We start from the raw sequence: 112,876 nt of genomic DNA, 5'->3' as shown, positions 1-112,876 counted from the left end.
GCGCTGGAGGAGCAGCGGGCGCTGGAGACCGAGAACGGCCGCGTCGCCATCGGCTGGCTGGTGGTGGAAGATCTCGCCATGGTGCTTGTGCTGGTGCTCGTGCCGGTATTGGCGGGGCTGGCACGCGGGCAGCAGGCCGACATGGCGGACCTTGCCGCCTCGATCGGCACCACGCTCGGCGCCGTCGCCCTGTTCGTCGGGCTGATGCTGGTGGTGGGGCGCCGGGTGATACCGGCGATGCTGGCGCAGGTGGCCCGCACCGGCTCGCGCGAACTGTTCACCCTCTCCGTGCTCGGCGTCGCCCTCGGCATCGCCTATGGTTCGGCGCAGCTCTTCGGGGTGTCCTTTGCACTCGGCGCCTTCTTTGCCGGGCTCGTGCTGGGCGAATCCGACCTCAGCCACCGCGCGGCGGAGGGCTCGCTGCCGCTGCGTGACGCTTTCGCGGTGCTGTTCTTCGTCTCGGTCGGCATGCTGTTCGATCCGAGCATCCTGCTGCGCCGGCCGCTGGACGTGGCCGCCGTCATCACCGTCATCCTGCTGGTCAAGTCGGCAGCGGCGGTCGGGCTGGTGCGTCTGCTCGGGCGCTCGCACGGCATGGCGGCGACGGTGGCGGCGAGCTTGGCGCAGATCGGCGAGTTCTCCTTCATCCTCATCGGCCTCGGCATCAATGAAGGCCTGGCGCCGACCGAGGCGCGCGACCTCATCGTCGCCGGGGCGATGCTCTCCATCGCCCTCAATCCTTTCGCCTTCAGGGTGGCCGCGCGCTGGGCGGCACGTTTCGCCCGCGAGGAAACGGCGGTGGTGCCGGTTTCCGACGAGATCTACGGGCCGCACCAGCCCTATGGCGACGGGCCGGTCATCCTGATCGGTCTCGGCCGCGTCGGCTCGGCGGTGGCGGCGCAACTCACCGAGGCAAAGGTCCCGCTGGTGGTGGTCGACCAGGACCGGCTGAAGGTCGAGAGCTGGCGACGCGGAGGCGGGCGCGGCATTGTCGGCGGCGGCAACCCCACCGAAGTGCTGCGGGATGCCGGCATCGCCGGGGCGCGGACGCTGATGGTGACGGTGCCGGATGAATTGCAGGGCGGGGCGCTGATCGAGGCTGCCCGCCACATGCGTCGCGACCTGTTCATCACTGCCCGCGCCCATAGCGAGGAGGGGGTGGAGCACCTGCGCCGCCGTGGCGCCGATCTGGTTGTTTATGCCGAGCGCGAAGTGGCCGGCCGCATGATCGAGAACATACTCGGAGTATGAACATCGGTTCCCGGAAAGAAAAAAGCCGGGCTCAAAAGAGCCCGGCGAGTTTCGCCGCAGAGCGGCGACCTTCCAGAGGGGAACAGCTGAAGCACTCGGTGCATCAGCGTCGAAGCAACATATGACTGTTCATAAGGCATTTGGCAATGAATTATGCCCGCATGGCAGGCATGCGTTTTGCGGGCATCAGCAATGATCTGTCGTCAACTCGCATTTCTGCGACAATTTTATAACGATTCAGGTCAAGTTTGCGTTGATTTCCGCAAATCTTCCGGTCGTGCGCCGTGCGCCACCCGCGCCCCGAGAGGGAGCGTGCATAAAAACTAGTCATTGAGGGCGTCAGAAATTCCAGCGCTGCGCCTTGGCGACCAGGAAGTCGCGGAACACCTGGATGCGCGCCACCGAGCGCATTTCCTGCGGGTAGACGAAATAGGCTTCCAGCGTCGGCGTCGGCCGCTCGGGGAAGAGCTGCACCAGCGTCGCCGAATCTTCCAGCAGATAGTCGGGCACGATGCCGATGCCCACCCCGCGCTCCACCGCCCGCTTGAGGCCGAGCACGTTGTTGACCGACAGCGAGGGCACGCGCCCGTCCTGCCCGTCCTCCAGCCCCGCCCGCTCCAGCCAGTTCAGGCCCTGGAAATAGGAGGGAATCGGCCCGCCGAGCAGGATGATGCGGTGCTTGTCGAGCTCGTCCAGCGTGCGCGGATGGCCGTTGCGCTTGAGATATTCCGCCGAGGCGAAGGCGTGAAAATGCACGGTGAACAGCTTGCGCTGGATCAGGTCCGGCTGCACCGGCTGGCGCAGGCGGATGGCGACGTCGGCCTCGCGCATGGCGAGGTCGAGTTCGTCGTCGGTCAGGATCAGCGTGATGCGGATATCGGGATAGAGCTCGAGGAACTCGCCGATCCGCGCGGTGAGCCAATGGGTGCCGAGGCCCATGGTGGTGGTGACGCGCAACTCGCCATTCGGCTTTTCGCGCGAGTCGGTCAGCTTGGCCCGCGCCGCTTCCAGCTTCATGAACACTTCATGCGCGGTGCGGTAGAGCAGGTCGCCCTGCTCGGTCAGGATCAGGCCGCGGGCGTGGCGGTGGAACAGCGGAATGTTGAGTTCCTGCTCCAGCGCCGATACCTGCCGGCTCACCGCCGACTGCGACAGCCCCAGCGCCTCGCCGGCATGGGTAAAGGAGCCGGCCTCCGCTGCGACGTGGAAGACCTTGAGCTTGTCCCAGTCCATGTCGCGAGCCCGCGCCTTGCCTTCCATGTCACTCCGCCGCATGTGCGAGGGGATGCCGGGCGGCGAGGAAACGCTCGGCTTCGAGCGCGGCCATGCAGCCCATGCCGGCGGCGGTCACCGCCTGCCGGAAAATATCGTCGGCGACATCGCCGGCGGCGAAGACCCCTTCCACCGAGGTGGAGGTGGAATAGGGGGCGGTCCACACATAGCCGCTGGGCTTCAGCTTGAGCTGGCCGGCGACGAGTTCGGTCGCCGGAGCATGGCCGATGGCGATGAACACGCCGTCCGCCTTGTGCTCGCTGAAGGCGCCGGTCTCGACATTCTTCAGCACCACGCCGGTAACCTTGGTGGGCTCGTTCTCGCCCTTCACCTCATGCAAAGCCGCGTTCCACACCACCTCGACCTTGGGATGGGCGAACAGCCGGTCCTGCAGGATGCGCTCGGCGCGGAAGCTGTCGCGGCGATGCACCACCGTCACCTTGGAGGCGAAATTGGTGAGGAACAGCGCCTCCTCGACCGCGGTATTGCCGCCGCCGATCACGAAGACCTCCTTGCCGCGATAGAAGAAGCCGTCGCAGGTGGCGCAGGCGGAGACGCCGAAGCCGCGATAGGCCTGCTCGGAGGGCAAGTCGAGCCAGCGCGCCTGGGCGCCGGTGGATAGGATCACCGTTTCGGCGATCCACACCTGCCCCGAATCGGTTTCCAGCCGGAACGGACGGGAGGAGAAATCCGCCTTGGTGACGATGTCGCTGACGATGCGCGTGCCCACATGCTCGGCCTGCGCCTGCATCTGCTCCATCAGCCACGGACCCTGGATCGGGTCCTTGAAGCCGGGATAGTTCTCGACATCGGTGGTGATGGTCAGCTGCCCGCCGGGCTGGATGCCTTGGAACAGCACCGGTTCCAGCATGGCGCGCGCGGCATAGATCGCCGCGGTATAGCCGGCGGGGCCGGAACCGATGATCGCCACCTTGACGTGGTTGGGGGCCGGCGACATGAAAGCACTCGCATAAATATCATGGCGCGGCACTGGCCACACCTTCAGGACGCTGCATCTGGCTTGTGGCGCCGTCGCTTGCAAGAGGACGCAAGCAAGAGACGAGCCGGCCAGCCACTCTCAGCCATGCGAAAATGTAGGGACTCGGGCTTTGCTCTGCAAGCGGCTCGTGGCTTATCCCAAAGTTGTCCCAAGGCAAGATTGCGTCGTCCTGCACGAAAGATTATTGCGCTGATCGGCCGCTCCTCTATGGTGCGCGCCGGGCGCGGCGCCTTTCGTCGCCCCAATCAGGAGAGCCTTGCGTGGCGCGCCGCATCGATACGATCGACTGGAACATCCTGCGCGAGCTTCAGGGGGATGGCCGCATCACCAATGTCGAGCTTTCGCAAAGGGTCGGCATCTCCGCGCCGCCCTGCCTGCGCCGGGTGCGGGCGCTGGAGGAAGAAGGCATCATCAAGGGCTACCGCGCCCTGTTGGACGAGAAGGCGCTCGGCTTCGACCTGATGGCCTTCGCCATGGTGCATCTGGTCAGCCAGGCCGAGGCCGACCTCACCGCCTTCGCCGACCAGGTGGAACGCTGGCCGCTGGTGCGCTCCTGCTGGATGCTTTCCGGCGAGACCGATTTCATCCTCCTCTGCGTGGCGCCGGATCTGCGCTCCTTCCAGAATTTCGTGCTGGAGCTCACCAGCGCCCCCAATGTCAGCAAGGTGAAGACGGCGCTGACCCTCAGGCAGGCCAAGGATGCCGCCATCGTGCCGATGGACGGGCAGACGAGATGATCGTCGCCACCGCCACGGATGCCGCCTATGTCGAGCTCACCGCGGTGCTGCTCGCCTCGCTGGCGGCCCATGCGGGCGGTGAGACCGGGCGCGTGGTGGTGTTCTGCGACAATGTCGGCGCCGAGGACCAGGCGCGGCTGCGTGCCAGCTATGCGCGGGACAATATCGCGTTCGTCGATCTGGCCCGCGAGATGGAACGCCATTTCGGCGCCCGTCCGGTGAACCACCATCTCTCGCGCACCGCCTATGCCCGCATCCTGATGCCGCTGCTGCTGCCGGAGGCGCAGGGCCGGCTGCTCTATGTCGATTGTGACACGCTGATCAACGCCCCGCTCGCCCCGCTGGCCGGGCTCGACATGCAGCGCTTTGCCGTGGCGGCGGTGGATGATGTCGCCCGCCTCGATCCGGCCCGCCACGCCGCGCGCAACATCGCCATCGGCCTGCCCGGCGAGACGCGCTATTTCAATAGCGGCGTGCTGCTGATCGACCTCGACCAGTGGCGTCGCGAGGGCTTGTCCGAGAAGGTGATGGCATTTGCCGCCGATCACCCCGATCTGCCGATGATGGATCAGGATGCGCTGAACGGCACGCTGCGGGGCAAGTGGCTGGCGCTCGACGAGCGCTGGAACCTGCACCGCCGGCTGGTGAAGGGGCGCTATGAGGGCGATCCCGTCGACTGGGACCAGGCCGCCATCATCCACTTCATCGGCCAGATCAAGCCGAACTACGCCGATTGCGACCACCCGGCCCGCGCCCGCTTTCTCGCCCACCGCGCCCGTACCCCCTTCGCCCAGGCGAAGATGAAGACAAGGCTCTCGCGCAAGATCGAGAAGCGGGTGCGCAAGTGGCGGCGGTTCCGCAACTGGCTGGGCCGCCGTCTGCTCGGCGCGGGGCAAGTGAAGTGAGTCCCGGCGTGACACGCGTGCTCGTCCTGCGCGACCGGCAGCCCGGCCATTTCAACCAGGCGGAGGGATTAGCCCTCGCCGTCGCCCGTCTTGCGCCCACCGATGTGCAGCGGCTGGAGATTCGCCCTGCCAAATGGGCACGCGACGACCTGCGCAAGCTGATCATGCGCCGCTGGGGAAGGGATGCCCGCTTCTGGCTGCGGCTGATGTACGGCGTTGATCTCGCAAGCGTCACCCGGCCCGACATCATCGTCGCCTCGGGGCGCCCGACCATCGCCGCCGGCCTGCTGCTCTCGCGGCATTTCGCGGCGCCGCTGGTCGTCTCCGGCGGCATTGACGGCTACGACGCGGCCGCCATCGCCCTCAACATCGTCTCCTCGCCGCGGCAGGCCGGCGATCCCGGCGCCGCCTATGCGCCGATCCCCTCGACGGTCGATGCCGACGCCTATCCGCCACCGCGCCGGCTCGGCGACATTGCAGCGCTCGACGGTGCCTCGCTGGCGCTGCTGGTCGGCGGTTCGGCCTATCGCCGCGACTACCCGCCGGAGGAGTGGGAGGCCCTGCTCGCCTTCGTGCCGGCGGTGGCTGCCCGCTACGGCGTGAAATGGCGCGTCACCACCTCGCGCCGCACGCCGGACGAGGTGTCCGACCGCTTCAAGGCGCTGGCGGCGTCGGGCGCGGTGGCCGAGTTCGTCGACTACCGCGCCGCCGGCCCCGGCTCGGTGCGGGCGCTGTTCGGCGCCGACGCCGTCGTCGTCACCGAGGATTCGCTCAGCATGCTGGCCGAGGGTCTCGCCGCCCGCCGGCCGGTGATCGGGCTGAAGTCGCGCGTGGTGCACAAGCACTATGCCAACGAGATCATCGCCGGCATGGCCGGCGCCAGCCTCGCCATCCTGCCCATGGCGACCGTGACGCCGGAGCGGTTCGCCGCCACACTCATCCGGCTGGTTCCGCCCACCGACGATGCGCGCGACATCCTCGCCCGCGCTTTGGCGCCGGTGCTCGGCCTTCCCGTTCCCGAACCCCGGAGCCCCGCCTGATGCTCGCCGTCATCTGCATCAAATGGGGCGAGGCTTATCCGTCCGAGGATGTGAACGTTCTTTACCAGGGCGTGCGCGACCACCTGTCCGAGCCATTCCGCTTCATCTGCCTCACCGACCGGGCGGACGGCCTGCGGCCGGAGATCGAGACCGCCGACCTGCCCGGCACCGGGGCGCTCGCTTTGCGCTGGCGCGGCTGCTGGCCGAAGCTGGGCATGTTCGCGCCCGGTCTTTTCGCGGGGATCGACCTCGCGCTCTATCTCGATCTCGACGTGGTGATTCTGCGCCCGCTCGATCCCATCGTCGCCCATGCCCGCGCCACGCCCGGCCTGCACATATTGCGCGAGTGGAACCCGAACATCTGGGAGTTGCTGCCGGTATCGCTGCGCCCGGACCGCGGCGCCCAGAGTTCGATGGTCGCCTGGCGCCCCGGCGAGCAGGAGCATCTGTATCTCGATGCCATGGCCGATCCCGAGGCCGCCTACGCCCTCGCCAAGAACGATCAGGTCTATATCGGCGTGCGCGCGCAAGGGCGGCATTATTTCCCGGAAGGTTTTGCCGTGTCCTTCCGCCGCCACTGCGTGCCGCACTGGCCGCTGAACTATCTGTTCCGTCGCGCCATCAAGCCACGTCGGGTGCCGCTCGTCGTGTTCCACGGCGTGCCCAAGCCGAGCGAGGTCGCCCGCGCCGATGTGAAGGCGTGGGGCACGCGCACCCGTCCGGGCTATGGCCCGGTCGACTGGGTCCGCGCCTATTGGGAGCGCGGCCTGCGCGGCACGCGGGAGGCTAATGCGGGCGCCGACGCTCAGCCGCGCCGGGCGACGTCCCACATCGCCTCGTAGACGGCATTGATCCTTGCGGCCTCGCGCTCCAGCGAGAACTCGGCGAGAGCGTGCGCCCGCGCCTGTCCGCTCATTGCCGTCCGCGCGGCGTCGTCGCGTTCGAGGTGGCCCCGCAGCGCCGCCGCCATGGCGGCGACGTCGCCGGGAGGAACCAGCGCCCCGGTGATACCCTCGACCACCAGTTCCTCGAAGGCGCCGACCCGGGTGGCGATGACCGGCACGCCGCAGGCCATGGCCTCGATAGGGGTGACGCCGAACCCTTCCCAACGCTGTGGCGCGACATAGAGGTCGAGCGCGCGATACCAGCCCGGCGTCGCCGAGGTCTCCACCTCGCCGGGGAACAGCAGGCGGTCTTGCAGTCCTGCCGCCTTCACTTTCGCCTTCAGCCCTTCGAGGAAGCCGGCGTCGGCGCCCACCGCCCGGCCGAGCACCACGCCGCCCCAGCCGGGATGTTCCGGCAGGACCTGCAGAAGAGCATCGACGAACACGTCGGTGCCCTTCTGCGGCCGGATGCGTCCGAAGCAGCCGATGAGCCGGAGGTCGGGCAGCCCCAGCGCTGCCCGCGCCGCCGCGCGGTCTGGTGCCGGATGGAACGTCCCGGCATCGATGCCGTGATGGATGACGGTGGAGGGACGCTTGAGATAGCTCGCGGTCTTACCCGAGGTGGAGATCACCGCGTCCATCCGCGAGATCAGAAACCGCGTCCATGCCGTGTGGTGGCGCTGCGAGGCGGAGGTGAAGGCCAGAAGCAGCTTCATGCGCAGCACGTCGCGCAGCGCGATGCCGGCCAGCATCTCGATGTTGCGCCGGGCATGCCAGATGCGCGCCGGGCGGTCAGGCGGGGCCTGCCAGAAATGCCGCAGATCCAGCCAGGCGATGCGCGGCACCCCGGTCGCCAGTTTCGGCCCCAGCGCCGCGATCCGCAGCGTCCGCGCCTGCACCGGCACCACGCGCTCCAACGTGGCGGTGACGCCGGAGAGCCGGCGCTTGAGATTGGGCGCGACGGCTTCGATCCTGGTCGGATCCGGAAAGTTGGCCGGATCGGGCCTCAGCTCGGAGCCGCCGCGCGCCATGGCAATGTCAGGAGATCAGGCGAAGCGCACTTCGGCAATCTCGTAGGAGCGGGCGCCCTTGGGCGTCACCACTTCCACTGAGGTGCCCAGCTTCTTGCCGATCAGCGCACGGGCCATCGGCGAGGAGATCGAGATGCGGCCGGCCTTGGCGTCGGCTTCCATGTCGCCGACGATCTGCCAGACGCGCTCTTCCTCGGTGTCCTCGTCGATCAGCTTCACCGTGGCGCCGAACTTCACCACGTCGCCGGTGAGCTTGGCGACGTCGATGATCTCGGAGCGCGACAGCTTGTCCTCGAGCTCGGCGATGCGGCCCTCGTTCAGCGCCTGCTGTTCCTTGGCCGCGTGGTACTCGGCGTTCTCGGAGAGATCGCCATGGGCGCGCGCTTCGGAGATGGCGTCGATGATGCGAGGACGCTCCACCTGCTGGCGGCGCTTCAACTCGTCCTCGAGGGCGGCATGCCCGCCGGCGGTCATCGGAATCTTTTCCATAGGTCTCTTATGACCTCCCAAAAAAGCAAACACAGCCCCCGCGATGGGCCCCGCCGCCGTTACGGCGAAAGGACCTTCGCGTCGGGCTGATGTCTGTCTGTTGTCGGCCGGATCGGCTCGCGATCGCCAAAAGCGAATCGCGAGGTCAGCCCCGGTCGTGCCTGAAGTAGTCCTGCAGGGCGCGTACCTCAAGATCGCCGCCAATATAGGCCTTGATCCCGCGCGCCGCTGCAATGGCCCCTGACAGGGTGGTGTAATAAGGCACTTTGTGCAAGAGGGCGGCGCGCCGCAGCGAGCGGCTATCGGCCAGCGCCTGGGCGCCTTCGGTGGTGTTGAACACCAGCTGCACGTCGCCGTTCTTGATGGCGTCGACGATGTGCGGCCGGCCTTCCAGCACCTTGTTCACCTTGGCGGCGGGAATCCCGTTCTCCGCGAGATAGCGCTGGGTGCCGGAGGTCGCCAGCACCTTGAAGCCCAGCGAGGCCAGCAGCCGCGCGGTGTCGAGGATGCGCGGCTTGTCGTCCTCGCGCACCGAGATGAACACCGTGCCGGCCTTCGGCACCTTGGTGCCGCCGCCGAGCTGGCTCTTGGCGAAGGCCACCTCGAAGGACCGGTCGAGGCCCATCACCTCGCCGGTGGAGCGCATTTCCGGGCCGAGCACCGTGTCGACGCCGGGGAAGCGGGCGAAGGGGAACACCGCCTCCTTCACCGCCACATGGTCGAGCACCGCCGGCTTGAGGCCGAACGACGCCAGCTTCTCACCGGCCATGACGCGGGAGGCGATCTTTGCGAAAGGCTCGCCGACCACCTTGGCGACGAAGGGCACTGTGCGCGACGCGCGCGGGTTCACTTCGAGGACGTGGATCACCCCGTCCTTGATCGCGTACTGCACGTTCATTAGCCCGCCGACACCGAGCGCCAGCGCCATCTTCCGCGTCTGCTGCTCGAGCTCGGCGATGGTGGCGGCCGACAGCGAATAGGGCGGCAGCGAGCACGCGCTGTCGCCCGAATGGATGCCGGCTTCCTCGATATGCTCCATGATGCCGCAGATGAAGGTGTCGGTGCCGTCGGCGAGGCAGTCGACGTCCACTTCGATGGCGTCCGACAGGTAGCGGTCGAACAGCAGCGGGTTCTTGCCGAGCAGGGTGTTGATCTGCCCGGTCTTGTCGTTCGGATAGCGCGCCTTGATGTCGTTCGGCACCAGCCCCGGCAGCGTCTCCAGGAGGTAGTCGCCGAGCTGCGCGTCCTCGTGGATGATCTGCATCGCCCGGCCGCCCAGCACATAGGAGGGGCGCACGACGAGCGGATAGCCGAGGTCGGCGGTGACGAGGCGCGCCTGCTCCACCGAATAGGCGATGCCATTGGCCGGCTGCTTCAGCTTCAGCTTGTCGAGCAGCGTCTTGAAGCGGTCGCGGTCTTCGGCGAGGTCGATCGCATCCGGCGAGGTGCCGAGAATCGGGATCTCCGCCTCTTCCAGCGCCCGGGCGAGCTTGAGCGGCGTCTGACCGCCGAACTGCACGATCACGCCGTGCAGCGTGCCGTTGGCGCGCTCGCGGTCCAGGATCTCGATCACGTCCTCGGCGGTCAGCGGCTCGAAATACAGCCGGTCCGAGGTGTCGTAGTCGGTCGAGACGGTCTCCGGGTTGCAGTTGACCATGATGGTCTCATACCCGGCATCCTTCAGCGCGAAGGCGGCGTGGCAGCAGCAATAGTCGAACTCGATGCCCTGGCCGATGCGGTTCGGCCCGCCGCCGAGGATGGCGACCTTCTTGGCGGAGGAGGGACGGCTCTCATCCGCCACCGCGCCGGCGAACGGCGTCTCGTAGCTCGAATACATATAGGCGGTCGGGGAGGCGAACTCGGCGGCGCAGGTGTCGATGCGCTTATAGGCCGGTCGCACGTCGAGCGAACGCCGCAGCGCCGCGACATCCGCCTCGTGCTGGCGGGTGAGGCTGGCGAGCCGCTGGTCGGAAAAGCCCATCGCCTTCAGCCGGCGGAAGGCGCCGGCGGTCTTGGGCAGGCCATGGGCGCGGATCTTGGCCTCGGTGTCGACGATCTCACGGATCTGCTCGAGGAACCATGGGTCGATCTTGCAGCCATTGTGGATCTGTTCGTTGTCGAGCCCAAGCCGCATGGCCTGCGCCACCTGCAGCAGACGGTTCGGCGTCGGCGTGCCGATGGCCGCGCGGATGGCGTTCTTGTCGTCGCCCTGGCCGAGGCCTTCGATCTCGATCTCGTCGAGGCCGGTCAGCCCGGTCTCCAGCGAGCGCAGCGCCTTCTGCAGCGATTCCTGGAAGGTGCGGCCGATCGCCATGGCTTCGCCCACCGACTTCATCGAGGTGGTCAGCACCGGGTCGGCGCCGGGGAACTTCTCGAAGGCGAAGCGCGGAATCTTGGTGACGACGTAGTCGATGGTCGGCTCGAACGAGGCCGGGGTGGCGCCGCCGGTGATGTCATTGGCGATCTCGTCGAGCGTGTAGCCTACCGCAAGCCGCGCCGCGACCTTGGCGATCGGGAAGCCGGTGGCCTTCGACGCAAGGGCGGACGAGCGCGAGACGCGCGGGTTCATCTCGATGACGATCATCCGGCCCGTTTCCGGGTCGATGGCGAACTGGACGTTGGAGCCGCCGGTCTCCACCCCGATCTCGCGCAGCACCGCCAGCGAGGCGTCGCGCATGATCTGGTATTCCTTGTCCGTCAGCGTCAGCGCCGGGGCGACGGTGATCGAATCGCCGGTGTGCACGCCCATCGGATCGATGTTCTCGATGGAGCAGACGATGATGCAGTTGTCCGCCTTGTCGCGGACGACCTCCATCTCGTACTCCTTCCAGCCGAGCACGCTCTCCTCCACCAGCACCTCGTTGGTGGGGGAGGCGTCGATGCCGCGCTCGATGATCTCGATATATTCCGACTTGTTGTAGGCGATGCCGCCGCCCTGGCCTCCCATGGTGAAGGACGGGCGGATGATCGCCGGCAGGCCGATCTCGTCGAGCGCTTCCAGCGCCTGCGGCAGGGTCTTGATCTGGCGGGAGCGCGGCGTGTCGAGGCCGATCTTGGTCATGGCATCGCGGAACAGTTCGCGATCTTCGGCCTTGTCGATGGCCTCGGCGGTGGCGCCGATCATCTCGACGTCATATTCGTCGAGCACGCCCATCTTGCGCAGCGACAGCGCGCAGTTCAGCGCCGTCTGGCCGCCCATGGTCGGCAGCAGGGCGAAGCCGCCCGGAGCGACATGGCGCTCCTTGGCGATGATCTTGGCGACGATCTCCGGGGTGATCGGTTCCACATAGGTGGAATCGGCAAGATCCGGGTCCGTCATGATGGTCGCCGGATTGGAGTTCACCAGCACCACGCGGTAGCCCTCGGCCTTGAGGGTCTTGCACGCCTGGGTGCCGGAATAGTCGAACTCACAGGCCTGTCCGATAACGATAGGACCGGCGCCGATGATGAGGATGGTGGAGATGTCTGTGCGTTTCGGCATCGGATCCCGTGCGGCTCGCGCATTCGACCGGGCGCACGAAAAAGGACGCGTTTGCGACGCGTCCTGGTGAACCCGGATCAGTTTGTTGGCGGGGGGTCCCGCAATTGGGGGCTTCCCTTAAACCAGATTCCCGCGAGGGGGAAGGGCAGCAGTGGCTCGTCGCCCTGCGGCGGACGCGGATCGGCTCATACCTTCCACAATTGCATGAGAGGCCCCTCGCGACCTTCGACAGGGTCGCCGTCGGGCAGCGCCACGGCGCGGATGCGGGCGAGGGCGTCGTCGAGCCCGTTCGCCGATGGCCGCTCGATCTCATAGTCCTGTCCGAGCGGATAGGCGCCAACCACCAGGAAGTCGACGCTGGCCTCCAGCCGCCGGTGGCCGGTGCCGGCCGGCAGCACCACGACGTCGCCCGGCGTCAGCTTCAGCGCGGCACCGCCCTCGCCGCCGATCAGCACCTGGGCGGTGCCCCGGGCGATACCCAGCGTCTCGTGCGCGGTGGAATGGAAGTGGTGATAGTCGAAGATGCCGTCGCGCCAGCGGCACTCCCAGTCATTGGCGTTGATCGCGTCCTCGATCCGCCCCGGATCGGCGGGCAGGGCGGCGCGATAGATCAGCACGGGCAGGTCGGGGTTGTTGGGTATCCCGGCCGAAGGCTTGAAGCGCAGATGCTCGGGAATAGACATTGGGGGGCTCCTCTCCGGCAGAACCCTCCATAAGCGCGCCGGTTCCGTTTCAGCCGGCCTTTGCCGCGTCGAATGCCGCGCGCGCCGCTTCGATGCGCCCGATGTTGGCCTCCGCCCACAGCCAGACGCCACAGAAGGCCTCGGCCAGGCTCAAGCCGAGATCGGTCAGCCGGTATTCGACGCGCGGCGGGATCACCGGATGCACCGTGCGCACCAGCAGGCCGTCGCGCTCCATCTGCCGCAGCGTCTGGGTCAGCATCTTCTGGCTGATGCCGCCGGCGAACTCGCCGATGCGGGTGAAACGCAATTCGCCGTGCTCGGTCAGTACCTCCAGCACGATCATCGTCCATTTGTCGGCGACGCGGCCGATCACCTCGTTCACCAGCGCCTCGACACGCGGGTCGACCTCGGTCGGCCACGGATGAACGTGCGACGGGATGGCCGGGGCGGGACGAGGTGCGGACATGACTTAACTCTCCATCTGGTAAGTATAGATCTTTTGGGTGCCTACTTTCTGATCGTAAGTGTGAACCATATAACCATTGCCGAGACAAACACCAGCATTCGCGGAGGCGAAAATGGACATCAGCGGCAACACCATCCTGATCACCGGCGGCAATGGCGGCATCGGCCGCGCGCTCGCCGAAGCCCTGCATAGGGAAGGCAACCGCATCGTCATCACTGGCCGCCGCAAGGAGGCGCTGGAAGAGGTCGTCGCGGCCAATCCGGGCATGGCCTATGAGCTGCTCGACGTGGCGGATGCGCAGGCGATATCGGGCTTTGCCGGCGTGGCGGCGGTGAAGTACCCGGCACTCAACGTCGTCATCAACAATGCCGGCATCATGGTCGCCGAGAACTGGACCGCCGATCAGGTCGACCTCGCCGTGCCGGAGGCGATCATCGCCGCCAACCTGCTCGGACCGATCCGGCTGACGGCGGCGCTGCTGCCGCAGCTCAAACGGCAGCCTTCGGCGACGGTGGTCACCGTCTCCTCCGGCCTCGCCTTCGTGCCGCTGGTCGCCACCCCGACTTACAACGCCACCAAGGCAGCGATCCATTCCTGGAGCCAGAGCCTGCGCGCGCAACTCGCCGGCACCTCGGTGGGGGTCATCGAGATCGTGCCGCCGCAGGTCGCCACCGAGCTAATGCCCGGCAATTCGCTGAATCCGAATGCGCTGCCGCTCGATGCCTTCATCACGGAGGTCGTCGAGCTGCTCAAGACGCATCCGGACGGTCCGGAGATCTGCGTCCAGCGCGTCGGCTTCCTGCGCGGTGCCGAAGCGCGCGGCGACTACGCCAAGGTCTTCGCCACCCTCAACGACGGCACCCATTGACGGAAAAGGCCGGGAGCGCGCCTGCTCCCGGCCTTTCATCTCGGCCATTCGCGAAGAAGGGCGGCTCAGGCCGCCTTCTTGTTGCTGGCGATCATCTCGACGAAGCGGTCGAACAGATAGTGGCTGTCCTGCGGGCCCGGGCTCGCCTCGGGATGGTACTGCACCGAGAACACCGGCCTGTCGGTCAGCTGGATGCCGGCATTCGAGCCGTCGAACAGCGAGACATGGGTTTCCGCGGCGGTGGCCGGCAGGCTGTTGCGGTCGACCGCGAAGCCGTGGTTCATCGAGGTGATCTCCACCTTGCCCGTGGTCATGTCCTTCACCGGGTGGTTCGCCCCGTGATGGCCCTGGTGCATCTTCACCGTGCGCCCGCCCACGGCGAGGCCGAGCATCTGGTGGCCGAGGCAGATGCCGAAGGTCGGGATGCCGCGATCGATGATGTCGCGAATCACCGGCACTGCATATTCCCCCGTCGCCGCCGGGTCGCCCGGGCCGTTGGAGAGGAACACGCCGTCCGGCTGCAGCGAGAGGATCTCCTCGGCGGAGGTCGTCGCCGGCACCACCGTTACCTTGCAGCCGGCGCGGGCAAGCAGGCGCAGGATGTTGCGCTTGATGCCGTAGTCGATGGCGACGACGTGATGCGCCGGCGCCTCCTGCCGGCCGTAGCCTTCCGGCCACTGCCAGGGCGTTTCGTCCCACGCGAAGCGCTGGGCGCTGGTCACCATCGGCACCAGGTCCATGCCTTCGAGGCCCGGCCAGCCGGCGGCTTCCTTCTTGAGCGCCTCGACGTCGAACACCCCGTCCGGCGCATGGGCGATCACCGCGTTCGGCATGCCCTTGTCGCGGATCAGCGCGGTGAGCGCCCGGGTGTCGATGCCGGAAATGGCGATGATGCCGCGGGCCTTCAGCCAATTGTCGAAATGGCGGGTGGCGCGATAATTCGAGGGATCGGTGATGGCGGAGTGGAGCACGACGCCCCGCACGCCGGAGGCGGCAGCCATCGAGACGGTCTCGATGTCCTCCTCATTGGTGCCGACATTGCCGATATGCGGGAAGGTGAAGGTGATGATCTGCCCGGCATAGGACGGATCGGTCAGCACTTCCTGATAGCCGGTCATCGCGGTGTTGAAGCACACCTCGCCGACCGCCTGGCCGGTGGCGCCGAGCCCGAAGCCTTCCAGCACGGTACCGTCGGCGAGAACGAGAAGCGCGGTGGGAAGCGGTTCGGCCCACACGTCATCGGTGGCCGCATCGGATGCGTTGCCGCTCATGTGTCTTGTTCCTCGGTTAAGTGTGGCCTAATTAATCGCTTGCTGCGCCTTATGCCAGCCCGCAACGCTGCGCATCGGTTCTTCGTGCAGCGCGGAGCTGCATGCAAGACTTTCCATGCAGGATTTGCCATGGATGGTTCGCGCGGCGGAAATCAGGCGGCCGGTCGTGGCCGTGGGAGTTTTTCGAAGCTTTTCGGGCGTGACGGAGCGGCGCGACACCGGTCGCCGCCGCCGCCCGGACATAGGATGTGAAGAGAGGCAGACGTGCTGCGCGAGAAGATCAATACCTCCCTCAAGGAATCGATGAAGGCCGGCGACAAGCTGCAGCTGGGCACGCTTCGCCTGATCAATGCGGCGATCAAGGATCGCGACATCGAGGCGCGCGGCCAGGGCAAGGACCCGCTGTCCGACGACGATCTGCTCGGCCTGCTCACCAAGATGGTCAAGCAGCGCGAGGAATCGGCCAAGGTCTATGAGGAGGCCGGCCGCGTCGATCTGGCGACGCAGGAGCGCGAGGAGATCAAGGTCATCCTGTCGTTCCTGCCGACGCAGATGAGCGAAGCCGAATCGCAGGCCGCCATCGCCGCGGTGATCGCCGAGATCGACGCTCATGGCCTCAAGGACATGGGCCGCACCATGGCGGCGCTGAAGGAGCGCTACACCGGCGTGATGGATTTCGGCAAGGCGAGCGGCGCGGTCAAGTCACTGCTCACCGCGTGATCGAGGCCGGCCGGCGGGGCGTTCCGCTGGCCGGATTTTCCCTGCGGCCGCCGCGTGGCGGCATCGTTCGACAGGATCACCCATGAGCGCCCGTCCCGACCTTGCGCCGCCGTCCCCCGCGGTGCGCGACCTGCTGGCGCCCGGCGGCGTGCTGCGCGCCGGCATCAACCTGTCGAACTTCCTCTTGGTCACCGGCCGCACCGAAGCCGGCGATCCGGTGGGCGTCTCGCCGGACATGGCGCGCGCCTTCGCCGATCATCTCGGCGTGGCGCTGAAGCTGGTGCCCTATGCCTCGCCCGGCCTCGTCGCCGATGCAGCCTCCCGCGACGAATGGGACATCGCCAATATCGGCGCCGAGCCGCAGCGGGCGGAAGTGATCGCCTTCACGCCCGCCTATTGCGAGATCGAGGCGACCTATCTGGTGCCGGCCGGCTCGCCCCTGCAGGCGGTGGCCGAGGTCGATGCCCCCGGCATCGAGATCGCGGTGACGCGCCGCACCGCCTACGGCCTCTGGCTGGAGCGCAACGTCGCCCATGCGACGCTGGTGCCCTCCGAGAGCATGGCCGAGGCGCTCACCGACTTTATCGACAACAGGCGCGACGCGCTTGCCGGCCTGCGGCCCGGCCTGCTCGCCGATCTTGCCCGCGTGCCGGGCGGGCGGCTGCTGCCCGGCCAGTACGCCGCCGTGCAGCAGGCCATCGGCACGCCGAAGGCCAAGGCGGCAGCGCTCGACGAAATCGTCCGTTTCGTCGAGGCCGCCAAGGCGTCCGGCTTCGTCGCCGGCCTGATCGCCCGGCACGGCGTCGAGGGCAAGCTGGGCGTCGCCCCCGCCGCCTGACGCGGGCGCCCTTACTTGGGCGGGTGCCCTTACTTGGGAATACGCGCCTCGTATTCGTCGGCATAGCGCGACATGAGCGGCCAGATCGCCGGGCGCTCATGGCCCTCCAGTTCCTCGACTAGCAGGGCGAGATGGGCGTGCCAGCCGCCGGCAACGCTGAGCATGGCGTCGCGCGAGGCGAGGCGCTGGTGGGTCACCGTCAGCAGCACTTTCGCGCCGCGCGGAGCGAGTTCGAAGGTCACCTCGGAGGCGCCGGCCGAGCAGCCGTCCCAGCTGAAGCGCAGCAGCCGGTTGGGTTCGCAGGCCAGAACGACGCCCTGATTGTGGTGCTCGCCCTCATATTTGGCGAAGCGCTCCGGCGTCGGCTGGCCGCGGTTCAGCTCGCCATTGCGGAAGAGGAGATCGACCTGGCCGCCGGGGGTGAGGTCCATCGGCCCGTCGGCCAACCAGCGGCGCCGCTTTTCCGGCTCGGTGAGATAGGCCCAGACCCGTTCCACCGGGCCGGGCAGCAGGCGCTCGAAGCGCAGCGTATCGGGGGAAAGGCGGGTGCCGTACCCCTCGGCGGCAAAGGCGCCGGCGGAGGTTTGGGCGGTGGCGTGCTGGTTCATCTCCGGTCTCCCTGTGTGTCCGATTGGGCGTCCTCCTCACGCAGCAGGGCGTCGAGGACGTTGAGGCGTTCGGTCCAGAAGCGTTCGTAGAAGCTGAGCCATTCGGCGGCGTCGGCGAGCCGGGCGGCGTCGAGGCGGCACAGATGTTGGCGCCCCTTCACCTCGCGGCGGATCAGGCCGGCGGACTCCAGCGTCTTCACATGCTTGGAGGCGCCGGCGAGCGTCATGGCGAACGGCTCGGCGAGTTCGCCGACCGTTCGTTCTCCGTTGGAGAGCGCGTGCAGCATCGCCCGGCGCGTCGGATCGGCGAGGGCGTGGAACACGAGGTCCAACGGCGTGGATATCGGAAGTTGCTCAACCATGTGGTTGAATATCTGCCGGGTCTTTCTGATTGTCAACCGATTGGTTGAGTGTCGGGCGTCGTTTGCCGCTGTGGACAAGCAGGAAAACGGGGAGGCTGGCGCGCCGGCTTGCAAAGCGCCACCCACGCCCTAGTTTCACTCGGCCCGGCTCTTGCCTGTTGCCAGGCGTCCGCGAAACATCGGTGCGTCCGCGAAACATCGGTTCAAACCAGTCCATGCGCTTTCCGCCCTCGTTCCTCGACGAGATCCGCCAACGCCTCCCGCTGTCGGAGGTGGTGGGCAAGCGCGTGCAGCTGAAGAAGCAGGGGCGGGAATGGCGCGGCCTCTCCCCGTTCAACGCCGAGAAGACGCCGTCCTTCTATGTCAACGACCAGAAGGGCTTCTATCACTGCTTCTCCTCCGGCAAGCATGGTGACCAGTTCGATTTCCTGATGGAGACCGAGGGGCTCGCCTTCCCCGAGGCGGTGGAGCGGCTCGCCGGCATGGCCGGCGTGCCGATGCCGGTCGCCTCCCGCGAGGAGGAGGCGAAGGAAGTCCGCCGCAAGACCCTGCACGAGGTGATGGAGCTCGCCGCCAAATATTACGAGGCGATGCTGCAGGGCCGCGCCGGCGCCAAGGGGCGGGGCTATCTTGCTGATCGGGGCCTCGGCCCGGCGACGCAGGCGCGCTTCCGCATCGGCTACGCGCTGCCGGAGCGCTTTGCGCTGAAGGAGGCGCTCGGCGCCCGCGGCGTCCCGGTCGAGGACATGGTGGAAGCCGGGCTGCTTATCGCCGCCGACGACATACCGGTCCCCTATGACCGTTTCCGCGACCGCGTGATGTTCCCCATCCACGATCTGCGCGGCCGCGTGGTCGCCTTTGGCGGGCGGGCGCTGGAGAAGGACGTCCCGGCGAAATACCTGAACTCGCCGGAGACCCCGCTCTTCCACAAGGGGGCGCTGCTCTATAACGGCTTTCAGGCCCGTGCGGCCGCCCATAAGGGCGCGCCGGTGATCGCGGTCGAGGGCTATGTCGATGTCATCGCCATGGTCGAGGCCGGCTTTTCCGCCACCGTCGCCCCGCTCGGCACCGCGCTCACCGAGGAGCAGCTGGCGCTGTTGTGGAAGATGGCGCCAGAGCCGCTGCTTTTGTTCGACGGCGACAAGGCCGGTCGCCGCGCCGCCTGGCGGGCGATGGACCTGGCCTTGCCGCACCTGAAGCCGGGCGTCAGCCTCTCTTTCGGCATGCTGCCGGAAGGACAGGACCCCGACGACCTCATCCGTGCCGGCGGCCGCGAGGCGATGGAAGCCGTGCTGGCGCAGGCCCGCCCGCTCGCCGAGGTGCTGTGGGCGCGCGAATTGGAGAGCGCCACCTACGACACGCCCGAGCGGCGCGCGGCGCTGGAAGCGCGCATCGGCGAGATCGTCCGTGTCATCGGCGACGAGACGGTGCGCAAGCATTATCGCGCGGATTTGATGGAGCGGCTCCGCGGGCTTTTCGCCCCCGCCTTCGTCTCGGCCGGCGGCGGGCGTCGCGCGTTCGGCGAGGGGCGGCAGGGGCAGGGCAGGGGCAAGCCGGGCCGTGGACGCGCCGGCGGCTGGGGTGAGCGCGCGCCCTTGCCCCGCGACGCGGTTGCCGGCGAGGCGGTGCGCCGTTCGGCGCTGATCCAGGGGACGGCCAGCGCGGTGCCGCGCAACGAGGCGCTGCTGCTCTTCGCGCTGATGAACCATCCTTGGCTGCTCGACCGTTCGGCGGAGGACCTTGCCGAGCTGCCTTTCCTCAACAAGGAGGCCGATCAGCTGCGCCAGGTGCTGCTCGCCGCCCATATCGAGGGCTGCGAGGATGCCGAAAGTGTCGCCGCCCGCATCGAGGCGGAAGGGCTTGCCGATCTCGCCCGTCGCCTGGCGGCGCAGGCGGTGCCGCGGCATGACTGGCCGGCCTTCGCCAATGCCGCGCCGAACGACGTCGAGTTGTGGTGGCATCAGCGGCTGGTCTTGCACCGGCGTGCCCACGCTCTATCTAAGGACATCAAGGAGGCGGAAAGACGCCTCGCCGAGGAGCCCGACGAACTCAACTGGGCTCGTTTCCTCGACGTACAAAGACAGCTTGCGGCACTTGACGGGACCGAAGCTTTGGTAGAGGGGTTCGGCGCCGCCTCCGGACGATCGGGGCGGTCGATGTGAGAAGGTTCAGGGTCCCCCGCCCGCGAGCGTGAAAGCGCCGTGGCGCGAGAGGCCCCTGTTTGCGTCGGTATCATCTTCGCGTCGGTATCGCCCGGCCGGCGCGGGGGAGGGTTCGGGACAGGCAAGCGGACGTTTACGGTTCAGGCTGTAAACGCGGCAGGCCGGCCCGCATTTTCCCGAAGGCGGGACGTTGGTTCAGGCGGCGGTTTGCCCGCCGCTTTTGACCGGGGGCATTTGCCGCCGGTGGTCGAAGGAGCACGCGCATGGCGAAGCAGGCAGCGGAAGCGACCGAAGCCCCCGAGAAGGATGGCGATACCCCGGACAGCCCGTTGCTCGATCTTTCGGACGCCGCCGTCCGGAAGATGATCAAGCTCGCCAAGAAGCGCGGCTATGTCACCTATGACGAGCTGAACGAGGTTCTGCCCTCGGAGCAGAACACCTCCGACCAGATCGAAGACATCTATGCGATGCTCAACGAGATGGGCATCAATGTCGTCGAGGCCGAGGAGGCCGAGGCCGACGGCGAGGGCGAGGAAGGCGGCGAGGCGGCCGAGGACGACGAGGAGAGCGGCGGCGAGATCGCCGAATCCGCGCCGCGCGCCGTCATCCGCTCCGAGACCAAGTCCGAGCCGGGCGAGCGCACCGACGATCCGGTGCGCATGTATCTGCGCGAGATGGGTTCGGTCGAGCTGCTGTCGCGCGAGGGCGAGATCGCCATCGCCAAGCGCATCGAGGCCGGCCGCGAGGCGATGATCGCCGGCCTGTGCGAGAGTCCGCTCACCTTCCAGGCCATCATCATCTGGCGCGACGAACTCGTCGAAGGCAAGGTGCTGCTGCGCGACATCATCGACCTCGAGGCGACCTATGCCGGTCCCGAGGCAAAGAACGGCCCGATCGTCGAGGGCGGTTCCATCGCGCCCGATGGCGACGAGGCCCGCGAGCCGACGCTCGGCGAGACCATCGCTGCCGATGACGATGACGACATGGAGAATTCCCTGTCGCTCGCCGCCATGGAAGCCGAGATCAAGCCGAAGGTGCTGGAGACCTTCGACAGCATCGCCGACGCTTACAAGAAGCTGCGCCGCCTGCAGGACCAGAACGTCGAGTCCAAGCTCAAGAACGAGAGCCTGTCGCCGTCGCAGGACCGCAAGTACAAGACGCTGAAGGACCAGCTGATCGGCGAGGTCAAGTCGCTCTCGCTCAACCAGGCCCGCATCGACAACCTCGTCGAGCAGCTTTACGACATCAACAAGCGCCTCGTTTCGCTCGAAGGCCGTCTCATGCGCCTCGCCGAGAGCTTCGGCGTCGCCCGCGAGGACTTCCTCAAGCAGTATCAGGGCTACGAGCTCGATCCCAAGTGGATCAACCGCGTGAAGAACCTCACCTCGCGCGGCTGGAAGGGCTTCGTCGGCCAGGAACTGGACGGCATCAAGGATCTGCGCTCGGAAATCCACGCGCTGGCCACCGAGACCGGGCTCGAGATCCTCGAGTTCCGCAAGATCGTGCAGATGGTGCAGAAGGGCGAGAAGGAAGCCCGTCAGGCCAAGAAGGAAATGGTCGAGGCAAACCTGCGCCTCGTCATCTCCATCGCCAAGAAATACACCAATCGCGGCCTGCAGTTCCTCGATCTGATCCAGGAAGGCAATATCGGCCTGATGAAGGCGGTCGACAAGTTCGAGTACCGCCGGGGTTATAAGTTTTCGACCTATGCCACCTGGTGGATCCGGCAGGCGATCACCCGCTCGATCGCCGATCAGGCCCGCACCATCCGCATTCCCGTGCACATGATCGAGACGATCAACAAGATCGTGCGCACCTCGCGCCAGATGCTGCACGAGATCGGCCGCGAGCCGACCCCGGAAGAGCTGGCCGAGAAGCTCGGCATGCCGCTGGAGAAGGTCCGCAAGGTCCTGAAGATCGCCAAGGAGCCGATCTCGCTCGAAACCCCGATCGGCGACGAGGAGGACAGCCACCTCGGCGACTTCATCGAGGACAAGAACGCCATCCTGCCGATCGACGCGGCGATCCAGTCGAACCTGCGCGAGACCACGACCCGCGTGCTGGCGAGCCTGACGCCGCGCGAGGAGCGCGTGCTGCGCATGCGCTTCGGCATCGGCATGAACACCGATCACACGCTGGAAGAGGTCGGCCAGCAGTTCTCGGTGACCCGCGAGCGTATCCGTCAGATCGAGGCGAAGGCGCTGCGCAAGCTCAAGCACCCAAGCCGCTCGCGCAAGCTCAGGAGCTTCCTCGACAACTGAGCGGCGGGGCGGCTCCGGCTTGAGCATAGCCGGCGATGGCGCACAGGAAAATGCCGGAGGCGGCGGACGGCGAGGCCAGGAGCCTCGCGACGCCGCCTTTGTCGTTTTTCGTCCGTCTCGGTCGGCCGATTGCGACGCGGCGCGTGTTCTTCGGCCGTCTGGGTACGGCGGTCGCCATCTGGTTCGCGATCATGCTGTTCGGGCTGGCGGTCGGCATGGCCGGCTATGCCGGCTTCGAAGGCATGGGCTTCGTCGATGCCTATCTCAATGCCGCGATGATCCTGTCCGGCATGGGGCCGGTGGCGGAGCTGAAGACCGAGGCCGGCAAGCTGTTCGCCGGTTCCTACGCCATCTTCTCCGGCCTTGTCATCGTGCTGGCGACCGGCGTGGTGCTGTCGCCCATCGTCCATCACGTGCTGCACGTCTTTCATGCCGATATGGACGATGACGGCAAGCCGGACAATCCGCGCTGACGCCGCCGAGGCGGGCGTTCGTCGCACGAGCGCCCTCCTGATTCCGCTCTCTTTGTTGCTGCCTCTGTCCGGCATGCCGGCCCGAGCCCCTCTCCCGATCGGGGAGAGGGGATAGGGTGAGGGCGCGCCCCCTGGCGGCGTGCCCTCACAACCGCTTCACCAGCGCCACCAGCTGATCGAGCGCGGTGGCCCAGCCCTGGTGGAAGCCCATCTCCTCGTGCTGCTGCTTCGCCTCCGCGTCCTTGTGGAGGGCGCGGGCGACATAGAGGGTGCCGGAGGCGGTCGGGGTGATCTCGACCGAGGCGCTCATGAAGGCGCCGGCATTCGGACGGTAGCCGGGCCCGAGCGCGTCGGTGAACACCAGCAGCGTCTGCGGGATGACGAACAGCACGCAGCCGGTGCTGTCATGCACCTGTCCTTCCGGCCCCTGCATCACGGTGCGGAACTTGCCGCCGGGCCGCAGGTCGAGCTCGCATTCCGTGGTCCGCCACGGCGCCGGGGTGAACCATTGCTTCAGCAGCTCCGGCTCGGTCCAGGCGCGCCACACCAACTGCGGCGGCACGTCCACCTCCCGCCGCAGCTCCAGGTCGAGCGAGGGGTCGAAAACACTGTTCGGCACGGTGGTCATGGCGTTTCCTCTTGGTTGTTCAGCCGTAGGAGCAGGTCGTCGAGCTGATCGAGCCGCTGGGTCCACAGAAGCCGCTGGGCCTCGAGCCAATGGCCGGCGGTCGCCAAAGGCTCGGTGCGCAGGCTGCAGGTGCGCACCCGGCCGATCTTGCGGGTGGCGACGAGGCCGCTGTCCTCCAGCACCTTGAGATGCTGCAGGAAACTCGGTAGCGCCATCTCGAACGGGCGGGCAAGGTCGCTCACCGAGGCCGGCCCGCGTACCAGCGCTTCCACGACCGCGCGGCGGGTGGGATCGGCGAGGGCGCGAAAGGTGCCGTCGAGAGCGGCCAGCATTGTGTCCATGGGTCGACGCTAGAGCAGGATAATAGTTAGGTCAATGCCTAACTATTATCGGCTGCCGTGGAGATCGAGGGCCGCGGCACGTTTCCGGCGGCCGGTCCGCAACCCTCCGGATTGTCGGGAATGCTGTCGTGCAATATATATTGGAATTATTCTAAAAACGGTATGCCATGTTTGCCAGCCTCGCCAATCGTCGCCGCTTCTCAGATCTGTCGGAGAAAGAGGTGCTCGCGCTCGCCATCGCCTCGGAGGAGGATGACGGGCGCATCTACGCCACCTATGCCGAGCGCCTGCGCGCCGGCTTCCCCGACACCGCCGCCACCTTCGATGCCATGGCAGCGGAGGAGGACGGCCACCGCGCGCGGCTCATCGCCCTGTTCCAGCAGCGCTTCGGCACGGTCATCCCGCTGATCCGCCGCGAGCATGTCGCCGGCTATTATTCGCGCCGGCCGGTCTGGCTGATCGAGAATCTGGGCATCGAGCGCATCCGCCGGGAGGCGGCGCGCATGGAGGACGACGCGGCGGATTTCTATACCCGCGCCGCGCAGGCCAGCACCGACGCCGCCACCCGCAAGCTGCTCGGCGACCTCGCCCGCGAGGAGCGCAAGCATTACGACCTCGCCGAGCATATGGAGGCGGACCACCGGACCAGCGACGCCCGCGCCGAGGAGGACGACCGCGCACGGCGGCAATTCGTGCTCACCTGGGTGCAGCCGGGCCTCGCCGGGCTGATGGACGGCTCGGTATCGACGCTGGCGCCGATCTTCGCCACCGCCTTCGCCACCCAGAATTCCTGGACGACGTTGCAGGTGGGCCTCGCCGCCGCCATCGGCGCCGGCATCTCCATGGGCTTCACCGAGGCGGCGCATGATGACGGGGTGATCTCCGGGCGGGGCTCGCCGATCAAGCGCGGCATCGCCTCGGGGGTGATGACGGCGGTCGGCGGCCTTGGCCACGCGCTGCCCTATCTCATCCCGGATTTCTGGACCGCGACGACCCTCGCCGTCGCGGTGGTGTTCGTCGAATTGTGGGCGATCGCCTTTATCCAGAACCGCTATATGGAGACGCCCTTCCTGCGCTCGGTGGTGCAGGTGGTGATCGGTGGCGTGCTGGTGCTCGCCACCGGTATTCTCATCGGCGGCAGCTGATGCGCCGGCAGGTCGCTAGGTCCGCTCGCCCGGATCATTCGCCGGGAATGGGGTGGTTGGCGCGCCGCTGCACGCGGGTCGAGGCGTCCACATAGGCAAGCGTGCCGGCGAAGCCGCCAAACAGCATCAGCGTGGCGGCGAGGAACAGGATGGTCTCGATGGGCATGGCATCCTCCGTTCGGTGCAAGCTCCGTTCGGTGCAAGCGGCCAACAGGTTAGCGCCGCCTCGCCGACGCCTCCTTGCGCTGTGTCAAGGCGGCGGGAAGGGCGCTGCCGGCGGGCGGCGTCTTGCGCCAAAGGGGTTACCGGCCCCTTGGCGGCGGGGCGCGCCGGTCGTAGTTTCGCCGCCTCCTTGTTCGCGGGTTCGCCATGTCGTCACGCCGCCTGATCCTCGCCCTGTTCATCCTGGCCGGGCTGTCGCTGCCCGCCCGCGCCTTCGAAGCCGGGCGGCCGCCCTGGCCCGACACCGCCCTGGCGCGACTCCAGGCCTATGCGCTGGTGCAGACGCTCAATGCCGAGCTGCTCTCCAATGCCAGCGCCACCCTCACGCTCGACCGCTGGTGCGTCGCGCATGCGCTGGCGCCGGCCGGCGCCAAGGTGGTGGCCGACCGCGTGCGCGAAGCCGACAAGCCGGCCGACGCCGCCATACGCGAGCTGCTTGGCGCCGGGCTGCAGGAGCGCATTGTCTATCGCCGGGTGCGCCTCACCTGCGGGGAGCGGGTGCTGTCGGAGGCGGACAACTGGTATCGTCCCGCCCTGCTCGCCGAGGAGATGAACCGCGAGCTGGAGACCACCGATACCGCCTTCGGCCGGGTGGTGCGCCCGCTCGGCTTCAGCCGCTCCACCCTCACGGCCAAGCTGCTGTGGCAGCCGCTGCCGACGGGATGGGAGACGGGTGCGCCGATCCCCGCCGATCCCGGCCGCAGCCTCGACATGCCGGATTTCCTGCTGGAGCATCGCGCGGTGCTGAAGCTGCCGGACGGGCGCCCGTTCAGTGCCCTTGTCGAGACCTATACGCGCGACATCCTCGCCTTCCCGCCGCCACCCTAGGCGAGGCGCCGCGCACCCCTGGCGAGGCGCATCGAGACGAAGTCGCGGAACGAAGTCGCGACCTTGGCGGTTTGAGCGAGAGCGCCTCCCGGGCGGAGGCCGCCTCCAGGGAGCCCCGTCATGATCACACGTCGCACTTTGCTCGCCGCCGCCGGTGCCGTCGCCGCCAGCGGTCTGGCCGGCCCGCATGTCGCCCGAGCCGCCGCGCCGTTCCAGCAGCCGCCGCTGCCCTATGGCGAGGATGCGCTTGCGCCCACCATTTCCGCGCGCACCGTCGGCCTGCATTACGGCAAGCACCACAAGGCCTATTTCGACAAGCTCAACAAGCTGGTCGAGGGCAAGCCCTATGCCGATATGGAGCTGGAGGAGGTGATCCGCCGCGCCAAGGCGGACAATGCCACGCCGGTGTTCAACAATGCCGGCCAGGCGTGGAACCACAATTTCTATTGGCAGCAGTTTAACGGCGGCCCGGCCGCGCCGCCCGCCGCCCTGGTGGAGGCTGCCACCCGCGATTTCGGCGGCATCGATCCGCTGAAGGCCAAGATGGTGGAGACCGCCGACGGCGTGTTCGGCACCGGCTGGGTGTGGCTGGTGGCGGATAATGGCAAGCTGCAGGTGCTCGGCCTGCAGGATGCCGGCAACCCGATCGCCGAGGGCAAGACGCCGCTGCTCGGCATCGATGTGTGGGAGCATGCCTATTATCTCGATTGGGAGAACCGGCGCACCGCCCATGTGAAGGCGCTGCTCGACGAGCGGGTGAACTGGGCCTTCGTCGGCGAGCGCCTTGCCGGCTAGAGCATTTCGGGCGACGAGGATTCCGTTCGCATCGAGGCTGGATCGTTTCGGCGTTTCCGTGAAAGGCTGAAACGATCTAGACCGGGCTCGGCGTCGTCATCGCCTTGTCGACCAATAGGGCGAGGCCGATCAGCGCCAGGAAGCCGAGGAAGAACAGGCCGAACAGGATGAAGGAGATCCGCCGCGCCAGCGCCGAGATGCCGGTTAGGCCGATGCCGCCGGCGATGAGCGAGATCACCAGGAAGATGACGGCGTATTTGAACATTGGCGGGTCTCCGTCGCGGGGGCGCGGACGGTAACGCCGCACCCGGCCGCGGGTTCCGCCTCAGGCGCCGTCGGAGCGCCCGTCCTGCGGCGCCAGCACCGGATCCTGCGCGGCGGCCCCCGGCGGCAGCGGCGGCGGGTCCTCGCCGGCAATGTCGGCGATTATCGCGTCGCCATCGGCCGCGGCCTTCGGCACCGGCATTTCCGGCGTCGGCACCATGCCGGTCGGCGAGCAGGCGACCGCCTCCGCCGTCTTGGCGGCGAGCGGCGCTTCCTTGTGCCAGATCATCCGCCACTGCACGAAGACGAACAGCAGCAGGTGGCTGATGGCGGTGAAGAAGAACAGCGCTCCGGGCCCGTAATGCAGCATGCCGACCGAGGCGAGCGAGGGACCGACCACCGAGCCGACGCCATAGGCGAGCAGGAGCCCGGCCGCCGTTTCCACCGCCTCGGCCGGCGGCGTGCGGTCATAGGCATGGGCGGCGGCGAGCGAATAGGCCGGCAACGCCAGCGCCCCATAGAGCAAGCCGAGGCCGCTGAGGCCGAGCAGCCCGAGCGGCATCGCGCCCAGCACCACGCCGGCCAAGATGGCGCCGGCGAGGATCCAGGCGAGGATCCGCCGCCGGTCCATGCGGTCGGACAGGAAGCCGACCGGCCACTGCGCGACGGCACCGGCCACCACCACGGCGCTCATGAAGGTCGCGGCGCCATCGGCGGTGAGCCCGCGCCCGATGCCGAAGATCGGTCCCAGCGACCACAGCGAGCCATTGGTCAGCCCGACCACGAAGCAGCCGACGATTCCCACCGGCGCGGCGCGCATCAGCCGGATCGGGCGGATGCGCGCGGTCTCGATCGGCGCCGGCTGGCCGGCCCCGGTCATCGCCACCGGCAGCGTCGCCAGCGAGAACAGGATGGCGGCGACGGCGAACAGTTCGAAGCCGCGCACCGGCGACAGGGTGATCATCATCTGGCCGGCGGTCAGCGCCGCATAGTCGATGATGACATAGGCGCTCATGACGAAGCCGCGGGTCTGGTTGGTGGCGCGGTCGTTCAGCCAGCTTTCGATGACGAGATAGAGTCCGGCGAAGCAGAAGCCGGTAATCGCGCGCAGCACGAACCAGACCGTCGGCTCGATCCACAGCGGATGCGCCAGCATTGCCGCCACCGCGCCGGAGGTCAGTGCCGCGAAGGCGCGGATATGCCCGGAGCGGCGCACCAGGCGCGGCACGATCAGGCAGCCGGCGACGAAGCCGAGATAATAGCTCGACCCCAGCACGCCGAGCTGCACGGCGCTGAAGCCCTCGAAGGCGCCGCGCAGCGGCAGCAGCGTGTTCTGCAGGCCGCTGCCGGTCACGAGGAAGAACACGCCGAGCAGCAACGCCGCGACGGGGCCGAGGGTCTTGGCCATGACAGGTCCGGTAAGGTGAGGCGTGGAAAGGAATGGAACGCGCGGATGCGATACCGGTTTCAGATCCCATATTTCGCGCGTTGCTTCCATTCGCTTTTCGGCATTTTTTCCCGATCGGACGCAGATCGTCGGGCGCGGCCCCGTAAAGCGTCCGCGCGAGCGGCTCGCCGGTGAGCAGGACTTCGCGACATTCGGCCGTCATCGACGATGTGCAGCCTTCCGCGGCCGCCTCGCCGTCCGCGCGGGAATCGCGATAGGCTTGTGTTCAGCGAACCGGGGAGGGAGACGGCCATGAGCGTCGCGCCGACAAACAATGCAGCGGCCCGCGGGGGAGTGGAGGGCGCCATTTCCATCGCTTCCGATCATCTCTCCGCCGAGATTGCCCCGCTCGGTGCCGAGCTGGTGCGCCTGCGCGATGCGCAGGGGCGCGATCTGCTCTGGCACGGCGACGCTGCGTTCTGGAACGGCCGGGCGCCGCTGCTGTTTCCCATCGTCGGCCGGTTGCCGGGGGACGAGCTGGTGCACAAGGGCCAGCGCTACAAGATGCTCCAGCATGGCCTCGCCCGGCGCCGCGTCTTCGCCCTCGTCGAGAACGGGCCGTCCTTTGTCACTTTCGGGCTCGATGCCGATGACGAGACCCGCGCGCAATACCCGTTCGACTTCGCCCTGCGCGTCACCTACGCGCTGGCCGAGGCGACGCTCGCCATCACCGCGACGGTGTCCAATCCCGGCGCCGAGCCGCTGCCGGCGAGCTTCGGTTTCCACCCCGCCTTCCTCTGGCCGCTGCCTTATGGCGGCGCGCGCGGCGAGCATCGGCTGGTGTTCGAGAAGGCGGAGGTGGCGCCGATCCATCGCCCGGTTGGCGGTCTGCTCTCGGCGGCGGCCGAGCCGAGCCCGCTCGTCCATGGCGACGTGCTGGAGCCGACCGACGCCCTGTTCGAGCGCGACGCGCTGATCTTCACCGAGCCGCGCTCGCGCCATGTGCGTTTCGGGGTGCCGGGCGAGCAGGGGCTGGAAGTGGCCTTCCCTTCCATGCCGCAGCTCGGCATCTGGTCGAAGCCCGGTGCGCCCTTCCTGTGCATCGAGCCGTGGTACGGCTATGCCAGCCCCGAGGGCGCCGCCGGCGAGTTCGCCGACAAGCCGGGCCTGGCGCATATCCCGCCGGGCGGCGCGCGGGATTTCGCCATGTCGGTGCGCTGGCTGCCCGATGTCGGGCGCATCGAGGCCTGACCGCCCTCCGCGTGCCCGGCGGCGGCTGGCCGGGAGGCTGCCGCACGATCGCGGGTGAGCGCGCTACGTCGCCGGTGTCTCGATGCCGTCGCCGACGATGCGGTCGCGCCCGGCCCGCTTGGCGGCATAGAGCGCCGCGTCGGCGCGGGCGATCAGGTCGAGCCCGTCTATCGCATGGCCGGGCTGCGCCGCCACGCCGATGCTGACGGTGACGATGGCGCTTTCCGGCCGGGGAATACCGGCCGCCACGAGCCGGTCGCGCACCCGCGCCGCCACCTCCATCGCCCCGGCGAGATCGCTGCCGGGCAGCAGCATCACGAATTCCTCGCCGCCGAAGCGGGCCACCGTGTCGCTTTTGCGCAGCGCGACGCCGGCGAGCGCCTCGCCGACCCGGCGCAGCACCATGTCGCCGGCGAGATGGCCGAGCTGGTCGTTGATGGCCTTGAAGCGGTCGATATCGATGAGCAGCGCCGACAGCGGTTCGGTGCGCCGGTTGCAATCGGCGGCGGCGCGCAGCAGCGCATCGTCGAAGCCGCGGCGGTTGGCGAGGCCGGTCAGCGCGTCGATGCGGGTTTCCGCCGCCAGTTCCTCGTTGCGCTGCGCCAGCGCCACCGCATCGACGGCGATGGCGGCGAGCGCTTCCAGCGGCGAGAAATCGAACGGGTCGTCCGCGGCGGCCGGCGCGCGCCGCATCACGCAGAGCGAGCCGATGGCGAGATCGGGGGCGGCGATCAGCGGCACCCCGGCATAGAAGCGCAGCGGAATCTGCGGCACCACCGGGTGGCCGGCGAAGCGCGGATCGCTCTTCAGGTCCGGCGACATCAGCGGCGCGCCGGTGGAAATGATGTGCTGGCACACCGACAGCTTCCGGTCGATGGAGGTCCCTACCAGCGGCGCGCTCAGCGATTTCATCCACTGGCGATGCTCGTCGATGAAGCTGAGGAAGGCGACGTCGGCGTCGTAGAGGTGCTGGGCGAGCCAGGTCAGGCGGTCGAAGCGTTCGTCGCCGGGGGAGTCCATCATGCGGCAGGCCTCGAGCACGGCCAGCCGCTCGGTTTCATTCACCGGCTGAGGAGGAACCTGCCACATGCGTCGCCGATGGGTTGAGGTTGGGAGGGGAGGGAAACGTCGGCCGTTCACTTCCGGCCGCGTGTCGCCTTCTTCGCAGGTGAAAGGCTTGGCGCAGGTTCGACGCCGGCCCCGTAGCCGTCAACCGCCGAGAGGTCGGTGATGAAGGTTTCGCACCACCTGTGGATGGTGTTGCGGGTCACCTTCTCCATATTGGCGCGCCAGCGATCCTTGCGCTCGCCAAGCGTCATCGACAGCGCCGAGTTGAGCGCGTCCGCCATGCCCTCGACATCGTAGGGGTTGACGATCACCGAACCGGAGAGCTCGTCGGCGGCGCCGGCGAAGCGGGAGAGCACCAGCACGCCCGGGTCCTCAGGATTCTGCGCCGCCACATACTCCTTGGCGACGAGGTTCATGCCGTCGCGCAGCGGTGTCACCAGCCCCAGCCTTGCGGTGCGATAGATCGCCGCCAGCGTTCCCCGCGGGAACGGCCGGTTGAGATAGCGCAGCGGCACCCAGTCGAACTCGGCATATTCGCCGTTGATCGCGCCGGCCAGCTCCTCCAGTTCGCGCCGCAGCGCCTGATACTCGCTCACCTCGCTGCGGCTGAGCGGGGCGACCTGCATCATGGTGACGGTGGAACGCCGCTCCGGATGGCTCTTGAGCAATTCGCCGAAGGCGGCGAACTTGTTCGGCAGCCCCTTGGAGTAGTCGAGCCGGTCGACGCCGACCGCCAGCGCCCGTCCGGCAAGGCTCGCCTTCAGCCGCTCTTCCTCGTCGCTGCCGGCGGCGGCCTCGGCGTCGCGCACGAAGGCGTCGGCATCGATACCGATCGGGTAGGTGGCGACGCGGAAGCGCCGGTCGCGCAGGCCCACCACGCCGCCCGGCGCGATCCAGCCGCGCGCCTCGCTCGACACATAGGTGAGCAGCGCCCGCACGTCGTGCTCGGTCTGCAGGCCGACGAGGTCGTAGTTCGACAGGTCCCGCACCAGCGCCGCATGCGAGGGCAGGGTGAGGAACACTTCCGGCGTCGGCCAGGGTATGTGGTGGAAATAGCCGATCCGCCCCTCGAAGCCGAGCGCCCGCAATTCGCTCGCCAGCGGGATGAAATGGTAATCGTGCACCCAGACGATGTCGTCGGCCTTCAGGAGCGGCATCAGCGCCCGCGCGAAGGTGGCGTTCACCCGCCGGTAGCCTTCCCAGTCGGTGCGGCGGAAATTGAGCAGGCCGAGCCGGTAATGGCACAGCGGCCACAACGTGCCGTTGGCGTAGCCGGCATAGTGGGCGCGCTGGTCCTCGGGGTCGAGGGTCTGCAGCGCGTAGGTCACCTTGCCGGAGCGGAACACCTTGGGCTCGCTCGGCGGGTCGACCTGCGTCTCGCCGCTCCAGCCGAACCACAGCCCGCCGCGCTTGTTCAGCGCCTCGCGCAGGGCAACGGCCAGCCCGCCAGCCTTGGCCCCGCGCTCCTTCGGCGAGGCCACCCGGTTTGAAACGATTACGAGCCGCGCCAGAACGCTTCCTCCCATGTCTTCGACAGGCGCATGGCCGTGTCGATGAGCCCCACCATCGAATAGGTCTGCGGAATGTTGCCCCACAGCTCCAGCGTCTGGTTGTCGATGTCCTCGGAGAGCAGCCCGGCCTCGTTGCGCCGGTCGAGCAGGCTCTGGAACATCTCGCGCGCCTCGTCGCGCCGGCCGATCATGTCGAGCGCGTTGGCGTACCAGAAGGAGCAGATGGTGAACGACGTCTCCGGCAGGCCGAAATCGTCCTCGCCGGCATAGCGCATCATGTAGCCGTTGCGCTTCAGGTCCTTGCCGACCCGCTCCACCGTGGCGACGAAGCGCGGATCGTCCGGCCGCACGAAGCCGAGATCGGCGAGCAGCAGCAGGCTGGCGTCGATCTGGCCGTCTTCCTCGGCGTCGACGAAGCTGTTCATCTCCTCGTTCCAGGCGAAGGAAAGGATGCGGGCGCGGATCGCCGCCGCCTGTTCCTTCCAGTAGGCGGCGCGGTCCGGCAGCTCCAGCACGTTGGCGATCTTGCCGAGCCGCGAACAGGCGGCCCAGCTCATCACCGCCGAGAAGGTGTGCACGCGCCTCTTGCCGCGCAGCTCCCACAGGCCGGCATCCGGCTCGAAGGCGAATTCCGCTGCCCGCGCGCCGACGCCTTCCAGCAGCTCGAACAGCGCCCGGTCGCCGCGGTTCGGCAGCCGGTGGTCGAAGAACATCTGCGTGGCGGCCAGAACGACATGGCCGTAGCCGTCATTCTGGATCTGCTCGGCCGCCTGGTTGCCGACCCGCACCGGCCCCATGCCGCGGAAGCCGGGCAAGGCCGGTGCGAAGCGCTCCTCCAGCTGGGTGCCGGGCACGATGGAATAGACCGGCGCCAGCCGCCCGGACGGCTCGGAGGCGATCACCGTGGTGAGGTAGCGGATATAGTCTTCCATGGTGCGGGTGGCGCCGAGCAGGTTCAGCGCCCGCACGGTAAAGTAGCTGTCGCGCAGCCAGCAGTGCCGGTAGTCCCAGTTGCGGATCGAGTGCGGCGCCTCGGGGATCGACGTGGTCAGCGCGGCGACGATGCCGCCGGTCTCCTCATAGGCGCACAGCTTCAGCGAGATGGCGGCGCGAACCACCGCGTCCTGCCATTCGAAGGGAATGGAGAGGTAGCGCACCCATTCCCACCAATAGTCGCGGGTCTTCTCCTCGAAGGAGCGGACGGTGTCGGTGAGCGAATTGGCGAAGGGTTCGTCCGGCCCCAGCACGATGGTCGCCGCCCGGCTCAGCACGAAGGGCCGTTCCTCGGCGATGTAGACGATCGGCAGGTCGGTGGTGGCGCGCACCGCGAAGTCGTCGCCGGCGAAGCGCATGTGGTTGGAGCCGCGCACCGGCTTCGGCGATTGTTCGCCCCAGTTGAAATGCGGGCGCAGGCGGATGGTGACGCGGCAGTTCCCGGCCAGCGGCTCGATGCGCCGCACCAGCGTCGCCGGGCGGTAGATGCGGTCATAGAGCTTGAAGCGCGGCGCGAAGTCGGTGATGCGCAGCCGCGCGCCGTCGGCGTTCTCCAGCGTGGTCTCGATGATGGCGGTATTCTCGCGATAGCGGCGGGTCGCCTTCACCTGCCCGTCGAGCCGCACATCGAAGAAGCCGCCCTCCGGCTCTTCGCCGCCGAGCATCGCCGAGAACAGCGGGTCGCCATCGATGCGCGGCCAGCAGCACCAGGCGATGCGGCCGTTCGGGTCGACCAGCGCGGCGATCGTGCCGTTGCCGATGGCGGCGAGATTGAGATTGGAGCTCATCGCGCGGCCTCCGTCTTCATGCTGTCGGCCACCACCGAGGCGAGCCAGAATCGCACTTCGCCCGGATCGTCGAACCGGAAATCCGCCTGGTCGGTCGGCCGCGGGCCGACCGCCACCGCCAGCCCGCCGGCCGCCTTCGCGGCGCCGAAGCCGTCCTCGTCGGTCACGTCGTCGCCGACGAACACCGGCATCCGGCCGGCGAAGGGCGAGGTTTCGAGGAAGCGTTTGACCGCGGTTCCCTTGGTGAGGCCGATCTGGCGGATCTCCACCACGAAGCGGCCGGCCAGCAATTCGATATCCGAGCCGAGCCGGTTGGCGATGATGGCGATCGTCGCCTTCACTTCGGCTTCGAACTGCGGCACGGCGCGGTAATGCACGGCGAGCGACAGCGGCTTGTGCTCGAGATAGACCCCCGGCCACGCCTGCAGCGCGGCGTCGAGCTCCTCCTCCAGGCGCTGGCGCCAGGAGGGGATGGCCAGCGGCACCGCCTTGCCGTTGGGGTCCAGCCGCAGCTCGGCGCCGTGCTGGCCGGCGGCGGCGAGCCGGGCGGGGGCGAAGCGGCGGTCCATCCACTCGACGGTGCGTCCGGAAACCAGCGCCACCGCGCCGGCGAAGCTGGTCTGCAGCTGCATCAGCAGCGTCGGCAGGTCCTCGGGGATGGTGACCCCTTCCGGATGGTCGGCATGCTCGATCAGCGTGCCGTCAATATCGAGGAAGAGGGCCCAATCCGATCGGGGGGTGGGGTGCGTGCCGTATCGTGGTGCGGTGCGTACTCTCGACATGCCAACCCTATACAAGCCTCGGACCGGTGCGGGGAGGTACTGAAATAGGCACGGGCTCCCCTTCGCTGCCATGCAGCATGGCCTTAACGCGCAGCGGGCGGTGGCGTTCCAATACCGGAGCAGGAAAGTGCGGCTCCCGGCGCGACTTCTCCGTGGCGGCGCGGGAGGGGCGCGATAGGATCGCCTCCGGGACCGGAGGGGATGGCATGACCGCCGACGACATCATCGCGCTGCTCGATCTCTCGCCCGGCGCGACCTGCGGCTTCGTGCGGCTGACCTATGTCGCCGGCGAGCGCATCGCGCCCGGCGGGCTGCCGGCACCGTTCGAGCGCGGGCGGCCGATGGGCTCGGCGCTGTATTTCCTGGTGACGCCGCAGACGCCGGTGCGCCTGCACCGCATCCGCAACGACCAGCTCTATCATTATTATCTCGGCGACCCGCTGGATGTGCTGCTGCTGCGCGCGGATGGCGGCGTCGAGCGCAGCGTGGTCGGCCCCGATCTCGCCGCCGGCCAGCGGGTGCAGCTCCACATTCCCGGCGGCAGCTTCCACATGGCGCGCCTGCTGGCCGGTGGCCGCTGGTTCCTCGGCGCCAGCACGGAATGGCCCGGCGTCGAGCCCGAGGATGTCGAGCTCGGCGACGCCGAGGCGCTGGCGTCGCGCTTCCCCGCGGCCGCGGCGGAAATTCGCAGCCTCCCGGTGCCGCTGGCGCCGCCGGCCGGTCCGGTGGTCTTGCCGCCCACCGGTGCGCAGTCTACATAGCGCGCAAACCCTTTCTCCCCGGCACCAAGCCCGTCGTCGGCATGACCGCGGCGCGCGCCCCACGCGCAGATGCGCAGGATCTGGCTCATGGCTTCCTATCAATACGTCTACCACATGCACGGCATGACCAAGGCCTATCCGGGCGGCAAGAAGGTGCTCGACAATGTGCACCTCTCCTTCTACCCGAGCGCCAAGATCGGCGTGCTCGGCCCCAACGGCTCGGGCAAGTCGACCCTGCTGAAGATCATGGCCGGCCTGGACAAGGATTTCTCCGGCGAGGCCTGGGTCGCCGAGGGCGCCCGCGTCGGCTACCTGCCGCAGGAGCCGCTGCTCGACCCCAAGCTCTCGGTGCGCGAGAACGTCATGCTCGGCGTTGCCAAGCAGAAGGGCATTCTCGACCGCTACAACGAACTCGCCATGAACTATTCCGACGAGACCGCGGACGAGATGACCGCGCTCCAGGACGAGATCGAGGCGCAGGGCCTGTGGGACCTCGACAGCAAGATCGACCAGGCGATGGATGCGCTGGGCTGCCCCGAGGACGGCTCGGATGTGTCCAAGCTCTCGGGCGGCGAGCGCCGCCGCGTCGCGCTTTGCCAGCTGCTGCTGTCGCAGCCCGAGCTGCTGCTGCTCGACGAACCGACCAACCATCTCGACGCCGAGACCACCAACTGGCTCGAAGGCCATCTGCGCACCTATCCGGGTGCGATCCTGATCGTCACCCATGACCGCTACTTCCTCGACAACGTCACCGGCTGGATCCTCGAGCTCGATCGCGGCCGCGGCATCCCCTATGAGGGCAACTACTCCTCCTGGCTCACCCAGAAGACCAAGCGGATGCAGCAGGAGAACCGCGAGGACGAGGCCCGCCAGCGCGCGCTCGCTTCCGAGCAGGAGTGGATGGCCGCTTCCCCGAAGGCCCGCCAGGCCAAGAACAAGGCGCGTATCCAGCGCTATGACGAGCTGGTGAAGAAGGCGTCCGAGAAGGCGCCGACCACCGCGCAGATCGTCATCCCGGTGGCGGAGCGCCTCGGCAACAACGTCATCGAATTCAACGGCCTCACCAAGTCGTTCGGCGACAAGCTGCTGATCGACAACCTGTCCTTCAAGCTGCCGCCGGGCGGCATTGTCGGCGTCATCGGGCCGAACGGCGCCGGCAAGACCACGCTGTTCCGCATGATCACCGGGCTGGAGAAGCCCGATGCCGGCACCATCACCATCGGCGACAGCGTCCAGCTCGGTTATGTCGACCAGAACCGCGATGCGCTGGACGACAAGAAGACCGTGTGGGAGGAAATCTCCGGCGGCAACGAGATCCTCTATCTCGGCAAGCGCGAGATCAATTCGCGCGCCTATTGCGGCGCCTTCAACTTCAAGGGCGGCGACCAGCAGAAGAAGGTCGGCATGCTCTCGGGCGGCGAGCGCAACCGCGTCCACCTTGCCCGGATCCTGCAGCAGGGCGCGAATGTCCTATTGCTCGACGAGCCGACCAACGACCTCGACGTCGAAACCCTGCGCGCGCTCGAAGAGGCGCTGGAGGATTTCGCCGGCTGCGCCGTGATCATCTCGCATGACCGCTTCTTCCTCGACCGTATCGCCACCCACATCCTCGCTTACGAGGATGACAGCCATGTCGAATGGTTCGAGGGCAACTTCCACGATTACGAGGAAGACAAGAAGCGCCGCCTCGGCGTCGACAGCATCATCCCGCACCGGATGAAGCACAAGAAGCTGACCCGCTGAGGCCAGCCTCGCGGCGTTCGAAGAGGCCGGCCGGATACGCTCCGCGCCGGCCTTTTCTTTGCCCGTGGGCGGTCAGAAAAGAATAACGTTCTCTCCACGCCGGCTTGGCGCGGCACCCCCGCTGCGGCATGTTCCGCCCGCAACGGAGGACCGCCTATGCGCCGCGCATCGGAAGACTGGAATCCCGCCCTCTACCTGAAGTTCGCCGACGAGCGCACGCGCCCCTCGCGCGATCTGGTGGCGCAGATCCCGCTCGCCGCGCCGCGCCGCGTCGTCGATATCGGCTGCGGGCCGGGCAATTCCACCCAGCTGCTGGCGGAGCGCTGGCCGCAGGCCGAGGTGCTCGGCATCGATTCCTCGCCCAACATGGTCAGGCAGGCCGGCGAAAGGCTGCCCTCCGCCCGCTTCGAGGTCGCCGATGTCGGCACCTGGCAGCCGGAACCCGGCACCGACCTCGTCTTCGGCAACGCGGTGTTCCAATGGGTGCCGGACCATCCGGCCGTGCTGCGCCGCCTGCTGGAGGCGCTGCCCGAGGGCGGCGTGCTGGCGGTGCAGATGCCCGACAATGTCGCCGAGCCCTCGCATGTGCTGATGGCGCAGACCGCGACGGATGGTCCCTGGGCGGGTAAGTTCGCCGGCGCCTCCCGCGACGAGCTGCCAGCGGTCGGCACCTATTACGATCTGCTGAAGCCGGTGGCCCGGCGGGTCGAGATTTGGCACACCCATTATCAGCATGTCCTGGACGGCGCGCCCGCCATCGTCGAATGGTTCAAGTCGACGGCGCTGCGCCCCTATCTCGATCCGCTCGACGCCGCCGAGCGCGCGGCCTTCCTCGCCGCCTATACCGCCCGGATCGCGCAGGCCTATCCGGCGCGGGTGGACGGCAAGGTACTGCTGCGCTTCCCGCGCCTGTTCATCGTCGCCGTGCGTTAGCTACGCCGGGCGGTCTCGCCGCAGCGCACCGCCGCCCGCCCGTGACGCCGGCCGGTGTCGCGCGCCTTACGCTGCCTCCACGGCCTTTCGCAGCACCGCGAGGTCGATCTTCGTCATCTGCATCATCGCCTCCATCACGCGCCGCGAGGTGGCGGGGTCGGCATGGGCCTTCTCGACGAGGTCGCTCGAATTGACCTGCCAGGAAAGGCCGAAGCGGTCCTTCACCCAGCCGCAGGGCTGGTACAGGCCGCCGGCGCCGAGTTTTTCCCAATAGAAGTCGATCTCCTCCTGCGTCTTGCAGTCGATCAGGAAGGAGGTGGCCTCGCTCAGCTTGAACACCGGTCCGCCATTGATGGCGCCGAACTGCATGCCGTCGAGCTCGAACAGCACCACCATCACGCGGCCCTCCGGGCCGGGGCCGAGCTCCGAATAGCGCGCCACCGTGAGGATGCGGGAATTGGGGAATACCGCGACATAGAAACGCGCCGCCTCCTCGGCCGTGCCGTCGAACCACAGATAGGGCGTGATCGCCTGCTTCAGTCCCATCGCTTCTCTCCCGTTGATCGCCGGCCCTCGCGCCAGCCTCCCAAGGACGTTCGGCGGCGCGTCGATCCGACAGCCGCTCATGAACCGGCGGTGATTTTCCATGTCGCGCCCGCTGGGCTACATAGGGCGCATGCGCATCCTGACCCGCTTCGCCGCTGTTTTCCTGTCGCTGTCTGCCGCGATCGGCGCGCCCGCCGCCGCCCGGGCGGACGCCGGCTTCGACCGTTTCATCGCCGCGCAATGGCCGGCGGCGCAGCAGATGGGCATCTCGCGCGCCACTTTCGAGCGTGAGACGCGGGGGCTGGAGCCCGATTATTCGCTTCCCGACCTCGCCATTCCCGGCAAGCCGCAGAAGCCGGGCGCGCAGGCCGAGTTCGTGCAGACGCCGGCCGCCTATCTCTCCGACAGGGCCATCGGCAACTACGCCGCGCGCGGGCGCAAGCTCGCGGCGCAGTACAGCGGCGAGCTCGCCGCCATCGAGCGGCGCTTCGGCGTGCCGGGCTCGATCCTGCTCGCCATCTGGGCGCGCGAGACCTCCTACGGCGCTGCTAAACTCAATTACGACGCGCTGCGCGTCGTGGCGACGCAGGCCTATGTCGGCCGCCGCAAGGACGAGTTCCGCGCCGAGTTCCTCGCCGCGCTGAATATCCTCGACGAGGGCCATGTCCGCCGCGCCGACATGAAGAGTTCCTGGGCCGGTGCCATGGGCCTCACCCAGTTCATGCCGACCGGCTATCTGAAATACGGCGTCGACCTCGATGGCGACGGTACCGCCAATATCTGGACCTCGGTGCCGGAGGCGCTGGCCGCCACCGCCAGCCTGCTGCGCGAGGAGGGCTGGCAGCCCGGCCGGCGCTGGGCCTACGAGATCACCGTGCCGGCCGGCTTCGACTGCACCCATGCCGAGCCCGGCGTGACGCTGCCGATCGCCGACTGGCTGAAGCGCGGCGTGAAGGTGGCGGATGGTCGCCGCATCCCGCCGGCGGCGATGAAGGATCCGGCCTCGATCATCATGCCCGCCGGCCCGTTCGGCCCGGCCTTCCTGACCCCGGCCAATTATTTCGTGCTGAAGAGCTACAACTTCGCCGATCTCTACGTGCTCTATGTCGGCCACCTCGCCGACCGCATCGAGGACGACCGCCCCTTCGCGCGCGATTGGCAGCAGATCGCGCTGGTGAAGACCAGCGATCTCGAATTCATGCAGAAGGTGCTCACCCGCGAGGGCTTCTACAATGAGAAGATCGACGGCAAGGCCGGCATGAAGACCCGCGCCGCGCTCGGCGCCTATCAGAAGGCCAACGGCCTCAATCTCGACTGCTGGCCCGATGCCGCCGTGCTGAAGCACATGCGCGGCGGGTGAGGGCGCTCAGGCGGTGGGTGAGAGGCCGAGCTTGGCCAGCAGCGCCAGGGCTTGGTCCGTACGTCCGTTCTCGGTCTTCACCGTCTTGCGACGCACGAGTTCGCCGCGCCAGTCTTCGCATTCTTCCTTGAAGGCGAGCCAATGAATGGTCGCGGCCAGCTCCAGCACCGTCGCCGAGCAGCTTTGCATCTCGCCGAGCTGGGCGCCGAAATGCCGGCGGATCGCAGCGGCCGCGGCATCCTCCTCACCCGTGCTCTTGTAGACGACATAGGGCACGCCATCGCCCCTCCGGTAGCGCGTTTCTTCGTCGAGACGGCCGAGCACGACCTCGTCGCCGACTTCCTCTGCCAGTTCCGCAGAGTAGGGACCGTAATGATGGTAGGCGTAGGAAAAGCCGCTACCGAGATCGAGCTGATCGAGCAGGTAGACCAGCTTCTGCAAACGGATCCTGCCGACGATCTCGCCGCCGGCGGCAGCAACGAGACTGCGAAGTTCAATCGTCATCCGTGCCTCCCCTGTGCCGAATCGGCCAATTCCCTCGCACGGTTGTAGTCGGCTTCATCCAGGAAATAATAGCGCTCGAAGCTTGGCGGTCGATCCCACGCCTTGATGATGGAGTTGCGCACTTGCGTGATTTCCTTCGTCTGGCCATTCGCAAGGCGGATCATCAGGCGCTTCTGCGCATGCACGTCATCGGCGCCGATCTCGCCGTAAAGCGAATAGGTGCCGACGTCCTGAAAGACGCGTTCGCCGAACATATCGGCGAACATCTTACGGAAGGCTTTTTTCACACTCACCTGATGGTTGTCATCGTCGGGAAATAGACGCTGCAGGTCGATGCAACGCGGGCGCGCACGGTCGCGCAGGCGGCACGCGATATCCTGCAATGCACCGCTTCCCAACCTCGCTACCGCATGTATGGCGCCCCATACGACGGTATCTTCCAGCTCGCGGTAATTTTCCAGGGTTTCTCCACCCGAGCTAAAAAACAGGACGAGCGGATGCCGGTCGTCCAGCCCTCCAACATGTCCGGACGCATGTATCTCTCTCGAGATCTGGCGGAAAAACGCGGCGACGAGCTGCTCGATGCCGCGTGTGGTCTTGTGCAGATAGACGTTGGTGAAAAGCCGATAGCGGGCCAGTAAAAAATCTTCGGCCGCGTCCCGCGCCTTGATGTCGAGACAGAAGGTGGAGCCCATGATCTCGTCATCGGTCTCCGGTGCGGCAACATCGATCTCCGCGACGCGGACATTCTCCATCAGCCAGCCGATGTCGATCGCGCCAGCGCCGGTTCCGGTCATGTGCCGGTCGCGCTGCAGGTAGTCGAGCCGGTCGGCGTCGAAAGAGGAGGACACCACAGCGTGATACATGTCCTGCGGCGTTTCGGCCCGAATGAGTTCAGCCACGGCATGAGGATCGATTCCGGCATCCGTCAGCACGGCGCCGATCTCGCCGGCGGGATCCTCGATCATGAAGGCGGTGAAAGCCTCATGCTTGTCGATCTTCCGTTCCTTTCCCGCGAGCGATTTGCGGGCCACCTCGAAGGCGTGGCTGAACGGGCCGTGCCCGATGTCGTGGAGCATGGCCGCGCACAGGGCGGTTTTCGCTCTCGTGTCGTCGAACATGCCAAGGCCGCCGCGCCCAATCTCGCGCCGAATGATTTCCACCAACTGTCGCGCGATATGAAACACGCCGATCGAGTGAGCGAAGCGCGTATGGCTGGCGCCCGGAAATACGAATTCCGAAACGCCTAGCTGCTTCACGCGCCTCAGCCGCTGCATGTCGCGCGTCTGCAGCAGCTTCCATGCGACTTCGTCGACAAGCCCCTTGTCGTCAAAGGTGATCACATCGTGTATGGGGTCGCGGATGCGCTGTGAGATCATAAGAACAAATAAAGAACATGCGGGAAGAGAGCGCAAGGTCGATCACTGGCGAATCAGCCAGAACGTGTAGATCCTGTGGTTCTTATGGAGGTTCGTTGGTTACGACCTTTCGTCCTCACTTCACCGCGTCGAGCATGGCCGGCAGCTCGGCCAGCAGCCCATCGCGGGCGCGCCAGCTGGTCGGCGTCTCCTGCCGCGCCGCGTCGCGGTCGAGCCGCGCGAAGGTCACGCTGCGCCCGTCCTTGGTCGCCCAGCCGACGAACCAGCCATAAGGCTTGCCGCGCACCGGCTTGCCCTCGGCGTCGCGGGCGAAGCCCATGCCGGTCTTGCCATGCACCTGCCAGCCATTCGGCGTGGTGCCGGCGTGGAGGATCTCGGCGGTCATCCCCACCGCCCGCTTCGACACCGGCAATTCGCCGCGCAGCATGCGGCCGAGGAAGCCGAGCTGCTCCCTGGGCGAGATGGCGAGCGAGTTGGAGAGCCAGGATTCGGTCAGGCCGTCCTTTGTGCCGCGGGTGCCGGAGACGTCCTCATTGCCGTAGCCGAAGCCGTCGACATAGGTGCGGAAGCGTTCCATGCCGAGCGTGCGGGTGATCTCCTGCGAATACCAGACCACGGATTCCTGCATCCAGTAGGTCGGATCGGTGTCGCGCTTCCACTCCTTCCGCCAGGCGGGATAGCCGGGCTTGTAGGGCCAGGAGGGGGCATGCGCGTCGGTGAGGATGCCGGCATCGTAGCCCATCAGCGCGATCGGGATCTTGAAGGTGGAGGCCGGGGTTACCCGCGCTTCGCAGCCCGGGCCGTCCTGCCTGAGCACCTTGCCGGTGGCGGCGTCGGCGAGGGCGGTGCACAGCGTCGCGGCACCGGCGGGTGTCGCGAGCAGCAGGGCAAGCGCCATCGGGACAAGCGCGAAAGGGGCACGCGCGAACGGGGCGAGGGCGGGCAGGCGGCGCATGGGCTTCCTCACGGGTGGTTGCTCGCCCCGCACAAACCCGCTGCCCGTGGCGGAAATCCGGCGGCTCGCCGTTCTTCCCCGGCTTGTCCCCACCTCGCGCGCCGGCTTGCCGCGCGAGGTCTCACCGCGCGGCGGCGAAATCCCCCACCGACAGCCAGAACACTTCGCCCTCGCTGTCCTCGGTGTCGAGCCAGAGGAACGGCAGGTCGGGATATTCGGCTTCGAGGATGTCCCGGCCGGTGCCGATCTCGCAGATCAGCCCGCCGTCGCGGGCGAGGTGGCGGGGCGCCTCCGCGAGGATGCGCCTGACAATGTCGAGCCCGTCCGGCCCGCCATCGAAGGCGAGCATCGGCTCGTGGCGGTATTCCGCCGGCAGCGCGGCGCAGGCCTCGGCATCGACATAGGGCGGGTTGGTGATGATGAGGTCGTAGCGCTGCCCGCCGAGCGGCGCGAACAGGTCCCCCTGGTGCAGGCGTACCCGGCCCTGCATCTGGTGCAGCGCCACATTCTCCGCCGCCAGCGCCAGCGCGTCCGGCGACAGGTCGACCGCATCCACCTCGGCATTCTCGAACAGCATCGCCGCGATAATGGCGAGGCATCCCGAGCCGGTGCACAGGTCCAGCACCCGCCCGACCGCCTCCGGCTCCGGCACCAGCGAGAAGCCCTCGCCGCCGAACAGATGGCCGGCCATCAGCTCGCCGATGAAGGAGCGCGGCACGATGGCCCGCGCGTCGCTCTTGAACGGCACCCCGCGAATATAGGTGCGGCCGAGCAGATAGGCCGCCGGCGCGCGGGTGCGGCAGCGCGCGTCGATCAGCCGCGCGAGGCGGGCGCGCTCGCCGCCGGTCAGGCGGGCGTCGAGCCACGGCTCCAGCTCGTCCACCGGCAGGTGCAGCGCCTCGAGGATGATGAAGGCCGCCTCGTCGAGCGCCCGCGTCGTGCCGTGGCCGAAGCTCAGCTCGGCGGCGTTGAAGCGGCTGATGGCGTAGCGCAGAAAGTCGCGCACCGTGTGGAGGTCTGTTTCCGCGCTCACCGCTGGTCTCCTCATGTTTGCCGGCGTGAACCAGCATGGCCGCGCCATGAAAGCAAGTTCCGGCGCACGCAAGTCCATGCAAGTCCCCGCGCACGCAGGTTCTTGCGAATGCGTGTGGCGCAGGGCGCTGGAAAATGAGAGGAATGTTGTGAAACGCGGAGAACATCACATGGCCGCCAAGCCGTCCACCGGCCCGACCGACAAATCGTCCGAGGAGATCGTCCTGCACATCGACCGCTCGGTGGCGGTGGTGCTGTTCGAATTCCTCTCCCGCACCGTCGACGACGGCGACGGCGACGCGCTGGCCGAATTCGTCGAGGATGAGGCGGAGGTGCCGGCCCTGTGGGCGCTGCTGGCCGGGCTGGAGAGCGTGCTCACCGAGCCGATGGCGATCGATTACGAGAAGAGGGTCGTCGCCGCCCGCGAGGCGGTGATCAAGCGCTTCGGCGGCGCCTTCTCCGATCGCGGGGACGACGAGTGAGCCAGCCGGCCTGGTCGCGCGTCGACGCGTGGATCGAGCAGACGCTGCTGCCGCCGGACGAAGCCCTGGCGGCGACGCTGGAGGCGAGCGAGGACGCCGGCCTCCCGGCGATCAACGTCGCGCCGAATCAGGGCAAGTTCCTGATGCTGCTGGCGCTGATGCGCGGCGCCCGGCGCATATTGGAGATCGGCACGCTCGGCGGCTATTCGACGATCTGGCTCGCCCGCGCCCTGCCGGCGGAAGGGCGTCTCGTCACGCTGGAGTTCGATCCGCACCATGCCGAGGTGGCGCGGGCCAATATCGCCCGCGCCGGCCTCGCCGACCGGGTGGAGATCCGCGTCGGCCCGGCCCGTGCGACGCTGGCGGCGATGATCGCGGCGGGTGAGGCGCCGTTCGACCTCGTCTTCATCGACGCCGACAAGCCGAACAACCCGCATTATCTCGACGCCGCGCTGGCCCTGTCGCATGCCGGTACGGTGATCGTCGCCGACAATGTGGTGCGCGACGGCCGCGCCGCCGACCCGGCCAGCACCGACGAATCGGTCGCCGGCATTCGCCGCTTCATGGAGAAGGTCGCCGCCGAACCGCGCCTCGTCGCCACCGCCATCCAGACGGTGGGCTCGAAAGGCCATGACGGCTTCGCCCTCGCGCTGGTGGTGTGAGGAAAACGGACGGCCCCACCCGGGCAGCGGCAGCACCCGGAGACAGGATTTCCGGTGGCCTCCCGGGCCCGGCCGGCCTGTAGCGGAACGAGCCCTCGGCCAGGCCCCGGAATAGAGCGCGCTCACCCGCGAAGACGTGCCGCCGCCCGTGGCGCCGTTACGGCGTCAACGTGCTGTCCGGCAGCCCCTCCGGCGCGGTGCCCGTCGCCGCCGGGACGGTGGTCTTCCCGGTCGTCGCCGCCGCGCCGGGGATGGCAGTGCCCGCCTTGGCGGGTTTGGCGAGCGAGGCCGGGCTCACGCTCACATCGGCCGAGCGCAGCTGGCTGTCGACATTGGCTGCGAGCGAGCCGCCAAGTCCCTTGGCGAAGCACTCATAGCCGAAATCGTTCATGTGGAAGCCGTCCTTGAAGGTGAAGGCCTCGAAGGCCAGCCCCTTCGCCTCGTGCCACTCGCGCATCAGCGCGAAGCGGTGGAACACGCTGACCCCTTCCTCGTCGGCGACGCGCTGCTGCAGGCGCAGCATGTCGAGCGCCTCGGAATCGCCGATCACCTTGGGCGAATATTGCGGGTCGATGATCACGATGTCGGCGCCGAGCGCGCGGGTGCGGGCGATGGCGTCGCGCAGCAGGCCCTCGGCGGTGTCGAGCCCGTCGGCGCGGAACAGCGCGTTCACTCCCGCCTGCCACAGCACCAGCGTCGGCTGTTCCGCCGCCACGTCCGCGTTGAAGCGCGCCAGCATTTCCGGCGCGTCCTGGCCGTTGATGCCGCGGTTGACCACGGTGATGTCGATTCCCGGAAAGCGCTGGCGCAGCGCCGCTTCCAGCCGGCTCGGATAGGAGGCGGTGCGCGAGCTCGCCCCGGCCCCGGCGGTGGAGGAGGAGCCGATGGCGACGATCTTCACCGGCCCGCCGTCGCGCAGTGCCTTGGCGAGGCGCGGCAGGGGCTGGCTCAGGCGGGTCAGCGCCGCATTGCCGGCCGGGCAGCTCGGTGCCAGCATCGTCGTGGCGGCGGCGGGCGCGACGGCGAGCGGGGCGGCGGAGGCGGCGGCGACAAGGCCCAGAAGCGCGAGGCGGGTCAGGAGCATCTTAGCGGGTGCCGGTGTTGCGGGGGTTAGCGGGAGCCGAGGGTTTTCTTGTCGACGCCGTCGGCGATCATGCCGACCAGCAGCCGGCCGATGCAACCATGCACATCGTCGAACAGGGTGGAGGAGGGGCGGTCGGCGTCGAGGTCGAAAATGCCCTCGTCCTGCCAGTAGCGCATGATGTCGTAGCGGTCGAAGAACGGCACGCCATTGCTGCGGGCGCTCCAGCGCAGGGTGTTGGTATAGGGCGCGACGTCGAAGGCGAAGGAGGTGCGCGGGCTGTATTGCGGGCCGACGACGATCACGTCGGTCTTGGCCTCGTGGGCAAGGCGGATGCCGTCGCCCACCGCGTCGCCGAAGGCGCCGGTATCGACGCCGAGAATGGCGTCATAGGTGCCGGTCTGCCAGATCAGCAGCGAGGGCTTGTTCACCCGCAGCAGGTCCGGCAGCACGGTGAGGATCGCCTGCGCGGTGGCGCGCGGCTGGGTCTGCGTCGCCACGACGATACCGCCATCGGGATAACGGGCGCGCAGGATCTCCTCGATATAGGAGGGAAAGCGCCGTGGCACCGCGTCCTTGGCGGCGCCGGTCTTGTCGCCGGCAGCCTTGTCGCCGGCGGTCTTGGCCGGCTTCTTCTCGCTCTGCGTCGAGGAGTTGAGCACCAATATGGTGGTCGGGGTCTTGTCCTCGAGCGATTTGGCCAGTCGCGGCAGGCCGAAGCCGGCGCGGGTCAGTTCGGAGGGCGCGGCGCAAACGGGTTCGGCCAGCGCCGGAGCGGCCGTGCCGCCCGCCAGCAACGCGATGCCAGCCAGTATCAGTCCCAGCGTCGTGCGTTTCACGTCGATCCGCGCCGTCTACCCATACTTCCGCGCGGCAATCTCGCGCTCCACGCGAGCATACCATGACAACAGCACGGAGAGAGCCACCATAAGGAAAATGCCCGCCGCGCTCATGAGGAACTGCATGGCCAGCGAACCATTGATTTCGTTCAACACGAAATGTGAGGCGAAAGAAAGGAAGACGCCGAAGCAGAACACTTCCAGCGAGTTCTGCCCGCACAGGATCATCGGCCGCAGCACCTTCCATCGCAGCCAGCGCGCATCCACCGGCACCAGCTTCACCACCACCACCGCCAGCGCCAGGAAGTGCAGGAAGCGCAGCGGCGACAGGTCGGTCTTGCTGATCGGGTAGATGAAGACGCCGATCGCCTCCGGCACCAGCCCCTCCAGCGGACGCCACCACCAGCTCACCACCACGGCGAGCGAGCAGGCGAGATAGGCCAGTGCGGCGGCCACGATCAGCCGGCTCTGGATCAGCCCGCCCAGCCGGTCGCTGCCGCCGAGCCCGCACCAGCCGCCGAAAACGAACATCAGCTGCCAGCAGAACGGGTTGAAGAACCACATGCGGTCGTCAGGATAGCCCGGCAGGTTGATGCCGAGATTGAGCGCCACGGCATAGACCAGAGCCGAGACGGCCAGCGTGGCGTCGGGCCAGCGCTTCAGCGCCCACAGCACCGGCGGGAAGCCGGCGAGCAGCACGATATAGAGCGGCAGCACGTCCATATTGGCCGGGCGGAACTTCAGCAGCAGCGCCTGCACCAGCGCCACGTCCGGCTCGGAGAGGAACTGCAGCGCCCCCATCTCCTCGGCATAGAGCGGGTTGGAGAACGAACCGACCACATAGGAGATTTCGGCGAGATAGATCACGAACAGGAAGATGAACGCGACATAGAGCTGCCACGCCCGCCGCAGGATGCGCGCCGAGGTGACCAGCGTGCCGGAGCGGTCCATTTCCCGGCCATAGACCATGGCGGCGGTGTAGCCGGAGATGAAGACGAAGATCTCGGTGGCGTCGGAAAAGCCGAAATTCCGGTTGGTGATCCAGTTCACCACATTGTTGGGAATGTGGTTGAGGAAGATGAACCACAGGGCGAGCCCGCGGAACAGGTCGAGCCGCAGGTCGCGCCCGCTTGCCGCCGGCGTCGCCGGGGCGGGGGCCGGCTCGCCGGCCGCCGGCGCACCGGGCCGATCGGCCGTCTGTGTGGACCCGCCGGCCGGCGGGTCCTGCGCGACACGTCGGGCGGTGGCGCTCTGCCTCACGAAACCTCGCTCACGTCTTCTTCAGCCCAAGCCCGAGCATCAATACCGTGAAGCCGTTGAAAATGAGATCGACGCCGAGGAACAGGCCGAGAATCCACATGGAATTGATCGGCCACTGCACGGTGATCTCGATGCCGAGGATGATGGCGATGACGGCGGAGAACAGGATCCAGCCCCAGCCGGCCGCCGGCCGCAGCTTGAACGCCGCCACCAGCCGGAACAGGCCGCCGACGATCAGCGAGATGCCGAGCAGCAGGGTCAGCACCGCGGCGGCGAGGTCGGGATTGGTGAAGGCGATGACGCCGGCCACCAGATAGAGCAGGCCGTCGAGCAGCCAAAAGAAGAACCCGCCCCAGCCCTTCACCGCGAAGGCGTGGAAGATCTGGGCGATGCCGGCGACCACCATCATCGCGCCGATGTAGTAGACCGAGAGCAGCGTGCCGACCACCAGCCCGTAGGAACTGCCGAGCGCGATCGCCCCGGCGATGATCAGGATGATGCCGAGGGCGACGAACCACCCCCATTTGGCGCGCAGTTCGTGCAGATGGCCCGCGAGGGAGCGCGCCGGCGTCGAGGGGAAGGAATCGGTGGGGGTGGACATGGAATTTCGTCCTTCATGCTGGCGCCGCGCCGGCGGATCGCAAACGCGCCACCCCGGTTCGGGGTTCCGGTGCGCGGCTGGTAAACGGAGGTATCTTAGAGCGGGAGGCGGCGAGGCGCAGTCCGCATTTTTCCTTCGTCGTGCGGCGAGGTTAAAATCCCGCTGTCACCAAGGCGAGTCGCGTGCATGAACGAAACCCTGCCGCTGTTCGACGAGGGCGCAATCGGCGCCCGCAGGCTTGGCGCCAGGCTGTCGCGGCTGCTGGTCGGCGATGGCGCGGATTTCGTCACCCGTCCGGTGGAGCGGGCGGCGGTGGATTTCGAGGGCCTCGTCGGCGACCGCCATCGCGGCATCACCCGCAAGGCCGATTCGCGGGTGCCGTGGTATCCGCGCGGCACGCCGATCCGCAACACCCGGCAGCTGACGCTGGTGGCGCCGGACGAGCTCGCCCTTATCGCCCGCCGGCTGGAACTGCCGGTGGTCGAGCCGTCCTGGCTCGGCGCCAATCTGGTGGTGGAAGGGCTGCCGGACCTCACCGCGCTGCCGCCGGGCACGCGGCTGCATTTTCCCGACGGTGCCTGCCTGGCGGTGGAGGGCGAGAACGCGCCCTGCCGCCATGCCGGGGCGGCGGTGGCGCGGCATCATCCGGGACGGACGGGCCTCGACCTCGCCTTCGTCAAGGCGGCGCGGGGGCGGCGTGGCCTGGTCGCCTGGGTGGAGCGCCCCGGCGAACTCGTGGCCGGCAGCGCCATCGAGGTGCGGGTGCCCGCCCAGCGTCTGTGGGGGCGGTGAGGCGGAGGCCGCGAGACCAGCCGGAGGCCCAGGCGTGCCTCAGACGTCGCCCCGCCGTCTGTCGTCCTGTCCTGATCTTCGAACCGCCCTCTGGGCCGGGCAGCCGATTATCGGTCCGCCTCCGCCCGGCATGGCGTGGCGACGCGAATGCACCTGCCGCTGCCGAGGACGCCGTGACTTCGGGCACGCTTCGAAGGAGAGGGCGGCCGGCGGGATGGGCTTCCGGCTTGCGTCGCGTTGCGCTTGAGCAAGAACGGGCGCTGAAACGGAAATCGCCCGGACGATCCCTCGTCCGGGCGATTTCCGTGTCGTCAGGCTTCCGGCGGGGAACTCGCCGGCTGATGGGCTCAGCGCACCGCCACGTTCGGCACCGCGTTCGGGCTGATCGTGCTCACCGGCGTCGGCTGCATCGCCGCGCTGCTGTCGGCGGTCTTGGCCGGCGCGTTGCCGGGCAGCACCACCACTTTGGTGCCGACCTTCACCTTGTCGTAGAGGTTCTCGACATCCTCGTTCAGCATGCGGATGCAGCCCGAGGACATGAACTGGCCGATGGTGGACGGCTGGTTGGTGCCGTGGATGCGGTAGATGGTGCCGCCGAGATACATGGTGCGGGCGCCGAGCGGGTTGCCTGGGCCGCCGGCCATGAAGCGCGGTAGATAGGGCTGGCGCTCGATCATCTCCGCCGGCGGACGCCAATCGGCCCATTCCGCCTTGCGGCTGATCTTCTCGGTGCCGGCCCAGGTGAAGCCGTCGCGGCCGACGCCGATGCCGTAGCGCTCGGCCTTGCCGCCGGGCAGCACGTAATAGAGGTAGGTATTCGGGGTATCGATGACGATGGTGCCCGGCGGCTGGGTGGTGACGTAATCGACCACCTGCCGCTTGAGGTTCGCCGGCAATTCCTTGGGCGGGCCCTCTTCCGGCTGGTCTTCCGGCGGCAGCATGGCCACCGAGGCGCCGTTGGCGCCCGTCACCTGCTGCTGCGGCGCTGGATAGGCCGGCTGCGGGTGGGAGTAGGCGGGGGCGGCGGCATGGGCCGGGGCCGACGGCGCGCCATAGGGCGTGGCGGCCTGCGAGGAATAGCCCGGCGCCGGATAGCCGGCCGGCTGCTGGCCGGAATAGGCGCCAGCCGGGTAGCCGGCCTGTGCCGGAACGGCGGCCTGCATGCCCGGCGCGCTCTGCGCCGGATAGCCCGCGGGCGGCTGGCCGGAATAGGCGCCGGTCGGGTAGCCCGCCGCCGGGTTGCCGCCATTGGCATAGCCGGAGATCGGGGCCGGCGGCTGCACGCCGGCGGCGGCCGGAGCCATGATCGGGGCGACACCGCCCTGCGACACGGCGCCGGACGTGCCATAGGGATCGATAGCCGCCGGCACCTCGACGGTGCCCGGCACCGGCTCGGCCGACTGAACGGCGTCGACGGGATAGGACTGGGCGCCGGCCGAACCGACCGACGTCAGAAGGGCCAGAGCGACCGCGGGAGCGAAACCTAGGCGAACGACCATCATCAAGCCTGCTGGAGTGAATGCCACAACCTTTGCGACGAGGACATGACGCAGGAACAAGGCGGGTTCAAGACAAGACTAAGTCATCAATGGCCTTGCCGTCCCCAGCTATGCACGAAGCGCATGGACGATGCATATGAGCAACAGTACCGCTGTCCTATCCCATAACGTCGACGGAGCATTATAGTTTCGAAATTGTTGAAAAGTCGTTGCTGTCCGTCGGCGCCTCGTCGGGAGGACGGCCTTCGCCGGTGCCACGGTCGCGATGCCAGCCCACCACCGCGTCGGGATAGGAATCCGTCGAGGTGAAATAGGGCTTGATGTCGAGCAGCGGCGTGCCGTCGAGGCAATCGAGCCCTACCACCGACAGCCGGTCGCCGTCGCGGCCGATCAGCCGCACCGCGCTCATCGCGATCGGGTTGGGCCGGGCGGGACTCCTCAACGCGAAGGTGCCGCGCCCTTTGCCATAGGTGCGGGGCACCTGTACGAGAAGGCCCCGCGGCGCGCGGTCCATCCAGTAGAGCAGCCAGAGATGCGTGGTGCCTTCCAGCCCCTCCAGCGCCGGGACGAAGGTCGGGTCGAGCTCGACGGTGCACACCGCGTCCGACTCGCGGCTATTCTTCGGGCAGTCCCGGCGGTGCGTCCAAGGGGTGCGCAGCCGGCCGATGAAATGCACTCCGGCATCCGGGGAAGCCGGCAGCGGCAAGGTCACCTCGCCGGGCCGCACCCCGAATTCGGATGAATCGGCCGGCTCGGCCGCTCCGGTGGTCGAAATCCTACACATCATACACCTCACTGTACCCGCACCGGGCACCACGGACCGGCCCCACGGGCCGGCACCGCGCCGCCAGCACGGCACCGCTCGCATCGCGCCGTTTCCACCGCGCTTGCATCGCCTTCGAAAAAGACATAAAGATATCTTTATATCTGAAAGAGGGTTTCATGCCGGTTTCGCCGCTCAGCTTCGCGTCTTTACTCGACGGCCTCAAGGCGGCCGGCGAAGATACGCGCCTGCGGCTGCTCGCCTTGTTGGGCGAGGGCGAGCTGACCGTTTCCGAACTTACCGAAATCCTCGGCCAGTCTCAGCCGCGAATCTCCAGGCATCTCAAGCTGTTGGCCGAGGCCGGGCTGGTGGAGCGCTTTCGCGAGGCGAGCTGGGTGTTCTATCGCCGCGCCACCGATACTCCCGGCGCCGCGCTCACCGACGCTCTGCTCGCCCTGATGGCGCCGGATGACGACATCCTGCTGCGCGACCATGAGCGGCTGGAGGCGGTGCGCGCCGCCCGTGCCGCCCATGCGCAGGCCTATTTCCGCGCCCATGCCCATGAATGGGATGCGCTGCGCCGGCTGCACGCTCCCGACGAGCAGGTCGAGGACGCCATTCTCGATGCGCTGCAAGGCGTTGAAATATCCTCGCTTCTCGATCTCGGCACCGGGACCGGCCGCATTCTCGAACTGTTCGCTCCCCGCATCGAGCGTGGCGTGGGCATCGATCTGTCGGCGGACATGCTCACGGTCGCCCGCGCCAATCTGGAACGCGCCGGCGCGCGCAATTGCACGGTGCGGCAGGGGGATATCTACAGCCTCGCCCTGCCGCGTGACGCCTTCGACGTTGTGGTGGTGCATCAGGTGCTGCATTTCCTCGAGGACGCCCCGCGGGCGTTGAAGGAAGCGGCGCGGGTGCTGCGGCCGGGCGGGCGCCTGCTGGTGGTCGATTTCGCCCCGCACGATCTCGAATTCCTGCGCGAGGCGCACGCTCATCGCCGGCTCGGCTTCGCGCCGGAAGTGGTCGAGCACTGGCTGGCCGGGGCGGGGCTTCTGCCGCTGTCGCATCGTCCGCTTGCCCCGCAAGCCGATGGAAAACTTACGGTTTCTCTGTGGCTGGCCCGCGATCCGCGCGCCGGGCAGCCGGTCGGGGACCCCGTTGAAAAAGCTCATAAGGAGGTCGCCTGATGTCGTCGGATGTCGAGCGCCGCAGCCGCCGCTCCGGCGGGCGGCCGATTGCGGTGTCGTTCGAGTTCTTCCCGCCCAAGACGCCGGAAATGGAAGCCACGCTGTGGAATTCCATCACCCGTCTTGCGCCGCTGGCGCCGAAATTCGTCTCGGTCACCTATGGCGCCGGCGGCTCCACCCGCGAGCGCACCCACGCCACGGTGGAGCGCATCGTGAGGGAGACCCGCCTCGCCCCGGCGGCGCATCTCACCTGCGTCGCCGCCTCGAAGAGCGAGGTCGATGAGGTGGTGCGCGGCTATTGGGATGCCGGCGTGCGCCACATCGTGGCGCTGCGCGGCGACCCGCCGGGCGGGGTGGGGCAGGCCTATGCGCCGCATGCGGATGGCTACAAGACCTCGGCCGATCTGGTCAGCGGCCTGCGCCGCATCGCCAATTTCGAAGTCTCCGTCTCGGCTTACCCGGAAAAGCATCCGGAGAGCCCGTCCTTCGACGCCGATCTCGACATCCTCGCCGCCAAGGTGGATGCCGGGGCGACGCGGGCGATCACCCAGTGCTTCTTCGATAACGACCTCTACTTCCGCTATCTCGACAGGGTGCGGGCGCGGGGGATCGAGGTTCCCGTCGTGCCGGGCATCCTGCCGGTGTCGAACTTCAAGCAGGCGAAGAATTTCTCGGAGAAGACCGGCACCTACATGCCCTCATGGCTCGCCGGCCGCTTCGAGGGGCTGGACGACGACCCCGAGACCCGCAAGCTGATCGCCGCCGCGGTGGCGGCCGAGCAGGTGTTCGATCTCGTCGACCGCGGCGTGACCGAGTTCCATTTCTACACGCTGAACCGCGCCGATCTCGTCTACGCCATCTGCCATTTGCTCGGCATCCGCCCGCCGCAGGCAAGCGCGGAAGGGCAGGGGAACGGCACCGGGAACGGGCAGGCGGCGGCGTGAGCCGTGTCCGGCGGCGCGGCCCCTCACCCCATCCATGGGGAGAGGGATCCGGTTGATGCAGCGGGTAGTGTGTGGGACGCGAGAAGGCGCGCTGACTCCACCTCTCCCCGAGGGGAGAGGTCGCCGCGCAGCGGCGGGTGAGGGGGATGGACGGGAGAAGGTGATGAACAACCCCATCGCACGAGCCCGTCGCCTCCGCCGAGACCAGACGGATGCCGAACAGCGTCTCTGGTCCCGACTTCGCAACCGGCAGCTCGATGGCTGGAAATTCCGCCGGCAGGTCCCGATCGACCAATTCACCGTCGATTTTTTCTGCCCCGACGCCAAACTGGTCGTCGAACTCGACGGCGGGCAGCATACAACTGAGGCCAACGCCGAACGGACCCGGATCATCGAAACCGATGGCTATCTCGTCATCCGTTTCTGGAATAACGACGTGCTGACGAACACAGACGGAGTGCTGCTCCGCATTCTCGAAACACTGCGCGGCGGCACCCCTCACCCCACCCCTCTCTCCACCGGGGAGAGGGAGTAGAAAGTGCTCCGCCATGGCTGACACCGTATCGCCCACCGACACCCTCGCCGCCCTCAAGGCCGCCGCCGCCGAGCGCATCCTCGTGCTGGACGGCGCCATGGGCACGATGATCCAGCAGCTCAAGCTGGACGAGGCCGGCTATCGCGGCGAGCGGTTCAAGGCGTGGAACCGCGACCTCAAGGGCAATAACGACCTGCTCAACCTGACGAAGCCGGAGGCGGTGCGCGACATCCATCTCGCCTATTTCCTGGCGGGCGCGGACATCGTCGAGACCAACACTTTCTCCGGCACCACCATCGCCATGGCCGATTACGGCATGGAGAGCCTCGTCTACGAGCTGAATTTCGAAGGCGCGAAGCTCGCCAAGGAGGCCGCCCGCCGCGCGGAAGAAAAGGACGGCCGCCGCCGCTTCGTCGCCGGCGCCATCGGGCCAACCAACCGCACGGCCTCGATCTCGCCTGATGTCAACGACCCCGGCTTCCGCGCCACTTCCTTCGACGAACTCGCCACCGCCTATGGCGAGCAGGCGGCGGCGCTGATCGACGGCGGATCGGACCTCCTGCTGATCGAGACTATCTTCGACACGCTGAACGCCAAGGCCGCCGTCTTCGCCATCGAACGGCTGTTCGAGGCGCGCGGCCTCCGCGTGCCGGTGATGATCTCGGGCACCATCACCGACCTGTCAGGCCGCACGCTGTCCGGCCAGACGCCGGAGGCGTTCTGGAACTCGCTGCGCCACGCCCAGCCCTTCTCGATCGGGCTGAACTGCGCGCTGGGGGCCAAGGAGATGCGCGCCCATATCGACGAGCTCTCGCGCATCGCCGATACGCTGATCTGCGCCTATCCGAACGCCGGCCTGCCCAACGAGTTCGGTCTCTATGACGAGAGCCCGGAGGCGATGGCGAAGCTGGTCGGCGAGTTCGCCGCCTCCGGCCTCGTGAACATCGTCGGCGGCTGCTGCGGCACCACGCCGGCCCACATCGCCGCGCTGGCGAAGGCGGTGGCGCCGCACCCCCCGCGCGAGGTGCCGTCGATCGCGCCCCGTCTGCGCCTGTCCGGCCTCGAGCCCTTCGAGATGCGGGTATGAACACCTCCACCCGCGCCCGCCTCCGCCGTCCCTTCGTCCCCACGCATCGAGAGCAGGCGTCATGACCGCACCCGTCGCGACCTTCGTGAATATCGGCGAGCGCACCAACGTCACCGGCTCGGCGCGCTTCCGCAAGCTCATCACCACCGGCGATTACGCCGCCGCGCTGGCGGTGGCGCGCGACCAGGTGGAGAACGGCGCGCAGATCCTCGACGTCAACATGGACGAGGGCCTGCTCGACAGCGAGAAGGCGATGGTCACCTTCCTCAACCTGCTCGCCGCCGAGCCGGACATCGCCCGCGTGCCGATCATGGTGGACAGCTCCAAGTGGAGCGTCATCGAGGCTGGCCTGAAGTGCATTCAGGGCAAGGGCATCGTCAACTCGATCTCCATGAAGGAGGGCGAGGAGCAGTTCCGCCACCATGCCCGGCTCGTGCGCGCCTATGGCGCCGCCGTGGTGGTGATGGCCTTCGACGAGCAGGGCCAGGCCGACAGCTACGAGCGCAAGACCGCGATCTGCGCGCGGGCCTATCGCATTCTGGTGGACGAGATCGGCTTCCCGCCCGAGGACATCATCTTCGATCCGAACATCTTCGCGGTAGCGACCGGCATCGAGGAGCATGCCGGCTACGGCGTCGCCTTCATCGAGGCGACGCGCTGGATCCGCGCGAACCTGCCGCACGCCCATGTCTCCGGCGGCGTATCGAACCTCTCCTTCTCGTTCCGGGGCAACGAGCCGGTGCGCGAGGCGATGCACGCGGTGTTTTTGTACCACGCCATCGCGGCGGGCATGGACATGGGCATCGTCAATGCCGGCCAGCTCGCGCCCTATTCCGAGATCGAGCCGGAGCTGCGCGAGGCCTGCGAGGACGTCGTCCTGAACCGCCGCGACGACGCCACCGAGCGGCTGCTCGCCATCGCCGAGCGTTTCCGCGGCGGCGGACGCGAGAAGAAGGAGGCCGATCTCACCTGGCGCACTTGGGCCGTGGAGAAGCGGCTGGAGCACGCTCTCGTCAACGGCATCACCGAGTTCGTCGAGGCCGACACCGAGGAGGCGCGCCGGTCGGTCGCCCGGCCGCTGCACGTCATCGAGGGGCCGCTGATGGCCGGCATGAATGTGGTCGGCGACCTGTTCGGCGCCGGCAAGATGTTCCTGCCGCAGGTGGTGAAGTCGGCCCGCGTGATGAAGCAGGCGGTGGCCTATCTCATGCCCTTCATGGAGCAGGAGAAAATCGATAACGGCACCACCGGGGAGTCCGCGGCCGGCAAGATCCTGATGGCCACGGTGAAGGGCGATGTGCACGACATCGGCAAAAACATCGTCGGCGTCGTGCTCCAGTGCAACAATTACGAGGTGATCGACCTCGGCGTCATGGTGCCCACCGCCAGGATCCTCGAAGTGGCGCGGGCGGAGAAGGTCGACGTCATCGGCCTGTCCGGCCTGATCACCCCCTCGCTGGACGAGATGGTGCATGTCGCCTCCGAGATGGAGCGCGAGGGTTTCGACCTGCCGCTGCTGATCGGCGGCGCGACGACGTCGCGCGTCCACACCGCGGTGAAGATCGCCCCGCAATATGAGCGCGGGCAGGCGGTCTACGTCACCGACGCCTCGCGCGCGGTCGGCGTCGTGTCGGCGCTGCTCAACGACAATTCGAAGCCGGATTATGTCGCCAATATCCGCGCCGAATACGCCAAGCTTGCCGAGGCCCATGCCAGGAGCGACCGCAACAAGGTGCGGGTGAAGCTGGAGGAGGCGCGGGCCAACCGGCCGGTGCTGGACTTCGCCGGCCACATACCCACCGTGCCGAGCTTCCTCGGCACGCGGGTGTTCGAGAGCTATGATCTCGCCGAGCTGGTGCCCTATATCGACTGGACACCGTTCTTCCAGTCGTGGGAGCTGGTCGGCCATTTCCCCGCCATCCTCGACGACCCCAAGGTCGGCATTGCCGCGCGGGCGCTGTACGACGATGCGCGGAAGATGCTGGCGAAGATCGTCGCGGAAAAGTGGCTCACCGCCCGCGCGGTGATCGGCTTCTGGCCGGCCAACGCGGTCGGCGACGACATCGCGCTCTATGCCGACGACACCCGCGCCGCGCCGCTGGCCACGCTGCACACGCTGCGCCAGCAGATGGGCAAGCGCGAGGGACGGCATAATCTGGCGCTGGCCGATTTCGTCGCCCCGCAGGGCAGCGGCGTGGCGGATTATGTCGGCGGCTTCTGCGTGTCGACCGGCTTCGGCGAGCATGAGCGTTCGGAGGCCTTCAAGGCGGCGCATGACGACTATTCGTCGATCCTGCTCAAGGCGCTGGCCGATCGCCTCGCCGAGGCCTTCGCCGAGCGGATGCATGAGCGGGTGCGCCGGGAGTTCTGGGGTTATGCGCCCGACGAGGCGCTCGACAACGAGGCGCTGATCAAGGAGGCCTATCGCGGCATCCGCCCGGCGCCGGGCTATCCCGCCCAGCCCGATCACACCGAGAAGGCGACCCTGTTCAGGCTGCTCGCCGCGACCGAGAGCATCGGCGTGGAACTCACCGAGAGCTTTGCCATGTGGCCGGGCGCGGCGGTATCGGGGCTGTATTTCGCCCATCCCGACGCCTCCTATTTCGGCGTCGGCCGCATCGAGCGCGACCAGGTCGAGGACTATGCCGCGCGCAAGGGCATGAGCGTGGAGGAGGCCGAGCGCTGGCTGGCGCCGGTGCTGAACTACGATCCGGTGACCTACAAGTCGGTGGCGGCGGAGTAGGGAGCCTTCGCCGCCGCTGTTTGTTTGGCATTCCCGATCGGGAGAGGGAGCGTCGCGGCTCCTGCATGAGCGGTTGTGATCGATGAGTGGGCGTCGGGAGTTTCGCGTGGGGGGCCAAGGGAGCTTCATGCGGTGCGACGCACCAGGCGAAGCCTTTCTCTTCCCTCTGCCCGGTGGGGAGAGGTGGCCCGCGCAGCGGGTCGGTGAGGGGGGACGGGGTCGGGAGGTGTGGAAGACCCCCACCCCAGCCCTCTCCCCGAGAAGGGGAAGGTCTTCCTGCCGGACCGGTGTGACCACCATAGGCGCGCAGATCGCACCCGCAAATGCCGCCGAGCGCCCCCATCTTCGGGTTTGCCCCCAGCATTTGCCGCCCTGCGCCCGTCGCACGGCACTGGCCGCCATGCGTCGCTCGCTCACGTCTCGCACGACCGGCGCGAAGCGCGATACGCTGCCGCCTCTCCCGCATGGCGGGAGACCGTTTCCATCCCCCGAGGCGCTCCCATGCCGCCATCCGTGAAATCCCGCCTCCGCCCCGTCTGGCATTGGGCCCTGCTGGCCTTCCTCGTCTGGGCGGCGCTGGCCTATGTGATGCTGCCCCGCCTGTGGACGCATCACGAGGGCCAGCCCGGCATCAGGCACCTGCCGATGGTGACGCAGACGAAGCAGGGCATCCCCGGCGATCCCATCGATGTTGGCCTCGTCGGCTCGCGCGAGGAAGTCATCCGCGCCATGTACGCCGCCGGCTGGCGCGCCGCCGATCCGGTGACGCTGAAATCCAGCCTCGCCATCATCGGCTCGGTGCTGCTCGACCGGCCGGACCCGCAGGCGCCGGTCAGTCCGCTCTATTATGACGGCCGCCCGGAGGACCTCGCCTTCGAGAAGGAGGTCGGCCGCAGTGCCGACCGGCGCGATCACGTGCGGTTCTGGAAGGTACTGGATCTCGGCGCGGAGCGTCGCCCGGTCTGGCTCGGCTCGGCCACCTATGACGAGGGCGTCGGGCTCAGCCATTACACCGGCGCCGTCACCCACCGGGTGGGGCCGGATGTCGATGCGGTGCGCGATCTCATGATCGCCGATCTCGACCGTGCCCGCATGCTCACCGCCATCTACCAGGTCACCGGTCTCGGCCCGGTGCTGTTCGGCCGCAATGGCGGCGGCGATCCCTACTATACCGATGGCGAGATCCGCTTCGGCCGGCTGGTCGCCGACGGCGCCCCGGCCTCGGCGCCGGCCACCCTCATCGCCCCGCCGCCCTTGGTGGGGCTGAAGGACCAGCTCTGGAAGAGCGTCGAGGGGCTGGCCGGCGGCGCGTGAGCGCTCACGCGGCCCGGATCGCCTTCTCGACGAAGGCGGCGGCGGTGAGCGCGGTGCGGTCGCGGCCGAACCGGCCGACGATCTGCACGCCGATCGGCAGGCCGCTGGCGCCGGTGGAGCCGGCTACGTTGATGCAGGGCGCTCCCAGCAGCGTCCATAGCCGGTTGAAGATCGAGGAGCCGGTGGAGGCCAGCCCGACGGGCGCCTCCCCCGGCGCCGAATAGGTCAGCACGGCATCGAAGCCTTCCACCAGATCGGTGAAGGCGTGGCGCGCCAGCCGGGCGGTGCGTCGCGCCGCGTCATAGGCTTCCGGCGTCACCGTCATCGCCTGTTCCAGATAGGCGACGAGCTGCGGCGAGAGCAGGTCGCGATGCCGGTCCCATTCGTCGGCGAGGGCCAGCGCCGCTTCATAGGCCTGGACGATGGCGTGGGCGTCGTCGGCGGTCTCCACCTCGGGCGGCAGCGTGACCTCGCGCAGGCTGGCCCGCGCGCGTTCGGCGGCGCGCATCGCGGCATTGAGCGCGGCATCGGCGTCGGGGCTCGCCGAGCCGGCACGCGAGGTGCGAACGATGGCGAGGCGCGGCGGTCGGGCGGCCGGGTCGATCGCCAGCGGCCGGCCGGTGATGGCGCTGGCCCCGAAGGCGACGTCGGCCACGCCGGCGGCGAACAGGCCGATGGTGTCGAGCGACCAGGAAAACGTCTTGCTGCCCAGCATCGGGATCAGCTTGAAGGACGGCTTGTAGCCGGTGACACCGCAATAGGAGGCCGGCCGGATGATCGAGCCGGCGGTCTGCGAGCCGATCGCCAGCGGCACCATGCCCGCCGCCACCGCCGCTGCCGAGCCGGAGGAGGAGCCTCCCGGGGTGTGGGCGGTGCGGTGCGGGTTGCGCGTCGTCGCCGGGGCGGTGAAGGCGAATTCGGTGGTGGAGGTCTTGCCGGCGACGAGACCGCCGGCGCGGGCGATCATCCGCACCACCGTGGCATCGGCGGACGGGCGGTGGCGGCAATAGACCCGCGAACCGTAGGAGGTCGGGAAGCCGACGGTGTCGAACACGTCCTTCACCCCGACCGGCAACCCGGCGAGGGGCAGGCCGGCGAGGCCGGGATGGCGCGCCTGCGCCTGCAACGCCTCGAGATCCAGGATGGCGAAGGCGCGGATTTCCTCCTCCCGTTCGGCGATCGCCGCGGCGCAACGGGCCGCAACCTCGGCCGGGGTCATATCCCCGGAGCGGATGGCGGCGGCGAGGGCGCAGGCGGAAAGCATCACGGTCATGATTTCTGGCACGATCTCTCGGCTGGGGACGGGGTCGGGGTGCTGCCCAAAGCGAAGCGCCGGACAGTGTCGGCCAAAAGCGTATCGCATGCGACACTCCGCACGCCAACATTATGGATCCGCCTATCTAATTTCGTTTGTGCCCTTGCATCGGCAGCGGTATGCGCGGATCGTTCTTCGCTGGGCCGGGGCGCGTGCAGATGAATATCCTTTCCATTCAATCATGGGTTGCCTACGGGCACGTGGGCAACGCGTCGGCCATGTTCCCGATGCAAAGGCTCGGCCATGAGGTGTGGGGGCTGCAGACGGTGCAGTTCTCCAATCACACCGGCTATGGCTCCTGGCGCGGCGAGGTGTTCGGCGCCGAGCATATCCAGGATCTCGTCGCCGGCATCGATCACCTCGGTGCGCTGCCGCGCTGCGATGGCGTCCTCTCGGGTTATATGGGCACGGCGCAGATCGGCGACGCCATTCTCGACGCCGTCGGCCGGGTCAAGGCCGCCAACAGCGCCGCGCATTATTGCTGCGACCCGGTGATGGGCGACATCGACACCGGCATGTATGTCCGGCCGGGCATCCCGGAATTCATGCGCGACCGGGCGGTGCCGGCGGCCGACATCATCACGCCGAATCAGTTCGAGCTCGATTTCCTGTCCGGGCGCAGCACCTCGACGCTGGAGGAGGCGCGGCGCGCCTGCGGGGCGGTGCATGCCACCGGCCCGCGCGTCATCCTGGTCACCAGCCTGCACACCGCAGACACTCCGGCCGATTCGATCGACATGCTCGCCTCGGGGCCGGACGGCTGCTATCGCGTGCGCACGCCGAAGCTGGGCATTTCGGTCAACGGTGCCGGCGACGCCATCGCGGCGCTGTTCTTCGTGCATTGGAAGAGCAGCCATTCGACGGCGGAGGCGCTCGGCAAGGCGTCGTCCTCGGCCTATGGTTTGCTTGCCCGTACGGCAGCGGCCGGCTCGCGGGAGATTCTTACCGTCGCCGCCCAGGACGAGTTCGTCACACCCTCGCGCGTTTTCACTCCAGAGAAGCTGTAAGACCATGGCCCGCCGCTACGTCGTGCTCGATGTCTTCACCGACCGCGCCCTCGCGGGCAACCCGCTCGCCGTCGTCCTCGATGCCGAGGGCCTCGACGGCAACCAGATGCAGGCGATCGCCCGCGAGTTCAATCTGTCGGAGACGGTCTTCGTGCTGCCGCCGACCGACGCCGATCATCGCGCGCGGCTGCGCATCTTCACCACCAATCACGAGTTGCCCTTTGCCGGGCACCCCACCGTCGGCGCCGCCGTGCTGCTGGCGCTCCGCGACGAGGTGGAGCTGTCGGCGGATTTCGTGCTGGAGGAGGGGGCCGGCCCGGTGCCGTGCCATGTGAGCCTGCGCAACCCGCGCTCCGGCACCGCCACCTTCACCGTGCCCCGGCTTCCGGAGATCCTCGACGAGGAAGCGCCGAGCGTCGAGACCTGCGCGCAGGCGCTGGGGCTGGATCAATCCGATATCGGCTTCGACGCCTACCGCCCGGTCGTCGCCTCGGCGGGGGTGCCGTTCGTCTGCATCCCGCTGGCATCGCGCTCGGCGCTCGCCCGCATAAGCCCGAGCGCCGGCCGGCTGATTGGTGCCTTCGGCGGCACCGCCGATTCCGTCTACGTGTTCTGCCGCGACGAGGAAGGCGAGGGCGATTTCCGCGCCCGCATGTTCGCCGCGAATATGGGCATCGACGAGGACCCGGCCACCGGCTCGGCCGCCGCGTCGCTGGCGGCGGTGCTGATGCAGGGCGAGACGCCGACGGAGGGCTTCACCGCCTATGACATCCTGCAGGGCGTGGAGATGGGCCGGTCGAGCCTGGTGCGGCTGGGGCTGGACGTGGCCGGCGGTGCGTTGTCCCGCGTCACCATTGGTGGCGGCGCCGTGGTGGTGGCCGAGGGTGTCCTGCATGTCTGAGGCGCTGCCCCCTCTTGCGCTCTCCCCAGTGGAGAGAGGTAGCCCGCTCCACGGGTCGGCGAGGGGAGGCGCGGCTGCGGCGCCCGGGAGCTTCCCTGTTCCATGAGCGTGCGGAGCAACCGATGCAGGTGACGCCGCTCGATCGCCTCGACATGCGGCTGGAGCCCGGCGCCTGGGACTATGCCGAAAGCCGGCGGGCGGAGGTCGATGCCTTCTTCGCGGCGCAGTTGCAGAAGAATCCCTCGCTGTGGAACGGGCGCATCCTGGTGCTGGCCCGCCATCGCTTGGCGGATGGCGTGCTCACCGGCCGCTATCGCGAAGCCGATTTCGCCTCGCTGCTGTGGTGGCTGCGGCATGATTGTCCGGGCGAGGGCGAAGCCGACGAGCGCGTCTGCAACGCCTTCGCCATGGCGGCGCTGCGCGCGGCGGACGGCGCCTTCCTGCTCGGGCGCATGGCGGCGTGGACCGCCAATGCCGGGCGCATCTATTTCGCCGCCGGTACGCCCGATCTCAGCGATCTGCGGCCCGACGGGGCGGTCGATCTCGCCGGCAGCGTCCTGCGGGAGCTCGGCGAGGAGACCGGGCTGGCCGCCGACGAGGTCGAGATCGCGCCGGGCTGGACCGGGGTGTTCGCCAGCTCGCGCATCGCGCTGATGCGCGAGCTGCGCAGCCCGCTGGCTGCCGACGAACTTGCCGCCCGCATTCGAACCTTCCTGGCCTCCGAGGAGCGCCCCGAGCTGGAGGACGTCGTCGTCGCGCGCGGGCCGGACGATGTCAGCGAGGCCATGCCGCCTTTCATTCGTACCTATCTTCTGGCCTGCTGGGAGGAGGAGCGGCGGAAGCGGTGAATTTCGGACCAAACAGTTCGAAATTGGCATGCCGCTCGCATAAACTGTCGGTAAAGGGGCGCGGCATGCGAGGCGCGGCCCCGTACTCGGGGAGAAGTCAACATGGTGCGTAGATCAACCGAAACCGTGCCGCTTTTTTCGTCGGGGATCGTCGATCGCCGCCGGCTGCTGGCCCTCGGTGCCGGCGCGCTGGTGCTGGGGGGCTTCGGCGGCGCCGCGGTGGCGGCGAAGGCGAAGCCCATCAAGGTCGCGGCGATCTACACGGTGCCGGTGGAACAGCAGTGGGTTTCGCGCATCCACAAGGCGCTGAAGGCGGCCGAGGCGCGTGGCGACATCACCTACAAATTCTCCGAGAACGTCGCCAATACCGACTATGAGCGGGTGATGCGGCAATATTCGCAGGAAGGCGCCGACCTCGTGGTCGGCGAGATCTTCGCGGTGGAGCGTCCGGCCCGCAAGGTGGCGGCGGATTATCCCGGCACCGCCTATCTGATGGGCTCGTCCTTCGGTCCCACCAAGCCGAACCTGTCGGTTTTCGACAATTTCATCCACGAGCCGTCCTTCCTCACCGGCATGGTGGCGGGCAAGACCACCAAGTCGAACATCATCGGCCTGGTCGGCGGCTATGCCATTCCGGAAGTGAACCGGCTGATGCAGGCCTTCATGGAAGGCGCGCAGTCGGTGAACCCGAACGTCAAGTTCCTCGTGACCTTCATCAACTCCTGGTACGACCCTCCCAAGGCCAAGGAGGCCGCCTTCGCCCAGATCGACAAGGGCGCCGACATTCTCTACGCCGAGCGCTTCGGCGTCTCCGATGCTGCCAAGGAGCGCGGGGTGAAGGCGATCGGCAACGTGATCGACACCTCCGCGCAATATCCCGGCACCGTCATCGCCTCGGCACTCTGGCATATGGAGCCGACTATCGATCGCGCTATCAAGGCGGTGATGGAAGGCACCTTCACCGCCGAGGATTACGGCCCGTTCTCCTATATGGCGCATGGCGGCGCCAGCCTCGCCACCCTCGATCCCAACCAGGTGCCGCCGGAGGTGATCGAGCTGGTGCTGCTGCGCGAGAAGGAGATCAGGGACGGCCTGTTCCGCGTCAATGTCAACGACGCTGAGCCCAAGTCGACGATGTGAGGGCGGAGAGCCTGAGAGGGCGCCCCCGGGTCGCCGGCGGTCCGCAGGCTGTGCCGTCTTCTCGCACGGATAGCGGAGAGGGAGGAGCCGGATGTGGCGGCTCCCTCTCCCCGTCGGGCCCGGACGCTTCCCCGGGGGCCGAAGGTTGAGAAAGGGTCTCCATGATCGCACCGACTGCACCCGATCAACCTGATCGTACACCGCACGAGACGCGCCCGCTGGTGCTGTCGCTGGCCGGCATCACCAAGCGCTTCGGTAATTTGGTAGCGAACGACGCCATCGACCTCGACGTCCGGGCGGGTGAAATCGTGGCGCTGCTCGGCGAGAACGGCGCCGGCAAGACCACGCTGATGAGCATCCTGTTCGGCCACTATGTTGCTGACGAGGGCACGGTGCACATCGCCGATGCCGCCGGCCGGCTGGCACCGCTGCCCGGCGGCTCGGCGGAGGCGGCGCTCGCGGCCGGAATTGGCATGGTGCATCAACACTTTGCCCTGGCCGAGAACCTCACCGGCTTCGAGAATATCGTGCTCGGCACCGTGTCGCTGTGGCGCCTCGGCTTCGGCACGGCGGCCGCGCGGGCGAAGGTCGCCCGCCTGATGAAGGAGTCCGGGCTGGAAGCCGATCTCGACGTGCCGGTCGGGCGCCTGTCGGTCGGCGAGCAGCAGCGCATCGAGATTCTCAAGGCGCTCTATCGCGACGTGCGGGTGCTGATCCTCGACGAGCCGACCGCCGTGCTCACGCCGCAAGAGGCGGACAGCCTGTTCGCCATCGTGAAAACCCTTGCGAATAAAGGGCTTGCGGTCATCTTCATCAGCCACAAGCTGCACGAGGTGCTGGCGCTGTGCGAGCGGGTTGTGGTGCTGCGCGGCGGCGCCAAGGTCGCCGATCGGCCGACGGCCGGTGCCGATAGGGCGATGCTGGCCGAACTGATGGTCGGGCGCGAGATTCCTGCCCGCGAGCGTACCTCATCTACCCTCGGTGCGCCGGTGTTGCGCCTTGCCGGGGTCGCCGTCGGTGCGCCCGGCGAGCGGGATCGGCTGGAAGCTGCTGACCTCGAGTTGCGAGGCGGCGAAATCATTGGAATTGCTGGTGTTTCCGGAAATGGGCAGGGCGCGCTTGCGGCACTGGTGGCTGGGCTGAAGGCTCCCCGGAGCGGCATTTGCGAGATCGTCGGCCACTCTGCCGCTCGCGCCGACGCCGCGGCGCGCATCGCCGCCGGCGTTGGCCGTATCCCGGAGGATCGTCATCGCGATGGCACGATCGGCGGGCTCAGCGTCGCTGAGAACCATGTGCTGGAAACGCTCGGGTCGCCGGAAAACCAGCGGCACGGGCTGCTGCGCCGAAGGGCGATCCGCGTCCGCGCCGCGCAGGCGATCCGCGACTACGATATACGCTGTCCCGGTCCCGATGCACCGATCCGGGCGCTTTCCGGCGGCAACATGCAGAAGGTGGTGCTGGCCCGCGTGCTGGAGCGCGCCCCGCGCCTCATCCTCGCGCATCAGCCGACACGCGGCCTCGACATCGGCGCCACCACCGACGTGCACCGCCGGCTACTGGCGGCGCGGGGGCGCGGGGCGGGAATTCTTCTGATTTCGGAAGACCTTGATGAATTGTTCGCGCTGTCGGACCGCATCGCGGTGATCCATGCGGGGCATGTGTCGCCGGCCATGGAGGCGGCGGATCTCGGCATGCGCACCGTCGGCCTGATGATGGCCGGCCATACGGCGGAGGACGCCGCATGATCCGCTTCGTTCCGCGGGAGCGAACCCCGGTCTGGCTGACGCTCGCCGTCTCGGTCGGGGCGGGAATGGCGGCGCTGCTGCTCACCGCGGTGCCGTTGGCCCTTTCCGGTGCACCGGTGCTATCCGCCTTCGGCTTGATGAAGGCGCCGCGGGCAGCGGCTTTGCCTTCGCCGAGACGCTGACGCGCGCGACACCGCTCATCTTCACCGGCCTCGCCGCCGCCATCGCCTTCCGTGCCAGGCTGTGGAACATCGGTGCCGAGGGGCAGCTTTATGCCGGGGCGCTGGCCACCGTGGCGCTTGGCGCCGGCTTGCTGGATCTGCCTCCGGCGCTGCTGGTGCCGGTGGTCCTGGTCGGAGCGGTCCTGGCCGGCGCTGTGCTGCTGCTGGTGCCGGTGTTCTTCAAGATGCGCTTCGGCGCCGACGAGGTCGTGGTCACTCTCCTGCTCAACTTCGTCATGCTGCTGTTCGTGCAGATGATGCTGGAAGGGCCGATGAAGGACGAGATGGCACTGGGCTGGCCGCAGTCGGCGCCGGTGCTGGACGAGGCGACGCTGCCCAAGCTGGTCGCCGGCCTGCGCCTGCATTGGGGGCTGGTGCTGGCAATCGTCTGCGCCATCGCCTTGCATGTGCTGATCACCCGCACCGTATGGGGCTTCCGTATCCGTGCGGTGGGCGAGAACGCCCGCGCCGCCCGCTATGCCGGGCTTCCGGTTGGCAAGGCCATGGCGCTGGTCGGGCTTCTGTCCGGCGGCCTGGCGGGGCTGGCCGGGGCAAGCGAAGTCGCGGGGCTGAAGGGATATCTGACCGCCGACCTCTCGCCCGGCTTCGGCTATGCCGGCATCGTGGTGGCGACGCTGGCAAACCTTTCAACGCTGGGCGTCATCCCCGCGGCGATCTTCATCGCCGGCGTGTTCGTCGGCGCGGATTCGATGAGCCGGGCCATCGGCGTATCCAACTATCTCGCCGATCTGGTGGTCGCGCTGTCGCTGCTCAGCGTGCTCGTTGGCGGGCTCTTGGCCCGGTTTCGCATCGTCTTCGTGCGCCGGGAGACTGTCTGATGTGGGCCGCGCTGGAGATCCTGATCCAGGCCAATTTCTGGGCCGCGACCATCCGCATCGCCACGCCGCTGATCTTCGGTGTGCTCGGCGCGCTGCTTTGCGAGCGCGCAGGTGTCCTGAATCTGGGGATCGAGGGAATTTTCGTCGCCGGCGCGATGTCCGGATGGCTGGCGGTCTATCTAGGCCTGCCGCTCTGGGGCGGCGTGCTGGTGGCGGCGCTGGTCGGGGCGTTGTTCGGGCTGATCCATGGCGTGCTCACCGTGCCGCTCGGTCTCTCCCAGCATGTCACCGGCATTGGCGTGACCTTGCTGGCGACATCGGTGGCCTATTTCGGCTATCGGGTCGCGTTTCCCAATATCGCGACCCCGCCGCGCATCGAGCCCTTTCCGCCGCTCGATCTGCCTCTCCTGGGCGACCTGCCGTTCATCGGCCCGATCCTTGGCCAGCAGACCGTCTTCACCGTGCTCGCTTTCGCCTGCGTCATCCTAGTTGCGCTGATGCTGGCACGCACGCCGCTCGGTCTCGCCATCCGAGCGGTCGGCGACAATCCCGAGGCGGTGGAGGCACAGGGCCTTTCCGTCGTCGGGCTGCGCATCGGGGCGGTGATGGTCGGCTCGGCGTTGATGGCGCTGGGCGGTGCCTTCCTGACGCTTTCCGCCTTCAACGCATTCTACTTCGGCATGATCAACGGGCGCGGCTGGGTGTGCATCGCGCTCACCGTCTTCGCCTCCTGGCGACCGGGCAAGGCGCTGGTCGGAGCCCTGCTGTTCGGGGCGCTGGATGCCTATCAACTTCGTCTGCAGACCATCACCGGCGGTGTGGTGCCGAGCCAGGTCTTCCTTATGCTTCCTTATCTCTTTTCTATTGCCGCGCTTGTGCTGGTCGCGCGGCGTGCCGACTATCCACGCGCTTTGATGAAGCCGTATTTCAAGGGACAACGATGAGCCTCGATCTTCTCGTACGGAACGCTCGCCTGCCGGATGGGCGTTCGGGTCTGGACATCGCCTGCGAGGGCGGGCGCATCGTCGCTGTCGAAGCCGGCATCGAGGCCGAAGCCGGTCGGGTGATCGACGCCGGGGGCAGGCTGGTGAGCCCGCCTTTCGTCGACGTGCACTTTCACATGGATGCGACGCTATCGCTCGGCCAGCCACGGATGAACGAGTCCGGTACGCTGCTCGAAGGCATCGCGTTATGGGGCGAGTTGAAGCCGCTGCTGACCCATGAGGCGGTGATCGAACGGGCATTGCGCTATTGCGATCTCGCCGTCAGTCAGGGCCTTCTTGCCATCCGCTCGCATGTCGATGTCTGTGACGATCGGCTGCTGGCGGTCGAGGCGCTTCTCGACGTTCGGGAGAAGGTGAAGGACTATATCGACCTGCAACTCGTCGCCTTCCCGCAGGACGGCTACTATCGTTCGCCGGGTGCGGCCCGGAACCTCGTTCGCGCCCTCGACATGGGCGCCGATATCGTCGGCGGCATCCCGCATTTCGAGCGCACTATGGCCGATGGCGCCGCTTCGCTGAAAGCGTTGTGCGAACTCGCCGCCGAGCGTGGGCTGCGCGTCGATATCCATTGCGACGAAACCGACGACCCGCTTTCCCGCCATATCGAGGCGCTGAGCTACGAGACGCAGCGGCTTGGGCTGCAGGGCCGGGTGGCCGGTTCACACCTCTCCTCCATGCACAGCATGGACAATTATTACGTCTCGAAGCTGCTTCCGCTGATCGCCGAAGCCGGCGTGCATGCCATCGCCAACCCGCTGATCAACATCACGCTGCAGGGACGGCACGACAGCTATCCGAAGCGGCGCGGCATGACGCGGGTGCCGGAGTTGCGCGCCGCCGGGGTCAATGTCGCCTTCGGCCATGATTGCGTGATGGATCCCTGGTATTCCCTCGGTTCCGGCGACATGCTCGAGGTGGCCCATATGGCGCTGCATGTCGGCCAGATGACCTCTCGCGAGGCAATGGCTTGGTGCTTCGAGGCGGTGACCACCAATCCCGCCCGCATCATGGGGCTGGGAGGCTATGGCATCGCGCCGGGCTGCAACGCCGATCTGGTGGTGCTGCAGGCCGCCGATCCGATCGAGGCCATCCGGCTGAAGGCGGCGCGGCTATTCGTGGTGCGGCGGGGGCGGGTGATCGCCGAAGGCACGCCTCGCGCCAGCGTGCTCGATCTGCCGGGCCGGCCTGGTGTGGTCGACCCCGCTTCCTATTCCCCGGCCTAAGGCTGTGGCTCTTCCATTCCGCAGGGCTGGATCATGGCTGAAGCCGGAATGCCAACCAGCTGGGTTTGAAGCACGATGGCGACATTGCTGCGGTACCTGATTGCTCGTACCCTGCGCATCGGTTAGGCGGCGAGGCGGGCCGTATCGGCGGCGACATGATGGGTACCGGTAGTCTGTTCGCGCACGCCCTTCCGCCCTGTCGGACGGAAGGGCTGGAAATGCTTCAGCGGCCGGTGTGGATCCTCGATACCGGCCGCATGCGCAAGCATTTTGCCAATAGCGCGGCGCTGGAGTTGTGGGGCGTCGAGCCGGGGCAGGAAGACGAGTTCTATGCGCGTGACTTCACGCCGCATTCGGACGCCATGCGCCAGCGCCTCGGCCGGCTGATTGAACGGATATCCGCCGGCGAGATCGTTGCCGATCGGTGGACATTCTATCCCAAGCCCCGTCCGTTCACCGTCGATGCGCTGATGAGCGGCGTGCGGCTCGACAATGGCAATGTCGGCCTGCTGATGGAAGTCGAGCACTATGCGCGTTCCACCGACGAACTGCGCGCCGGCGAGGCGCTGCGCCACACGCTGGTAAACGTGCTGTTGTTCGATGAGGATGGCTGGGCCACCTATCGAAACCCCTCGGCTGAAGCGAGTTTCCCCGCGGCACGCTGCCGTTTTGTTTCGATGTTCGCCGACCCGGCGGAGGGCGCGCATATGTGGCAGCGGGTGATCGCGCAGGATCCGGATCGCCCGGATGCCTTCATGGGGCGGACCGTGTCCGGCGACTTCGTCGTCGACACCGCCAGGGGAAGGCGCTGGCACGGCATCGATGCCCGGACCACCACGGATCCCGTCACCGGCCGCCTCTCGGTGCTGGTCAATCAGCGGGATGTTACCGATCGGGTGGAGGCCACCAGCCGCGCCGAATTTTATGCTGGCTATGATGTGATGACTGGCCTCGCCAATCGTCGCCGTTTCGCCGATCGCCTGGACCATGCGATGGCTGTTCCGGATGCGGTCGGTGGCCTGTTGGTGATCGATCTCAACGGCTTCAAGGACATCAACGACAGCTACGGACACGCGGTCGGCGATACGGTGCTGCTTGAGTTCGGCAAACGACTTTTGGCTTGCATCGGTCCTCACGATGTCTGCGCACGGCTCGGCGGCGACGAGTTCGCGATAATCCTGCCGGGTCTCGCCGCGCCAGAGGCATTGACCGCTCGCGCGGATGACATCCGACACGCATTGCTGGCCCCCATCGAAGAGCCGTTCACCGCCACCCGGCTGACCGTCAGCGCCAGTTTCGGCATCGCGCTGTGGCCGCGCGACGGCAGCAATCCCGATGCCTTGCAGCGCAATGCCGATCTGGCGCTCTATGCCGCCAAGGCTGACGAAGGCCGCTGCATTCGACTCTTCGACATCAGCATGCGCCGCGCTGCTGACGACCGCTATAGGTGCATCGAGGATCTGCGGGCGTCGCTGACTGCCGATGCTTTCGAGGTCTATTATCAGCCGCTGGTGACGGTGGCCGACCGGAGGCCCCTCGGCTTCGAGGCGCTGCTAAGGTGGCGTCATCCGACGCGCGGTCTGCTGTTGCCCGGCGAATTTCTCCATGAGGCCGAAAGCATCGGCCTCATGGTGCCCATCGGCGAGTTCGTCATCCAGAAGGTCTGCCGACAGATCCGCCTCTGGCAGGAAGTTGGGATCGATCCCGGACGCATCGCCATCAATCTCTCGCGCAACAATTTCCAACTGGGAGCCAACATAGCCGGGCTGGCGAGAACCATCCTCGCCGCCGGCATCGATCCCAGGCAGATCGAGTTCGAGGTGTCGGAAACGGTTACGTTCGGCGTGCGCGGCGAGGCCGTCGTCGAGGCGTTGGTGGAGCTTCGTCGCCAGGGATTTTCCATCGCGCTCGATGATTTCGGTACCGGGCACGCCTCCCTCATGCATCTCCGTCGGTTGCCGGTCGATACCATCAAGCTCGATCGGTCGTTCATCGTCGAGATGGTCAACTCAGTCGAGGACCGCGCGCTGGTGCGCGCCGTCGCCGCGCTTGGCCGCGATCTCGGCATCCAGGTCCTTGCCGAGGGCATCGAGACCGAGGAGCAGGCGACGGCGGTGTGGGAACTCGGCTGCGAATGCGGGCAGGGCTATCTGTTCGGCCGTCCGATGGCGGCCGACGCCGCGACGGCCTGGCTTTTGCAGTGCAGGCGCCGCGAGACGAGGTCGTTCAGCGCTGGGGCAGTACGATGACCGTCGGCCTGCCCGGCAGGCTTGCGCGCGAAACCACCAAAGTCGAGCTGGCATTGCGCTGGACGATGAATTCGCGTGCGCCGAGGCGATTGAGAAAGGCGTTCAGCGTCGTCTCGTTGAAGTAGTGCATGGGGATGACCAGCGGCGATTCCAGCGACCGCAGCACCTCGATCATGCCGTCAACATCCAGCGTGTAGCTGCCGTCGACCGGCGCCAGCACGATATCGATGCGGCCGAGCGCCGCAATATCGTCCTCGGTGAGTGTGTGGTGCAGATGGCCGAGATGGGCGATGCACAGATCCGCGGCGCGAAAAATGAAGATCGAATTGCCGTTGCGTGTGGTGCCGCCCTCCCAGTCGCGGGTATTGGTGGCCAGATTGCCGACCCAGAGGTCGCCAACGTCGAGATCGTAGCGCGCCGGCTGGCCGGGCGTGTCGCTCCAGCCTTTCAACACATGTTCAATGCCGGGATCCGGATTGAGCGAGTAGTGCGTCGAGTGCGCCCGGTTCATGGTGGCGACGCGGGGTACGACGTCGGGACGAACATAGTCGTTATAGTCGGTGGCGACCGTGACGCCGCCTGCCGTTTCGATCAGGAAGGTGGAGTGGCCGATATAGTTCAGCGTCACCTCGTCGGAGGCGCCGGCGACGAGCCGGAACAGAGCTTCCTGCGGGGCCGGGGGAAGGCGGAACGCCGCAGGAACGATGCGGGCGGGCGCCTCCGCTACCAGTTTCGGGCACCGATCCGCTTGGGCGAGGGCGGGGATGGCGACACATGTCAAGGCGAGCGCGATCAGGCCCGATTGGATGCGGCGCAGGCACGAGGATGGCGGCATATGGGAAGCTCCCCAGCGTGAGGCTTCCCGGCATGATCGGCCGTGCCGCGCTGCGGCGCGAGTAACGTTCGCTTCAACCCCGGCGAAAATCAACGGATGAAGGAATTGGTCCGCTTTTCCGTGCCGATGGTCGAGGCACTGCCATGGCCGGGCAGAATGGTGACGGAATCTCCCAGCGGCAGCAGCTTCGTCTTGATGCCGGAGATCAACTGGTCGTGGTCGCCATAGGGGAAATCGGTTCGCCCGACGGAACGCTGAAACAGGGTGTCGCCGACAAGGGCGAAGGCATTATCGCGGTTTACCAGCACGACATGACCCGGCGTGTGTCCCGGTACGTGCAGCACCTCGAACAGAAGGCCGCCAATATCGACGCTGTCGCCTTCCTCCAGCCAGCGGTCGGGCGTCACCGCCTTGCCGGGAATTCCGGTGCGCTCCCCAGCGCTGGGCAGGTCGTCGAGTAGGAATTTGTCGCCGATATGCGGGCCTTCCACCGGCACCTTCAACTGCTCGGCGAGATCGGCGGCGCCAGCGGCGTGATCGATATGGCCGTGGGTGAGCACGATCTTTTCCGGTGTCACTTCGAGTTCTTCCAGCGCCGCGAGAATGCGCGGAAGATCCCCGCCGGGATCGATCACGGCGCCGCGCTTGGTCTTTTCATCCCAGACGATGGAGCAGTTCTGCTGATACGGGGTGACGGGGACGACGGCGATCTTGAGCTCAGGCATAACGGCTCCATGCAACGGGTGCGGCGAATGTGGTCGATCATATGCCCGCGGGCAAGGCGTTGCCGCGCTTGTGACCGCGCACGGCCAGTGCTATCCCGCGCGCCATGAGCACCGAGCCCGTCGCCCACATCCGCAACTTTTCCATCGTCGCCCACATCGATCATGGGAAGTCGACTCTCGCCGACCGTCTGATCCAGATCACGGGCGGGCTGTCCGAGCGTGAGATGTCCGATCAGGTGCTCGACAATATGGATATCGAGCGCGAGCGCGGCATCACCATCAAAGCGCAGACGGTGCGGCTGTCCTACAAGGCGAAGGACGGCAAGGACTACGTCCTGAACCTCATCGACACGCCCGGCCATGTCGACTTCGCCTATGAGGTGAACCGGTCGCTGGCCGCCGTCGAGGGCTCCCTGCTGGTGGTCGACGCCTCGCAGGGCGTCGAGGCGCAGACGCTGGCGAACGTCTATCAGGCCATCGACAACAATCACGAGATCGTGCCGGTCCTCAACAAGGTGGACCTCCCCGCCGCCGAGCCGGACAAGGTGAAGGCACAGATCGAGGACGTCATCGGTCTCGACGCCTCCGATTCCGTGCTGATCTCGGCGAAGACCGGCCTTGGCATTCCCGATGTGCTGGAAGCCATCGTCACTCGCCTGCCGCCGCCCAAGGGAGACCGCGAAGCACCGCTCAAGGCGTTGCTGGTCGACAGCTGGTACGATGTTTATCTCGGCGTCGTGGTGCTGGTGCGCATCGTCGATGGTGTGATGAAGAAGGGCATGCGCATCAAGATGATGCGCACGGAAGCCGTGTATGACGTCGACCGCGTCGGCGTGTTCACCCCCAAGCTGACGGCGATGGCCGAACTAGGTCCCGGCGAAATCGGCTTTCTCACCGGCTCGATCAAGGAGGTCGCCGATACCCGCGTCGGCGATACCGTCACCGAGGAGAAGCGCCCGACCGCCGAGGCCCTGCCCGGCTTCAAGCCGGCGCAGCCAGTGGTGTTCTGCGGTCTGTTCCCGGTCGATGCCGCCGACTTCGAGGATCTGCGCGCGGCGATGGGCAAGCTGCGGCTCAACGATGCCTCCTTCTCCTTCGAGATGGAGACCTCGGCGGCGCTCGGCTTCGGCTTCCGGTGCGGCTTCCTCGGCCTCCTGCATCTGGAGATCATCCAGGAGCGGCTGGAGCGCGAGTTCAATCTCGACCTCATCGCCACCGCACCGTCGGTGATCTACGAGATCGAGATGAACGACGGCACGGTGCTCGACCTGCACAACCCGGCCGACATGCCGGACGTGGTGAAGATCAAGCAGATCCGCGAGCCCTGGATCCGGGCGACCATCCTCACCCCGGACGACTATCTCGGCGCGGTGCTGAAGCTGTGCCAGGACCGGCGCGGCAACCAGATCGAGCTCACCTATGTCGGCGCCCGCGCCATGGTGACTTATGACCTGCCGCTCAACGAGGTGGTGTTCGATTTCTACGATAGGCTTAAGTCGATCTCGAAGGGATATGCCTCGTTCGACTACCACATTACAGAGTATCGCGAGGGTGATCTCGTCAAGATGTCCATCCTCGTCAATGCCGAGCCGGTGGATGCATTGTCCATGCTGGTGCATCGCTCGCGCGCCGAATATCGTGGCCGCGCGATGTGCGAGAAGCTGAAAGACCTCATTCCGCAGCACTTGTTCCAGATCCCGATCCAGGCAGCTATCGGTGCCAAGATCATCGCCCGCGAGACAATTCGCGCCCTGCGCAAGGACGTGACCGCCAAATGCTATGGTGGTGATATCACCCGCAAGCGCAAGCTTTTGGAGAAGCAGAAGGAAGGCAAGAAGAAGATGCGCCAGTTCGGTCGCGTCGAAATCCCGCAGGAAGCCTTCATTGCTGCGCTGAAGGTGGACGACTGATCTTCCCCGCTACCCAAGCGCACCAATTCGTGCTGACATGACTGCCTGACGTCAAAAATGACGAGGCGGGGAAATGTACAAGTTCGAGGTCTACAAGGATAAGTCCGGTGAATTCCGGTTCCGGTTCAAGGCGTCCAATGGCGAAAGCATGTTTTCGTCGGAGGCCTACAAGGCCAAGGCGTCGGCGCTGAGCGCCATCGAATCGATCAAGAAGAACGCCCCCGGCGCGACTGTGGTCGATCTGACCAAGGTGGATGTCTGATGTAGCAGCCCGTACGGCAAGAAATATCATGCCGTACGGGCCGACTTCTCTGATTTTATGGGATTGGCCGGTGTTGTACCGTGCCGCTCTTCGGTTCTTGGCGGTGATTGCTCTCGTTTCTATTGATTGAGCCTCGCGTGGCGAGCCCTCTAATCATTCGCTGATCTTCGGGGCGGCCGAGCCATGCGGCTGCGGGCAGCCGTGGCTCGCGATTGTTTTCCAGTCCCATGCGCTGTGGGCGCATATGTGTGTGCCTGACGACAAGCGCTCCAAGCCGGACCGGTGTGGTGTACGATCAGGCCAGGCTGGCCAAAAGACCGGCCGCGCGGGGAGGAAAGGCCGGATGGCGTCGCGCCGGCACATTATGCAATCCTGCTTGCGACAGAAGCTCGATTGGCGAGACGAACTCAGCAATGGCCACTATCGATCCGGCCGATCTCGGCGTCTTCCTCGCCATTGCGCGGCATGGCAGCTTCCGCCGGGCGGCGGCCGAGCTGGGAGTGACACCTTCCGCCCTCAGCCATTCGATGCGCCTCCTTGAGGAGCGGCTCGGGGTGCGGCTGTTCAATCGCACCACCCGCAGCGTGGCGCTGACCGAGGCAGGCGGGCGGCTGTTCGGCCGGGTGAACCCCGCCTTCCGCGATATCCACGACGCCATCGACGAACTGAACATCTTTCGCGATCGGCCGTTCGGCACGCTGCGCCTCAACGCGCCGCGGCTCTGCGCACGGCTGGTGCTGATGCCGCTGCTGACGCGGTTCATGGCGGCCTATCCCGATATCCGGGTGGAGCTGGCGGTCAGCGACGCCCTGGTCGATATCGTGACGGATGGCTTCGATGCCGGCATACGCTTCGGCGAGAACATCGCCGCCGACATGCTCACCGTGCCGATCGGACCGCGCCATGCCTTCGCGGTGGTCGGCTCGCCCGGCTATTTCGCCCGCCATGGCAGGCCGCAGGATCCGCGCGAATTGCGGGACAAGCCGTGCATCCGCTTTCGTTTCCTCGGCGGCGGCCTCTACGCGTGGGAATTCGAGCGCGGCGGCGAAGAGGTCTCGGTCGAGGTGGACGGCCCGCTGACCCTGAGCGAACAGGACCTGATGCTGGAGGCGGCACTCGACGGCGCCGGCATGGCCTATCTGTTCGAGGCGCAGGCGCGCGCCCATCTCGCCAGCGGGGCGCTCATCCGGGTGCTGGAGGACTGGTGCCCGCATTATCCAGGCTTCTACCTCTATTACCCGAGCCGGCGGCAGATGCCGGCGCCGCTGCGCAGTTTCATCGACTATTCGCGCGGGGCGGAATCCTCGCGCGAATAGAGCCCCGCGCGGCGGGCAGATCCTGCCGCGCGGCCCGGCGGGCTCAGGCGACGGCCTGGTCGTCATGGTCGGTCGAGACGGCGAGGGCACGCCACTCGGCGAGCTCGCCCTCGACGAAGGCATGCTTGTCTTCGATCCGGGCCACCGCGTCGCTGCCGAGCGGCAGGCGCAGCGGCTTCTTCTCGGCGTTGGCGAGGACAAGGAAGGCCTTGGCGAGCTTGACCGGATCGCCGGGCTGGGCGTGATTGACGCGGGCGGCGAAGCTGCGCATGGCGCCGACGGTCTCGTGATAGTCGCCGATCTCGATCCCGGTCTTCACCAGCGAGCGCTCGTCGAGGAAATCGGTGCGGAAGAAGCCGGGCTCCACCACCGTCACTGCGATGCCAAGCGGGGCGAGTTCCTGCGACAGCGCTTCCGACAGGCCTTCGACGGCGAATTTGGTGGCGCCATAGACACCCCAGCCGTGATAGGCGCCGTAACCGCCGAGCGAGGAGATGTTGACGACATGCCCGGCGCGCTGGCGGCGCATGTGTGGCAGCACGGCGCGGGTGACGTTGAGCAGGCCGAACACGTTCGTGCGGAAAACCCGCTCGACTTCCGAGACGCTGGATTCCTCCACCGCGCCGAGCAGACCGAAGCCGGCATTGTTGACCAGCGTATCGATGCGGCCGAACTGCTTCACCGCCGCACCGGCGGCCTCGAAGGCCTGGCCCTCGTCATTGACGTCGAGCGCGACGGCCAGCAGGCGGGGATGCTCGCCGAGCGTATCGATGACGGTGCGCGGGTCGCGGGCCGTGGCGACGACATTGTCACCGGCGGCGAGAGCCTCGCGGGCGATGAGGGCGCCGAAGCCGCGCGAGGCGCCGGTGATGAACCATGTACGCATGACGATCTCCATCTGTCTGGAGCTCCGCAGCGCGGCGCCGTGTTGATGGAGAGACGCTACTTGGCTCGTTCAGGTGAAATAATCCGCTATTATTTTGATGTGATAGTGAGGGTAGCTCATCAATAAACGTGGCTATGCGGGAAGGCAGTCGATGCCGCCACATTCACTCGCTTTCCGTGGCTGCCGGCGGGGTGAACGCCGCTGCGTAAAGAGAAGCTAGCTGCGTTTTGATCGCCCGGTCGCTCGCGCGCGGCGTGGCGGCTGCTATGGTCGCGCCCGTCTGGCGGGGCAGGAGGAGCCGATCCGTAGGCGGCAGGCGCGGTGTCAAACGTTTGACGCACGGATCGAGCACAAAGAGTTTGCATGGAACACATCATCGGGCAGATCGGCGTCCTCATCGAGACGCATCAATCCTACGCCCTTCTCGTCGCGGGCATCGTCGCCTTTGGCGAATCCCTGGCCATTGTCGGCCTGTTCATTCCGGCAACCGCACTGATGATGGTGATCGGCGGGCTGATGGGCTCGGGGCTCGTCGAGCCGTTGCCGATCCTGGCCGGCTCGATCATCGGTGCCATCCTCGGCGATGCCGTCTCCTATATGCTGGGGCGCCGCGTCGGCCGGGGCCTCGTCTATAAATGGCCGCTCGCCCAATACCGGCCGAGCGTGGCGCGGGCGCGGCTGTTCTTCCGGCGCTATGGATTCGCCTCGGTGTTCTTCGGCCGCTTCCTCGGCCCCGTCCGCTCGACCATCCCGCTCGTCGCCGGCATGATGGCGATGAAGCACCGGCAGTTTCAGCTCGCCAATGTCACCTCCGCCTTCGCCTGGGCCGGGCTGATGCTGTCGCCCGGCTGGCTTGCCGGGCATGCGGCCTCGAGCCTGGGCAGCTTCGGCAGCGTGGAATGGCTGGCGGTGATGGGCACGCTGACGGTGGCGTTCCTGGTGGTGACGTCGGTCATCCTTCACAAGGTCGCGAAGCCGGCGCCGCGCCGGCGGCGGGCGGCGCTGCCCCAGCGCAGCGAGAGCTGACGCAGCGGTGCGCGGCCTTTGCCGGCGGCGGCGGCGCCCTGCGCCGGCCTGCGGGACCCCCGCCGGCACCGCGCCCCCGGCAAGGCGATACCAATGTTCCCCTGCCGCCGCTTGCGGCTGCGACTTCGCCGCATAGCTATAAGGCTCGCGCCCGCGCGCACCGGCATCGGGGAATACATGGCATGAGCACACGCAAGCAGCTTCATCTCGGCGCTTTCATGCGGCCGGTGAGCCTCCACACCGGCGCCTGGCGCTACCCCGGGGCCTGGCCGGACGCCAATTTCAACCTCGGCCATATCGTCCGGCTGGCGCAGAAGCTGGAGGAGGGCAAGTTCGACGCCTTCTTCATGGCCGACCACCTCGCGGTGCTGAACATGCCGGTGGAAGCGCTCAAGCGCAGCCACACCGTGACCTCCTTCGAGCCATTCACCCTGCTTTCGGCGCTGGCGATGGTGACCTCGCGGATCGGGCTGGTGGCGACTGCCTCGACCACTTTCGAGGAACCCTACCATATCGCCCGTCGTTTCGCTTCGCTCGACCATATCAGCGGCGGCCGCGCCGGCTGGAATATCGTCACCACCTCCAACCCCGACGCGGCGCTGAATTTCGGCCTCGACGACCATATGGAGCATGACGAGCGCTATGTCCGCGCCCGCGAGTTCTACGACACCGTCACCGGGCTGTGGGACAGCTTCGCCGACGACGCCTTTCCGCGCGATCCGGCGAGCGGCCTGTTCTTCGATCCCTCGCGGCTGCATGTGCTGGACCACAAGGGCCCCTATTTCTCGGTACGCGGGCCGCTCAACATCGCCCGGCCGGTGCAGGGCTGGCCGGTGATCGTGCAGGCCGGCGCCTCCGAGCCGGGGCGCCAGCTTGCCGCCGAGACCGCGGAGGCGATCTTCGCCGCCGCGCCCGACCTTGCCGCCGGCCGCGCCTTCTATGCCGACGTGAAGGGCCGGCTCGACCGGCTCGGCCGACCGCGCGACCATCTCAAGATCCTGCCGGGCGCTTTCGTGGTGGTGGGCGACAGCGTCGAGGAGGCTCGCGCCAAGCGGGCGAAGCTCGACAGCCTGGTGCATTACGACAGCGCCATCGCCTCGCTGTCCATCGCGCTCGGCCACGACGCCTCGCGCTTCGACCCGGACGGGCCGCTGCCCGACGTGCCAGAGACCAATGCCAGCCGCAGCGCCCGCGAGCGGGTGATCGAGATGGCCCGGCGCGAGAACCTTACCGTGCGCCAGCTGGCCCAGCGGCTCGGCGGCTATGCCGGCCTCGCTTTCGTCGGCACGGCGCAGACCATCGCCGACGAGATGGAGGAGTGGCTGGAGACCGAGGGCTCGGACGGCTTCAACATCACCTTCCCGTTCCTGCCGGCGGGGCTGGACGACTTCGTCGACAAGGTGGTGCCGGAACTGCAGCGGCGCGGCATCTATCGTCGCGACTATGAGGGCACGACGCTGCGCGAACATCTCGGCCTGCCGCGGCCGGAAAACCGGTTCTTCCCGGCCCGCGAGGCGGTCGCGGGTTGACCGGGGCCGTCCGCGGCGGCCTCGGCCAGCGGTTCGGTATCGGGCCGGGGCGTGATGATCGGCAACGGCGACATCCGGTTTCCGGGCGCCGGTGAAGACGGCACGATCGCCAGTATCGCGGGCCATAGGTGACCCGCCTTGCCGGGAGGCGGACGCAGGCAACGGTCCTGGCCGCCCTTTCGCCCGGGGCGCGGCGGTCCGCTCGGCAACGCCGCTGCCTGGCTGTTGCCCGTGTTGAACCCGGCGCGCGGCCCGATGGGGAGCGCGCCGGGTCCCGTTCGCTGCGGCAGGCTCAGGCCGCCGCTTCCGCGCGCGCCGTCGCGGCCTCGGCCGGCTCCAGCGCGTTGGCGATCGCCTCGTCCACCCGCTCCAGCCAGACGAATTCCAGCCGGTCGCGCACATCCTGAGGAATGTCCTCATAGTCGCGCCGGTTGCGGGCGGGCAGCATGACGCGGGTGAGGCCGGCGCGCGCGGCGGCGACCACCTTCTCCTTGATGCCGCCGACCGGCAGCACGAGGCCGCGCAGCGAGATCTCGCCGGTCATCGCCGTGTCCTTGCGCACCGTGCGGTTCGACAGCAGCGAGACGAGGGCGGTGAACATCGCCACGCCGGCGCTCGGCCCGTCCTTGGGGGTCGCCCCGGCCGGGACGTGGACATGCACGTCGTTGGACGCGAACACCGCCGGGTCGATGCCGAACTCGGCGGCGCGGCTCTTGACCAGGCTCATCGCCGCCTGCGCGCTCTCCTTCATCACGTCGCCGAGCTGGCCGGTGAGGATCAGCCCGCCGCGGCCGGGGATCCGGGTCGCCTCGATGAACAGGATGTCGCCGCCGACCGGCGTCCAGGCAAGGCCGGTGGCCACGCCGGGCACGCTGACGCGCAGCGCCACCTCGTCCTCGAAGATCGGCGGGCCGAGCAGTTCCGGCAGGTCCGCCAGGCCGATATGCGCCTTCGACACGCTGCCCTCGGCGATGCCGACGGCGACGCGGCGGATGGCGCGGCCGACCTCGCGCTCGAGATTGCGCACGCCGGCCTCCCGCGTATAGGCGCGGATCATGCCGCCAAGCGCCGCATCGTCGATCTCGACCTGCTCGGGCGTCACCCCGTTCGCCTCCAACTGGCGGCGAACGAGATAGCGGCGGGCGATCTGCAGCTTCTCCTGGTCCGTGTAGCCGGACAGGGTGATGATCTCCATGCGGTCGCGCAGCGGCCCCGGAATGGTGTCGAGCATGTTGGCGGTGGCGATGAACACCACCCGCGACAGATCGAACGGCATGCCGAGATAATTGTCGCGGAAGGTGCCGTTCTGCTCGGGATCGAGCACTTCCAGCATGGCGGCCGACGGATCGCCCTGGATGCCCGAGCCCATCTTGTCGATTTCGTCCAGCATCATCACGCAGTCGCGGGTGCCCGCCTTGCGGATGCCCTGGATGATGTTGCCCGGCAGCGCGCCGACATAGGTGCGCCGGTGGCCGCGGATCTCCGCCTCGTCATGCACGCCGCCGAGGGAGACGCGCACGAATTTGCGGCCCATGGCGCGGGCGATCGACTGGCCGAGCGAGGTCTTGCCGACGCCCGGAGGGCCGGCGAAGCACAGGATCGGCGCCTTGCCGTTCGGCGCCAGCTTGCGCACGGCGAGATATTCGACAATGCGGCGCTTGATCTTGTCGAGGCCGAAATGGTCCTCGTCGAGGATCTTGCGCGCCTCGGCGATGTCGATCGCCTTTTCCTCCGGCAGCTTCCAGGGCAGGGCGATCAGCCAATCGAGATAGGTGCGGATCATGCCGTATTCGGCGCTGGCGTCCTGCATGCGGCGCAGCCGGCCCAGCTCCTTGCGGGCCATCTGATCCACATCCTCCGGCATACCGGCATCGGTGATCGCCTTTTCGAGATCGGCGATCTCCTGCGCGTTGCCATTGTCCTCGCCGAGCTGCTTCTGGATCGCCGCCATCTGCTCGCGCAGCAGCACCTCGCGCTGGCGCTCATCCAGCGACGCCTTGGTCTGGCGGCCGATCTCCTGCGACAGGCGCAGCACTTCGATGCGCTGGGCCAGCAGCCGCACCACCCGGTCGACGCGGGTGGCGATGTCGCTGGTTTCCAGCAGTTCCTGCTTCTCGTCGGGTCCGATGTCGAGATAGGCGGCGACCATATCGGCCAGCGCGCCGGGCTCGCTCGCGCCGCGAACCGCCGCCACCAGCTCGGCCGGCGTCTGCGGCAGCAGCTCCAGCGCCTCGATGGCCTGGCCCTGCAGGTGGACGAAACGCGCCTCCATCTGCGGCGTGTGCTCCGCCGCCTCCTCGATCCGCTGCACCTGTGCGGTGATGAAGGGCTTCTCGCGCACGAAACGGTCGATGCGGAAGCGCTGCTCGCCCTGCACCACGATGTGGTGCGTGCCATCCGGCGCGGTGACGAAGCGCAGGATGTTGGCGACCACACCGGTGCGGTGCAGGTCGTGCGGGCCGGGCTCCTCCAGCGCGGCGTCGCGCTGCATGACGATGCCGACCGGACGGCCCTCGCGCACCGCCTGCTGGGCGGCGGCGACCGAGGCCGGACGGGTGACGGCGAGCGGCAGGACGACGCCGGGGAACAGCACGAAGCCGCGCACCGGCAGCAGGATCAACGGTTGCTCGCCGGCTTCAGCACCGGCAGCGGCGCCGGCCTCGGCGGCATGGACCGGGCGTGCATTCAGAAAAACGGGATGTGTCATGTAAAATCCCCTCAGGCCAGCTTGCGCAGCGCGACGACGAGGCAGCCATTGACCATGCGGGGTCGGGCAACCTCATAGCGGCCGGGCGGCAGCGAGATTTGCCGCTCGAAGCGGCCTTGCGGCAGTTCGAGGCGATGAATGGTGGCGGTGCGCAGCTCCGGCGGCAGCAACCGGTCACCGGAAAGCACCAGCGTGCCGGAGGTGATCGTTACCTGGATACGGTCGGGGTCGACGCCCGGCAGCGCCGCGAAGACGAGCAACTCATGCTCGGTCTCGATGAGGTCGACCGGCGGCTCCCAATGGACCGCCCGACCGCGCTGGGGTGCCGGAGACGGCTGGAACATCTGCCCGCGCAGGCGCTCGGCGCGCGACACCATGGCGAGCGCCTCGGACCACATCCACAGCCGCGGATCTGAATTTCGCATGAAGGCCTCCAAGCGGCTCCCTGGGGAACCGTGCATCGCGCATATGGGAAGGCGTTTCCCATCTGCCAACTGCCCGGCGGGCGGGGCGGATTACCGGCGCCGGGCAAACCGGCAAGGCGCATAGGGCGTGAGGACAGGGAGAGCAGATAGCGCGGAGGGCGCCGTCGAACAGGGGAAGCGAAGCCGGCGCGCGTGGCGACGGCAGGCCAGGCACGGGGAGGTTGGAGGCATGCCCCATGCCCGGGTCGGCGCGAATGGAAGCCAGTGGCAGCTACCTACGCGGCTACCTACGCTGCGTCGGGCGGAGCGACCGCAAGGCTCGCCTCCGCCATGGCATGCCGGCGCATTTGTGAAACGCCCGCGCCGGGTGTGCATGCTTCCTATCTCGCCACGGGCGAAGATGCGTCTCGTCGCGAACAGCAACGCGCGGATCCCCGGCTCCGCGTTCTCCATCCGCATCCGCGATGGAGCCGGCCGCGGCGGCCGCTCCATCGCGGATGCGGTCACGCGCCTTTCAGCCGATCCGGGTCGATCGGCAGCTGCCGCAGGCGCTGGCCGGTGGCGGCGAACACCGCATTGACCACCGCGGGGGCGACTCCCGAGGTCGAGGGCTCGCCGATACCGCCGGGGGCCTCGCGGCTCTCGACGATATGCACCTCGATCGTCGGCATCTCCTCGATACGCAATGCCTGGTAACTGTCGAAATTGCTCTGTTCGACCCGCCCGTCCTTCAGCGTGATCTCGCCATAAAGCGCCGCCGACAGGCCGTAGACGATGCCGCCCTGCACCTGCGCCTTCACCGTGTCCGGGTTGATCACCACGCCGCAATCCACCGCGCAGACGATGCGGGACACCTTCACCGCGCCGTCCTTGCCGATCTCCACCTCGGCGACCTGCGCCATATAGGTGCCGAAGCCGAGCAGCAGCGACACGCCGCGCCCGCTGCGCGCGGGCAGCGCACCGCTCCAGCCGGCCTTCTCCGCCGCTAGATCGAGCACGCCGCGCGCCCGCGCATCGTTCGCCAGCAACTCGCGGCGAAACGCGACAGGGTCGGCCTTGGCCTCGACGGCGAGCTCGTCCACGAAGCCTTCGACCACGAAAGCATTGTGGGTGATGCCGACGCCGCGCCACCAGCCGGTTTCCAGGCCTTGCGGCAGGATGTGCCGGACATAGTCGACATGCAGGTTGGCGAAGCCATAGGGGCCGGCGGCCCCGTCCACCGCATCGAAGTCGAGGCCGTTGGTGAAGGCTTGCGGCAGCCAGCGCGCCACGATGGAGGAACCGACCACGCGGTGGCGGAAGCTCGTCACCTTGCCCTGCGCGTCGAGGCCGGCAGCGAACTGGTCGTAATAATAGGGGCGGTAGATATCGTGCTGGATGTCCTCCTCGCGCGTCCACACCACCTTGACCGGGCCGTCGACCTGCTTGGCGATCTTCACCGCCTGGGTGACGCTGTCGATCTCGAGGCGCCGGCCGAAGCCGCCGCCGAGCAGGTGGTTATGCACCGTCACCTTCTCGCGCGGCAGGCCCGTGACCTCGGCGGCGGTCGCCTGCGCCCGGCTCAGCACCTGCGAGCCGACCCACACCTCGCAGGCATCGGAACGGACATGCACGGTGCAGTTCAGCGGCTCCATGGTGGTGTGGGCGAGCAACGGCATCTGGTACGTCGCCTTCACGGTCCGGGCGGCGGCGCGTTCGGCGGCATCGACGTCGCCGACCTTCTTGTCGTCGACCCCCGGCCCGGTGGCGGCCAGCGCTTCCATCTGACGCACGATCTCCTCGGTGGAGAGCGTGGCGTTCGGCCCCTCGTCCCACTCGATCGTCAGCGCCGCCAGACCCTTCTTGGCGGCGCCCATGTGATCGGCGACCACGGCGACGGCGTCGTCGAGCCTGACGATCTGCCGCACGCCTTTCACCGCCCGCGCCTGGGTGTCGTCGACGCTCTTCAGCTTGCCGCCGAACACCGGACAGGCGGCGACGGTGGCGATCTTGAGCCCCGGCAGCCTGACGTCGATGCCATAGATGGCGGTGCCGTCGACCTTGCCGGCGGCGTCGAGGCGCTTGGCCGGGGTGCCGATCAGGGTGAACTTGTCCACCGGCTTCAGTGCGACGTCCTTCGGCACCGGCAGCGCCGCCGCCTTCTCGGCGAGCGAACCAAAGCTCGCCTGCCGTCCCGAGGCGGGATGGAGGACGATCCCGTGCGCGGCATCGCAGGCGGCCGGATCGACCCCCCACATCTGCGCCGCCGCCGCCACCAGCATGGTGCGCGCGCTGGCACCGGCCTTGCGCAGCGGCTCATAGAAGCCGCGGATCGAGGTGGAGCCGCCGGTAACCTGGAAGCCGATCGCCGGGTTGCCGTAGAGCTTGTCTTCCGGCGGCGCGTGTTCCAGCCGCACCTGCGACAGGTCGATCTGCAACTCCTCGGCGATCAGCATCGGCAGCGAGGTGTAGGTGCCCTGACCCATCTCGACCTGCGGCATGACGAGGGTGACGGCGCCGTCCGTGCCGATGCGGATGAAGGCGTCCGGGGCGAACGGGCCGTCGGCCGCCAAGGCCTCGCCGCCAAATTTCGGCAGGCCGACCGAGAGGAGGAGGCCGCCGCCGGCGGCAAGGCCGGCGACGAGAAGGCTGCGGCGCGTCAGGCCGGTGCCCGGTACCCGGGTCGAATCCGGCATTTCGGCTGATGTGCCGGCGGGAGCGAGAGCATTCAGCATGGCCGCCTCACTTGGTTTCGCCGGCAAGCGACGCCGCGGCGACCTTCACCGCCTCGCGGATGCGGGCATAGGTGCCGCAGCGGCAGATGTTGCCGGACATGGCGCTGTCGATGTCGTCGTCGGTCGGCGACCTGGTGTCGGCGATCAGCGCGGCCGCCGACATGATCTGGCCGGACTGGCAGTAGCCGCACTGGACCACGTCGAGGTCGAGCCAGGCCTGCTGGACATGGCGTCCCGCCGGGACGGTGCCGATCGCCTCGATGGTGGTGATGGCGGACTCGCCGACACTGTCCACGGTGGTGACGCAGGAACGCACCGGCGCACCATCCAGATGCACGGTGCAGGCGCCGCACAGGGCGGCGCCACAGCCGAATTTCGTGCCGGTCATGCCGAGCACATCGCGTATTACCCAGAGCAGAGGCGTGTCGTCGTCGACATCGACCTCATGGCTCGTGCCGTTGATCTTCAGGACAAATGACATTGACGCCTCGCATCATCCAGTCGTCCCGCACGGATGCTCGCGATACCGCCAACAAAACAAACCGTCGACTTGGCCGAACGCTGGCTCCGCGGGAGCTACACAAATTCAGCATATACGACGCGATAAGGCCCCCGATCACAAATTAGCGTAAGTCTAAACTGACGCAACCAAAGGATGGTCGGCGCAAACCGAGATATGGCTTGATCGGCGGGGCTCGACCCGCCCGCACGCCGTGGACGGCGCATGTACCCGGGACCGCCGGTGCGGCAACCCGCCGGGCCGGGCCGGGGCGGACGTGCGGAATTCCCGGCGGACTCCGGCCCCTGAACCAGTCGGCCACGCCATATGGCCGACTGGACCGCAACGGGCGGCACGAGCCGCGGCTGCAATACATCAACGGGTTGGAAGATAGAGCTGCCCGCCCTCGCGATATTTCTCCGCCATCGCTGCCATGCCCTCCCTCTGCGCTTCCGCCCGAATGTCGTGGGAGATGCGCATCGAGCAGAATTTCGGCCCGCACATCGAGCAGAAATGCGCCACCTTGTGCGCCTCCTTCGGCAATGTCTCGTCGTGGAAGGCGCGCGCGGTCTCCGGGTCGAGCGACAGGTTGAACTGATCCTCCCAGCGGAACTCGAAACGCGCACGCGAGAGCGCGTCGTCACGGATCCGCGCGGCCGGATGCCCCTTGGCGAGATCGGCCGCGTGCGCGGCGATCTTGTAGGTGATCACCCCGGTCTTCACGTCGTCGCGGTCCGGCAGGCCGAGATGCTCTTTCGGCGTGACGTAGCAGAGCATGGCGGTGCCGAACCAGCCGATCATCGCCGCGCCGATGCCGGAGGTGATGTGGTCGTAGCCCGGCGCGATGTCGGTGGTCAGTGGCCCGAGCGTGTAAAACGGCGCCTCGCCGCAGACCGCCAGTTGTTTTTCCATGTTGGCCTTGATCTTGTGCATCGGCACATGGCCGGGGCCCTCGATCATCACCTGGCAGTCGTTGGCCCAGGCGACCTGGGTCAGCTCGCCCAAAGTCTCCAGCTCGGCGAACTGCGCCGCGTCATTGGCATCGGCGATCGAGCCGGGCCGCAGCCCGTCGCCCAGCGAGAACGACACGTCATAGGCGCGGCAGATCTCGCAGATCTCCTCGAAGTGCTCATAGAGGAAGCTCTCGCGGTGATGGGCGAGGCACCACTTCGCCATGATCGAGCCGCCGCGGGAGACGATGCCGGTCACGCGGCCGACGGTGAGCGGGATATAGGGCAGCCGCACCCCGGCATGGATGGTGAAATAGTCCACGCCCTGCTCGGCCTGCTCGATCAGCGTGTCGCGGAACACCTCCCAGGTGAGATCCTCGGCGATGCCGCCGACCTTCTCCAGCGCCTGGTAGAGCGGCACGGTGCCGATGGGCACTGGCGCATTGCGCAGGATCCAGTCGCGGATGTTGTGGATGTTGCGGCCCGTCGAAAGGTCCATCACCGTGTCGGCGCCCCAGCGGATCGCCCACACCATCTTCTCCACCTCCTCCGCCATAGACGAGGTGACGGCGGAATTGCCGATATTGGCGTTGATCTTGACCAGGAAGTTGCGTCCGATCGCCATCGGTTCGCTCTCGGGGTGGTTGACGTTGGCAGGAATGATCGCGCGCCCGCGCGCCACCTCGTCACGGACGAATTCGGGTGTGACGAAATCCGGCACCGCCGCGCCGAAGCTCTCGCCGTCGCGCTCGCATGCCGCACGCACTGCGTCACGGCCGAGATTTTCGCGGATGGCGACGAACTCCATTTCCGGGGTCACGATGCCGGCGCGGGCATAGGCGAGCTGCGTCACCGCCCGCCCGCCGGTTGCCTTCAGCGGCCGGTGCCGCACCGGAAAGGGCGGGGTGAGACGTTCGTCGCTGACGAACCCGTTATCCTCCGGCCGGACCGCCCGCCCCTCATAGGCGGCGACGTCGCCGCGCGCCTCGATCCAGCCGGCGCGCAGGCGCGGCAGCCCCCCGTCGATGGCGATCCGCGCGGCGGGATCGGTATAGGGACCGGAGGCGTCGTAGACCGTCACCGGCGGCTCGCCGGCGCTGGGATGCAGGGCGATCTCGCGCATCGGCACCCGCAGGGACGGATGCAGCGTGCCCGGCTTGAACACCTTCGTCGAGGCCGGCAGCGGGCCGGTGGTGACGAGAGGCGACGCGATGGTCAAGGTCTTGGTGTTGTTGAAGATCGTCATGGGTCGAGGCTCCTCGCAGCGTGCATGGAGACCCAGATCTGACGGGAATGATGATGGAGGACCCCCTTCGTTGAGAAAGGGAAACCGGCCGCGCTCGCCGCGACGCATCCGCACCGTCCCTACGCCAGTATGAACTGGATCAGGTTCAACGGGTCACTGCGCCGCAACAGCCGCGAGGGCCGCACCCAGCAGTATCTCAGCCCCTTGTCGGGACCCCCCTGGTGAATGTCCGGGAGGGTGCCCCCTTCGTTTCCGCCTGTCAATCGAGCGCGAGAGGCGGTCGGCGGCGCCTGTCACCGAGACGATGGCGCTCGCCTTCGGCATGCCGATGGTCTTTGCCGGCCGGCGGAATGACGAGCGGACCGCCTGCGGCAGGATCACCGTCGACAAGGTTGGCACCGGCTGGAGGCCGGGGACGCGCGCGGCTTCGCGCTGCCGCCGGCCTACCGGCACCTTGGTGCGGCGGCGGTCGGCGGCATGGGGCGGGCGACTGTCCTCGAGACCTCGACCGAGCCGGGCGCCGGTCACAAAAGCTTGCGTCGCCGTTCTCCATCTTGCCGGCAAGGCGAACGGCGACCAACGTGCTGCACGCCTTCCTCTACGTCCGGACCGCCATGGACCCGCTCTCCGACCTCCTTTCCCTGCTCGAGCCCCATGCCTATGTCTCTTCCGGCTTCGCGGCCGGCGGCGACTGGGGCGTGGAGTTCGGCGACCAGAGCACGCTCATCAAGTGCTACGCCGTCGTGTCCGGGGGCTGCTGGCTCGCCGTCGATGGGGTGAGCGAGCCGGTGCGTCTGGAGGCGGGCGAGTGCTTCGTGTTGCCGAGGGGGCGGCCGTTCCGAATGGGCAGCGACCTCGGCCTTCCCGCCATTCCCTCCGGCCAGATCTTCCCGCCCGCCCGGCACGGTGGGGTGGTGACGCTCAATGGCGGCGACGGGTTCGCGCTCGTCGGCAGCCGCTTTGGCGTCCGCGGCAACCATGCCGACATGCTTTTGGGACTGCTGCCGCCGATCGTCCATATCGCCGGGCAGGCGGGACAGGCGGCGTTGCGTTGGGCGGTCGAGGAGATGATGAAGGAACTGCGCGAGCGGCAAGCCGGCAACGAGCTCATCCTCCAGCATCTCGCCCAGATGATGCTGGTGCAGGCGCTGCGGATACATCTGGAAGCCGGTGCCGGCGTCGGTTGGCTGTTCGCGCTGGCCGACAGGCAGCTGGGTGCGGCGATCCGCGCGATCCATGCCGCGCCCGCTCATGGCTGGACCTTGAAGGAACTTGCCGACCGGGCCGGCATGTCGCGATCGACCTTCGCGCTTCGCTTCCGCGAGAGCGTGGGCGAGCCGCCCATGCAGTATGTGGCGCGCTGGCGGATGCTGCTGGCCAGCCACCGGCTGGAGAACGGCAGCGACCCGGTCGGGGTGATCGCGCTGGCGGTGGGTTATGAATCGGAAAGCGCGTTCAGTACCGCCTTCAAGCGGTTCATGGGGTGCTCGCCCCGTCATTACGGGCGGACGGCACCGGCCGGCGCCCGGCTGGCGGAGTAGTTCCGTCCGGCGGGTGCACGGCCGAGCGCGACCAGCGTGGGAACATCCTCTGTTCGCCTTCCGCGATCGTCGCGAGGATGGCCGCCGCGGCAGTTCGGCGCTCTTCGCGCCGTGAAACAGCCCCGCCGGCCGGCCCGCCCCCGAATGAACGAGGCTGCGCTCGCCGGCGCCGCCGCGAAGAGCTCAGCCGGCGAGCGCAGCCTTCACCCGGTCGGGAAGGAACGGGTAGTGACGCAGCCGCACGCCGCCGGTGAGCCGGGCCACGGCGTTGGCGATGGCCGGCCCGATCGGCGGGAGGCCGACCTCGCCGATGCCCGCCGGCTTGTTCTCCGGGGTGGGCGTCACCGTGACATGGATGCGCGGCATCTCCGACATGCGCAGGACGCGGTAGGTATCGAAGTTGGCTTCCTGGACTTCGCCGGCCACGATGTTGATCTGCTCGTAAAGCGCGTGGCTGGCGCCGAAGACGATCGCGCCGGCGATCTGTGCCTCGATGTTGCGCGGCTGGATGGCGACGCCGGGATCGACCACGCACCACACCTCGTGCAGCCGGATTTCGCCGCTCTCCCTGTTCAGGGACACTTCGACCACCTCGGCGCAATGGGCGCCGAAGGCATCGGTATAGGCGAGGCCCAGTGCTCGCCCCTCGCGCGGTCGCGGCCACTCGGCCAGCGCGGCCACCGTCTCGATCACCTTCTGCGCCCGGGGCTGGCCGCTCAGCAGTTGCAGCCGGAACGCCACCGGATCGACGCCGCTGGCGGCCGCCACTTCGTCGAGGGTGCATTCGACGCCGAAATTGTTCTGGCCGTAGCCGACGCCGCGCCAGAAGCCGACATCGCGCCCATTGTCCTGGCGGATGAACTCCACCAGATGGGCGGGAACGCGGTAGTTGAAGATCGTGCCGTCGGTGACAACGGTATCGAGCCCGCCCTCGCTCTCGAACATCTGCGGCAAGGTGCGGGCGAAGATGGAATCGGCCACCACGCGATGACGCCAGCCGACCACGGCGCCGGACGCGTCGAGGCCCACCTCGACATGTTGAGCGGCGAGGGGACGATACTTGCCGTGCCGGACATCGTCCTCGCGGCTCCAGACCATCTTGACCGGGCGCCCCTCGACCTCCCTGGCGAGCAGCACCGCGTCGGTGATGAAATCGTCCTCGGCACGCCGGCCGAACCCGCCGCCGAGGAGCGTGGTATGCACCGTCACCTTCTCCGGTGTGGTGCCGGCGGCGATGGCTGCGAAGCGCTGCGTCGCCGTCGGTCCTTGCGTCGGCGCCCACAGTTCGACCGTATCGCCGGACACGCGCGCCGTGGCGTTCATCGGCTCCATGGTGGCATGATGGACATGGTCGGTGAGATAGTCCGCGACGATCACGCGGGCGGCACCGGCAATGGCGGCAGGCGCATCGCCTTCCGCGCGCGCCGTCACGCCGGTTCGGGAAAGGTCACGGCCGATGTCGTGGTAGATCGCGGCAAGGGCGGCACTGTCATAGCGGCGGACCCGCGACGTGGTGCTCCAGGTGACGACGAGCGCTTCCTTCGCCCGGCGCACCGCATCGGTGCTCTCGCCGATGATGCCGACGCCATAGGGCAGGGCCACGATCCGGGAGACACCCTTCACCGTCCGCGCCGCGCTGTCGTCGATCCGCTCCGGCCGCTCGCCCGGCACGGGCGGGCGCAGCACGGCGCCGTGAAGCAGGTCGGGCAGGTCGACGTCGATACCGAACCGCGCCGAGCCGTCGACCTTGGAGGGCACGTCGACCCGGTCCACCTCGTGGCGGCCAATATAACGCCATGCCGCGGCCGGCTTGAGGTCGGCCTCGCTCGCCCGCGGCAGCGGATCGGGCAGCATTCCCGACGCCGCGATCTGTCCATAGGAGAGAGAGCGCCCGCTGCCGGCATGCACAACCCGGCCGGGTTCCGTCGCAAGTTCGCCCACGGTCACGCCGAGCTGCGTGGCGGCCGCGGCCAGAAGAACCTTGCGGGTCTGGGCGCCGGCGAGGCGCAGCAACTGGTAATAGCCGCGCACCGTCTCGCTGCCGCCGGTCAGCTGGATGCCGTAAAAGCCGGGATTGCCGTAGGTTTTGGCATCGGAGGGCGCCTGGACGATCCGCACCTTCTCCCAGTCGGCGTCCATGTCCTCGGCGATGAGCAGGGGCAGGGCGGTCTTCACGCCCTGGCCCATCTCGACGGCGGGAGAGATGAGGTTGACCGTGCCATCGGCTTCGATCGTCACCCAGACATTGGGCGTGAGACCACCGGCGGCGCCGGAAGCAGCCGCGGCTCGCGCGACAGAGGCCACGCCGCCGAAGGCGACGGCGACGCCGGCTCCGCCCAGCGTGAGGAGAAAACTGCGCCGGGACAACGCGGTGGTACGGGGCTGAAGATGTGCCGACACGGTTCAGCCCTCCTGCACGGCGCGCTCGATGGCGCCGAGGATGCGGTCATAGGTGCCGCAGCGGCACAGATTGCCGTCCATATGCGCCACGATGTCCTCGCGGCTGGGGCGCGGGTTGCTCGCCAGCAGTCCGGCCGCCTGCATGATCTGCCCGGACTGGCAGTAACCGCATTGGGGCACTTGCTCGGCGATCCAGGCTTTCTGCAGGGGATGGCTGGAATCGGCGGAAAGTCCCTCGATCGTCGTCACCTGCCGGCCATCGACATCCTGCACCGGGGTTTGGCAGGAGCGCGCGGGCTCGCCATCGACATGAACCGTGCAGGCGCCGCACAGGGCGACGCCGCAGCCATACTTTGTTCCCGTCAGCTTCAGCTCGTCGCGGATGACCCACAGAAGCGGCGTGTCGGGTTCGGCGGCACTCTCGACCGCACGCCCATTTATGGTGAATGTCGCCATGAAGTCATCCTCTTAAGTTCATAGACCGTGAGGCGAACTCTGTTCAAGGGGATATGATTTTTTATTGATGAATTCGATATATATCCCGCTAGAATTTGTGCACGAACGGAATTATATTTTCGTATTAGGAAAATATTACATTCCGTTATTTTGAGAGTTTACATTTCTGGCGGCGACTGACCTATGCTTGGCCGTCTGAATTTTCTTCGAGATCGTACGGGTCCGGTACCGGGAAAGTTTTCGGATAGGCGATAGGTCGTCAGTGCCGGCAAAACGCGACCTCCCGGCGGCGCGCGCGAAGCCGCCGCGCGATCCAGATCAGGACGCCTTCCGTCGCCAGCACCACGCCGAGCACGGCCAAGGCCAGCACCGTCGCGTTGGCGGTGTCGATGGCGTGCGCGGCGGCAAATCCGGCGCTGATGAAAACGCCGTTCCAGACCAGGATTCCGGCCGCCGAGGCCGCCAGAAAGCCTTGCGGGCGGCTGCGCAGAAGGGCGGCGAAGGCCGGCGCGAACAGCCGGACGGTCGGCAGGATCTGGAGCGAGAAGGCCAGCACGGTCTGGTTTCGGCGGAAGGCATCGATCCAGCCCGCGCTGCGTTCCGGCGCCATGCCGAAGAGCCGGCCGGCACCGAGGACGAGCCGCCGGGAGCGTGCCTCGCCGAGCGCCCGGAAGGCAAAGAAGCAGGCCGCACAGCCGAGCAGGCTGCCGGCGCTCATGGCCAGATAGGCGCTGGACAGCGACCACTCACCCTCGCCCGCAGCGATGCCGACGGCCAGCAACAGGCCATAGGAGGGCATCACCGGGATGAAGCGCTCGGTGAGGGCGACGGCGAAAAGACCGGCTATGCCAAAGGCGCTGATCCACGCCATGGCTATGCCTACGGGATCGAAATCCATCTGCGGCCTCGTTCTTTCCAATGTTGTATCGGGGGCTACCAAAGGAGCCGTTGCAGGGCGCCGCCGCAGCGCCTTGGCTGGTCGTGAAAGGGGCGCCGCTGCCAGGCGCGCGCGGCGACCTCAGCGGACCGGCGAAACGGGGCGGGGTTTCCTGACCCAAGCTCGATGCGGCATCGCGACGGCGCGCGATCGTGCCCTGCGCCGGAAAGGGTGGGCTGCGGTTCAGCGGCGCGCGAAGGCTTCCGCGATGCGCCGGTTGGCGACCAGCATGGCAAGGGCGGTGGCGATGCTTGCCACCGGCACCATCAGCAGGCCGAAGGCGAGGCCGTTGGAGATCTGCGCCGCGCTGGCGGCATCGCTGACCAGACCGACGATCAGCGGACCCAGCGCCGGGCCCATCAGGCCGGAACCCACCATCACGATGCTGGTGGCCTGCGCCTCCCTGCCCTTGCCGGCGACGAGATGGGCGGCGCCGAACGCCCAGGGCAGCATGAAGGCGAAGGACAGCATGCCCGGCACCAGCAGCGCGACGGCCATCCAGCCCTGCGGCACGAAGAGCGCGACGGTGGTGGTCGCGCTGGCGACGAGGAACAGATAGGCGGGCGGACCGAGCACGCGGCCGGTGCCGGACTGGACCGCGCGGTCGAACATGCGCCCGCCGATCACCGCCCCGAAAATGCCCATCAGTCCCTGCAGCAGCCCGAAGGCCAGTCCCGCCTCGCCGGCGGTGAAGCCGTGGATGCGGATGAGGAACGGCCCGGCAAAGGCATAGAAGGGCGCCGAAGCGAAGCCGACCGCAATGGCGCCGACGAACAACCAGCGGAAGGCGGGACCGGCCAGCAGCCGCACGCAGGAGCGCAGGAACGAGTCGCCGGCAGCCGTCGCCTGCCGCAACGGCGGCGTCGGGCCGATGACGAGGAGAACCAGCAGGGCGATCACCCCGCCGATGGCTCCCGCGCCGACCAGCACGACGCGCCAGCCCAGCTGGTCGGCAATGGCGCCGCCGGCGGCAAACCCCACCATGGCGCCCAGCGGCAGGCCCATGGCGAACAGTCCGATCGCCAGCCCGCGCCGCTCGGGCCTTATCTTGCGGGCGATGATGGCATGGCCGGCCGGAAAGGCGCCGGCCTCGCCCGAGGCCACGCCGAAGCGGGTGAGGGCGAGAACGAGGAAGCTCGCGGCGACGCCGCCCAGCGCCGTCATCGCGCTCCAGGCGAGGATGCAGAGCACGAGGACAAGGCGCGGCGAGCTGCGATCGGCCGCCCGGCCCAGCGGCAGGGACAGCAGGGTGTAGCAGATCGCGAAGGGGACGCCGGTGAGCAGGCCGACCTGGGTATCACTTAGGGAAAGCTCGGTCTTGATCGCTTCCGCCATAATGAAGGGCAGGATGCGATCCGCCTGCGAAATCGCGCTTACGAGGAAAAGTGTCAAAAGTATAGCATAGACGCGCCACCCACTCACGTATTCGCTACCGGATCCGGCCGCCGGATAGGAGATATCCTTTATTCCATCTATTGATCTCATGGCCGTTTCCGTCATTCTGGGCGGGCTCCTCAGCTTATGGTCGCACCAATAGGCTAGAAGGAGTGGCGAATGATCAGAATGCCTGAACTCTCAATAAACTTGCCTATTCCTGCAGGCTCAGCTCCGGTGGAGCGAGGCGGGGGCGGCAGGTGGCGAAACGAACCGGAGGTATGTGTGCCGTCATCGCTTTTTGAGGCCGTTACCGAATATATCGAGAGCAAGGGCGGCGGACAGGGCCTGTTTCCGACTTCCATGCCGGGGATCAACATCATCCGATCCTTCCAGGAGGTGATGCCCCACCGCAAGATCTATCAGCCCTCGCTCTGCATCGTGCTGCAGGGCGCCAAGCAGATCCTCTTCGGCGGCGAGACGCTCAATTACGGCGTCATGGAGTGCCTGGTCGTGAGCATCGCGCTGCCGGGGACGGGCCGGATCGTCAAGGCGAGCGAGGCCGAGCCTTTCGTGGGACTCACCGTCGATCTCGATGTCGCGGTCATCCGCGACATTGTCGAGCGGATGGAGGAGCGTCCCGCCGCCCCCGCCAGCAGCAACCCCTGCGCCTTCGTGGCGCAGATCGACGAACCGCTCGCCGAGTGCATCCAGCGCCTGGTGCGGCTGGCCGACAACCCGAAGGCCGTCCCCATCCTCTACCCCTCGGTCATGCATGACATCTGCTACTGGCTCCTGAGCGGGCCGCATGGCGCCGAGATCTGCAAGCTGTCGCTGCCCGCGTCGAACACCGAACGGGTTGCCAAGGCGATCTATCTGCTGCGCGACAACATCGCCCAGCCGATGCGGATCGAGCAACTCGCCGACGCGGTGAATATGAGCCTCTCCTCCTTCCATCAGCACTTCAAGGCGCTCACCTCGATGACGCCGCTGCAATACCAGAAGCAGTTGCGCCTGCTTGAGGCGCGGCGGCTGATGGTGGCGAACGCCGCCAGCGTGGCCGCCGCTTCCTACAAGGTTGGGTATGAGAGCGCCTCGCAGTTCAGCCGCGAATATTCTCGCATGTTCGGCGTGGCTCCCAAACGGGACGTGCTGAACCAGCATCGCCTGTATCGGTCCCTGACGGGACGCGACATGCCGACAAGTCCGGTTTCTCCGCTGGGTTCGCCCGCCTGACGCCGCGCCTGCCTCGCGCCAGCGCGCCCCGCCATCAGCTCCGAAAGGCCGATGGCGGGGTTTTTCTTTGGCCGGGCCGACGCAGCGGCCGCACGTCCCGTGCGCGATTCGGCGTCAGCAGAACGGCTGCCGCGATTCTCCAGAGCGATCGGAGGATCGGGCAGATTTTTGCGGGTTCGGACATTCGTCCCTTCCCTAGGCCCACGCGCAAGCGCGTCGCTTCGTCGTCGTCGCGAAGAGCGTCGTCCGGGCGGGCTCTGTTCCGCGCGGCGCGCCTTCCGCGCTGGCGACCACCTCCTTCGGCGTGATCACGACGACCTTCACCCTTCGCGTCTGGGGCCGAGCCTTCTCGGCCCCCTTGCCTGAGCGCGACTGCCGCGCCGATCGCCATCTGCCGAGCCTCTCCCGGCAGGTTGGAGGAATAGGCAGAATTTATGCGGGTTCCGGCATGGAAGTTCGCGGCGCCGCGGGCACTCTGGCGCGGAAGCGAGATCACTCCGATGCCGCCTCTCGCCCGGCCTTTCGAGAACAGCAAGGAACGACGATGACACGATGGACCACCCGGGACATTCCCGCCCAGCATGGCCGCTTGGCCCTTGTCACCGGCACGGGCGGGCTCGGCTATGAGGACGCGCTGGCGCTGGCCCGCGCCGGCGCAAGCGTGGTGATCGCCGGACGCAACCCCGCCAAGGGAACGGCCGCCGTGACCGCCATCCAGCAGGCCGTTCCCGGGGCGCGGATACGGTTCGGCGTGGTCGACCTGGCCAGCCTCGCCTCGGTTGCGGAGTTTGCCGCAAGGCTGGCGGGAGAGCAGGAAAGCCTCGACCTGCTGATCAACAATGCCGGCGTCATGACCCCGCCGCAGCGGCGCGAAACCCGCGACGGCTTCGAACTCCAGTTCGGCACCAACTATCTCAGCCACTTCGCGCTGACCGCGCGGCTGCTGCCCCTGCTCCGGAAGGGGCGCGAGCCGCGCGTCGTGACGTTGGGCAGCATCGCGGCGCGGCAGGGTTCGATCAACTTCGACGACCTTCAGGCGGAGCGCAACTACCAGGCTTTCCCCGTCTATGCCCAGTCGAAGCTGGCCTGCATCATGTTCGCGTTCGAGTTGAGCCGACGTAGCAAGGTCGCGGGATGGGGCGTGCAGAGCCTGGCGGCGCATCCCGGCCTCTCCCGCACCGATCTCCTGTTCAACACCCCCGGCGGCCCCACGCGCACCGTCTACTTCCTGCGCCGTGTCCTTCGATTGCTGTTCCAGCCCGCGGCGCAGGGAGCGCTACCCACGCTCTTTGCCGCGACCGACCCGACCGCTCGGGACGGTGCGCATTACGGGCCTGACCGACTGCGGGGAACGCGCGGCTATCCCACCGAAGAGGCGCCTCCCAAGCAGGCACTGGATGCCGCCGTGGCCGGCCGGCTGTGGGAGATTTCCGAAACTCTGGCCGGAGTAAGGTTCGGCTAGAGGCACGCCGGCCGCGCGGCCGTGCCGCACGCTGTGAATCGGCACGGAAGAGGCCCCGTTCTAGGGGCTACCCGTTCGACTGGAGCCGCGAGAGCGGTTGCCGGAAGCGCGATCGTGTTGCGGGCGTCAAGCGGCTGCAGCCTGAGGAGAAGCGTGTCCTGTGTCGCTTCAATCGAGATTGCCCGGCGGAACGCTTGTTTCGAACTCGGTGTCTATCGTGCGGAGCACGCGGCGATGCTCATCGCGGATCAAGGAGGTCCGCGCTCTCCCCGCCGATGGCTCCGGCTGACCCCAAGCGGCGTCTTTCCTGCAGATTTTGTCGGCATGGGAACATCGCCGAGGGCGAGACGTTCGCTCTTTCAGGGGGGCGATCATTGAGGAATCTCTCATGCCCAGCATTCGCGAAGCCCGCATTCTGATCATCTCCGCCAATGGCTTCGAGCAGTCGGAACTCCTGGTGCCGCGCGATTCGCTTCGCGCAGCCGGTGCGATCGTCGAAGTGGCCAGCCCGGATGGACAACCCATTCGCGGCTGGAAGGAGAAGGATTGGGGCGACACCATCCCCGTCGACCTGCCGCTGGAAGCGGTGCAACCCGGCACTTATGATGCGCTGGTGATCCCCGGCGGCCAGATCAATCCTGACCTCCTGCGGGTCGATCCGGTTGCGATGAAGATCGTCCGGAGCTTTGTCGACAGCGGGAGGGTGGTGGCCGCCATCTGCCATGGCCCCTGGTTGCTGGTCGAGGCCGATGCGGTGCGTGGCCGCTCGGTGACCTCCTTCAAGTCCATTCGCACGGACGTGACGAATGCGGGAGGACATTGGGTCGATCAGGAAGTGGTCGCCGACCAGGGCATCGTCACCAGCCGTTCACCGGCCGACCTCCAGGCTTTCGTCGCCAAGATCATCGAAGAGATTGGCGAGGGGCGGCACGAACGTCGAAAAGTTGCCTGAGGTTCGATCAATGGGTGAAACGCCCCAGGCTGAGGAGGGTGTCAAGCGGAGGGCGTTTCCCTCGCTCGATGCGCTCAATGCCGCGCTCGCGGCCGAGCAGGCGCCGACGGAGGGGGTTGGGCGGCTGGTGCCGGGCGAAGGTCCGGTTCCGGCGGCGCTCGCCTTCGTTGGCGAGCAGCCCGGTGACGAGGAAGATCGGCAGGGGCGCCCCTTCGTCGGCCCGGCAGGGCGGCTTCTGAACCAGGCGCTGGAGGAAACCGGTCTCGACCGCTCCCGCGCCTATGTCACCAACGCCGTGAAACGGTTTCACTTTTCGATGCGCGGCAAGCGCCGCCTACACAGCAAGCCGACGGCAGGCGAAATTTCCCATGACCGTTGGTGGCTCGAAAAGGAACTCGCCTTCGTGCGGCCACGACTGGTCGTGGCATTGGGCGCCACGGCGGGACAGGCGCTGGCGGGGCGACAGGTGAGCGTGACACGTGAACGAGGTCCGCACCCCTTCGGACCTTGGCCGGGTTTCCTGACCGTACATCCGTCCTACCTTCTGCGAATCCCGGAAGGGGCTGGGCGGGAGGCGGCCTATCGCGCTTTTCTCGCCGACCTTTCCGCGATCCGCCGGATGACGGCCTCTTGACGCCCATGGCGCCCCTTCCAGACCGATCAGCGCGCGCCGAGCACCATTTCTCGCACCCAGCCAAGCAGCAGGCTCGAATAGGCCTCGGAAAACTCCTTTTCCGAGAGCCCATGGTCGGCGCCCTCGATCACGCGATAGGTGAGAGACCGCGCCTGGCGGAAGGCGGCGAGATAATTCGCGATCGTGGTGTGCGGCACCAAGTCGTCGTGCTCGGATTCGATGGTGAGCACGTCTCCCTGAAAACGGGAGCAGGCGGCGAGCGCCCGGTTGTCGTCGGGGCCGACGGTCGAGTTCCGATACGCCGTGAGATCGAGACGATCGAGCTGCCCCTTTGCCAGCGCCCAATGTTCGTCGCGATAGAGCGCCGGCACGCGCAACGACAGCCAACGTACCGGCCGGAACGAGGTGAGGATGGTCGCGAGATAGGCGCCGTAACTTGCGCCGATCACCGCCATGGCCGAGGAGTCCACCATGGGATGGCCGGCAAGCGCATCATAGGCGGCCACCAGATCGTGGAGATTCTGGCGCGGGGTGACGTTCATCCGCATCGCCTCGGTGGCCGCGTGGCCGCGGAGGTCGAAGGTCAGGCATACGCAGCCGAGTTCGGCGATGACCTTGGCGCGTTTGAGGTCCCCCTGCTGGCTGCCGCTCCATCCATGGACGAAAAGGATGCCGGGCACGCCGGTGCGCGGAACGGCAAAGGTGCCATCGATGTGCCCTTCGCCGACGGCGATGCAGATCTTTTCACGGTGCATGGATAGACGTCTCGATGCCGGCATATTTGGTCAGAGAACCAACCTCAGGATCCTCGCCCTGAAAATAGATGAAGCCATCGGCCAACGGTTCGGCGGTGCGTCCATAACGCTCCACGCAGAAGCTCTTCACCAGCGCCCGTGAGGGATCGGCGGCAAAGGCCTCGAAGGCGGCGATCTCGGCACCGGAAGCGCCTCCAATCCGCCAGGACTGCTCCAACACGCCGATGCGGGAAGCTCCGCGGGCATCGCGACCCGCGATGACGTCGTAGTTGCGCCGCGAGGCGATCAGCCCGGGGAAATGCCGGATGGCCGCCTCATCATATGTCTGGGCGCACATCACCGCCCGCCGGGTGAGATCATCGGGATTCAACTCGAACAGCTTGTCGAACCCGCCTCGCACCACGGTCAGCCGGGATCCGCCATAGGCGGAAGCCCCCGAATTGTCCGTCGTGGCAGTCTGCTGGCCGAAATAGGACAGTACCGTCTCGCCGATCCGGACCCGGCCGACACTGAACACGACGGCCTCGGACAGGTCCTGCTCCAGCACGGCGCCATGGACAGACAATTGCTGCGGATCGAGTTGGCCCAGCGCATGCTCGAGAGAACGGAGATCGCCGATGACGCTCTGTTCGCGGCCGCCATCCGTCCAGGCGGGCTTGAGGCGACACGGGCCCGCTTTCAGCAATGTTCGCCCCGCATGCAACGCGCTTCCCGGGTCGAAGACGGAAAACCCGTCAAGCACGGCATTGCCGACGGCGATGCCGAAGAGCGGAACCCATCCTTTCGGGCGAAGGGCATCCTCATTGATCAATGAATGCGAAATCGCCTTTCCCGCTTGCACCGGATAGGGGACGAGGCCGCCGAACAGATCGCGCTCGCTCTCGACGCCGATCTGTCCGGCAGGATACGCGCCGATAAGGGTCGCGACAGGAACGGCAAATCCGCGGACGCCTCGGTCGACGACATCGGCCAGACTCACCAGCCGCGTGCCGCGTAGCGTCGCGATCCGCCTTGCCAGTTCATGAACGGCTATTTCGCGATGACCGGAAGGCACCGCTCCCTCGGGGATGAAAACGACCGGCGCACTACCGGGGAGCGCCTCCTGCGCCGGCGATGGCCTGTTGGATGCCGGTGCCTTGTCCATCGGTTCCCTCGTTTGAACGCCCGGTGCGCCCGACACCCGATCAGTATCGGCCTCGGCGCTCCCCCCACGAATGTCTCCGCGCATCGGCACGTCATTGAGAGTGTCGGTCGTCGTCAGATAGACCATCCATCTCATATGCCCGCCGCTGCTGAACCGAAGGGCAACGGTTCGGAAGGGAGTGGGTTCCGATGGAGCGCCGAGATCGGGGACGTCGGGTGCTTCGTCTGGGGGCGACCGGGCAAAAAGCCATCGATCCAGTCACCGCCGCTTGTCTGCGCGAGCGGGCTCGATCGCTGGTTCGGTCCGTTGGGGCTGCGCATTCGCAGCCGCGGGAAACGCGAGGTTCCCATCGGCGCGGAGAGCCAATCATCGGCGCCGCAGTTCTGGCCGCACTGACCCATTTTTTCAGGCTGCAGGAGGGGACGCGGTGCCCCTTTGGGCCTCACCTGAGACCGGCGATGCGACGAGCCGCGTTCTGGATGTGATCGATGAAGGCGCGGACGGCTGGATTGCCCCGCCGGCTCTCCGGCCAGAGCGCCGTGATGCCGTGCCGCTCTATGGCGTAGTCGGCGAGGACCGGCACGAGTTCTCCCCGCGCCACATAGGCCTCGGCGATGAAGGCCGCGATGATGCCGATGCCGCCGCCGGCTACCGTGGTCGCGATCACCGCCTCGCTCGCGTCGACGATTACCCCGGAGGACGGGACGATCTCGATCTCGCGGTCACCGACGCGGAACGGCCAGCGGAACAGCCGACCTGTGCTCTGGACGCGCAGATTGACCGTGTCGTGCGCCTCGATCTCGTCGGGATGCGACGGCGTTCCCCGCGCGGCCAGATAGGACGGAGCCGCAAAGGCGCAGAGCCGCAAGGGTGCGAGACGGCGGGACAGAAGCCGGGAATCGGCCAGCTCGCCGAGACGAACCGCGACGTCGATGCCTTGCTCGACGATGTCGACGTAATGGTCATCCAGGCGGATGTCGACGATGACCTTCGGATGGCGCGTGCGGAACGCGGGCAGGGAGGGGGCGATGAGATGCAGGCCGATCGGCAGCGACGTGGCGATCCGCAGGGTTCCGGAAGGCTCGGCGCGAACGGCGGTGGCGATCTGCTCGATCGCTTCCGCGTCGCGCAGCAGTTTGACCGCATGCTCATGCAGTTCGCGACCTTCGGCAGTCAGCGTCAGCGACCGGGTCGTGCGCGTGAAGAGCGACAGACCGAGCCGCTGTTCGAGGCGCTGCACGCTTTTGCTGACGGCCGACGGCGACACCCCGAGCGAGCGGGCGGCGGCGGTATAGCTGCCGAGCGACCCGGCTCGTGCGAATGCAAAGAGACCCGTCAGGCGTTCGACTGCGACCTGTTCCTTCATGGCATGATTGAAGCGACTTCAAGCCTGATTTTCAATACCTGTTCCTCTGTCCATGTTCTGACGCGACTGACGCATTTGATGGAGGTTGCGATGGATAACGTGATGAAGGCGGTGCGGCTCCATGCCTTCGGCGGCCCGGAAGTTTTGGCATACGAGGATGCGCTCAAGCCGGTGATCGGGGCTGGCGAGGTTCTGGTTCGGGTCCATGCCGTCGGCGTCAATCCGCCCGACTGGTATCTGCGCGAGGGCTACAAGATGCTGCCGCCCGACTGGCAGCCGAAGATGGTCTTCCCCATCATTCCGGGAACCGACATTTCCGGTGTCGTCGAGGCGGTCGCCGATGACGTGACCGGGTTCGCCGTCGGCGACGAGGTCTACGCGATGGTCCGTTTTCCGAACGGCCTGAACGGGGAGAGCCGAGCCTATGCGCAATATGTCGCGGTGCCCGCGTCCGAGCTGGCCCTGAAACCCGCCGGCATCGACCACATCCATGCCGCGGCCGCACCGATGTCGCTGCTGACGGCCTGGCAGTTCATCATCGAGCAGGGACACGAGGTTCGAAACCCGCTCCAGCCGCACCCGCATGTCCCGGTGCCGCTGGACGGCAAGACGGTGTTGATCAACGGCGCGGGCGGTGGCGTCGGCCATCTTCTGGTGCAACTGGCGAAGTGGCGCGGCGCCCAGGTGATCGCCGTCGCCTCGGGCAAGCACGCGGCCCTGCTGCGCGCTCTCGGTGCCGACGCGTTCTACGACTATCGCCAGACGAAGGTGGAGGAGGTGCTTCGGGACCTCGATCTCGTCGTCGACGCCGTAGGAGGACCGCAGAGCCGCCGCTTCCTGCAAACGCTCAAACCCGGCGGTTCATTGTTCCCCATCTTTGGGCTCGGCTATGACGATGGCGGCGAGGCCGCACGACGCGGCATCAGCGTCTCGACGACGCAGGTCAACTCGAACGGAGCCCAGCTCGCGCAGATCGCGCCGCTGCTGGACGAGGGCACCATTAGGGTCGTGATTGACAGCACCTTCCCGCTCGGCGAGGCCCGCCGGGCCCACGAGCATGCGGCCAAGGGCAACCTGCAGGGCAAGATCGTCCTGACCGTCGCCTGAGGAGAGCGTGCATGGTTACGCCTGCCAAACTGGAGCAAGGCTCGCGCGAATGGTTCGAGATGGTCGGGACGGTTGTCTGCCGGGCCCTGAACCGGGCCGCACCGCGCGACGTCGTCGACTGGACGCTGGTCGAACGCTATGCCGACGGCAGGCCGATGCCGGACGGGTTAATTCAAGGCATCCGGTTCGACATCCGGGATGGGCGTGCCACCTTCCGCGTCGGCGCTGGGCCGGACGAGCGAGGTGACGCAACCATAGAGGTGACCGTCGCAGCCGCGCGGGCACTGAACCTTCTGCACAGCGATGATCCACGGTTCGACTCCGCACGGGAAGATGCCGTCGAAACCGGCGCGATGAGGGTGGAAGGCGACCTGTCGCCAATCGCGACCGCCCTGGTCGAGACGCATGATTACATCGTCGATCGGACGGCCTAGCCGGGGCGATCGGCGCTGACCTTATAAACGCATGCCCACCTCGTGCGGGAGCGGCCATGACGCTGTAGCGCCAGCAGCGATTATAGCGAAAGTGTCAGCGATGCTTTCCCGCGTTGTCATAGCGTAGCGTGGCCGCCTCGACCTTGTCGCCATTGGCCGCTGCCCATGAGCACAGCGCTTCGAAAGGTTCCCGCAGGGAATGGCCGAGTGGAGTGATCGCATATTCCACACCGATCGGCTGCGTCGGGAGCACGGTTCTCGTCACAAGGCCGTTCCGCTCCAGCCTCTTCAAAGCGTCGGCCAGCGCCTTGTGCGTGATCCCGTCGAGACGCCGCTTAATCTCGTTGAAGCGCGAGGGTTTGGGACAGATCACCGTCAGTATCAGGATCGTCCACTTGTCGGCGATCTTGTCGAGCACCGGACGAACCCGCGCCATCTCGCCGAGGGCGCAACGGGAAAGTGCTTCCAGGTCGGTATACTCGTCCATATCTAGGCTACTTCAGGTACGTAATTGATATCAGATATCCGCCGTATATCATCACGGGACCATCTATGGAAAGGATCTACGATGGCTCGAATGAGTAACAAGGTCGCCCTGGTGGTCGGCGGCGCCAAGGGCATAGGCCTGGCAATTGCAGAACGGCTTTCCGCCGAAGGGGCGAAGGTCTTCATTACCAGTCGTAGACGTGAAGATGCCGAGAAGGCTGCCAAGAGTATCGGCGGTGACGCGGTCGGCATTGCTGCCGATGCCAGTGTCCCCGAAGATATGGTGGAGGCTGTCGAAAAAGTGCGGGAAGCATCCGGCCATATTGACGCGCTGGTATTGAATGCAGGGCTCTCCGAGCCTGCGCAAATCGCCGAAATAACGCCGGACCACTTCGACCGCCACTTCGGCGTCAACGTCCGCGGAATGGTTTTCGGTCTGCAGGCGGCTCTGCCCGCGATGATAGGAGGTGGGTCGGTCGTCCTCGTCGGATCCATCGCCGATAACGCGGGCTACTCTTCGTACGGAACCTATGCCGCCACCAAGGCAGCGGTGCGCTCTTATGCCCGGACCTGGACGGCAGAACTCGCGCCCAAAGGTATACGCGTCAACGTCGTTGCACCTGGTCCAACGGATACGGAAATGATGGCTGCAGTACCGGAAGACATGCGTGCGGCGCTTGTCGCTCCGATCCCGATGGGACGAATGGCGCGGCCTTCGGAAGTCGCTGCCGCCGCTTTGTTCTTGTTGAGCGATGACGCGAGCTACATTGCCGGTGCCGAATTGTGCGTCGATGGCGGCCTGCGGCAGATTTGAGGTTACGTCGAAACGGTGTACCCGACCTGAGCAGGTCGGGTACAGCAAAACGCCCACGATGGCGGACGGCTTTGAGTTGAAGCCGTTCAAGATCAAAAAGTCACTCGTCACCGAGTGCGATCATGTTGGCGCCTCCGTTCTTGATGAGCCCGTCCACTGTCGCGAAACTTCGGCTTGAGAGCCGCGCTTATGCCGCCTTAGCGTTCGCACTCGCCCGGCTCTGGTTCCCTGCGAAACCTGATCAGCCTGGATGAACCGCGCCAGCATCGCGTCCTCAACAGAGGAAGGGCCTCAGGCGTCGGAAGCCTTACGGATGCTGATCGAGCGGATCGTGCTGACGCCCGGCCAGGAGCGGGGCGAGATGTTCGCGGCGCTGCACGGCGAACTGCGCACCATCCTCGAATGGACCGAGCGCCAGGCAATCGGAAGGACCGCCAGAAAAAACAAAACCCGCAGCCGAGGCTGCGGGTTTGTCAGTATCATTATCATTGGTTGCGGGGGCAGGATTTGAACCTGCGGCCTTCAGGTTATGAGCCTGACGAGCTACCGGGCTGCTCCACCCCGCGTCAGTGGCCGGTGCGGCTGTTGCCGTCGGCGATGGCGGGTATCTAGCAATGCCGACCCGCAATTGAAAGGGGGGAGGCGAAAATTTGTCGTCCAACTGTCGCCTTTTCGGTGGATCGATCGCATAATAGTTTGAAGGAAATAGGAAATTTCCATGCGCGTCCATCTGGACAAAGATGCCGTGCCGCCGAAGGGGCGTGCAGCCGCCCCGGCTTCCGGCCTGCTTGGCACCGCGCTGACGGCGGCCGTCGCCGCGGCCGTCACCGCGCTGGAGCGTGAGGATCCCGCCGAGTTGGTGCATGATTTGCGCAAGGCGTTCAAGCAGTTGCGGGGCTTGCTGCGGCTGGTGCGCGGCGGCGGTCGCCGGGATGCCCGCGCCCTGCGCAAGGAGATCGGCGCGGCGGCGCGCACCCTGTCCCACGCCCGCGACAGGGTGGTGATGCGCGAGACGCTCGACAGGCTGGTCGAGAAAGGGCGGCTGAGCCCGGCGGCCCGCGAGGCTGCCGGCGCGGTGTGGGCTGACGGTGGCGGGGAGGCGGCGGAGGAAATCCCGCCGGCGGTCCTTGCCGGCATGGGTGCTCTCGTCGCGCGATGCGGCCGCGCCGTCGCGGCGATGGACGGGGCTTCACCCAATCAAAAGGTGATCGCCGCCCTTGCCGCCGACTATAAGCGGGCCCGCCGGCGCGGCCGATCGATCGACATCTCCGACGACGTCGCGTTGCACGAACTGCGCAAGGCGGTGATCGCCCACCGCTACCAGATGGAGGTGCTGGCGCCCTGCTGGCTGGCTCTCGGCGCGGTCTGGGTGAAGGAACTGCAGCATCTGCGCGACAAGCTCGGCCATCATCACGATCTTGCGGTGCTGGTCGAGGCGGTGGGGGCACAGGGCGAGGCTGAGACCGGCTGGCGGGCCGAGGTGGTGGCGGGCGCGCGGGCGCAGCAGAAGAAGCTGGTCCGGCGCGCCATGCGCCTGCAGGCCTGCCTGTTCGCCGAACGGCCGAAGCCTTTCGCCCGCCGCATGCGTGCCTATGCGAGGGCGTCTCACGCCGCTGGCTGAAGCGGGAGCCGCGGCATGGGGCGATAGAGAGGATCGTATTGATCTTCTCCAATCGAGAGCGCTTTTCTATCGATGAGCTGCCCGACCCTCGGGCGCCGCAGGGAGCGCCGCCAATGTTCGTCCGGCAGATGCACTATCTGGTGGCGCTGGCGCGCGAGAAGCATTTCGCCCGCGCCGCCGAGGCCTGCAACGTCTCGCAGCCGACGCTGTCGGCCGGGCTGCGCAAGCTTGAGGAAGAGCTCGGGCTGCCGCTGGTCGTGCGCGGCCATCGCTTTCTGGGCTTTACCGCCGAGGGCGAACGGGTGCTGGGCTGGGCCCGGCAGATCGTCGCCGACTATGACAGCCTGCGCCAGGAGAAGGCGGACGCGGTCGGCCGGCTTTCCGGCACCCTGCGGGTGGGGGCGATCCCCTCCGTCACCGCGGCGGCGCCGACGCTGCTGGCGCCGTTCCGTCCCCGGCATCCCGGGGTGAAGGTGCAGATGTTCTCGCTGAGTTCGGCGCAAATCCAGCGCGGGCTCGACGAATTGGAACTCGATGCAGGGATCACCTATCTCGAGAATGAGCCGCTGAGCCGGGTGCGGCGGCTGGACCTCTATGCCGAGCGCTATGTCTACGTCACCCGGGCTACCGAGAAGATCGCCCGGCGGCGTTCGATCAGCTGGGCGCAGGCGGCGACGGAGCCGCTATGCCTGCTCACCCCCGACATGCAGAACCGCCGCATCATCGACCAGGTGCTGGCCGAACTCGGCCTTGCGTCGCAGCCGGAGATCGAGACCAACTCCTTCATGGGCATCTGGGCCTTTGTCCGGCGTGGGCCGTGGAGCAGCATCGTGCCGTCGGCCAGCTTCGCCGGGCTGGGCGAGGGGGGCGGTCTTGTGGCGGTGCCGCTTGTCGAGCCCGAACACGTGCAGCCGGTCGGCCTCGTCGTCTCCGATCGCGACCCCCTATCACCGGTGGCGGCAGCGCTGCTCAAGCTCGCCCGCTCCGGCGGCATCGGAAAAATTGATTAGAAAATTTCGTATAAACGCTGTCGATTGATTGGCGACATCTATCAATTGTTCGCCCCTTTCGATTTGAAGCGCTGCCGCCGGCCGCGCAATCTGACGGGGTCGACGACGAAGCGGGGCAACGAGTTCCCGGCCCGCGTCGACGCGGAGGAGACCCGAAGGCTCCACCCTGCCGCGCTTGGATGCCGGAACAGGGCGGACGGTTCGGATCAGGACAGGCACCGAATTTTCGGCCGGCTGCGCATGCGGCGGGAACGCCTCCGCTCACCCCAACGGTCCGCGGGGACCAACAGGAGGAGATACCGACATGGCCAAGGTTCTGTGCGTTCTGTACGACGATCCGATCGACGGCTACCCCAAGACCTATGCGCGCGACGACCTGCCGAAGATCGACCATTATCCCGGCGGCCAGACCCTGCCGACGCCGAAGGCGATCGACTTCGTCCCGGGTACCATGCTCGGCTCGGTCTCCGGTGAGCTCGGCCTGCGCAAATATCTCGAGTCGAGCGGCCATACGCTGGTCGTGACCTCCGACAAGGATGGCCCGGACTCGGTGTTCGAGAAGGAGCTCGTCGACGCCGATATCGTGATCTCCCAGCCGTTCTGGCCGGCCTACCTCACCCCCGAGCGCATCGCCAAGGCGAAGAATCTCAAGCTGGCGCTCACTGCCGGCATCGGTTCCGACCATGTCGACCTGCAATCGGCCATCGACCGCAACATCACGGTGGCCGAGGTCACTTACTGCAACTCGATCAGCGTCGCCGAGCATGTGGTGATGATGATCCTCGGGCTGGTGCGCAACTATCTCCCGGCGCATGACTGGGCGCGCAAAGGCGGCTGGAACATTGCCGACTGCGTGAAGCACTCCTACGATCTCGAAGCCATGAGCGTCGGCACCGTCGCCGCCGGCCGCATCGGCCTCGCGGTGCTGCGCCGCCTCGCGCCCTTCGACGTGAAGCTGCACTACACCGACCGTCACCGCCTGCCGGAATCGGTGGAGAAGGAGCTCAATCTCACCTGGCACGACTCGCCGACCGACATGTACCCGCATTGCGACGTGGTGACGCTGAACTGCCCGCTGCATCCCGAGACCGAGCACATGGTCAATGACGAGACGCTGAAGCTGTTCAAGCGCGGCGCCTATATCGTCAACACCGCCCGCGGCAAGCTGTGCGACCGCGACGCGATCGCCCGCGCGCTGGAGAACGGCCAGCTCGCCGGCTATGCCGGCGACGTGTGGTTCCCGCAGCCGGCGCCGGCCGACCACCCCTGGCGCACCATGGCGTGGAACGGCATGACGCCGCACATGTCCGGCACCTCGCTCACCGCCCAGACCCGCTATGCGGCCGGCACGCGCGAGATCCTGGAATGCTTCTTCGAGGGGCGTCCGATCCGCGATGAATATCTGATCGTGCAGGGCGGCAACCTTGCCGGCGTCGGCGCGCATTCCTACTCCAAAGGCAATGCCACCGGCGGTTCGGAAGAAGCCGCGAAGTTCAAGAAGGCGAGCTGATCGCCTTTCGCTATCGGCATGCGAGCGCCAGCTGCGCGGCGGTCGCGTGCCGCTCCCCGAAGGGCTGCGCTTCGGCGGCCCTTTCCCACACCGTGCGTACTCGGAGAACTTGCGCGCCCGCTGATCGGAGGGGGGCGCGTTTTTCGTTCAGGCTGGCCAGAGCGTTTTCGAGCGAAGTGGATTCCACTTCGCGGGAAGAAAACGCGTTAGAACAATATGCTGGAGCATTTCCGGCGAACCAGTATTCACCGGAAATGCTCTAGGCGAGGTCGGCGAGGAACCAGTCGACACCGAGCTGCACCATGGGCGGCTGCGAGGCATGCGGTCCGTCATGCTCGACATAGGTGAGATCGTAGCCCGCCGCCCGCAGCTTCGCCGCGTGCGAGCGGCCGGCGGTGCGGATCGGGGTCTGGGTGTCGTTCTGGCCGTGGGCGATGAACACTTTTGGCTCGCCCTCCTGCGCCAGCACCGTCATGAAGCCGGCGGAGAAGGCAAGGATGTGACTGACCAGATGGCCGTTCGACAGGCCGGTGGACAGCGAGTAGCTGCCGCCGTCCGAATGGCCGGCAAAGGCGAAATGCGCCGGGTCGAGGGTGAAGCGCGACGCCACTTCGGCAAAGCCGACGTCCAGTCTTTCGCGGTCGGGACCATTGCCGGCGATGACGATGTCCCAGGTGGGGAACAGCGACTGCGGCACCAGCAGCAGAAAGCCGCGCGCCTCCGCATGGTGACGCATGATCGGCAGGATCTTCTCGGCGCTGCCACCGCCGCCGTGAAACAGCGACATGAACGGCGTCGGCCGCGCCGCATCGATGCCTTCCGGCACGATCAGCACATAATCGCGCTCATCGAACAGGCGCAGATCATGCCGGCCGGGCGGCAGCGGCGGCTTGGTCGGGGCGGTGTGCTGGAGCTGGAGGCGGCCGAGGAGAGAAAGATCGAGCATGGCGCGCACCATAATGCGGTGCCCGGCGCAGGCAAAGCGGCAGGGCGCCGCGGCGACGCCCCTGCCGCCTATACCGACCGTAGCGCACCTCTTGCGGCCCTCGGCCGCGACCGTCGCCCGCGCGGGCCATGTCCGGCCTGCAGGGCAGGCATGGCCCGGTGGGTCTTTGCTTCGTCGCAGGCGGGGGGTATGTCCCACCCCATCGGACCGGCGCACGCCGAATCGTCCGGCGGCTTGCGTTCCGATGCCGGCCCGCATCCGCGTTGTTCTCGCCATTGGTCTGCAATGCCGTTCCGCGACAAGCTGCTCGCCCTCACCGTCGTCTGCCTGTGGGCGTTCAACATGATCGTCATCAAGCTCGGAGTGGCGGAACTTCCGCCGCTGCTGACGACGGCGCTGCGCTTCACCCTGGTCTCGCTGTTGCTGGTGCCGTTCACCCGCATCACCCGCCGGCAGTTGCCCGGGGTGTTGCTGGTGTCCTTCACCTTCGGCACCATCCATTTCGGCCTGCTGTTCACCGCGCTGGAACATGCCGAGGCCGGCACCAGCGCGGTGGTGCTGCAACTCGGTGCTCCGATCGCGACGGTGCTGGCCTGCGTGCTGCTGCGCGAGCCGCTGGGGCTGGCCCGCTCCGCCGGCCTCGCGATTTCGATCGCCGGCATATTGGTGCTGGCGATTGGCCCGACCCTGCCGCCGGCCTATGCGCTGGCGCTCCTGTTGATCAGCGCCACCGGCTGGGCAGTGACCAATCTCATCGTCAAGCAGGTGGAAGGCATTCGCCCGATGGCGATGATGGGATGGTCGTCGCTGTTCTCAGTGCCGCAATTGCTTCTGGCATCGTGGGTGCTGGAGGCCGACCACTGGGGCATGGTCGCGACCGCCGGCTGGAACGGCTGGTTCTCGGTGGTCTACAGCGCCGTCGGCTCGTCGATCATCGGCTATGGCATCTGGTACTGGCTGCTGCAGCGGCATTCGATAAATGCCGTGGTGCCCTATTCGATGCTCAACCCGCTGCTCACCGTGCTGTTCGGCATCGTGCTGATCGGGGACGATCCCTCGCCGGTGAAGATGATCGGCGCGCTGATCATGGTGGTCGGCGTCGCCCTCATCCTGCGCAAGCCGGCGCCGACGCTGCCCGACGCCGCCGAATAGGCTGTCCGGCCGGGAGACCCGGCCGGACGATCGCGGTCTCCGCGTTACTTCGCCTTCAGGAACTCGCCGACTTCGAGCAGGATCAACTCGTTGTCGTCGGCCTTCTTCGGGTCGTAGCCTGCCCCTATTGAGTGGTCCGGTTTGACTCTAATGCATAGTGGGCCTTTCGGCCTGGCTTGATTGGCAGGGCTTCAGGGACAGGATGGC

The 112,876-nt window shown here is 67.4% G+C and carries 100 protein-coding genes, 1 tRNA gene, 2 pseudogenes and 1 riboswitch (1 of these 104 cut by a window edge); of the genes and pseudogenes, 54 read left to right on the top strand and 49 right to left on the bottom strand.

Translation table 11 applies throughout. The features are described 5' to 3' along the window. On the top strand, positions 1–1,251 hold the 3' portion of the coding sequence (gene ybaL, locus J2X65_RS20300) for a YbaL family putative K(+) efflux transporter (protein ID WP_310204886.1). The gene continues 402 nt to the left of window position 1, outside the view; the window shows 1,251 of its 1,653 coding nt (coding positions 403–1,653); its start codon lies beyond the left edge, outside the window; the stop codon is at positions 1,249–1,251. Positions 1,252–1,590: 339 nt separating this feature from the next. Here ybaL and J2X65_RS20295 read toward each other — a convergent pair whose 3' ends face one another. Then, positions 1,591–2,484, bottom strand: a complete 894-nt coding sequence (locus J2X65_RS20295; RefSeq protein WP_213365162.1) for a LysR family transcriptional regulator — start codon at positions 2,482–2,484, stop codon at positions 1,591–1,593. Between the two features lie 28 nt (positions 2,485–2,512). After that, the gene (trxB, locus tag J2X65_RS20290) at positions 2,513–3,481 is read right to left on the bottom strand and encodes a thioredoxin-disulfide reductase (RefSeq protein ID WP_310204883.1); all 969 of its coding nucleotides are present in this window, start codon (positions 3,479–3,481) and stop codon (positions 2,513–2,515) included. A gap of 302 nt (positions 3,482–3,783) precedes the next feature. Here trxB and J2X65_RS20285 point away from each other — a divergent pair, with 302 nt between their 5' ends. From J2X65_RS20285 to J2X65_RS20270, 4 genes are read left to right on the top strand one after another with little or no spacing between them, the layout of a single operon-like run. Beyond that, complete coding sequence (locus J2X65_RS20285) at positions 3,784–4,260, top strand: Lrp/AsnC family transcriptional regulator (RefSeq protein ID WP_310204880.1); 477 nt, start codon at positions 3,784–3,786, stop codon at positions 4,258–4,260. Next, a complete protein-coding gene (locus J2X65_RS20280; RefSeq protein WP_310204878.1) occupies positions 4,257–5,165 on the top strand; it encodes a glycosyltransferase family 8 protein in 909 nt (302 codons plus the stop codon). The genes J2X65_RS20285 and J2X65_RS20280 overlap by 4 nt, the downstream gene beginning before the upstream one ends. Positions 5,166–5,173: 8 nt before the next feature. Further along, a complete protein-coding gene (locus tag J2X65_RS20275; protein ID WP_310204875.1) occupies positions 5,174–6,205 on the top strand; it encodes an ELM1/GtrOC1 family putative glycosyltransferase in 1,032 nt (343 codons plus the stop codon). Continuing rightward, positions 6,205–7,047 carry a hypothetical protein gene (locus J2X65_RS20270; protein WP_310204873.1) on the top strand — a complete coding sequence of 281 codons (843 nt, stop codon included), beginning with the start codon at positions 6,205–6,207 and terminating at the stop codon, positions 7,045–7,047. The genes J2X65_RS20275 and J2X65_RS20270 overlap by 1 nt, the downstream gene beginning before the upstream one ends. On the opposite strand, the gene J2X65_RS20265 is transcribed toward J2X65_RS20270, so the two are convergent. The 5 genes from J2X65_RS20265 to J2X65_RS20245 form a co-directional block, all read right to left on the bottom strand. Then, positions 7,011–8,120 carry a glycosyltransferase family 4 protein gene (locus tag J2X65_RS20265; protein WP_310204870.1) on the bottom strand — a complete coding sequence of 370 codons (1,110 nt, stop codon included), beginning with the start codon at positions 8,118–8,120 and terminating at the stop codon, positions 7,011–7,013. The two genes, J2X65_RS20270 and J2X65_RS20265, sit on opposite strands and share 37 nt — an antisense overlap. A 15-nt stretch (positions 8,121–8,135) precedes the next feature. Next, on the bottom strand, positions 8,136–8,609 hold the full coding sequence (gene greA / locus J2X65_RS20260; protein ID WP_310204868.1) for a transcription elongation factor GreA: 474 nt from the start codon (positions 8,607–8,609) through the stop codon (positions 8,136–8,138). Between the two features lie 145 nt (positions 8,610–8,754). Continuing rightward, positions 8,755–12,090 carry a carbamoyl-phosphate synthase large subunit gene (carB, locus tag J2X65_RS20255; protein WP_310204864.1) on the bottom strand — a complete coding sequence of 1,112 codons (3,336 nt, stop codon included), beginning with the start codon at positions 12,088–12,090 and terminating at the stop codon, positions 8,755–8,757. A gap of 185 nt (positions 12,091–12,275) precedes the next feature. Continuing rightward, positions 12,276–12,773: a cupin gene (locus J2X65_RS20250; RefSeq protein WP_310204861.1), complete on the bottom strand. Its 498-nt coding sequence runs from the start codon at positions 12,771–12,773 to the stop codon at positions 12,276–12,278. Between the two features lie 49 nt (positions 12,774–12,822). Continuing rightward, the gene (locus J2X65_RS20245) at positions 12,823–13,239 is read right to left on the bottom strand and encodes a helix-turn-helix domain-containing protein (RefSeq protein WP_310204857.1); all 417 of its coding nucleotides are present in this window, start codon (positions 13,237–13,239) and stop codon (positions 12,823–12,825) included. Positions 13,240–13,351: 112 nt separating this feature from the next. Here J2X65_RS20245 and J2X65_RS20240 point away from each other — a divergent pair, with 112 nt between their 5' ends. After that, positions 13,352–14,107: an SDR family oxidoreductase gene (locus tag J2X65_RS20240; RefSeq protein ID WP_310204853.1), complete on the top strand. Its 756-nt coding sequence runs from the start codon at positions 13,352–13,354 to the stop codon at positions 14,105–14,107. Positions 14,108–14,172: 65 nt separating this feature from the next. Here J2X65_RS20240 and carA read toward each other — a convergent pair whose 3' ends face one another. Then, complete coding sequence (carA, locus tag J2X65_RS20235; protein WP_310204851.1) at positions 14,173–15,378, bottom strand: glutamine-hydrolyzing carbamoyl-phosphate synthase small subunit; 1,206 nt, start codon at positions 15,376–15,378, stop codon at positions 14,173–14,175. Positions 15,379–15,642: 264 nt separating this feature from the next. Between carA and J2X65_RS20230 the strand changes: the two genes are divergently transcribed. After that, positions 15,643–16,098, top strand: a complete 456-nt coding sequence (locus J2X65_RS20230; RefSeq protein WP_310204847.1) for a GatB/YqeY domain-containing protein — start codon at positions 15,643–15,645, stop codon at positions 16,096–16,098. Between the two features lie 82 nt (positions 16,099–16,180). Then, positions 16,181–16,936 carry a transporter substrate-binding domain-containing protein gene (locus tag J2X65_RS20225; protein WP_310204845.1) on the top strand — a complete coding sequence of 252 codons (756 nt, stop codon included), beginning with the start codon at positions 16,181–16,183 and terminating at the stop codon, positions 16,934–16,936. Positions 16,937–16,965: 29 nt separating this feature from the next. Here the strand turns inward: J2X65_RS20225 and J2X65_RS20220 are convergent, their stop codons facing one another. Beyond that, positions 16,966–17,544, bottom strand: a complete 579-nt coding sequence (locus J2X65_RS20220) for an SRPBCC family protein (protein ID WP_310204841.1) — start codon at positions 17,542–17,544, stop codon at positions 16,966–16,968. Then, the gene (locus tag J2X65_RS20215) at positions 17,541–17,906 is read right to left on the bottom strand and encodes a metalloregulator ArsR/SmtB family transcription factor (protein WP_310204838.1); all 366 of its coding nucleotides are present in this window, start codon (positions 17,904–17,906) and stop codon (positions 17,541–17,543) included. The genes J2X65_RS20220 and J2X65_RS20215 overlap by 4 nt, the downstream gene beginning before the upstream one ends. Positions 17,907–18,121: 215 nt before the next feature. Between J2X65_RS20215 and dnaG the strand changes: the two genes are divergently transcribed. From dnaG to J2X65_RS20200, 3 genes are all read left to right on the top strand, one after another. Next, the gene (gene dnaG / locus J2X65_RS20210; protein ID WP_310204835.1) at positions 18,122–20,068 is read left to right on the top strand and encodes a DNA primase; all 1,947 of its coding nucleotides are present in this window, start codon (positions 18,122–18,124) and stop codon (positions 20,066–20,068) included. A 263-nt stretch (positions 20,069–20,331) separates the two neighbouring features. Continuing rightward, a complete protein-coding gene (gene rpoD / locus J2X65_RS20205) occupies positions 20,332–22,329 on the top strand; it encodes an RNA polymerase sigma factor RpoD (protein WP_310204831.1) in 1,998 nt (665 codons plus the stop codon). Between the two features lie 35 nt (positions 22,330–22,364). Then, on the top strand, positions 22,365–22,802 hold the full coding sequence (locus J2X65_RS20200; RefSeq protein ID WP_310204828.1) for a hypothetical protein: 438 nt from the start codon (positions 22,365–22,367) through the stop codon (positions 22,800–22,802). Between the two features lie 145 nt (positions 22,803–22,947). Here J2X65_RS20200 and J2X65_RS20195 read toward each other — a convergent pair whose 3' ends face one another. Both J2X65_RS20195 and J2X65_RS20190 read right to left on the bottom strand, forming a co-directional pair. Beyond that, the gene (locus J2X65_RS20195; protein ID WP_310204825.1) at positions 22,948–23,430 is read right to left on the bottom strand and encodes an SRPBCC family protein; all 483 of its coding nucleotides are present in this window, start codon (positions 23,428–23,430) and stop codon (positions 22,948–22,950) included. Further along, on the bottom strand, positions 23,427–23,771 hold the full coding sequence (locus J2X65_RS20190) for a metalloregulator ArsR/SmtB family transcription factor (protein ID WP_310204822.1): 345 nt from the start codon (positions 23,769–23,771) through the stop codon (positions 23,427–23,429). Before J2X65_RS20190 ends, J2X65_RS20195 begins: the two co-directional genes overlap by 4 nt. Before the next feature lie 167 nt (positions 23,772–23,938). Between J2X65_RS20190 and mbfA the strand changes: the two genes are divergently transcribed. Beyond that, positions 23,939–24,916, top strand: coding sequence for an iron exporter MbfA (mbfA, locus tag J2X65_RS20185; RefSeq protein ID WP_310204819.1), 978 nt, complete (start codon positions 23,939–23,941; stop codon positions 24,914–24,916). A 34-nt stretch (positions 24,917–24,950) separates the two neighbouring features. Here the strand turns inward: mbfA and J2X65_RS20180 are convergent, their stop codons facing one another. Further along, positions 24,951–25,082, bottom strand: a complete 132-nt coding sequence (locus tag J2X65_RS20180) for a hypothetical protein (protein ID WP_310204816.1) — start codon at positions 25,080–25,082, stop codon at positions 24,951–24,953. 203 nt (positions 25,083–25,285) lie between these two features. Between J2X65_RS20180 and J2X65_RS20175 the strand changes: the two genes are divergently transcribed. Further along, the gene (locus tag J2X65_RS20175) at positions 25,286–25,966 is read left to right on the top strand and encodes a hypothetical protein (protein ID WP_310204814.1); all 681 of its coding nucleotides are present in this window, start codon (positions 25,286–25,288) and stop codon (positions 25,964–25,966) included. 120 nt (positions 25,967–26,086) lie between these two features. Then, complete coding sequence (locus tag J2X65_RS20170; protein ID WP_310204811.1) at positions 26,087–26,761, top strand: superoxide dismutase; 675 nt, start codon at positions 26,087–26,089, stop codon at positions 26,759–26,761. 76 nt (positions 26,762–26,837) lie between these two features. Here J2X65_RS20170 and J2X65_RS20165 read toward each other — a convergent pair whose 3' ends face one another. Further along, a complete protein-coding gene (locus tag J2X65_RS20165) occupies positions 26,838–27,026 on the bottom strand; it encodes a DUF1328 domain-containing protein (RefSeq protein WP_310204808.1) in 189 nt (62 codons plus the stop codon). A 60-nt stretch (positions 27,027–27,086) separates the two neighbouring features. Beyond that, the gene (locus J2X65_RS20160) at positions 27,087–28,433 is read right to left on the bottom strand and encodes an MFS transporter (RefSeq protein ID WP_310204806.1); all 1,347 of its coding nucleotides are present in this window, start codon (positions 28,431–28,433) and stop codon (positions 27,087–27,089) included. A gap of 291 nt (positions 28,434–28,724) precedes the next feature. Here J2X65_RS20160 and J2X65_RS20155 point away from each other — a divergent pair, with 291 nt between their 5' ends. Beyond that, entirely contained in the window at positions 28,725–29,663 is a 939-nt protein-coding gene (locus J2X65_RS20155) for an aldose 1-epimerase family protein (RefSeq protein ID WP_310204803.1), read from the top strand. A gap of 63 nt (positions 29,664–29,726) precedes the next feature. Here J2X65_RS20155 and J2X65_RS20150 read toward each other — a convergent pair whose 3' ends face one another. The 4 genes from J2X65_RS20150 to otsB form a co-directional block, all read right to left on the bottom strand. Continuing rightward, positions 29,727–30,686 (bottom strand): sensor domain-containing diguanylate cyclase, encoded by a 960-nt coding sequence (locus J2X65_RS20150; protein WP_310204800.1) that lies wholly within the window; start codon positions 30,684–30,686, stop codon positions 29,727–29,729. A gap of 113 nt (positions 30,687–30,799) precedes the next feature. Next, on the bottom strand, positions 30,800–32,242 hold the full coding sequence (locus tag J2X65_RS20145) for a trehalose-6-phosphate synthase (protein WP_310204963.1): 1,443 nt from the start codon (positions 32,240–32,242) through the stop codon (positions 30,800–30,802). Continuing rightward, the gene (locus J2X65_RS20140; RefSeq protein ID WP_310204797.1) at positions 32,227–34,023 is read right to left on the bottom strand and encodes a glycoside hydrolase family 15 protein; all 1,797 of its coding nucleotides are present in this window, start codon (positions 34,021–34,023) and stop codon (positions 32,227–32,229) included. Before J2X65_RS20140 ends, J2X65_RS20145 begins: the two co-directional genes overlap by 16 nt. Beyond that, positions 34,020–34,805 carry a trehalose-phosphatase gene (gene otsB / locus J2X65_RS20135; RefSeq protein WP_310204794.1) on the bottom strand — a complete coding sequence of 262 codons (786 nt, stop codon included), beginning with the start codon at positions 34,803–34,805 and terminating at the stop codon, positions 34,020–34,022. Before otsB ends, J2X65_RS20140 begins: the two co-directional genes overlap by 4 nt. Before the next feature lie 206 nt (positions 34,806–35,011). Between otsB and J2X65_RS20130 the strand changes: the two genes are divergently transcribed. The 3 genes from J2X65_RS20130 (at position 35,012) to tam (ending at position 38,242) form a co-directional block, all read left to right on the top strand. Beyond that, entirely contained in the window at positions 35,012–35,566 is a 555-nt protein-coding gene (locus tag J2X65_RS20130) for a cupin domain-containing protein (protein ID WP_310204789.1), read from the top strand. A gap of 87 nt (positions 35,567–35,653) precedes the next feature. After that, positions 35,654–37,309 carry an energy-dependent translational throttle protein EttA gene (ettA, locus tag J2X65_RS20125; RefSeq protein ID WP_310204787.1) on the top strand — a complete coding sequence of 552 codons (1,656 nt, stop codon included), beginning with the start codon at positions 35,654–35,656 and terminating at the stop codon, positions 37,307–37,309. 156 nt (positions 37,310–37,465) lie between these two features. Further along, positions 37,466–38,242, top strand: coding sequence for a trans-aconitate 2-methyltransferase (gene tam / locus J2X65_RS20120; RefSeq protein WP_310204784.1), 777 nt, complete (start codon positions 37,466–37,468; stop codon positions 38,240–38,242). Positions 38,243–38,308: 66 nt separating this feature from the next. Here tam and J2X65_RS20115 read toward each other — a convergent pair whose 3' ends face one another. Beyond that, entirely contained in the window at positions 38,309–38,788 is a 480-nt protein-coding gene (locus J2X65_RS20115; RefSeq protein ID WP_310204781.1) for a VOC family protein, read from the bottom strand. 100 nt (positions 38,789–38,888) lie between these two features. On the opposite strand from J2X65_RS20115, the gene J2X65_RS20110 reads away from it, so the two are divergent. Then, a complete protein-coding gene (locus J2X65_RS20110) occupies positions 38,889–40,148 on the top strand; it encodes a lytic murein transglycosylase (protein WP_310204778.1) in 1,260 nt (419 codons plus the stop codon). Between the two features lie 6 nt (positions 40,149–40,154). On the opposite strand, the gene J2X65_RS20105 is transcribed toward J2X65_RS20110, so the two are convergent. From J2X65_RS20105 to prmB, 4 genes are all read right to left on the bottom strand, one after another. Beyond that, positions 40,155–40,652, bottom strand: a complete 498-nt coding sequence (locus J2X65_RS20105) for a hypothetical protein (RefSeq protein ID WP_310204775.1) — start codon at positions 40,650–40,652, stop codon at positions 40,155–40,157. Next, on the bottom strand, positions 40,649–41,995 hold the full coding sequence (locus J2X65_RS20100; RefSeq protein WP_310204772.1) for an HD domain-containing protein: 1,347 nt from the start codon (positions 41,993–41,995) through the stop codon (positions 40,649–40,651). The genes J2X65_RS20105 and J2X65_RS20100 overlap by 4 nt, the downstream gene beginning before the upstream one ends. A 151-nt stretch (positions 41,996–42,146) precedes the next feature. After that, entirely contained in the window at positions 42,147–42,929 is a 783-nt protein-coding gene (blaOXA, locus tag J2X65_RS20095; RefSeq protein WP_404977765.1) for a class D beta-lactamase, read from the bottom strand. A gap of 178 nt (positions 42,930–43,107) precedes the next feature. Next, a complete protein-coding gene (gene prmB, locus J2X65_RS20090) occupies positions 43,108–44,019 on the bottom strand; it encodes a 50S ribosomal protein L3 N(5)-glutamine methyltransferase (RefSeq protein ID WP_310204766.1) in 912 nt (303 codons plus the stop codon). A gap of 169 nt (positions 44,020–44,188) precedes the next feature. On the opposite strand from prmB, the gene J2X65_RS20085 reads away from it, so the two are divergent. Together J2X65_RS20085 and J2X65_RS20080 are read left to right on the top strand one after the other, a co-directional pair. Beyond that, positions 44,189–44,500 (top strand): hypothetical protein, encoded by a 312-nt coding sequence (locus J2X65_RS20085; protein ID WP_310204763.1) that lies wholly within the window; start codon positions 44,189–44,191, stop codon positions 44,498–44,500. Further along, the gene (locus J2X65_RS20080) at positions 44,497–45,162 is read left to right on the top strand and encodes an O-methyltransferase (RefSeq protein WP_310204760.1); all 666 of its coding nucleotides are present in this window, start codon (positions 44,497–44,499) and stop codon (positions 45,160–45,162) included. The genes J2X65_RS20085 and J2X65_RS20080 overlap by 4 nt, the downstream gene beginning before the upstream one ends. A 157-nt stretch (positions 45,163–45,319) precedes the next feature. Here J2X65_RS20080 and J2X65_RS20075 read toward each other — a convergent pair whose 3' ends face one another. Genes J2X65_RS20075 through J2X65_RS20060 form a run of 4 tightly spaced genes read right to left on the bottom strand, consistent with a single transcriptional unit; the run spans position 45,320 to position 48,943 of the window. Then, entirely contained in the window at positions 45,320–46,246 is a 927-nt protein-coding gene (locus J2X65_RS20075; protein WP_310204757.1) for an SGNH/GDSL hydrolase family protein, read from the bottom strand. Positions 46,247–46,272: 26 nt separating this feature from the next. Beyond that, complete coding sequence (locus tag J2X65_RS20070; RefSeq protein ID WP_310204754.1) at positions 46,273–47,082, bottom strand: SGNH/GDSL hydrolase family protein; 810 nt, start codon at positions 47,080–47,082, stop codon at positions 46,273–46,275. A 15-nt stretch (positions 47,083–47,097) separates the two neighbouring features. Continuing rightward, positions 47,098–48,342: an OpgC domain-containing protein gene (locus J2X65_RS20065; RefSeq protein ID WP_310204752.1), complete on the bottom strand. Its 1,245-nt coding sequence runs from the start codon at positions 48,340–48,342 to the stop codon at positions 47,098–47,100. A 10-nt stretch (positions 48,343–48,352) separates the two neighbouring features. Further along, complete coding sequence (locus J2X65_RS20060) at positions 48,353–48,943, bottom strand: HdeD family acid-resistance protein (RefSeq protein WP_310204749.1); 591 nt, start codon at positions 48,941–48,943, stop codon at positions 48,353–48,355. A 186-nt stretch (positions 48,944–49,129) separates the two neighbouring features. Between J2X65_RS20060 and J2X65_RS20055 the strand changes: the two genes are divergently transcribed. After that, a complete protein-coding gene (locus J2X65_RS20055; protein WP_310204746.1) occupies positions 49,130–49,735 on the top strand; it encodes an MOSC domain-containing protein in 606 nt (201 codons plus the stop codon). Positions 49,736–50,082: 347 nt separating this feature from the next. On the opposite strand, the gene J2X65_RS20050 is transcribed toward J2X65_RS20055, so the two are convergent. After that, entirely contained in the window at positions 50,083–51,237 is a 1,155-nt protein-coding gene (locus J2X65_RS20050; protein ID WP_310204743.1) for a L,D-transpeptidase family protein, read from the bottom strand. 178 nt (positions 51,238–51,415) lie between these two features. Then, positions 51,416–52,018 (bottom strand): tRNA (N6-threonylcarbamoyladenosine(37)-N6)-methyltransferase TrmO, encoded by a 603-nt coding sequence (tsaA, locus tag J2X65_RS20045; RefSeq protein ID WP_310204960.1) that lies wholly within the window; start codon positions 52,016–52,018, stop codon positions 51,416–51,418. 158 nt (positions 52,019–52,176) lie between these two features. Between tsaA and J2X65_RS20040 the strand changes: the two genes are divergently transcribed. The 5 genes and pseudogenes from J2X65_RS20040 (at position 52,177) to J2X65_RS20020 (ending at position 59,810) form a co-directional block, all read left to right on the top strand. Next, positions 52,177–53,187 (top strand): metalloregulator ArsR/SmtB family transcription factor, encoded by a 1,011-nt coding sequence (locus tag J2X65_RS20040; RefSeq protein ID WP_310204740.1) that lies wholly within the window; start codon positions 52,177–52,179, stop codon positions 53,185–53,187. Then, complete coding sequence (gene metF, locus J2X65_RS20035) at positions 53,187–54,131, top strand: methylenetetrahydrofolate reductase [NAD(P)H] (protein ID WP_310204736.1); 945 nt, start codon at positions 53,187–53,189, stop codon at positions 54,129–54,131. The genes J2X65_RS20040 and metF overlap by 1 nt, the downstream gene beginning before the upstream one ends. A gap of 163 nt (positions 54,132–54,294) precedes the next feature. Beyond that, positions 54,295–54,666 carry a DUF559 domain-containing protein gene (locus J2X65_RS20030; RefSeq protein ID WP_310204733.1) on the top strand — a complete coding sequence of 124 codons (372 nt, stop codon included), beginning with the start codon at positions 54,295–54,297 and terminating at the stop codon, positions 54,664–54,666. A 13-nt stretch (positions 54,667–54,679) separates the two neighbouring features. Continuing rightward, positions 54,680–58,496, top strand: a pseudogene (gene metH, locus J2X65_RS20025) (methionine synthase). A 501-nt stretch (positions 58,497–58,997) separates the two neighbouring features. After that, on the top strand, positions 58,998–59,810 hold the full coding sequence (locus J2X65_RS20020; protein ID WP_310204730.1) for an LssY C-terminal domain-containing protein: 813 nt from the start codon (positions 58,998–59,000) through the stop codon (positions 59,808–59,810). A 4-nt stretch (positions 59,811–59,814) separates the two neighbouring features. On the opposite strand, the gene J2X65_RS20015 is transcribed toward J2X65_RS20020, so the two are convergent. Further along, positions 59,815–61,083: an amidase gene (locus tag J2X65_RS20015; RefSeq protein WP_310204726.1), complete on the bottom strand. Its 1,269-nt coding sequence runs from the start codon at positions 61,081–61,083 to the stop codon at positions 59,815–59,817. 200 nt (positions 61,084–61,283) lie between these two features. Here J2X65_RS20015 and pdxY point away from each other — a divergent pair, with 200 nt between their 5' ends. From pdxY to J2X65_RS19970, 9 genes and pseudogenes are all read left to right on the top strand, one after another. Beyond that, positions 61,284–62,132 carry a pyridoxal kinase PdxY gene (pdxY, locus tag J2X65_RS20010; RefSeq protein WP_310204723.1) on the top strand — a complete coding sequence of 283 codons (849 nt, stop codon included), beginning with the start codon at positions 61,284–61,286 and terminating at the stop codon, positions 62,130–62,132. A gap of 4 nt (positions 62,133–62,136) precedes the next feature. Continuing rightward, positions 62,137–63,033: a PhzF family phenazine biosynthesis protein gene (locus J2X65_RS20005; RefSeq protein ID WP_310204720.1), complete on the top strand. Its 897-nt coding sequence runs from the start codon at positions 62,137–62,139 to the stop codon at positions 63,031–63,033. Positions 63,034–63,155: 122 nt separating this feature from the next. After that, positions 63,156–63,881 carry an NUDIX hydrolase gene (locus J2X65_RS20000; protein WP_310204717.1) on the top strand — a complete coding sequence of 242 codons (726 nt, stop codon included), beginning with the start codon at positions 63,156–63,158 and terminating at the stop codon, positions 63,879–63,881. Between the two features lie 102 nt (positions 63,882–63,983). Further along, complete coding sequence (locus J2X65_RS19995) at positions 63,984–65,021, top strand: BMP family protein (protein ID WP_310204714.1); 1,038 nt, start codon at positions 63,984–63,986, stop codon at positions 65,019–65,021. 161 nt (positions 65,022–65,182) lie between these two features. Continuing rightward, on the top strand, positions 65,183–66,766 hold the full coding sequence (locus J2X65_RS19990; RefSeq protein WP_310204711.1) for an ABC transporter ATP-binding protein: 1,584 nt from the start codon (positions 65,183–65,185) through the stop codon (positions 66,764–66,766). Further along, a pseudogene (locus J2X65_RS19985) lies at positions 66,763–67,826 on the top strand (ABC transporter permease). Before J2X65_RS19990 ends, J2X65_RS19985 begins: the two are co-directional and overlap by 4 nt. After that, complete coding sequence (locus tag J2X65_RS19980) at positions 67,826–68,770, top strand: ABC transporter permease (protein ID WP_310204709.1); 945 nt, start codon at positions 67,826–67,828, stop codon at positions 68,768–68,770. Before J2X65_RS19985 ends, J2X65_RS19980 begins: the two are co-directional and overlap by 1 nt. Continuing rightward, complete coding sequence (locus J2X65_RS19975) at positions 68,767–70,053, top strand: amidohydrolase family protein (protein ID WP_310204706.1); 1,287 nt, start codon at positions 68,767–68,769, stop codon at positions 70,051–70,053. Before J2X65_RS19980 ends, J2X65_RS19975 begins: the two co-directional genes overlap by 4 nt. A 65-nt stretch (positions 70,054–70,118) precedes the next feature. After that, positions 70,119–72,302, top strand: a complete 2,184-nt coding sequence (locus tag J2X65_RS19970) for an EAL domain-containing protein (RefSeq protein ID WP_310204702.1) — start codon at positions 70,119–70,121, stop codon at positions 72,300–72,302. Here the strand turns inward: J2X65_RS19970 and J2X65_RS19965 are convergent. Both J2X65_RS19965 and J2X65_RS19960 read right to left on the bottom strand, forming a co-directional pair. Then, the gene (locus J2X65_RS19965; protein WP_310204699.1) at positions 72,280–73,137 is read right to left on the bottom strand and encodes an MBL fold metallo-hydrolase; all 858 of its coding nucleotides are present in this window, start codon (positions 73,135–73,137) and stop codon (positions 72,280–72,282) included. The genes J2X65_RS19970 and J2X65_RS19965 overlap by 23 nt on opposite strands. An 89-nt stretch (positions 73,138–73,226) precedes the next feature. Next, positions 73,227–73,862, bottom strand: a complete 636-nt coding sequence (locus tag J2X65_RS19960) for an MBL fold metallo-hydrolase (protein WP_213364454.1) — start codon at positions 73,860–73,862, stop codon at positions 73,227–73,229. Positions 73,863–73,966: 104 nt separating this feature from the next. Between J2X65_RS19960 and lepA the strand changes: the two genes are divergently transcribed. The 3 genes from lepA (at position 73,967) to J2X65_RS19945 (ending at position 77,350) form a co-directional block, all read left to right on the top strand. Further along, a complete protein-coding gene (gene lepA, locus J2X65_RS19955) occupies positions 73,967–75,772 on the top strand; it encodes a translation elongation factor 4 (RefSeq protein ID WP_310204693.1) in 1,806 nt (601 codons plus the stop codon). Positions 75,773–75,845: 73 nt separating this feature from the next. Beyond that, positions 75,846–76,034 carry a YegP family protein gene (locus J2X65_RS19950; RefSeq protein WP_310204692.1) on the top strand — a complete coding sequence of 63 codons (189 nt, stop codon included), beginning with the start codon at positions 75,846–75,848 and terminating at the stop codon, positions 76,032–76,034. 413 nt (positions 76,035–76,447) lie between these two features. Then, positions 76,448–77,350 carry a LysR family transcriptional regulator gene (locus J2X65_RS19945; RefSeq protein ID WP_310204691.1) on the top strand — a complete coding sequence of 301 codons (903 nt, stop codon included), beginning with the start codon at positions 76,448–76,450 and terminating at the stop codon, positions 77,348–77,350. 43 nt (positions 77,351–77,393) lie between these two features. Here J2X65_RS19945 and J2X65_RS19940 read toward each other — a convergent pair whose 3' ends face one another. Next, complete coding sequence (locus J2X65_RS19940) at positions 77,394–78,236, bottom strand: oxidoreductase (RefSeq protein WP_310204690.1); 843 nt, start codon at positions 78,234–78,236, stop codon at positions 77,394–77,396. 363 nt (positions 78,237–78,599) lie between these two features. On the opposite strand from J2X65_RS19940, the gene J2X65_RS19935 reads away from it, so the two are divergent. Both J2X65_RS19935 and J2X65_RS19930 read left to right on the top strand, forming a co-directional pair. Further along, positions 78,600–79,262, top strand: coding sequence for a DedA family protein (locus J2X65_RS19935; protein ID WP_310204689.1), 663 nt, complete (start codon positions 78,600–78,602; stop codon positions 79,260–79,262). A gap of 182 nt (positions 79,263–79,444) precedes the next feature. Then, on the top strand, positions 79,445–80,791 hold the full coding sequence (locus tag J2X65_RS19930) for an LLM class flavin-dependent oxidoreductase (protein WP_310204688.1): 1,347 nt from the start codon (positions 79,445–79,447) through the stop codon (positions 80,789–80,791). A gap of 292 nt (positions 80,792–81,083) precedes the next feature. Here the strand turns inward: J2X65_RS19930 and lon are convergent, their stop codons facing one another. The 5 genes from lon to thiC all read right to left on the bottom strand — a co-directional run bounded on the left by lon (position 81,084) and on the right by thiC (position 89,332). Further along, the gene (gene lon / locus J2X65_RS19925; RefSeq protein ID WP_310204687.1) at positions 81,084–83,498 is read right to left on the bottom strand and encodes an endopeptidase La; all 2,415 of its coding nucleotides are present in this window, start codon (positions 83,496–83,498) and stop codon (positions 81,084–81,086) included. A gap of 11 nt (positions 83,499–83,509) precedes the next feature. Next, positions 83,510–83,923 carry an Hsp20/alpha crystallin family protein gene (locus tag J2X65_RS19920; RefSeq protein ID WP_310204686.1) on the bottom strand — a complete coding sequence of 138 codons (414 nt, stop codon included), beginning with the start codon at positions 83,921–83,923 and terminating at the stop codon, positions 83,510–83,512. 503 nt (positions 83,924–84,426) lie between these two features. Beyond that, complete coding sequence (locus tag J2X65_RS19915) at positions 84,427–86,598, bottom strand: molybdopterin cofactor-binding domain-containing protein (RefSeq protein ID WP_404977764.1); 2,172 nt, start codon at positions 86,596–86,598, stop codon at positions 84,427–84,429. Between the two features lie 46 nt (positions 86,599–86,644). Beyond that, positions 86,645–87,118, bottom strand: a complete 474-nt coding sequence (locus J2X65_RS19910; RefSeq protein WP_310204684.1) for a 2Fe-2S iron-sulfur cluster-binding protein — start codon at positions 87,116–87,118, stop codon at positions 86,645–86,647. A 393-nt stretch (positions 87,119–87,511) separates the two neighbouring features. Further along, positions 87,512–89,332 carry a phosphomethylpyrimidine synthase ThiC gene (thiC, locus tag J2X65_RS19905; RefSeq protein ID WP_310204683.1) on the bottom strand — a complete coding sequence of 607 codons (1,821 nt, stop codon included), beginning with the start codon at positions 89,330–89,332 and terminating at the stop codon, positions 87,512–87,514. Between the two features lie 98 nt (positions 89,333–89,430). Further along, a riboswitch (TPP riboswitch) is annotated at positions 89,431–89,562 on the bottom strand. A gap of 384 nt (positions 89,563–89,946) precedes the next feature. On the opposite strand from thiC, the gene J2X65_RS19900 reads away from it, so the two are divergent. Next, positions 89,947–90,873, top strand: coding sequence for an AraC family transcriptional regulator (locus tag J2X65_RS19900; protein WP_310204958.1), 927 nt, complete (start codon positions 89,947–89,949; stop codon positions 90,871–90,873). Between the two features lie 183 nt (positions 90,874–91,056). On the opposite strand, the gene J2X65_RS19895 is transcribed toward J2X65_RS19900, so the two are convergent. The 4 genes from J2X65_RS19895 to J2X65_RS19880 all read right to left on the bottom strand — a co-directional run bounded on the left by J2X65_RS19895 (position 91,057) and on the right by J2X65_RS19880 (position 96,166). Continuing rightward, positions 91,057–93,273: a molybdopterin cofactor-binding domain-containing protein gene (locus J2X65_RS19895; protein WP_310204682.1), complete on the bottom strand. Its 2,217-nt coding sequence runs from the start codon at positions 93,271–93,273 to the stop codon at positions 91,057–91,059. A gap of 3 nt (positions 93,274–93,276) precedes the next feature. Continuing rightward, the gene (locus J2X65_RS19890) at positions 93,277–93,729 is read right to left on the bottom strand and encodes a 2Fe-2S iron-sulfur cluster-binding protein (RefSeq protein ID WP_310204681.1); all 453 of its coding nucleotides are present in this window, start codon (positions 93,727–93,729) and stop codon (positions 93,277–93,279) included. 259 nt (positions 93,730–93,988) lie between these two features. Then, positions 93,989–94,627, bottom strand: a complete 639-nt coding sequence (locus J2X65_RS19885; protein WP_310204680.1) for a VTT domain-containing protein — start codon at positions 94,625–94,627, stop codon at positions 93,989–93,991. A gap of 222 nt (positions 94,628–94,849) precedes the next feature. Beyond that, positions 94,850–96,166 (bottom strand): MFS transporter, encoded by a 1,317-nt coding sequence (locus J2X65_RS19880; protein ID WP_310204678.1) that lies wholly within the window; start codon positions 96,164–96,166, stop codon positions 94,850–94,852. A gap of 159 nt (positions 96,167–96,325) precedes the next feature. On the opposite strand from J2X65_RS19880, the gene J2X65_RS19875 reads away from it, so the two are divergent. From J2X65_RS19875 to J2X65_RS19860, 4 genes are all read left to right on the top strand, one after another. Continuing rightward, complete coding sequence (locus tag J2X65_RS19875; RefSeq protein WP_310204676.1) at positions 96,326–97,276, top strand: AraC family transcriptional regulator; 951 nt, start codon at positions 96,326–96,328, stop codon at positions 97,274–97,276. Positions 97,277–97,820: 544 nt separating this feature from the next. Then, positions 97,821–98,738: an SDR family oxidoreductase gene (locus tag J2X65_RS19870; RefSeq protein WP_310204673.1), complete on the top strand. Its 918-nt coding sequence runs from the start codon at positions 97,821–97,823 to the stop codon at positions 98,736–98,738. Positions 98,739–99,126: 388 nt separating this feature from the next. Continuing rightward, positions 99,127–99,690 carry a type 1 glutamine amidotransferase domain-containing protein gene (locus tag J2X65_RS19865; protein WP_310204670.1) on the top strand — a complete coding sequence of 188 codons (564 nt, stop codon included), beginning with the start codon at positions 99,127–99,129 and terminating at the stop codon, positions 99,688–99,690. Then, the gene (locus J2X65_RS19860) at positions 99,653–100,324 is read left to right on the top strand and encodes a UdgX family uracil-DNA binding protein (RefSeq protein WP_404977763.1); all 672 of its coding nucleotides are present in this window, start codon (positions 99,653–99,655) and stop codon (positions 100,322–100,324) included. The genes J2X65_RS19865 and J2X65_RS19860 overlap by 38 nt, the downstream gene beginning before the upstream one ends. Positions 100,325–100,350: 26 nt before the next feature. On the opposite strand, the gene J2X65_RS19855 is transcribed toward J2X65_RS19860, so the two are convergent. The 3 genes from J2X65_RS19855 to J2X65_RS19845 form a co-directional block, all read right to left on the bottom strand. Then, positions 100,351–101,079, bottom strand: a complete 729-nt coding sequence (locus tag J2X65_RS19855; RefSeq protein WP_310204667.1) for an alpha/beta fold hydrolase — start codon at positions 101,077–101,079, stop codon at positions 100,351–100,353. Further along, the gene (locus J2X65_RS19850; protein WP_310204664.1) at positions 101,069–102,349 is read right to left on the bottom strand and encodes a DUF3182 family protein; all 1,281 of its coding nucleotides are present in this window, start codon (positions 102,347–102,349) and stop codon (positions 101,069–101,071) included. Before J2X65_RS19850 ends, J2X65_RS19855 begins: the two co-directional genes overlap by 11 nt. A 316-nt stretch (positions 102,350–102,665) precedes the next feature. Continuing rightward, the gene (locus J2X65_RS19845; protein ID WP_310204661.1) at positions 102,666–103,589 is read right to left on the bottom strand and encodes a LysR substrate-binding domain-containing protein; all 924 of its coding nucleotides are present in this window, start codon (positions 103,587–103,589) and stop codon (positions 102,666–102,668) included. A gap of 90 nt (positions 103,590–103,679) precedes the next feature. Between J2X65_RS19845 and J2X65_RS19840 the strand changes: the two genes are divergently transcribed. Then, positions 103,680–104,696 carry an NADP-dependent oxidoreductase gene (locus J2X65_RS19840; protein ID WP_310204955.1) on the top strand — a complete coding sequence of 339 codons (1,017 nt, stop codon included), beginning with the start codon at positions 103,680–103,682 and terminating at the stop codon, positions 104,694–104,696. Between the two features lie 11 nt (positions 104,697–104,707). Then, positions 104,708–105,130, top strand: coding sequence for a hypothetical protein (locus J2X65_RS19835; protein ID WP_310204657.1), 423 nt, complete (start codon positions 104,708–104,710; stop codon positions 105,128–105,130). 94 nt (positions 105,131–105,224) lie between these two features. On the opposite strand, the gene J2X65_RS19830 is transcribed toward J2X65_RS19835, so the two are convergent. Next, positions 105,225–105,617, bottom strand: coding sequence for a helix-turn-helix domain-containing protein (locus tag J2X65_RS19830; protein WP_310204654.1), 393 nt, complete (start codon positions 105,615–105,617; stop codon positions 105,225–105,227). An 81-nt stretch (positions 105,618–105,698) separates the two neighbouring features. Between J2X65_RS19830 and J2X65_RS19825 the strand changes: the two genes are divergently transcribed. Then, positions 105,699–106,430, top strand: a complete 732-nt coding sequence (locus J2X65_RS19825) for an SDR family oxidoreductase (RefSeq protein ID WP_310204651.1) — start codon at positions 105,699–105,701, stop codon at positions 106,428–106,430. A 250-nt stretch (positions 106,431–106,680) separates the two neighbouring features. Further along, positions 106,681–106,941, top strand: coding sequence for a hypothetical protein (locus tag J2X65_RS19820; protein WP_310204648.1), 261 nt, complete (start codon positions 106,681–106,683; stop codon positions 106,939–106,941). Here J2X65_RS19820 and J2X65_RS19815 read toward each other — a convergent pair. Continuing rightward, positions 106,920–106,996, bottom strand: a tRNA-Met gene (locus tag J2X65_RS19815). The genes J2X65_RS19820 and J2X65_RS19815 overlap by 22 nt on opposite strands. A 152-nt stretch (positions 106,997–107,148) precedes the next feature. Here J2X65_RS19815 and J2X65_RS19810 point away from each other — a divergent pair. The 3 genes from J2X65_RS19810 to J2X65_RS19800 all read left to right on the top strand — a co-directional run bounded on the left by J2X65_RS19810 (position 107,149) and on the right by J2X65_RS19800 (position 110,571). Further along, on the top strand, positions 107,149–108,051 hold the full coding sequence (locus tag J2X65_RS19810) for a CHAD domain-containing protein (RefSeq protein WP_310204645.1): 903 nt from the start codon (positions 107,149–107,151) through the stop codon (positions 108,049–108,051). A 113-nt stretch (positions 108,052–108,164) separates the two neighbouring features. Further along, the gene (locus tag J2X65_RS19805) at positions 108,165–109,061 is read left to right on the top strand and encodes a LysR family transcriptional regulator (RefSeq protein WP_310204640.1); all 897 of its coding nucleotides are present in this window, start codon (positions 108,165–108,167) and stop codon (positions 109,059–109,061) included. Between the two features lie 304 nt (positions 109,062–109,365). Further along, positions 109,366–110,571, top strand: a complete 1,206-nt coding sequence (locus J2X65_RS19800) for an NAD-dependent formate dehydrogenase (protein WP_310204637.1) — start codon at positions 109,366–109,368, stop codon at positions 110,569–110,571. Positions 110,572–110,830: 259 nt separating this feature from the next. Here the strand turns inward: J2X65_RS19800 and J2X65_RS19795 are convergent, their stop codons facing one another. Further along, positions 110,831–111,517, bottom strand: a complete 687-nt coding sequence (locus J2X65_RS19795; RefSeq protein ID WP_310204634.1) for an esterase — start codon at positions 111,515–111,517, stop codon at positions 110,831–110,833. Between the two features lie 285 nt (positions 111,518–111,802). On the opposite strand from J2X65_RS19795, the gene J2X65_RS19790 reads away from it, so the two are divergent. After that, positions 111,803–112,669, top strand: a complete 867-nt coding sequence (locus J2X65_RS19790) for an EamA family transporter (protein ID WP_310204632.1) — start codon at positions 111,803–111,805, stop codon at positions 112,667–112,669. Positions 112,670–112,876: the final 207 nt, after the last annotated feature.

The sequence above is a fragment of the Ancylobacter sp. 3268 genome, assembly GCF_031456575.1.
Classification (GTDB): domain Bacteria; phylum Pseudomonadota; class Alphaproteobacteria; order Rhizobiales; family Xanthobacteraceae; genus Ancylobacter.
Note: the sequence above shows the minus strand (reverse complement) of the source record. Positions and strands in the feature narration are given on the sequence as shown.

Bases quoted from the DNA above. Each gene is read 5' to 3' on its own strand.
- blaOXA (WP_404977765.1), bottom strand. From the start codon at position 42,929: ATGGCGCTTGCCCTGCTGCTCGCGACACCCGCCGGTGCCGCGACGCTG.
- J2X65_RS20040 (WP_310204740.1), top strand. From the start codon at position 52,177: ATGCCGGTTTCGCCGCTCAGCTTCGCGTCTTTACTCGACGGCCTCAAG.
- J2X65_RS19900 (WP_310204958.1), top strand. From the start codon at position 89,947: ATGGACCCGCTCTCCGACCTCCTTTCCCTGCTCGAGCCCCATGCCTAT.
- J2X65_RS19915 (WP_404977764.1), bottom strand. From the start codon at position 86,598: ATGCCGGATTCGACCCGGGTACCGGGCACCGGCCTGACGCGCCGCAGC.
- J2X65_RS20085 (WP_310204763.1), top strand. From the start codon at position 44,189: ATGGCCGCCAAGCCGTCCACCGGCCCGACCGACAAATCGTCCGAGGAG.
- J2X65_RS19805 (WP_310204640.1), top strand. From the start codon at position 108,165: ATGTTCGTCCGGCAGATGCACTATCTGGTGGCGCTGGCGCGCGAGAAG.
- J2X65_RS20130 (WP_310204789.1), top strand. From the start codon at position 35,012: ATGACCGCCGACGACATCATCGCGCTGCTCGATCTCTCGCCCGGCGCG.
- tsaA (WP_310204960.1), bottom strand. From the start codon at position 52,018: ATGTGTAGGATTTCGACCACCGGAGCGGCCGAGCCGGCCGATTCATCC.
- J2X65_RS19910 (WP_310204684.1), bottom strand. From the start codon at position 87,118: ATGTCATTTGTCCTGAAGATCAACGGCACGAGCCATGAGGTCGATGTC.
- J2X65_RS20105 (WP_310204775.1), bottom strand. From the start codon at position 40,652: ATGACGATTGAACTTCGCAGTCTCGTTGCTGCCGCCGGCGGCGAGATC.
- J2X65_RS19990 (WP_310204711.1), top strand. From the start codon at position 65,183: ATGATCGCACCGACTGCACCCGATCAACCTGATCGTACACCGCACGAG.
- ettA (WP_310204787.1), top strand. From the start codon at position 35,654: ATGGCTTCCTATCAATACGTCTACCACATGCACGGCATGACCAAGGCC.
- J2X65_RS19975 (WP_310204706.1), top strand. From the start codon at position 68,767: ATGAGCCTCGATCTTCTCGTACGGAACGCTCGCCTGCCGGATGGGCGT.
- J2X65_RS19795 (WP_310204634.1), bottom strand. From the start codon at position 111,517: ATGCTCGATCTTTCTCTCCTCGGCCGCCTCCAGCTCCAGCACACCGCC.
- J2X65_RS19790 (WP_310204632.1), top strand. From the start codon at position 111,803: ATGCCGTTCCGCGACAAGCTGCTCGCCCTCACCGTCGTCTGCCTGTGG.
- J2X65_RS19960 (WP_213364454.1), bottom strand. From the start codon at position 73,862: ATGCCTGAGCTCAAGATCGCCGTCGTCCCCGTCACCCCGTATCAGCAG.
- J2X65_RS20265 (WP_310204870.1), bottom strand. From the start codon at position 8,120: ATGGCGCGCGGCGGCTCCGAGCTGAGGCCCGATCCGGCCAACTTTCCG.
- otsB (WP_310204794.1), bottom strand. From the start codon at position 34,805: ATGTCGAGAGTACGCACCGCACCACGATACGGCACGCACCCCACCCCC.
- lon (WP_310204687.1), bottom strand. From the start codon at position 83,498: ATGACACATCCCGTTTTTCTGAATGCACGCCCGGTCCATGCCGCCGAG.
- J2X65_RS19820 (WP_310204648.1), top strand. From the start codon at position 106,681: ATGAACCGCGCCAGCATCGCGTCCTCAACAGAGGAAGGGCCTCAGGCG.
- J2X65_RS20155 (WP_310204803.1), top strand. From the start codon at position 28,725: ATGAGCGTCGCGCCGACAAACAATGCAGCGGCCCGCGGGGGAGTGGAG.
- J2X65_RS20020 (WP_310204730.1), top strand. From the start codon at position 58,998: ATGCCGCCATCCGTGAAATCCCGCCTCCGCCCCGTCTGGCATTGGGCC.
- J2X65_RS19880 (WP_310204678.1), bottom strand. From the start codon at position 96,166: ATGACGGAAACGGCCATGAGATCAATAGATGGAATAAAGGATATCTCC.
- carA (WP_310204851.1), bottom strand. From the start codon at position 15,378: ATGAGCGGCAACGCATCCGATGCGGCCACCGATGACGTGTGGGCCGAA.
- J2X65_RS20200 (WP_310204828.1), top strand. From the start codon at position 22,365: ATGGCGCACAGGAAAATGCCGGAGGCGGCGGACGGCGAGGCCAGGAGC.
- J2X65_RS20005 (WP_310204720.1), top strand. From the start codon at position 62,137: ATGGCCCGCCGCTACGTCGTGCTCGATGTCTTCACCGACCGCGCCCTC.
- rpoD (WP_310204831.1), top strand. From the start codon at position 20,332: ATGGCGAAGCAGGCAGCGGAAGCGACCGAAGCCCCCGAGAAGGATGGC.
- mbfA (WP_310204819.1), top strand. From the start codon at position 23,939: ATGTTTGCCAGCCTCGCCAATCGTCGCCGCTTCTCAGATCTGTCGGAG.
- J2X65_RS20055 (WP_310204746.1), top strand. From the start codon at position 49,130: ATGAACGAAACCCTGCCGCTGTTCGACGAGGGCGCAATCGGCGCCCGC.
- tam (WP_310204784.1), top strand. From the start codon at position 37,466: ATGCGCCGCGCATCGGAAGACTGGAATCCCGCCCTCTACCTGAAGTTC.
- J2X65_RS20175 (WP_310204814.1), top strand. From the start codon at position 25,286: ATGTCGTCACGCCGCCTGATCCTCGCCCTGTTCATCCTGGCCGGGCTG.
- J2X65_RS20270 (WP_310204873.1), top strand. From the start codon at position 6,205: ATGCTCGCCGTCATCTGCATCAAATGGGGCGAGGCTTATCCGTCCGAG.
- J2X65_RS20215 (WP_310204838.1), bottom strand. From the start codon at position 17,906: ATGGTTGAGCAACTTCCGATATCCACGCCGTTGGACCTCGTGTTCCAC.
- J2X65_RS20240 (WP_310204853.1), top strand. From the start codon at position 13,352: ATGGACATCAGCGGCAACACCATCCTGATCACCGGCGGCAATGGCGGC.
- J2X65_RS19930 (WP_310204688.1), top strand. From the start codon at position 79,445: ATGAGCACACGCAAGCAGCTTCATCTCGGCGCTTTCATGCGGCCGGTG.
- J2X65_RS19830 (WP_310204654.1), bottom strand. From the start codon at position 105,617: ATGGACGAGTATACCGACCTGGAAGCACTTTCCCGTTGCGCCCTCGGC.
- J2X65_RS19965 (WP_310204699.1), bottom strand. From the start codon at position 73,137: ATGCCGCCATCCTCGTGCCTGCGCCGCATCCAATCGGGCCTGATCGCG.
- J2X65_RS19865 (WP_310204670.1), top strand. From the start codon at position 99,127: ATGCCCAGCATTCGCGAAGCCCGCATTCTGATCATCTCCGCCAATGGC.
- thiC (WP_310204683.1), bottom strand. From the start codon at position 89,332: ATGACGATCTTCAACAACACCAAGACCTTGACCATCGCGTCGCCTCTC.
- J2X65_RS19940 (WP_310204690.1), bottom strand. From the start codon at position 78,236: ATGCGTACATGGTTCATCACCGGCGCCTCGCGCGGCTTCGGCGCCCTC.
- J2X65_RS20115 (WP_310204781.1), bottom strand. From the start codon at position 38,788: ATGGGACTGAAGCAGGCGATCACGCCCTATCTGTGGTTCGACGGCACG.
- J2X65_RS19980 (WP_310204709.1), top strand. From the start codon at position 67,826: ATGTGGGCCGCGCTGGAGATCCTGATCCAGGCCAATTTCTGGGCCGCG.
- J2X65_RS20015 (WP_310204726.1), bottom strand. From the start codon at position 61,083: ATGACCGTGATGCTTTCCGCCTGCGCCCTCGCCGCCGCCATCCGCTCC.
- J2X65_RS19870 (WP_310204673.1), top strand. From the start codon at position 97,821: ATGACACGATGGACCACCCGGGACATTCCCGCCCAGCATGGCCGCTTG.
- J2X65_RS19950 (WP_310204692.1), top strand. From the start codon at position 75,846: ATGTACAAGTTCGAGGTCTACAAGGATAAGTCCGGTGAATTCCGGTTC.
- lepA (WP_310204693.1), top strand. From the start codon at position 73,967: ATGAGCACCGAGCCCGTCGCCCACATCCGCAACTTTTCCATCGTCGCC.
- carB (WP_310204864.1), bottom strand. From the start codon at position 12,090: ATGCCGAAACGCACAGACATCTCCACCATCCTCATCATCGGCGCCGGT.
- J2X65_RS20110 (WP_310204778.1), top strand. From the start codon at position 38,889: ATGTCGCGCCCGCTGGGCTACATAGGGCGCATGCGCATCCTGACCCGC.
- J2X65_RS20245 (WP_310204857.1), bottom strand. From the start codon at position 13,239: ATGTCCGCACCTCGTCCCGCCCCGGCCATCCCGTCGCACGTTCATCCG.
- metF (WP_310204736.1), top strand. From the start codon at position 53,187: ATGTCGTCGGATGTCGAGCGCCGCAGCCGCCGCTCCGGCGGGCGGCCG.
- J2X65_RS20140 (WP_310204797.1), bottom strand. From the start codon at position 34,023: ATGAGCTCCAATCTCAATCTCGCCGCCATCGGCAACGGCACGATCGCC.
- J2X65_RS20165 (WP_310204808.1), bottom strand. From the start codon at position 27,026: ATGTTCAAATACGCCGTCATCTTCCTGGTGATCTCGCTCATCGCCGGC.
- J2X65_RS19825 (WP_310204651.1), top strand. From the start codon at position 105,699: ATGGCTCGAATGAGTAACAAGGTCGCCCTGGTGGTCGGCGGCGCCAAG.
- J2X65_RS19995 (WP_310204714.1), top strand. From the start codon at position 63,984: ATGGTGCGTAGATCAACCGAAACCGTGCCGCTTTTTTCGTCGGGGATC.
- J2X65_RS19840 (WP_310204955.1), top strand. From the start codon at position 103,680: ATGGATAACGTGATGAAGGCGGTGCGGCTCCATGCCTTCGGCGGCCCG.
- J2X65_RS20295 (WP_213365162.1), bottom strand. From the start codon at position 2,484: ATGGACTGGGACAAGCTCAAGGTCTTCCACGTCGCAGCGGAGGCCGGC.
- J2X65_RS19890 (WP_310204681.1), bottom strand. From the start codon at position 93,729: ATGGCGACATTCACCATAAATGGGCGTGCGGTCGAGAGTGCCGCCGAA.
- J2X65_RS20000 (WP_310204717.1), top strand. From the start codon at position 63,156: ATGCAGGTGACGCCGCTCGATCGCCTCGACATGCGGCTGGAGCCCGGC.
- J2X65_RS20180 (WP_310204816.1), bottom strand. From the start codon at position 25,082: ATGCCCATCGAGACCATCCTGTTCCTCGCCGCCACGCTGATGCTGTTT.
- J2X65_RS19850 (WP_310204664.1), bottom strand. From the start codon at position 102,349: ATGGTCTATCTGACGACGACCGACACTCTCAATGACGTGCCGATGCGC.
- pdxY (WP_310204723.1), top strand. From the start codon at position 61,284: ATGAATATCCTTTCCATTCAATCATGGGTTGCCTACGGGCACGTGGGC.
- J2X65_RS20170 (WP_310204811.1), top strand. From the start codon at position 26,087: ATGATCACACGTCGCACTTTGCTCGCCGCCGCCGGTGCCGTCGCCGCC.
- J2X65_RS20225 (WP_310204845.1), top strand. From the start codon at position 16,181: ATGAGCGCCCGTCCCGACCTTGCGCCGCCGTCCCCCGCGGTGCGCGAC.
- J2X65_RS20250 (WP_310204861.1), bottom strand. From the start codon at position 12,773: ATGTCTATTCCCGAGCATCTGCGCTTCAAGCCTTCGGCCGGGATACCC.
- J2X65_RS19800 (WP_310204637.1), top strand. From the start codon at position 109,366: ATGGCCAAGGTTCTGTGCGTTCTGTACGACGATCCGATCGACGGCTAC.
- greA (WP_310204868.1), bottom strand. From the start codon at position 8,609: ATGGAAAAGATTCCGATGACCGCCGGCGGGCATGCCGCCCTCGAGGAC.
- J2X65_RS20160 (WP_310204806.1), bottom strand. From the start codon at position 28,433: ATGGCCAAGACCCTCGGCCCCGTCGCGGCGTTGCTGCTCGGCGTGTTC.
- J2X65_RS20190 (WP_310204822.1), bottom strand. From the start codon at position 23,771: ATGGACACAATGCTGGCCGCTCTCGACGGCACCTTTCGCGCCCTCGCC.
- J2X65_RS19855 (WP_310204667.1), bottom strand. From the start codon at position 101,079: ATGCACCGTGAAAAGATCTGCATCGCCGTCGGCGAAGGGCACATCGAT.
- J2X65_RS19920 (WP_310204686.1), bottom strand. From the start codon at position 83,923: ATGCGAAATTCAGATCCGCGGCTGTGGATGTGGTCCGAGGCGCTCGCC.
- J2X65_RS20060 (WP_310204749.1), bottom strand. From the start codon at position 48,943: ATGTCCACCCCCACCGATTCCTTCCCCTCGACGCCGGCGCGCTCCCTC.
- trxB (WP_310204883.1), bottom strand. From the start codon at position 3,481: ATGTCGCCGGCCCCCAACCACGTCAAGGTGGCGATCATCGGTTCCGGC.
- J2X65_RS19845 (WP_310204661.1), bottom strand. From the start codon at position 103,589: ATGAAGGAACAGGTCGCAGTCGAACGCCTGACGGGTCTCTTTGCATTC.
- J2X65_RS20075 (WP_310204757.1), bottom strand. From the start codon at position 46,246: ATGCTCCTGACCCGCCTCGCGCTTCTGGGCCTTGTCGCCGCCGCCTCC.
- J2X65_RS19835 (WP_310204657.1), top strand. From the start codon at position 104,708: ATGGTTACGCCTGCCAAACTGGAGCAAGGCTCGCGCGAATGGTTCGAG.
- J2X65_RS20150 (WP_310204800.1), bottom strand. From the start codon at position 30,686: ATGATGGACTCCCCCGGCGACGAACGCTTCGACCGCCTGACCTGGCTC.
- J2X65_RS20195 (WP_310204825.1), bottom strand. From the start codon at position 23,430: ATGACCACCGTGCCGAACAGTGTTTTCGACCCCTCGCTCGACCTGGAG.
- J2X65_RS19810 (WP_310204645.1), top strand. From the start codon at position 107,149: ATGCGCGTCCATCTGGACAAAGATGCCGTGCCGCCGAAGGGGCGTGCA.
- J2X65_RS20280 (WP_310204878.1), top strand. From the start codon at position 4,257: ATGATCGTCGCCACCGCCACGGATGCCGCCTATGTCGAGCTCACCGCG.
- J2X65_RS19935 (WP_310204689.1), top strand. From the start codon at position 78,600: ATGGAACACATCATCGGGCAGATCGGCGTCCTCATCGAGACGCATCAA.
- J2X65_RS19885 (WP_310204680.1), bottom strand. From the start codon at position 94,627: ATGGATTTCGATCCCGTAGGCATAGCCATGGCGTGGATCAGCGCCTTT.
- J2X65_RS19945 (WP_310204691.1), top strand. From the start codon at position 76,448: ATGGCCACTATCGATCCGGCCGATCTCGGCGTCTTCCTCGCCATTGCG.
- J2X65_RS20030 (WP_310204733.1), top strand. From the start codon at position 54,295: ATGAACAACCCCATCGCACGAGCCCGTCGCCTCCGCCGAGACCAGACG.
- J2X65_RS20220 (WP_310204841.1), bottom strand. From the start codon at position 17,544: ATGAACCAGCACGCCACCGCCCAAACCTCCGCCGGCGCCTTTGCCGCC.
- J2X65_RS20050 (WP_310204743.1), bottom strand. From the start codon at position 51,237: ATGATGGTCGTTCGCCTAGGTTTCGCTCCCGCGGTCGCTCTGGCCCTT.
- dnaG (WP_310204835.1), top strand. From the start codon at position 18,122: ATGCGCTTTCCGCCCTCGTTCCTCGACGAGATCCGCCAACGCCTCCCG.